This window comes from Streptomyces sp. NPDC053474, from assembly GCF_044544845.1.
In the GTDB taxonomy this organism is placed as follows: domain Bacteria; phylum Actinomycetota; class Actinomycetes; order Streptomycetales; family Streptomycetaceae; genus Streptomyces.
The window spans coordinates 285,280-397,919 of the sequence record NZ_JBITXV010000001.1; the positions used below are offsets into that span (position 1 = coordinate 285,280).

Genomic DNA, 112,640 nt, shown 5'->3' on the forward strand with positions numbered 1-112,640 from the left:
CCGAGCCACTCCTGCTTGACGCCGAGGATCTCGCGGGCCTCGTCCATCTCCTTCTTGCGGACCTCGTGGATGTGCTCCTGGATGTAGGTGTCACCCTGGAGCTTGGGGTTGAGGATGTCGCCGCGCTCCCCGCCCGTGCAGGTCACGACGAGCACGTCCACCCCTTCGGACACGTACTTCGCCATCGTGGCCGCGCCTTTGCTCGACTCGTCGTCGGGGTGGGCGTGAACGGCCATCAGTCGCAGCTGCTCAGTCAAGACTCGATCCTCGATGAATTGGGCGCCCTCGGTCATCCACTGCAATGGGCGGCTTCTATAGTGACGGAATCGGGGGGTGGAAAATTCCGGCACCCCTGTCCAGTGTCCAGTGGAGGACGAGCATGACCGCGGTCAGCGGCCGTGACACGAGCGGCCCCGCCGCCAGGCCCCCGGAGGGCCGCTACGGCGCCTCCCTCACCGCCGACCAGCGCGCCGACCGCAAGCTGAAGGTCGTGGGCGCGGTCCTCGGCGTCCTGCTGCTCGGTGTCGTCGGCTGGTTCGGCTACGACTCCCTCGCGGGCTCGAAGATCAACGCCGAGATCATCAAGTGGGACGCCGTCTCGGACAAGGCCGTCGAAATCCACCTGGAAGTGCGCAAGGACGCGGACGCCAAGGGCTACTGCACCCTGCGCGCCCAGGCCGAGAACGGGGCCGAGGTGGGCCGCGGGGACTTCCGCTTCGACCAGAACAGCGGACGCATCGACAAGACGGTCACCCTCCGCACCACGGAGCGCGCCACGAGCCCCTCCCTGGTCTCCTGCCACACGGACTGACCCGGCAAGCGGGCCGCCAGGCCCGGGGCACGCGCGGGAAACAGGGCGGTGACCAGCGCTAACGCGTCTCTGATGACATATGTCCTCCCCCTCGGGCACCGAAATTGTTAGGCTCGTGGTTTCGCCCACCCATAGGGGAACATCCTTCTGGGTAGGGCGATGCTTTGTATTCAAGGACCTACGAGGAGCACCTGTGACCCAGACCAGCGACAACGTCACCTGGCTGACCCAGGAGGCGTACGACAAGCTCAAGGAAGAGCTTGAGTACCTGTCTGGTCCCGCGCGCACCGAGATCGCAGCCAAGATCGCGGCGGCACGCGAGGAGGGCGACCTGCGCGAGAACGGCGGGTACCACGCGGCCAAGGAGGAGCAGGGCAAGCAGGAGCTCCGCGTCCGCCAGCTGACGCAGCTCCTGGAGCACGCCAAGGTCGGCGAGGCGCCCGCCGCGACCGGCGTCGTCGCCCCCGGCATGGTCGTCACGATCGCCTTCGACGGCGACGAGGACGACACCGTGACCTTCCTCCTCGCCTCGCGGGAGTACGCGAGCGACGACATCGAGACGTACTCGCCGCAGTCCCCGCTCGGCTCCGGTGTGAACGGCAAGCGGGTCGGCGAGGACGCCCAGTACGAGCTGCCGAACGGCAAGCTCGCCTCGGTCAAGATCCTGGAGGCCAAGCCCTACCAGGGCTGAGCACGCCCCGATCCGCCCGGAGCCCCCGGCACGCACCCCGCGTGCCGGGGGCTTCGCCGTGCGTCAGGACGTCGCCGTGCGGTACTTGCGGACCGCGAGCGTGCGGAATATCAGGATGATCAGGATCGAGTAGAGCACCGAGGCCCAGACGGGGTGCTGCATGGGCCAGGCGTCGGACTGGGACACTCCGGGGTTGCCGAAGAGCTGGCGGCAGGCCTGGACGGTGGCGCTGAAGGGATTCCACTCGGCGAGGTGCCGCAGGAAGGTGGGCATGTTGCCGGAGTCCACGAACGCGTTCGAGATGAACGTGACCGGGAAGAGCCAGATCAGGCCGCCGGACGTGGCCGCCTCCGGGGTGCGCACCGACAGGCCGATCAGGGCGCCGATCCAGGTGAACGCGTACCCGGACAGGAGCAGCAGGCCGAAGGCGGCGAGCGCCTTGGGGAAGCCCTCGTGGATCCGCCAGCCGACGAGGACCGCGACCACGGCGAGGACGAGCAGCGTCAGGGCGGTCTGCACCAGGTCGGCGATGGTGCGGCCGGTGAGGACGGCGCCGCGCGCCATGGGCAGCGAGCGGAACCGGTCGATCAGGCCCTTGTGCATGTCCTCTGCGATGCCCGCGCCCGCTCCCGCGGTGGCGAAGGTGACGGTCTGGGCGAAGATGCCCGCCATCAGGAAGTTGCGGTACTCCTCGGCGCTGGTGCTGGAGCCGATCTTCATGGATCCGCCGAAGACGTAGCTGAACAGGACGACGAACATCACCGGCTGGATCAGGCCGAACAGGATGATCTCGGGGATCCGGCTCATGCGGATCAGATTCCGCTTGGCGACGACGAGGGAGTCGCGGACGGACGAGCTCATGCCGCCCGCGGGCCTCGCGGCGGGTGCGGTGTCGCTGAGGGCGCTCACTTGTCGGCCTCCTTCGTGCGCTTGTCCTTGGCGGCCGCCCGGGGCTTCCCGGGGGCGGCGTCCGTGCCGTTCCCCTCCTCGGCCTCGGCGATGTGGCCGGTGAGGGAGATGAAGACGTCGTCGAGGGTGGGGCGGCGCAGACCGATGTCGTCGATCTCGATGCCGCGGGCGTCGAGGTCGCGGATGACCTCGGCGAGCAGCTTGGCGCCGCCGGTGACGGGCACGGTCAGCTTGCGCGTGTGCTGGTCGACGGTGGTCTCGCCCTTGCCGAAGCCGGTGAGGATGTCGCGGGCGACGGCGATGTGGTCGCGCTCGTGCACCACGACCTCGACGCGCTCGCCGCCGGTCCTGGCCTTGAGCTGGTCGGAGGTGCCGCGGGCGATGACGCGGCCGTGGTCGATGACGCAGATGTCGTGCGCCAGATGGTCGGCCTCCTCCAGATACTGCGTGGTCAGGAGCAGGGTCGTGCCGCCCGCGACGAGCTCCTGGATGACCTCCCACAGGGCCTGGCGGTTGCGCGGGTCCAGGCCGGTCGTCGGCTCGTCCATGAACATCACCGGTGGCGAGACGACGAGCGCCGCGGCGAGGTCGAGGCGGCGCCGCATGCCGCCCGAATACGTCTTGGAGGGGCGGTCGGCGGCGTCGCTGAGATTGAAGCGCTCCAGGAGCTCGCCCGCCCGGGCCTTGGCCTGCTTGGTCGGCATCTGATAGAGCTGGCCGACCATCTGGAGATTCTCGCGGCCGGTCAAGTACTCGTCCACGGCGGCGAATTGACCGGAGAGTCCGATCGAACGCCGCACCTCGTTCGGATGTTTCAGTACGTCGATTCCGGCGACGACCGCCTTGCCGCTGTCGGGGGTCAGCAGGGTGGTCAGACAGCGGACCGCGGTGGTCTTCCCCGCGCCGTTCGGCCCGAGGAGGCCGAGGACGGTGCCTTCCGGGACATCCAGATCGACGCCGTCCAGAGCCCTTACGTCGCCGAAGGTCTTCACCAGACCTTCGGCATAGATGGCGCCTGGCATAGAGGTCTCCCATAGTTTGGGTCGGTACCTGGCGAAAAGCCTAGATTCGCCGGACCTCGCTCGCCCGGCGGCCAGTGGAGTGAGTCACACAGTAACGCGATACATCGCGTCTCCTCAACTGGTTCTGCCAAGCCTGTGGAAAACTCTGACGCCGCTCGCGCCGGGGGCGGCCCACCCCTGTCTGAAGCCCGGCCGGGCGCGGGCGCGGCCGGTCAGTCCAGGACCGTGTAGCCCGCCTCCCGCAGCGCGGCGCCCACCTCGGCGCAGTGCTCCGGCCCCTTCGTCTCCAGGTGCAGCTCCACCTCGACCTCGGTGAGCCCGAGCCGCGGGTCGGTGCGGACGTGGCTCACGTCGAGCACGTTGGCGTCCGCCACGGACAGCGCGCCGAGCAGCGAGGCCAGGGCCCCGGGGCGGTCGGGCAGGCGCAGCCGCAGCGACAGGTAGCGGCCCGCGGCCGCCATGCCGTGGCGCAGGATGCGCTGCATCAGGAGCGGGTCCACGTTGCCGCCGGACAGCAGGGCGACGACGGGCCCCTCGAAGGCCCGCGGCGCGCTCAGGAGGGCCGCGACCGGGCTGGCGCCCGCGGGCTCGACGACCATCTTGGCCCGCTCCAGACACAGCAGCAGGGCGCTGGAGAGGGCGTCCTCGGAGACGGTGACGATGTCGTCGACGAGCTCCTCGACGAGCTGGAAGGGCACGTCGCCCGGGCGGCCCACCTTGATGCCGTCCGCCATGGTCACCGGGTTGTCGATCGACACCGGCCGACCCGCGGCCAGCGAGGGCGGGTACGCGGCGGCCCCCGCCGCCTGCACGCCCACCAGCCGTACGTCGGGGCGCAGCGCCTTGACGGCCACGGCGATGCCCGCGGCGAGCCCGCCGCCGCCCACGCCGATCAGCAGCGTGCGCAGCTCGGGGCACTGCTCCAGGACCTCCAGGCCCACGGTGCCCTGCCCGGCGACGATGTCCGGGTGGTCGAAGGGGTGGATGAAGACGGCGCCGGTGGTACGCGCGTACTCCTGCGCCGCGGCCAGCGTCTCGTCGACGACCTGGCCCTCCAGGCGCACCTCCGCGCCGTAGTCCCGGGTCGCCGCGACCTTGGGCAGCGGGGCGCCGACCGGCATGAACACCGTCGAGCGCACCCCGAGCAGCGCGGAGGCCAGCGCCACGCCCTGGGCGTGGTTGCCCGCGCTGGCCGCGACGACGCCCGCCGCGCGCTCCTCCGGCAGCAGCCCCGCGATGCGCACGTAGGCGCCGCGCAGCTTGAAGGAGCCGGTCCGCTGGAGGTTCTCGCACTTCAGGTGGACGGGGGCGCCGACGAGCCCGGAGAGGTATCTGCTGCCCTCCATGGGCGTGACCCGGGCGACGCCGCCCAGCATCTTCTGCGCGCCGCGCACGTCGTCCAGGGTGACGGCCGGCAAGGAGCGTGTCGTGCGGTAGCTCATGACGGCAGTCTCGCAGTTCACGCCAGTCTCCTCCTCGTCCGACCAAGCGGCGAGACGGGTTTGCGCAGCGCCGGTACGGGTAGCGCCCGGACCCCGTACCCTGTCCCCCAACCCACCACCCTTCCCATGAAGTGAGCCCACGGCCATGCCCACAACTCCGGACATGACGACCGCCAGCGATCCCGGCCTCCTCGACACGCTCCAGCACCAGGTAGCGGTGTTCGCGCGGCGCGCCGAGCAGACCCGTCTTGGCGGCGTCGGACAGGTCCGCAACTCCATGGACCGAGCCGCGTATCTCCTGCTCAACCGTCTCGACAAGGAAGGCCCGATGGGCGTCAAGGCGCTCGCGGCGAGCATGGGCATCGACTCCTCGACGGTGACCCGCCAGGTCGCGCCGCTCGTCGACACCGGCCTGGTCAAGCGCACCTCGCACCCCGAGGACGGGCGTGCGGTGGTGCTCCAGCTCTCCCCGCGCGGCCAGTCGCGCCTGGACGACGTGCGGTCCTCGCGCCGTGAGCTCATGGCCGAGCTCACGCAGGACTGGACGCCCGAGGAGCGCTCGGGCTTCACCGCGCTGCTCACCCGCTTCAACACCGCGCTCTCCGCGCGGCAGAACGCCCACGCGGTGCCCGACCCTGCGGCGCAGGCCGACTCCTGAGCCCGGGGCCGCGGTTCGCCGACTGCCGCGGCCCCGGCCCTCGTACGGGAGGGCGCTGACGAGCGCCGACCGCGCGGAGTCCGCTCCGCACGGCCCGTACGGGGGCGTGGCTCACGACGACCTGCTCCACCCCCAGGTGCCCGAGCGCGCGGTTCCGCTCGCGCCGGGCTCTTGACCTGGGCGCCGTGCCTGGCCTCAGATGAAACCGAGTCCCCCTACGCCGGACGGCGGGAGGCACGGTGCGAGAGCGGCAGGCCGCCCAACAGGCCCGCCGCGCCCGGGAGTTCCAGGCGTTCGTCGCGGGCGCGGCAGGGCGTCTCCTGCATGCCGCCACGCTGCTCACCGCTGAGCCGCCGGACGCCAACCCCCGCGCGCGGGCGCTGCTGACCCGCGCGCTCGCCGCGACGTACGCCTCCTGGGACCGCATGCGCGGCGAGGACCCCTACGACCGCACCCGTACGCACGTGGCCGTGCACTACGCGCGCGGTGCCTGGTGGCGCTACCGCGGCCACGGAGGGCTGCTCGCCCGGCTGTCCCCCCTGGAGCGGCTCGTCCTCGTCCTGCGTCTCTACGAAGGCGTCGCCGAGGAGCAGACCGCGGCGCTGCTCGGGCTGCCGCCGGAGCGCGTACGCGCCGTGAGCGCCCGCGCCGTGGCCACCGTCCTGCACCCGCCCCGGGGGCCCGCCCCCGCGGTACCGGCCCTGGGGGAGGCGACCTCGTCATGAGTCAGCAGGAGCGCGGCGAGGCGGCCGTGCGCCAGCTCCTGGACGCGGGGGCGCCCGCGTCCGTGCCGCCCGACCTGCACGCGGACGCGGTCCGGCGCGGCACGCGCTCCCTGCGGCGCCGCACGGCCGTGCGGCGCCTGCTGTGGGTGCTGCTGCTCGCGGCCGCGGTGGCCTTCGCCGTGTGGGCCTCGACGGCGCAGCCGTGGGTGGAGCCGCCGTCGCGGACGACGCCGCCGCTCACGCGCTGGTAGCCCGCGAGCGGCGGCCCGGGGTCCGGGCGACCGGACTAGCCCAGAGCCTGCTTGAGGTCCGCGAGGAGGTCGTCGACCGCCTCGATGCCGACCGACAGGCGCACCAGGTCGGCCGGGACCTCCAGGGCCGAGCCCGCCACGGAGGCGTGCGTCATGCGGCCGGGGTGCTCGATGAGGGACTCCACGCCGCCGAGGGACTCGCCCAGCGTGAACAGGCGGGCCCGGTTGCAGACCTCCACGGCCGCCTCCTCGCCGCCCTCGACCTGGAACGACACCATGCCGCCGAAGGCCTTCATCTGCTTGGCGGCGATCTCGTGGCCGGGGTGCGAGTCGAGGCCCGGGTAGAAGACGTTGGTCACGCGCGCGTGGCTGGTCAGCATCTCGGCGACGCGGGTCGCGTTCTCGCTGTGCCGGTCCATGCGGACGGCGAGCGTCTTGACGCCGCGCAGCACCAGCCAGGAGTCGAAGGGCCCGGCGACCGCGCCCATCGCGTTCTGGTGGTACGCGAGCTCCTCGCCCAGGGCGTCGTCGTTGACGATCAGGGCGCCGCCCACGACGTCCGAGTGGCCGCCCATGTACTTCGTCATCGAGTGCACGACGACGTCGGCGCCGAGGGCGAGCGGCTGCTGGAGGTAGGGGCTGGCGAAGGTGTTGTCGACGACCAGGCGGGCGCCCGCCTCGTGGGCGATCCGCGCGACCGCGGCGATGTCCGTGATGCCGAGCAGCGGGTTGGACGGCGTCTCGACCCAGACGGCCTTCGTCTTGGGGGTGAGGGCCGCTCGTACGGACGCCGGGTCCGAGGTGTCCGCGACGGACCACTCCACGCCCCACCGCGCGACGACCTTCGCGAAGAGGCGGAACGTACCGCCGTACGCGTCGTTGGGGATGACCACGTGGTCACCGGGGGCGAGCAGCGTACGCAGCAGGCAGTCCTCGGCGGCGAGGCCGGAGGCGAAGGCGAGGCCGCGGCGGCCGCCCTCCAGGGCGGCGAGGTTCTCCTCGAGCGCCGTGCGGGTCGGGTTGGCGCTGCGGCTGTACTCGTAGCCGCCGCGCAGGCCGCCGACTCCGTCCTGCTTGTACGTGGACACCTGGTAGATGGGCGGGACGACGGCGCCCGTGAGCGGGTCGGCGGTGTTGCCCGCGTGGATGGCTACGGTCTCGAAGCTCTGGCTGCTGTGCGAGTCACTCATGCGGCCTGAGCGTAGTGCGAGGCGGCGCCGCGGGCCGGGCGGGGCGGCCGCCACGAGCCGTTTGGCCTGCGCGGACGGTCAGGTTGGCCAATTGTCACAGGCGTCTGGTTCGCTTGGAGGCATGGAGATTCTCTGGGTCCTGATGGCAGTGGTCATGATCGGGGCGGTCCTCGGGCCGGTCCTGCTGCGCAGGCGCGCCGGAATCCGCCAGGTGCACCCGGGCGCCCCGGACGCCGCGGACCCGGCGAACTACGGCTTCGCGCGCCAGGAGGACCTGGACATCCGCATGCCGGGCCCGGACGCGGACCTGGTCGAGGTGCTCGACCTGGTGCAGCGCACCCAGGACTGGCGCGGCGCCTCCCAGCTCCTCGCCGGGACGGAGGTGCACGGCGAGCAGCGCTGGCAGCGCGTGCAGGCCTTCGCGGGCGCCGCGTCCCTGGAGCTGCAGCGGCGGCCCGGCGGGGTCAGCGACACCCCGGGCGGCCAGTGGCTGCGGGTGTGGCGCGCGGAGGCCGAGAAGGACGCGGGCGGCGCGGCCGTGCACGCGGAGTTCCTGGTGCAGCAGGCCTGGCGCACGTCGACACCCGGGACGGACGAGTTCCGCATCATCCTGGAGGAGGCCAAGGCGGCCTGCGGCCAGGCGGCGCTGCTCTCCCCCGGCGACCCGATCCCGTACATCATCGAGCTGTCCATCGCCCGCGGACTCGCCTATCCGCGCGCGGAGTTCGAGCAGCTGTGGCTGAAGATCCTGGACCGCGCGCCGGCGCACATGGGCGCGCACCTGGCGGCGCTGCACTACTGGTGCGAGAAGTGGCACGGCTCCCGTGCGGAGGCCTTCTCCTTCGCCGAGGCGGCCGCCGCCCGCGCGCCCCGCGGCTCGCTGCTCTCCGCGCTCCCCCTCTTCGCGGTGTACGAGCACCTGCCCGAGGTCAACATGGTGCGGGGTTTCTACCAGAGCGAGGTCGTGACCAAGGCCGTCGAGGGCGCCCAGTTCGCGGTGCACTCGGCCCGGCCCGACGACCCGATGCTGGCCCACGTCCGGCACCTCCTGGTCTTCTTCCTGGTCCGCGGCGAGCGCTGGGGCGAGGCGATGCACCAGCTGGTGCTCGTCGACGGCCATGTGGGGGCGCTGCCCTGGACGCTGTCCGGGGATCCTGCGGCGGACTACGCGGTGTACCGCGCCCTCGCGGTCGCGGGCTATGAGGCGAATGGGGGGAGTCCTGCGACGCTGCGGCACTAGCGCTTCGCTGGGGTTCCCCGCTAGGCCGTCGGTCGTCCGCTGGTCCGTCGTAGCTGGTCGCGCCCGCGCGGCGGAGCCGCAGATGAGCACAGCCCCGCGCCCCTTCGGGGCGCTCTCCGTGCCGCGGCGGCATGTGGTCCGGCCCAGGAATTCTCGGCCGCCCCCAGGCGTTGAGCATCATGCCGACACCTGCTCCAGGAGGAACCGATGATCTTCGGCCGCACCCCCGTGCTCCCGACTCCCGAGGAGGCCCTGAAGGGCCGCGAGACCCCCGAGTTCGAGGTCCCCTCCCGGCACACCGTCCTCGGCACCGCCCTCCAGGGTCCCTATCCCGACGGCCTGGAGGTGGCGGACTTCGCGCTCGGCTGCTTCTGGGGCGCGGAGCGCAAGTTCTGGCAGACCCCCGGCGTGTGGACGACCCTGGTCGGCTACCAGGGCGGATACACGAAGAACCCGTCCTACGACGAGGTCTGCTCCGGCCTGACCGGCCACGCCGAAGTGGTCCGCGTCGTCTTCGACCCCGCCAAGGTCACCTACGCCGAGCTCCTGAAGGTCTTCTGGGAGTCGCACAACCCGACGCAGGGCTTCCGCCAGGGCAATGACGTGGGCACGCAGTACCGCTCGGCGGTCTACACCCACTCCCCCGTCCAGGAGGAGACGGCCGCCGCGTCCCGCGAGGCCTATCAGCAGGTCCTCACGGCCGCGGGCCTCGGTGAGATCACCACGACGGTGCTGCCCGCCGAAGACCGCCCCTTCTGGCCCGCCGAGCCCTACCACCAGCAGTACCTGGACAAGAACCCCGACGGGTACTGCGGCATCGGCGGCACCGGCGTCGAGCTGGCCAGCCCCTCCGAGACGAACTGGGGCCGGGCCTGCCCCACGGGCATCGCCCCCGCGCCGGAAGCCGCGCGGTAGGTCATGCCCTTCGCCCACGCCGCCGACGGCACCGCGCTCGCGTACGAGGTACGGGGCTCCGGTGAGCCGCTGGTCCTGCTGAGCGGCCAGTCCAACAACCGGCACTGGTGGGACCCGGTCGTGGCGGACTTCGCCGCCGCGTTCACCGTCGTCACGCCGGACTGGCGCGGGACCGGCGAGAGCGACCGGCCGGACACGGACTCGTACAGCACGCGCGGGTTCGCCGACGACGTCGTGGCCGTCCTCGATGACGCCGGGATCGAGCGGGCCCACGTGTACGGCACGTCGATGGGCGGGCGGGTCGCGCAGTGGCTCGCCGCCGACTGGCCGGACCGCGTGGACCGGCTCGTCCTGGGGTGCACCTCACCGGGGGCGCCGCACGGCGTGGAGCGCGGGCCCGAGGTCCGGCGCGCGCTCACGCAGCCGGACCAGGAGGCGGCGGCGCGCGCCCTGCGGGAGCTGATGTACACGCCCGCGTGGCTGGCCGCGCAGGAGGCGGCGGGGCGCACGGAGTTCCCCACGCTCGGGGATCCGTCGATGCCCGCGCACGCCCGGCGGCGTCATCTGCGGGCCAGCGCCCGCCACGACGCGTGGGACGCGCTGCTCCGGATCAAGGCGCCGACGCTCGTGGTGCACGGCGCCGACGACGCCTTCAACCCGGCGGCCAACGCCCCGCTGCTCGCGGAGCGGATCGCGGACGCCCGGACGCGGCTCGTCCCGGGCGCCCGGCACGCCTACTTCGAGGAGCTCGCGGACGTGGCGACGCCCCTGGTCCTCGCGTTCCTGCGCGGGGAGTGACGCGCGCTGTGCCTCGGGGCTCCCCTCACGCGTCCCCGGATCCGTACGGCCTGGTGATGATCTCCAGCTTGTGGCCGTTGGGGTCGTCCCAGTAGAGCCCGCGGCCGCCGTCGTTCGTGTTGATCGCGTTCTCCCGCGTGTGGTGCGGGTCCGCCCAGTAGGTGAGGCCCCGCTCCTTGATGCGGCCGAAGATCTCGTCGAACTCCGTCTCCGAGACCATGAACGCGTAGTGCTGCGGCACGAACGGTTCGCCGTCGCCCTCGTAGTAGTCGAGCGTGACGCCGTTGGGGATCTCCACGGGGATGAACGGGCCGTACTGGGGGCCGACTTGGAGACCCAGGATGTCGGCGAGGAACTGGGCGGATGCCTTGGTGTCCTCGGCGTGGACGATGGTGTGGTTCAGCGCGATGCTCATCGTGCGGACCTCCTCCGGAGCCCGGCCGGGCCGCCCCGGTCCCGGCTCTCTCTCGTCTGTCGTGCTGACACCTGGAACGCTACGGCTGGGCTGCCCGCCGGGGCATCCGTCACCGGCCCGGCCGTCGCTGCGCCATGCGTCCTAGTCCCCCGGGACCAGAGGGCCCTCGCGGGGCGCCCCGCTGCGTCCATTAGCGCGCTCCGCGCGCGGGCGCCCCTTCCCGAACTGGGGGCTCCGCCCCCAGACCCCCGCTCCTCAAACGCCGGAGGGGCTGGATTTCCAGCCCGTCCGGCATCAGATCGTCGCGGCGTCGATGACGAAGCGGTAGCGGACGTCGCTCCCGAGGATCCGCTCGTAGGCCTCGTTGATCTGGTCGGCGGTGATCAGCTCGATCTCCGCGCCCAGGCCGTGTGCGGCGCAGAAGTCCAGCATCTCCTGGGTCTCGGCGATGCCGCCGATGGCGGAGCCCGCGAGGGTCTTGCGCTGGAGCATCAGCGAGAAGACGTTGAGGGACACGGGCTCCTCGGGGGCGCCCACGTTCACCAGGGCGCCGTCGGTCTTCAGCAGGCCCAGGTACTTGTCGAAGGGCAGCGGCGCCGACACCGTGGAGACGATCAGGTCGAAGGAGCCCGCGAGCTGCTCGAACGTGGCGTCGTCGCTGGTGGCGTAGTAGTGGGCGGCACCCAGGCGCAGCCCGTCGTCCTTCTTGCGCAGGGTCTGCGAGAGGACGGTCACCTCCGCGCCCATCGCGTGCGCGATCTTCACGGCCATGTGGCCGAGGCCGCCGAGCCCGACGACCGCGACCTTCTTGCCGGGGCCCGCGTTCCAGTGCGCGAGCGGGGAGTACGTGGTGATGCCCGCGCACAGCAGCGGCGCGGCCACGTCCAGGGACAGGCCGTCGGGGATGCGCAGCGTGAAGGCCTCGTCGACGACGATCTGCCGGGAGTAGCCGCCGTAGGTGGGCTCGCCGTTCTTGTCGAGCGCGTTGTACGTCTGGATGTTGCCCTTGGCGCAGTACTGCTCCAGGCCCGCCCGGCAGGCGTCGCACGCGCGGCAGGAGTCGACCATGCAGCCGACGCCGACGCGGTCGCCCACCGCGAACTTGGTGACGCCGGGGCCGACCTCGGCGACGATGCCCGCGATCTCGTGGCCCGGCACCATCGGGAAGATGCCCTCGCCCCAGCCGTCACGGGCCTGGTGGATGTCGGAGTGACAGATTCCGGCGTACTTGATGTCGATCAGCACGTCGTGCTCGCCGACGGGGCGGCGCGGCACGGTGGTGCGCTCCAGGGGCGCGGAGGCCGCGGGGGCGGCGTAGGCCGGGACCTGGTGGGCACCGGTGGTGGGGGTGGTGGTCTGCGGAACTGTCTGTGCGGTCATGCCACTGAGCCTGGCAGCGGCGCTGCCGGTCACCCAGACCTCCGCTGTGCCTACGCACGGTGTGCGTACCACTGCTGGTATCAGGCTCAGGAGCGTACGCACAGCCGGGCGCCGGAATACTGGTAGGCATGGACGTGAACGCCGCCCCCGAGGGCCTGGACCGCCGGGCCGAGCTGAGCGAGTTCCTGCGCACCCGCAGGGCGCGCCTGCGGCCCCAGGACGTCGGCCTGCCCAGCTACGGCAGGCACCGGCGGGTCCCGGGCCTGCGCCGCGAGGAGCTGGCGCAGCTCGCGGGCGTCTCGGTGGCGTACTACACGCGCCTGGAGCAGGGCAACGGCCGCAATGTGTCGGCCGAGGTCCTCGACTCCATCGCCCGCGCCCTGCGGCTCAGCAGCGCGGAGCACGCGCACCTCACGCACCTCGCGAAGCCCACGGCGCACAAGAAGAAGCGCGTCGCGCGGACGCAGGCGCTGCGGCCCGCGGTGCAGCAGCTGCTCGACGCGATGGACACCGTCCCGGCGTACGTGGGCGGGCGCCGCTCCGACATCCTCGGCTGGAACCGCATGGCCGTCGCCGTGTTCGGCGACTGGGGCGCGCTGCCGCGCGAGCAGCGGAACTGGGCCCGGCTCGTCTTCCTCGACCCGGGCATGCGCGAGCTGTTCGCGGACACGTGGGACCAGAAGGCGTCCGACATGGTCAGCTTCCTGCGGATGGACGCGGGCTGCTATCCGAACGACCCGCAGCTGTCGGCGCTCGTCGGGGAGCTCTCCGTGAAGAGCGATACGTTCCGGCGGCTGTGGGCGGCGCACGACGTGCGGGAGAAGGGGCACGGGGTCAAGCAGCTGCGGCATCCGCTGGTCGGCGGGCTGACGCTGTCGTACGAGACGATGCGGCTCGCCGACGACACGGAGCAGTCCCTGATCACCTACCACGCCGAGCCCGGCTCCCCCTCCGCCGAGGCCCTCCGCCTCCTGGCCAGCTGGAACGCGGAGTCCCCGGCGGGGGTTCGCTGACGGTGTTCCCGGCGCCGCGCGCCTCGTCCTCAAACGCCGGACCGGCTTGATTCACCGCGTTCCGGTACGTCAAGGGCGGCCGCGCCCCAGTCCCAGAGGGCCTGGAGCACCGGACCCAGCTCCCTGCCGTGCGGGGTGAGCCGATAGGTGACGGTGGGCGGCCAGCCGGGCGTCCGCGTGCGCCGGACCACACCGGCGGCGGTGAGCTGCGCCAGCCGCTCCGCAAGCACCTTGTCGGACAACTCCGGTAGCGCGGCGGCCAGTTCGCTATACGCGTACACGTCAACCGCGAGCAGCTCCCGCACCACGAGCGTGGTCCAGCGGCCCCGCAGCGCCGCGAGCGTGACCTCCACGGGGCAGTCGGGGCTCGGCGCCACCACCCGGGCGCGCGGGTCGTCGGGGAGCCCGGGCCGCCCCTCGCGCACGCCCTGACCTGCCTGACTTACCGTTCGGTGAGCCACGAGGGCGCCTCCTACCGTGCTGTGCATGACCGAACCGAGCACCCCCATCCTGCCTCCGACGCCCCTGCCGACGCGGGCCGAGGACGTCCCCGCCGCGTTCGCCGCGCGGTTCAACAGCGGTGATCCGGAAGCGGTCCGCGCGCTGTACGAGCCGCGTGCCGCGTTCGTACCGGAGTCCGGCGTACCGGTGCACGGGGACGCCGCGATCGCCGCGCAGAACGCCCCGTTCCTGGCCCTCGGCCTGCCCATCTCCGTGCGCACCCGGCAGGTGCACATCGCTGGTGACGGCGACATCGCACTGCTCGTCGTGGACTGGGAGATCGGCGGCGAGGTGCGCGCGACGGCCACGGACGTGGCACGACGCGGCGCCGACGGATACTGGCGATATGTGATCGACAGTCCGTTCGGCGCCGCGCCCCGAAGCGACTAACTCACGTGCCTCACGTACTCAGGCGACCGACTCACTTGCCGTAGTACGCGTTGTAGATCGACAGCGTCGACTTGTTGCCCTTCTTGTCGCTGATCTTGGCGTGGAAGGAGATGCCCTTGCCCGCGGCCGGGTTCTTCACCGAGATCTTGCCGTGCTTGACCTCGACGGGCTTCCAGTTGCGGCCGTAGTCGTAACTGACCCAGACGGTCAGGGACTTGAGGTTCGCCCCGGCGGCCGCGCCCTGCACGGTCACCGGCACGGACTGCCTCTTGTCCGCGGGCACCCGGCTGTCGAGCCCGACGGCCGCGTTGAAGCGCACGCCGGAGACGGGCAGCTTGGTGACGGCCGTGGTCTTCTTCGAGCGGAACGAGTAGCTCGCGTCGATCCGCGTGGAGGCCGCGGCCACGGCCACGCTGCGCTTGACCGAGGTCGACAGCTGGTACTGCGCGTCGCCCGCGGGCACCTTGAAGGCCTCGCCGGTCAGCGGGTCGGTGTTCTCACCGAGCTGCGTGCCGTTGTGCTTCAGGGTGGTCTTCACGGACGTGTACCGGGAGCTGCCCGCGTGCGTCTGGCCGTCGGCGAACAGCGGCAGGAAGCCGGAGATCTCGTTGCCCTTGCGGAAGACGCCGAAGTCGCCGCCGATCCGCGGCCCGAAGACGGCCGTGTTGAACTTCTTCTCGTACGTCTTGCCCGCCGTGAAGGTCTGCGGGGCGCCGAGCGAGTACGAGGCGTCGGAGACCGGGGCGCCGTCGTCGCCCGGGGCCCCCAGCTGCTCGAACTCCAGGGTCCACTTGACCTTGTCGATCGCGGAGACGTACAGGGTGCGCGTGCCCGGGGCCTTCTGCGGCACGCCGAGCGCGACGCTCAGATCGCTGCCCGGCAGATAGCCGAAGGCGGCGACCGTGGCCTTCTTCCCGCTGGACGCGGCGCCGAGGCCGACCTTCACCGTGGCGAGGTCGGACTCCTTGTAGTGCTTGGTGTAGCCGGTGGCGAACTGCTTGACCTTGCCGCCCGACACGACGTCGTACTCGGTCTTCTCGCCCTTGGTCCAGCGCGCGTCCCAGCTCTGCCGCAGCGAGCCGTCGGTGACGGCCGGGCCGAGGTGCGCGGTGCGGAAGCCCGCGTAGGAGTCGAGGAACCAGCCCGAGGCGAAGTCGGCGGCGTCGGTCGTGATGCCGTAGAGCGGCAGCGCCAGCTCGGGCTTGGCGTCGGCGGCGGGCACCGTCACGTCGACGGGCTTCGCCGTGCGCGCGTCCACGGTCACCGTGGTGTCCTTGGTGACGTTCAGCTTCGGCTGGACGACCCAGTCGATGCCCTTGGTGGCGTCCTGCGGGTCGACGAAGACGCTGGCGTCCAGGGCGTAACCGCCCTTGGGCACGCGGACCTTGGCCGTGCCGGACGGGTCGTAGACCTCGAAGTCCTGCTGGGCGGCGAGCCCGGAGAGGCCGAAGAGGGACGAGCCGTAGGCCGTGGCGGCCCCGCCGTCGCGGCCGATGTGCTTCACCGTCACGTCGTACGACTCGACCTCGCGGTTCACCGCGGCGGCCGTGCGCACGGACTGGCCGCCGCCGCTCGCGGTCACGTACGCGGAGTACGCGCCATCGAGGGTGCCGCCCAGCTTGGTGTCGCTGGTCAGGTCGACCGAGGCGGTGCCGCCCGCGGGGACGGTGACCTTCTTGGCGCCGAGCTTGTAGAAGCCGGAGGGCGCCGGGTTGCCCTTGGGGTCGGCCGTGGTGAGGGCCAGGTCGAGGGTGACCGCTGCGCTGCCGAGGTTGCGGTACGTGACCTTCTTGGTGACCGGCTTGTCGTCGGTGTGCGGCCACGCCTGGGTGCCGAAGCTCACCGACACCGGGTCGGCGATCACGGACTGCTTGATGGCGTTGTCGACGGCGATCCGGCCTGAACCCTGCTGGAACGGCGTGTACTTGCCGGGCTTGGTGGACGCGGTGAGCGCGCCCTTCAGCTCGGCGTACTTCCAGTTCGGGTGCTGCTGCTTGAGCAGCGCGGCGGCGCCCGCGGCGTGCGGCGTCGCCATCGAGGTGCCGGAGATCGTCAGATAGCCCTCCGGCTTCTGCCCGACCTCCTTCTCGATCTCGCTGCCCGGGGCCGCGGCGGCGGTGATGTCCACGCCCGGCGCCGTCACGTCGGGCTTGATCGCGCCGTCGCCGACGCGCGGGCCCTGGCTGGAGAACTCCGCCAGCTTGTCCTTGTCGTCGACCGCGCCGACCGTCAGGGCCGCGTCCGCGCTGCCCGGCGAGCCGACCGAGGCGGGCGCCCCGTCGTTGCCCGCGGCGATCGCGAAGAGGATGCCCTTGTCCTCGGAGACCTTGTTGACGGCGGCCTCCAGCGGGTCCACGCCGGGCGTGTCGCCGCCGCCGAGGCTCAGGTTCACCACGTCGGCGCCCTCGGCGGCCGCCCACTCGATGCCCGCGATGATCCCGGAGTCGTCGCCGGAGCCCTCGTCGCCGAGGACCTTGCCGTTCAGGACCTTCGCGCCCGGGGCGACGCCCTTGTAGGCGCTGTTCTTCGTGCCGGTGCCCGCGGCGATGGAGGCGACATGCGTGCCGTGGCCGACGCGGTCCTTGGCGTCGGGCGACGGGGTGAAGTTCTTCGCCCCGACGACCTGTTCCTTGAGGTCGGGGTGGGTGGCGTCGACACCAGTGTCCAGGACGGCGATCTTCACGCCCTTGCCGTCGTACCCGGCCTGCCAGGCCTTGGGGGCGCCGATCTGCTTGACGCTCTTGTCGAGGCTCGCCCTGCGGGTGCCGTCGAGCCAGACGCGGCTGATGCCGGACGCGGTGGTGCGGGCCGCGCCGCGCTCCGCGGTGAGCGCGTCCCAGAGCTTCGCGGCGTCGCGCTTCGGGGTCTGCACGGCGTCGGCGTTGAGCGTCTTCAGGGAGCGGCGGAGCTTGGTGCCGCCCGCGTCCCGGACCTCGGCCTTGGCCGCGGCGGCCGCGCCCTTGTAGGCGACGATGACCTTCAGGCCCTGCTTCTGGGACGCGCGGCTGCTCTTCTTGCTCAGCTCGGTGATGTCGAAGAGCCGCTGGTCGAGCTTGCCGTCGGCTATCAGGCGCTGGGCGTCGGCCGGTACGACGAGGGTGTGGCCGTCCGCGCGGGTGGTCCGCACGGGTATGTGCGCCCGCCCCTTCCCGGGGGCGAACCCGGTGACGCGCCCCTTGGTGTCCACCGTCACGCGGTCCCCCGTGAGGAGCGTGACGTGGTGTTTCACCGGTGTCTTGACGCGATCGTGCTCAGGTGCGGCGGAGCCGGAGCCCGCCTGGGCCGGGCTGGTCATGCCCGCGGCCAGCGCTACGGCCGCCGCGGCCGCGATGGTGGCCGCGCCCGCGCGACGCGCGGTGACCGGTCGTCTCGCTTTCTTCACTTGTCTGAGCAAGTTTCCCCCTCAAAGGTGAAAGCTCTGAGTCACGCAGTATGTCGAGGAGGACGATATCCGTTCAACTATGAGACAGAAGTGAATAGTTGAGCTTGTTGGCCGGTTCAACATGGTGCCGCAACGCCACGGACACGGAGCGCGGGCCCCGGCGCCGCCGCCACGACCCGCCGCCGCACGCGCGACGGGCCCGTCCCCAGACGCGCGACGGGCCCGCACCCCGGGCGGGGTGCGGGCCCGTGCGGACGGCCCGGAGGCGGTGGGTCAGAGGGCGGAGCCCGCCTTCCACTGCGCCCAGCTCATGTTCCAGCCGTTCAGGCCGTTGTCCGGGGCGATCGTCTTGTCGCCGGTGTTGCGGACGTCGACGACGTCACCGGTGATCGTGTTCTCGAAGAACCAGGAGCCCGGGGTCGACTTGTCGCCCGCGCCCTTCGCGTCCTGCAGGCCGATGCAGCCGTGGCTGGTGTTCACATTGCCGAAGATCGACCGCGAGCCCCAGTAGTTGCCGTGGATGAAGGTGCCGGAGCTGGACAGGCGCATGGCGTGCGGCACGTCCTTGATGTCGTACTCGCCCTTGCCGTCGCTGTCCGTGAAGCCCACGGTCGCGCCGTTCATCCGGGTCTCCTTGAACTTCTCGGAGACCACCATCTTGCCGTTGTACGTCTTGTTGTCGGGCGACCCGGCGGAGATCGGGATGGTCTTGACGACCTTCCCGTCGCGCGTGATCTTCATCTGCTTGGTCTTGACGTCCACGACGGAGACCTGATTGCGCCCGATCTTGAACTGGACCGTCTTCTGCTGGACGCCGAACACCCCGTCGGCGCCCTCGACGCCGTCCAGGGCCAGCTTCAGCGTGACGGTGGTGTGGGCCTTCCAGTAGTCCTGGGGGCGGAAGTCCAGGCGCTGGTTGCCGAACCAGTGGCCGACGATCTCCTGGCCGGAGGTCGAGGTCACCTTGACCCCGCTCTGCACGGCCTTCCTGTTGGTGATCGGCTTGTCGAAGTTGATCGACACCGGCATGCCCACGCCGACCGTGGAGCCGTCCTCGGGGGTGAAGCTGCCGATGAAGCTGTTGGCCTTCGACACGGTCGTGAAGGACGAGTTCTCGTGCGCCTTGCGGCCCTCGGAGTCCGCGGCGGTCGCGGTGATCTTGTACGTCGTGGCCCGCTCCAGCTGGGTGCTGGGCTTCCAGGTCTTCTTGTCCGCGGATATCCGCCCGGCGACCGCGGCGCCGCCCTCGGCCTTCATCACGACGTTCGTGAGCGTGCCCTCGCTCACGGTGACCTTGGCGTCCTTGTTGATGCTCGCGTTGTCGGAGCCGTTCTTCGGCGCGATCGCGATCTTGGCCGCCGAGGTCTTCTCCGCCGCCGCCTCGTCGACCTGGCTCTGCGACTCCTTGCCGCCGGAGCCCTTCTTGTCGCCGTCGTCACCGCTACAGGCGGAGAGCACGAGCACCCCGCCGACCAGGGCGGACACGGCCACCAGACCTCTGCGCCGCTTACTGTCCGTCATTACACGCATCTCCATCGTTGCCGAATCCACACAAGACCCAGGGGGTCCCGTAATCCCGCTTCACGCCTAACGCAGTTCCCGGTGCTCCGCGTTCCATTTCCACCCTAGATGTGGGGAACGCCACGCCGGGCGGGACGGCCGGGACCGCCGTGCGCTCAGGAGACGACGGAGCCCCGGGCGGCGGTCGCCGTCCGGGGCTCCGTCCCGCTTTCCGGTACTGACCGGTGCGCGGTGCCGCGGGTGAGCCCTAGGGCTCCTCGCCGTCCTCGGCGTCATCATGCTCGTCCGGGTCCCAGTCCGGCGAATCGGGGTCGTAGTCGATCACTTCGCTGCTCCAGGACGCCTGGGTCAGCTCGATGCCGGGCAGCTCCTTGACCAGGTCGAAGGGGTCCACGAGATAGGCGAGCGCCTCGGCGTCGTCCTCCTTGACGGTGGACTCGGCGTGCGTGCGCTCGTCGTCGGGCAGGTGGGGGTCGTCCACGACGCGCTTCAGGGCGGCGGCGGTCAGGTCGCCGGACCCGTCCACCTCGACGATCAATTCGGCACGCAGCCGTACAAAGCGTGATGTTTCGTTCACGTTCATGGGAGGGAGGGTACGGCCCGTGCCCGGCTCGGCTTCCGCACGACCCGCGCCTTTCATTAGCATCGCCCCAGACGGCCAATTCGCCAGCTCCACAAGGGGGATCCGCTTCCCGTGACCGCACTTCGCCCGCTGCTGACCGCGGCCGCCGCCGCGGCCCTGCTCAGCGCCCTGTGCTTCGTCCCCTCCGCGAAGGCGGCCCCGGCGCCCGACGCGCGCCACCACACCTCCGCCGCGGCCCGGGCGACCGCCACCGAGGCCCGGCTCGCGGACACGGGCGGTGCCGACACGAGTGGCGCCGACACCACCCCGTACGTGGTGGGCGGCACGGCGTTCCTGGGGCTCGGGGCGGGTTTCGTGGCGTATTCGGTACGCCGGTCATGATGACGTCCGCTGCTGTACGGGAGCGCCCCGAAGGGGCGCGGGGAACTGCGCGACCAGCCACGATGAGGCCGCAGACACCCGACGGCCCGTCGGCGTGCTGCCCCTCCCCTCCGCCGGTCGGCCCCTGCGGACCAGGGGCCCCTCAGGCATGGAGCAGAGCCGACAGCTGAAGCCCCAACCCCCGCTTTCGTCCTACCTCTTGGGCCCGGCAGCGATCGATCGTACCGTTGTCGATCGGCCGTGCCGACCGTCGCGCCCAGGAGGCTCCCATGCCGGAGAAGGGCTTCGTACGCCGCGTAGGCCCCTTCCAGGCCACCGCCATCAACATGAGCCAGATGTGCGGCATCGGACCTTTCGTGACGATCCCGCTGATGGTCGCGGCGTTCGGCGGGCCGCAGGCGGTCACCGGGTTCGTCGCGGGCGCGCTGCTCGCGCTCGCGGACGGCCTGGTCTGGGCCGAGCTGAGCGCCGCCATGCCGGGCTCGGGCGGCAGCTACGTCTATCTGCGCCAGGCCTTCCAGTACCGCACCGGGCGGCTGATGCCGTTCCTGTTCGTGTGGACGGCGATGCTGTTCATCCCGGTGGGCATGTCCACGGGCATCGTGGGGTTCGTGCAGTACCTGGGCTACCTCGCGCCCGGCATGGGGCGGACGACGGGCGATCTGATCGGGCTCGGGGTGATCGCGCTCGTCATCGCGCTGCTGTGGCGCGGCATCGAGCACATCGCGCGGATCACGGCGGTGATGTGGGTCGTGATGGTCGCGTCGGTGGGCTGCGTGATCGTCGCCTCGCTCACGCACTTCGACGCCGACCTGGCGTTCACCTACCCGTCCGGCGCCTTCGAGCTGACCAGCGACCACTTCTGGATCGGCTTCGCGGGCGGCCTGACGATCGGCATCTACGACTACCTCGGCTACAACACGGCCGCCTACCTGGGCGCCGAGATCAAGGACCCGGGGCGCACCCTGCCCCGCGCGATCGTCTTCTCGATCCTCGGCATCATGACGATCTACCTGCTGCTCCAGATCGGCACGCTCGGCGTCATCGACTGGCACCGCATGACGGACCCCGACGACGTGGCCTCGACGTCCGTCGCGTCAGCCGTACTGGAGGAGACCTGGGGCAAGGGCGCGGCGGACGCGGTGACCGTGCTCATCCTGATCACCGCGTTCGCGTCCGTCTTCGCGGGGCTGCTCGGCGGCTCCCGGGTGCCCTACGACGCGGCCCGCGACCGCGTGTTCTTCCGGCCGTACGCGAAGCTGCACGCCCGGCACCGCTTCCCGGTGCTCGGCCTCGCGACGATGGGCGTGGTGACGTCCGGGGGCTTCCTGCTCGGCCGCCACACCGACCTCGCGACCCTGATCCAGCTCCTGACGGCCGTGATGGTCCTGGTGCAGGCGCTTGCCCAGATCCTCGCCCTGAGCGTGCTGCGCCGCCGCCAGCCGACGCTGCGCCGCCCCTACCGCATGTGGCTGTACCCGCTGCCGAGCCTCGTGGCGCTCGCGGGCTGGCTGGTCATCTACGGGTACGCCGACAAGAACGCGCCGGGCCGCCGCCCCATCGAGTGGTCGCTCGCCTGGGTCGCGCTCGGCTGCGTGGCGTTCGTGGTGTGGGCGCGCCGGGAGAAGGTGTGGCCGTACGGGCCGAAGGAGATCAGCGAGGACTTCCTGACGGCGAGCACGGCGGACACCACGGGCCCGGCGGACACGACAGGCCCGGTGGGCACCACGGGCCCCGCGGACACCACAGGCCCCGCTGACGACGACCCGGCTCCGGGCGAACCGGAGCCGGTGCCGAAGCCGTGATCAGGCCAGCGGACCCGTGACCTGCTCCGCGGCGGTGACGAGCTCGCCGCCGCGGACGAACTTCTCCGCCGCCGCCAGGTCCGGCGCGAGGAAGCGGTCCGGGCCCGGGCCCTCGACGCCCGCCTTGCGGACGGCCTCGATGACGGCGCGGCTCGCGGGGGCGGGGGTGAGGCCCTTGCGCAGCTCGACGGCGCGCGTGGCGGCGTACAGCTCGACGGCGAGGATCCGGGCGAGGTTGTCGACGGCCGTACGCAGCTTGCGCGCGGCCGACCAGCCCATGGAGACGTGGTCCTCCTGCATGGCGGAGGACGGGATCGAGTCGGCGGAGGCCGGGACGGCGAGCCGCTTCATCTCGCTGACCAGGGCGGCCTGCGTGTACTGGGCGATCATCAGGCCGGAGTCGACACCGGCGTCGTCGGCGAGGAACGGCGGCAGGCCGTGCGAACGGTTCTTGTCGAGGAGCCGGTCGGTGCGCCGCTCGGCGATGGAGCCGAGGTCGGCGGCGGCGACGGCGAGGAAGTCCAGGACGTACGCGACGGGCGCGCCGTGGAAGTTGCCGTTGGACTCCACGCGTCCGTCCGGCAGGACGACCGGGTTGTCGACGGCGGCGGCCAGCTCGCGCTCGGCCACGGTGCGGGCGTGCGCGAGGGTGTCCCGGCCCGCGCCCGCGACCTGCGGGGCGCACCGCACCGAGTACGCGTCCTGGACGCGCGGCGCGTCGTCCTGGTGGTGCCCGGTCAGGCCCGAACCGGCGAGGACGGCCAGCATGTTGGCCGCCGCGGCCGCCTGCCCCGGGTGCGGGCGGATGGCGTGCAGCTCGGGCGCGAGGACCTTCTCCGTGCCGAGCAGGGCCTCCAGGGAGAGCGCGGCGGTGATGTCGGCGGACTTGTACAGGACGTCCAGGTCGGCGAGGGCCATCACCAGCATGCCGAGCATGCCGTCGGTGCCGTTGAGCAGCGCGAGGCCCTCCTTCTCGCGCAGCTCGACCGGGGCGATGCCGTGCTCGGCGAGCAGCTCGGCGGCGGGCCGCACCGTCCCGTCCGGGCCCTCGGCGTCGCCCTCGCCCATCAGGGTCAGGGCGCAGTGGCTGAGCGGGGCGAGGTCGCCGGAGCAGCCCAGGGAGCCGTACTCGTGGACGACCGGGGTGATGCCCGCGTTCAGGACGTCGGCCATGGTCTGCGCGACCTGCGGGCGCACCCCGGTGTGGCCGGAGCAGACCGTCTTCAGGCGCAGGAACATCAGCGCCCGCACGACCTCGCGCTCCACGCGCGGGCCCATGCCCGCCGCGTGCGAGCGGACGATGTTCCGCTGGAGCTGGGCGCGCAGGTCGTGGTCGATGTGCCGACTGGCGAGGGCGCCGAAGCCGGTGGAGACGCCGTAGACCGGCTCCGGTTTGGCGGCGAGGGCGTCGACGATCTCCCGGGCCGCGGTGAGGGCGACGACGGCGTCGTCGCCGAGCTCGATGCGGGCGTTTCGGCGGGCGACGGCCACGACGTCCGCGGCGGTGGTGCCGGACGTCCCTACGACGACAGTCTGCATATCCATATTCAGGAGCGTACGCATTGAAACTCCCCGTGTCACTGGGGAACTCCGCACGGTTCCCTGCGGACGACCGCAGGGTTCCCCGGGGGAACACCGCAGGACAGGGGGAACACCACAGGAGGGGTGCGCCCCGGCCCCGCGCGGGTCAGCGGCCGCGGAAGCGGCGTCGCTCGCCGTGCGCGGGGGTCGCCGCCTCGTCCGCGAGGCGCACCACGGGGTCGTCCGCGCCCTCGCGGCCCGCGACCACCGGCTTCAGCGCCCGCGCGCCCTTGGCCCGGTACTGCGCCGCGTCCGCGAGCCGGAACAGGCGCCGGGCCGACCGCACCGGACCGATCGGGTCCCCCGTCGACGCGACCCCGCAGGCGACCCCCTCGCCCAGCTCCAACTCGTACGCCCGCAGGCACAGTTCGTCGGCGACCCGCACCACCTCGTCCGAGGAGGGGCCGACCGACAGGAGGCAGAACTCGTCGCCGCCGAGCCGGGCCGCGAGGGCCCCCGGCAACATCGCCCCGCACAGCGAGAGCAGCGAGCCGAAGCGCTCCAGGAGCCGGTCGCCGACCGCGTGCCCGAGCTGGTCGTTGACCTGCTTGAGCCCGTTCACGTCGCAGACGACGAGGCTGACGACGACACCCTCGACCCGGTGCCGCGCCACGGCCTCGTCGAGCCGTACGTCGACCGCGCGCCGGTTGGCGAGGCCGGTGAGGGAGTCCGTGAAGGCGAGGCGCCGGGCCTCCTCCAGGCGCTCGGTCTGGGCGATCCCGGCGGCGACCACGGCCGCGAGGACGGTGGCGAAGTCCGCGTCGGTCCGGTCGAAGACCGGCGCGCCCACCGGCCGCGCCACGTACAGCTCGCCCCAGGCGCGCCCGCGCAGGACGATCGGGGCCACCACGCAGCAGCCGCGCCCGCGCCTGCGCAGCGCGGCGACCCGCTGGTGGCAGTAGCCCGCGCGCTCGCCGCCCTCGGGCCCCTGCGCGGTCTCCACCCAGGCGTGCGGCTCGCCACCGCCCGCCCAGCGCTCGTGCAGGAACTCGGTGATCTCCGGGAACTGGTGGACGGGGTAGGCCTCGCCCTCGGGGAACTCCTCCTCCCCCGCGGCCAGCTCCCCGACGTTGGCGAGGACGCGCAGGCGCCCGCGCTCGCGCTCCCACACGGACAGCGCGGCGAAGCTCCCGTCCAGGGCCCGCCGGGCGCCCTGGGCGGCCGCGCGCCAGGACCCGCGCGGGGTGTGCGCGGCGGCCATGCCCTGCGCGAGCGCCACGACGGCGCGCAACCGAGCGTTGCTTCCCATCACTCCAGGTTACGGACAATCTGGGCAAAGGGAGACACGGGGGCCGGGCCCCGGGGCCCCTCTACGCTTCGCCGGATTGCCTCGATGGGCTGTCGGGCGGCTGCGGCGTCATCGTGGCTGGTCGCGCAGTTCCCCGCGCCCCTTCGGGGCACGAGCCCCCGGGGCGCTAGCCCCCGGACGGTCCTACTCCCCGGGCCACTCCGGCTTCCGCTTCTCGTTGAACGCTGCCACGCCCTCCGCCCGGTCCCCGGAGAACGCCACCGATCGCCAGGCCGCGTCCTCCACCTCCAGGCCCGCGCGCAGGTCGAGCCCGTGGCCGAGGCGCAGCGCGCGCTTGGCGGCGCGCAGCCCGACGGGCGAGTTCGCGGCGATGCGGGCGGCGAGCGCCAGGGCCTCGTCGCGGTCCTCGCCCTCGCCCGCCACCAGGTCGACGAGCCCGAGCTCCTTGGCCTCCGCCGCCTCGACGCGGCGCGCCGAGAAGATCAGCTCGGCGGCCCGCGCGGCGCCCACGCGCCGGGGCAGCAGCTGGGTGCCGCCACCGCCGGGCAGCACGCCCACGGACACCTCGGGCAGGCCGACGACGGCCGTCGGGTCCGCGACGATGACGTCGCAGGACAGCGCGAGCTCGAAGCCGCCGCCGAGGGCGTAGCCGTGCACGGCGGCGACGGTGGGCATCGGCAGGTCGAGCACCCCGGTGTACGCGGCCCGGCTGACGGGCCGCTGGCGCACCAGCTCCGCGTCGGTGAGGGAGTTGCGCTCCTTGAGGTCGGCGCCCACGCAGAACGCGCGCTCGTGCGTGGAGGTCAGCACCACCACGCGCACGTCCCGGTCCGCGCCGAGCGCGTCGCAGGCCTCGCTGATGGAGCGGGCCATGGCGCTGGACACGGCGTTCATGGCCTTGGGCCGGTCAAGCGCGAGTTCCGCCACGTGCCCGTGTCGGCGTACCCCCACGAACTCCCCGAACCGCAGCTCACCCATGACCCCTCCAACTCCCGGTTAACGGCCGTTACCCCGCGATCATGTCAGCAGGACCGCGCCTTGGGTACCCGTCCCCGGGCGGGCGTCAGCCCCTGCGGGTGAGCAGCCAGGGCTCGACGATGCCGAGGCCGCGGACCGGCCGCTGCCACATCGGCTGGAGCGCGAAGCGGTACCCGGGCGGCTCCTCGCCGTCCTCCTCGGCGCGCTCGGCGAGCGCCGCGGCCTCCGTCTCGGACGCGGGGGCCTCCCCGGTGCGGGTCAGCTCCTCGGCGAGGGCCCCGTCGACGAGCACGGCGTCCCGGGGCGCTATCGAGGTGAGGCGGCTCGCGAGGTTCACGGTGGTGCCGAACACGTCGCCCATGCGGGTCGTCACCGTGCCGAAGGCGATGCCGACGCGCAGCTCGGGCATGGTCTCGTCGTTCGCCATGGTCTCGATGAGCCGCAGCGCGATCTCGGCCGCGATCCCGGCGTCGTCGGCGGCGAAGAGGACCTCGTCGCCGAGGGTCTTGATGAGCCGTCCGCCGTGCGCGGCGACCAGGTCGGCGGCCGTCGTCTCGAACGCCTCGACCAGCTCGCCGAGTTCCTCCTCCTCCATGCGCCGCGTCAGGCGCGTGAAGCCGACGAGGTCGGCGAAGCCGACGGCGAGCCGCCGGTCGACCATCTCCTCGTCGTCGGCCGCCTGGACGACCCGGCCCGTGGCCGCGGCGAGCTGCCGCCGCCACACATAGATGAGGAACTCCTCCAGCTCGGGCAGCAGCAGTTCGACGAGCGGATACGTGACTTCCGTACGGGTCATGCCCGGCTCGGGCGGCTCGGTGAGGCCCTCCAGGAACGAGTCGATCTGCCACTCCGCGAGCCGGGCGGTGGTCTGCCCGGTGGACCGCGCCACCTGCACCGCCATCGCCTCGCTCAGCAGGCCCGCCTCGACGAGGCCCGCGAGGCGGCGCAGCGCCAGCACGTCGGCCTCGGTGAGGGCCTTGGCCTGGCCGATGTCGGGGAAGCCCATGGCCCGCCAGAAGCGGGACGCCAGCTCCATGGAGACGCCCGCGCTGCGGGCCGCCTGGAAGGGGGTGTAGCGCCGGTCGGCCCCGAGGATCAGCTGCTCCAGGCGCAGCGCCAGGGGGTCCTTGTCGTCGTCCGGGTCATCCGGCTTGCCTGGGTTCGCCGTGCGGTCGAGGGCCGCCGCCAGGTCCGGCTCCGCCGGGCGGTAGGAGTCGTCCGGCTTGTCGTCCTGGGCGCCCGCCGCGCGGGGCTCACCGTCGGGGGCTGGGTGTGCGCCCTGGCCGGAGCCGGTGTCGTCGACGGTCACGCCTGCTGCCCTTCCGATCTGCCACGGTCAGATATCGACCGGCGCCAACTTTACGGCAGGTGTGCCCCAGCTCACTCCCGACTCGGCTCCCTGGGGGCTCGGCCCCCCTGGGGGCCGAGCCGGAGATCTTTCAGCCCGTCCGGCGTTTGAGGACGAGGCGCGGAGCGCCGATACGGGGGTCCAAGGGGCGGAGCCCCCGGTCAGCCGGTGCCCCGCACGTGGACCACGTCCCCCGCCGCGATGGGCTGCCGCACCCCGGCCCCCGTAGCCAGGACCAGCCGCCCGTCCCCATCCACCGCCACGGCCTCGCCAGAGACCGCGCGCCCGCCGGGCAGCTCCGCCCGCACCGCGCGCCCGAGCGTCGCGCAGCCCGCCGCGTAGGCCTCCTGGAGCCCGCAGGCCGCCGGGTCGCCCCCGGCCCCGCGCCAGTCCCCGTACCAGCGCTCCAAGCTGCGCAGGACGGCCCGCAGGAGGGGGTCGCGGTCGGTGCTCACGGCGCCCGCGAGGGCGAGGGAGCCCGCGTGCGGCACGGGGAGCTCGGCCGCGCGCAGGGTGACGTTGACGCCGATGCCGACGACGACCCCGGTGGCGCCCGCGCGTTCGGCGAGGATGCCACCGGCCTTGCGCTCGTCCCCGTCGACGGTCACGAGCAGGTCGTTGGGCCACTTCAGCGCGGTGTCGACCCCGGCGGAGCGGGCCAGGCCGGTGGCGACGGCGACGCCGGTGAGCAGCGGCAGCCAGCCCCACCGCTCGACGGGCACCTCGTCCGGCTTGAGCAGGACGGAGAAGAACAGGCCCGAGCGCGCGGGCGCGGTCCAGCGCCGGTCCAGGCGGCCGCGCGCCGCGCTCTGCGCCTCGGCGACGAGCACGGCGCCCTCGGGCAGCTCGTCGGCGCGGGCGGCCAGGTCGCTGTTGGTGGAGCCGGTGGACGCCACCACGTCCAGGGAGCGGTAGAGCCCGCCGTCGCGGACGAGCGCGCGGCGCAGCGCGGCCCCGTTGAGGGGCGGGCGGTCCAGGTCGCTCCAGCGGTTCCCGGTGTTCTCTGGGTCATTCGACGGCGTCATGCAAGCCACCCTAGGTGTGGTAAACGCCGCACTGCACAGGCGTATCCGCGCCGATACGCTACGAGTCAGTAGCCAGCGCCGTAAGCCCCTCACCGTCCCCTTTGAGCAGGCAGGGAGCCGCGTCCCGATGTCCGAGCCGCACGAGCCCAAGCAGCCCTCCGCGCAGCCCCAGGAGCCTCAGGAGTCCCCGGAGCCCCCCAAGGGCGATCCCGGCGCCGACATCCACACGACCGCCGGGAAGCTGGCCGACCTGCGGCGCCGCATCGACGAGGCGAAGCACGCCGGTTCGGCGCGCGCGGTCGAGAAGCAGCACGCCAAGGGGAAGTTGACGGCGCGCGAGCGGATCGAGCTGCTGCTCGACGAGGGCTCGTTCGTGGAGCTGGACGAGTTCGCCCGGCACCGCTCCACCGACTTCGGCATGGAGCACAACCGCCCGTACGGGGACGGCGTGGTGACCGGCTACGGCACGGTCGACGGCCGCCCGGTCGCCGTCTTCTCGCAGGACTTCACGGTCCTCGGCGGCTCGCTCGGCGAGGTCTTCGGCCAGAAGATCATGAAGGTGATGGACTTCGCCCTGAAGACGGGCTGTCCGGTCGTCGGGATCAACGACTCGGGCGGCGCCCGCATCCAGGAGGGCGTGATGGCCCTCGGGATGTACGGCGAGATCTTCCGCCGCAACACGCACGCGTCCGGGGTGATCCCGCAGATCAGCCTCGTCGTCGGGCCGTGCGCGGGCGGCGCCGTGTACTCCCCGGCGATCACCGACTTCACGGTGATGGTCGACCAGACCTCGCACATGTTCATCACGGGCCCGGACGTCATCAAGACGGTCACCGGCGAGGACGTCGGCTTCGAGGAGCTGGGCGGCGCCCGCACGCACAACGCGACCTCCGGCGTGGCGCACCACATGGCGGGCGACGAGAAGGACGCGATCGAGTACGTCAAGTCGCTGCTCTCGTACCTGCCGTCGAACAACCTCAGCGAGCCCCCGGCCTTCCCCGAGGAGGCGGACCTGGAGGCGACCGACGAGGACCGCGAGCTCGACGTGCTCGTGCCCGACAGCGCCAACCAGCCGTACGACATGCACACGGTCATCGAGCACGTCCTGGACGACGGGGACTTCTTCGAGACGCAGCCGCTGTTCGCGCCGAACATCCTCACCGGCTTCGGGCGCGTCGAGGGCCACCCGGTGGGCATCGTCGCCAACCAGCCGATGCAGTTCGCGGGCTGCCTCGACATCGACGCGAGCGAGAAGGCCGCGCGCTTCGTGCGCACCTGCGACGCGTTCAACGTGCCCGTCCTGACCTTCGTGGACGTGCCGGGCTTCCTGCCCGGCGTCGGCCAGGAGCACGAGGGCATCATCCGCCGCGGCGCCAAGCTGATCTACGCGTACGCGGAGGCGACGGTCCCGCTGATCACCGTGATCACGCGCAAGGCCTTCGGCGGCGCGTACGACGTGATGGGCTCCAAGCACCTGGGCGCGGACCTGAACCTGGCCTGGCCGACCGCGCAGATCGCCGTGATGGGCGCGCAGGGCGCGGTGAACATCCTGCACCGCCGCACCATCGCCGCGGCCGGGGACGAGGCCGCCCAGGAGGAGACCCGGGCGCGGCTCATCCAGGAGTACGAGGACACGCTCCTGAACCCGTACACGGCCGCCGAGCGCGGCTATGTGGACGCGGTGATCATGCCCTCCGAGACCCGCTCGCACCTCGTGCGCGGCCTGCGCCAGCTGCGCACCAAGCGGGAGTCCCTGCCCCCGAAGAAGCACGGCAACATCCCGCTGTAGCCGAGCCGCACACGTCCGTGACCCGTCCCCCGAGGAGTCCCTTCGTGATCAAGGTCGTACGGGGCAACCCGACCCCCGAGGAGCTGGCCGCCGCCCTGGCGGTGGTCCAGGCGCGCGCCGCGGCGGCCGCGCAGGTGCCGTCCGGCGCGCCCCGCACCCCGGACGCCTGGGCGGACCCGGCCCGCGTGGCCCGGGAGCGCCTTCCGCAGCCGGGCCCCGCGTCCTGGGGCCGCACGTACTGGCCCGTGTGACGGGCCCGGTGGGGGGCGCGGCCCGCACCCCCCACCACGGCGGTTCAGCGCCCGAGCACGGACCCGAACCGCTTGTTCTGGTACGTCAGGCCGAACGCCCTCTCGCTGAGCGCGTACGCCCCCGCGGTGCCGATGCCGCCCTTCGTGCCGCGCAGCACCCAGGCGGAGCCGTCGTTCCACCGCGCGCCGGGGAACACGTCCTCGCCGGACGCGGCGACGACCACCTCGGCCCTGCCGTCGCCGCTGGTGTCCCGCACCTGGACCGCGGAGCCGAAGCGGTCGTCGTCCTCGGCCACGCCCGGCACGCCCGGCGTGTCCTGGCCGAGGCTCTGTGCGCCGGTGCCGGTGAGGCCGGTGGCCGAGCCCTTGAGCACGTACACGGCGCCGGTGGCGTTCCTGCCGTCCGCGCCCTCGCCCGGGGTGCCGACCGCCACGTCGGCGTAGCCGTCGCCGTCGACGTCGCCGACTGAGGCGCTCGCGCCGAACGCGTCGCCCTCCTCGCCCTCGTCCGGCACGCCGGGGCTGTTCTGGTCCAGGACCGTCGCGCCGCCGCTGCCGGGGCCTCGCCCGCCGCCGTAGTAGACGCCGACCGCACCGCCGTCGGCGGCGGCCTTGTCGGTGATCACTACGTCGTCGTAGCCGTCCTTGTTCACGTCGCCGGAGCCTTCGAGGCCGGTGCGGGTCGCGGGCAGCGCGGCGGGCGGGCGCGTGAACGTGACGCCGGTGCGGCCGCCCTTCCAGTAGCCGACCCAGCCGTCGAGGACGTCGCCCTCCGCGTTCGCGATGCCGGAGGCGAGCAGGTCGTCGTCGCCGTCGCCGTCGTAGTCCCCGGCCTCCAGGCGCTCCACGAGGCGGAAGGCGTCGTCGCCGTGGAGGTGCAGGCGCTGCTGCTTCGGGGCCCGGGTCCGGGTGAAGCCGTCGCCGGAGAGGCTGACCGCGCCCCAGTAGGAGTGCGTGGCCACGTGCTGCTTGCCGTCGCCGTCGAAGTCGCCGACGACCACGGACCCGCCGTAGTGCACGTCGAGGCCCGCGCGCGGCGAGGTCATGCTCAGACCGCCGTGGACGAGCCCGCCGCGGCCGCCCCACAGCACGGTGATGAGGCCGCGCTGGTCGTTCTCGCCCGGCACCCCGACGACCAGGTCCGCGTACCCGTCGCCGTCCAGGTCCCCGGTGTCGTACGCGGCGCCGAAGCCATCGCGCTCCTCCGGCGCCCCCGGCACCTTCGCCGACGCCTGGCTGATCAGCTGCCTGCGCCCGCCCGCGACGCCGTCGGCGGAGCCGTACAGGACGGCGACGTGCCCGGCCTTCTTGACGCCGTTCACGGTCGCGTCGGGGGTGGCGAGGACCACGTCGCCGTAGCCGTCGCCGTTGAAGTCGGCGGCGCCCTTCGCGGCGGGCGTGGCCGCGGCCGGGCCCGCGAGCGGGACGACGAGGCCCCCGGTGGCCACGGCCGCCGTCGCCACCGCCATCACGACCTTGGTGCGCAGTGCGCGCATATCAGAACGCTCCCCTCCCAGACGACCAACGCGTAGTTGACACCGGACACCGGCGCGGGGTTGTACGGGTGAACGAACGATCTGCGGAACTTAGGTACGCGTACTCAGGCGCGCACCCGCCCCGGCGCGCACCATCGGAGCCATGCTGTGGTCCGACCCGGAGAACGACCCCCCCAAGGACATGCGGGACATGCAGGCGAAGATGCGCCGCGCGGGCGTGCTCCTGGCGGTGGCCATGCTCCTCGCGATGCTGATCCTGGGGATCGTCTGAGCGAGCGGGCCCCCGCGTCGACCCACCGGACAGGCCCTAGGCTGACCGCATGAGTGATCAGCCCACCCGCCGTCTCGTCCTCGCCTCCCAGTCCCCCGCCCGCCTCGGCCTGCTGCGCCAGGCAGGGCTCGCCCCCGAGGTGGTCGTCAGCGGGGTCGACGAGGACGCGGTCACCGCCCCCACCCCGGCCGAGCTCGCCAAGGCCCTGGCCGGGGCGAAGGCGTCGGTGGTCGCCGCGCGGCCGGACGTCAAGGGCGCCCTGGTCATCGGCTGCGACTCGGTCCTCGAGCTGGACGGCCAGGCCCTCGGCAAGCCCGCCGACGCCGAGGAGGCCACCGCCCGCTGGAAGGCGATGCGCGGCCGCGCGGGCGTCCTGCAGACCGGGCACTGCGTGTACGACACGGCCTCGGGCCGACACGTCGCCGCCACCGCCTCGACGGTGGTCCGCTTCGGCGAGCCCTCGGACGAGGAGATCGCGGCGTACGTGGCGAGCGGCGAACCGCTGTACGTGGCGGGCGCGTTCACCCTCGACGGCCGCTCGGCCCCGTTCATCGACGGCATCGACGGCGACCACGGCAACGTGATCGGCCTCTCCCTGCCGCTCCTTCGCCGCCTCCTGGCCGAACTGGGCGTGGGCATCACCCAGTTGTGGGCCGACTAAGCGGTCTTGTGGAAGTGTGGTGCGGTTCGGCAGCGCCCCGAAGGGGCGCGGGGCTGTGCTGATATGCGGCTCCGCCGCGAAGGGGGTCCCCCCTGTTCGAGCGAAGCCGAGAACTTGGGGGAGCGACCAGCCACGACGGACCCGCAGGCGATCGACGGCCCATCGCGGCAATTCCAGCGAAGCGCTTAGCGCGCGGCCGCCAGGGCCCGGCCCTCGTGGCGGTCGTAGGCCATCAGCGTCAGCACGACGAGGCCAAGGACCAGCATCGTGAACGCGAACGCGAGCCAGCCCACCAGGCCCACCGCGAACGCGCCGAGCAGCGCGTGCACCACGGCCGCGCTGATCAGCACGGCGTGCCCGAACCCGCCCGGCGCGCGGTCGAGCACGGCGGTGCGCGCCAGCAGGAAGCCGCACAGCGCGAGATAGAGCCCGAGGACGGCGCCCGCGAGCCACGTCGCCACGGTCATGGCGTGCGGGTCGAGCCCGGCGAGGGACATCTTCTGCTTGTCGACGACCAGGCCGAGGAACCAGTTGAGGAACGCGATCCCGGCCGCCTCCGCCCACAGCACGACCGCGCCCGCCCACGCCACTGGTCTGCGCGCCACGGCACTCCACCCACCTTCCACCGACCGCTGTTACCGCAAGTACGTACGAGCCATCGGGCACGCTACTAACGGGTAAACCCGGGGACAAGAGCCGTGCCGGAGGCAAAGATTCATTGGGCCATTCGTAGGGACTCCACAAAGAAAGCTCCGATGCCGCAGCGCGCCCTCACAGAGACCTTGAGCACACCGGAGGGCTACGCTGCCGGGAAGGGACCCTGCGTACCACGGTGCGACAAGGGATTTCGGGGGTCTGGCGCGCCTCGGATCACGCTCCGTGTGGGCAAGCTCACCAATGGGGACGGGTCGAAAGGGCGTGTCGGCAGTCCCTAAACTCGGCTTGTTTCAAGGAGGGAGCCATCGTGCGCAAGGTGCTCATCGCCAACCGTGGCGAAATCGCTGTCCGGGTCGCCCGGGCGTGCCGGGATGCGGGGATCGCGAGCGTCGCCGTCTACGCGGACCCCGACCGGGACGCGCTGCATGTGCGGGCCGCAGACGAGGCGTTCGCCCTCGGCGGTGACACCCCGGCGACCAGTTATCTGGACATGGCGAAGGTGCTCGCCGCCGCCAAGGACTCCGGGGCGGACGCCGTCCACCCCGGCTACGGCTTCCTCTCCGAGAACGCCGAGTTCGCGCAGGCCGTCCTGGACGCGGGCCTCACCTGGATCGGCCCGCCGCCGCAGGCGATCCGGGACCTGGGGGACAAGGTCGCCGCCCGGCACATCGCGCAGCGCGCGGGCGCCCCGCTGGTCGCGGGCACCCCGGACCCGGTCTCGGGCGCCGACGAGGTCGTCGCGTTCGCCGAGGAGCACGGCCTGCCCATCGCCATCAAGGCGGCGTTCGGCGGCGGCGGCCGCGGCCTGAAGGTCGCCCGCACCCTCGAAGAGGTGCCGGAGCTGTACGACTCCGCGGTGCGCGAGGCGGTCGCCGCCTTCGGCCGCGGCGAGTGCTTCGTGGAGCGCTACCTGGACAAGCCGCGCCACGTCGAGACCCAGTGCCTCGCCGACCAGCACGGCAACGTGGTCGTGGTCTCCACCCGTGACTGCTCGCTCCAGCGCCGCCACCAGAAGCTGGTGGAGGAGGCCCCGGCGCCGTTCCTCTCCGACGCCCAGGTCGAGGAGCTGTACAGCGCGTCGAAGGCCATCCTCAAGGAGGCCGGGTACGTGGGCGCGGGTACCGTCGAGTTCCTCGTCGGCGCCGACGGCACGATCTCCTTCCTGGAGGTCAACACCCGCCTCCAGGTGGAGCACCCGGTCACCGAGGAGGTCGCCGGGATCGACCTGGTCCGCGAGATGTTCCGCATCGCCGACGGCGAGGAGCTCGGCTACGGCGACCCCGAACTGCGCGGCCATTCCTTCGAGTTCCGCATCAACGGCGAGGACCCGGGCCGGGGCTTCCTGCCCGCCCCCGGCACCGTCACCAAGTTCGCGGCCCCCTCGGGCCCCGGCGTCCGCCTGGACGCGGGCGTCGAGTCCGGCTCGGTCATCGGCCCGGCCTGGGACTCGCTGCTCGCCAAGCTGATCGTCACCGGGCGCACCCGCAAGGAGGCCCTGGAGCGGGCCGCCCGCGCGCTGGCCGAGTTCGAGGTCGAGGGCATGGCCACCGCCATCCCGTTCCACCGCAAGGTGGTCGCCGACCCGGCGTTCGCGCCCGAACTGACCGGCTCCGACGAGCCGTTCACGGTCTTCACCCGGTGGATCGAGACCGAGTTCGTCAACGACATCCCGCCGTTCGCCCCCGTGGGCGGCGACGCCGAGGAGGAGGACGGCGACCGCGAGACGATCGTCGTCGAGGTCGGCGGCAAGCGCCTGGAGGTCTCCCTGCCCGCGGGCATGGGCATGTCCCTCGCGCGGACGGGCCTTTCGGCGGGCGCCAAGCCGAAGCGCCGCGCGGCCAAGAAGTCGGGCCCGGCGGCGTCCGGCGACACCCTGGCCTCGCCGATGCAGGGCACGATCGTCAAGGTCGCGGTCGAGGAGGGCCAAGAGGTCAAGGAGGGCGACCTCATCGTGGTCCTGGAGGCCATGAAGATGGAGCAGCCCCTCAACGCCCACCGCTCCGGCACCGTCAAGGGCCTCCAGGCCGAGGTGGGCGCGAGCCTCACCTCGGGCGCGGCCATCTGCGAGATCAAGGACTGACCTTCCCGGCGCGGGCCCCCGGGCCCGCGCCACCGCCTGGCGCCCACCCGCCCCTTCTGGGGCCGGTGGGCGTTAGGCTTTCCGCCCGTCCGGCGACCGAGGAGGCCGTATGCGCGCCGATGCCCAGCGCAACCACCAGCGCCTCCTGAAGGAGGCCCGCTCCGCCTTCGCGGAGCACGGGACGGACACCTCCCTCGAAGACGTCGCCCGCCGCGCGGGCGTGGGCATCGGCACCCTGTACCGGCACTTCCCCAACCGGCACGCCCTGATGAGCGCCGTGTTCGAGGAGGCGGTCAGCGACCTGCTGAGCCGCTCGCGGGAGCTGCTCGGCGCCCCGCAGCCCTGTGCGGCCCTCGTGGCGTGGCTGCGCGCCCTGGTCGCGCACGCGAGCGAGTACCGGGGGCTCGCGCGGGCCCTGATGTCGGTGTCGCGGGACGACAGCACCCCGCTGGGGCGGTGCAGCCGCCCCATGCGGGAGGCGGGCGCGGCCCTCCTCGCCCGCGCCCAGGCGGCGGGCGCGGTGCGCGACGGCGTGTCCATCGAGGACCTGCTCCAGCTGACGAACGCGATCGCCCTGGCCGCCGAGGAGTCCCCCGACGACCCGGAGCTCGCCGACCGTCTGCTCACCCTGACCCTGCGCGGCCTCAAGGCCCACCCCGCGGGCTGATCCGGCGCCTGGGGGCGGGGCGCGGAGCGCGCCCCGCCCCCAGGCCTACCGCCGCCGGAGGTCGGCCACCCGCGCCGCCCGCTCCCCGGGCTGCTGGTCGCCCAGGACCGCCGCACTGCGCAGCTGCGGCCCCTGGCCCCCGTGCCCCCGCCGCTGACCGGGCAGCGGCACGTCCCTGCGGGGCTGGCGGCCCGTGGGCACGGAGTCGACCCCCGGACCCTGACCGGGGCCCGCCGCCCCACCGGCCACGGCGATCTGCACGCCCTGGTCCGCCAGGGCCTGCAACTCGGTGGCCGCGCGGTCGTCGTGGGCGGGCGGTTCGTCGGTGACGAGTCGGGTGATGACGTCCGTCGGCACGGTCTGGAACATCGTGTCCGTGCCGAGTTTGGTGTGGTCGGCGAGGACGACGACCTCGGCCGCCGCCTGGACGAGCGCGCGGTCCACGCTCGCGGACAGCATGTTCGACGTGGACAGGCCGCGCTCGGCGGTCAGGCCACTGCCGGACAGGAAGGCGCGCGAGACCCTGAGCCCCTGGAGGGACTGCTCGGCACCACTGCCCACCAGGGCGTAGTTGGTGCCGCGCAGGGTGCCGCCGGTCATGACGACTTCCACTCTGTTGGCGTGGGCCAGGGCCTGGGCCACGAGCAGGGAGTTGGTGACCACGGTCAGGCCGGGTACCCGCGCGAGCCGGCGGGCCAGCTCCTGCGTGGTCGTACCCGCCCCGACGACGATGGCCTCGCCCTCTTCGACGAGACCCGCCGCGAGATCGGCGATGGCCGTCTTCTCGGCGGACGCGAGATGCGATTTCTGCGGAAAGCCGGACTCCCGCGTGAATCCGCCCGGCAATACCGCACCGCCATGCCGGCGGTCGAGGAGTCCTTCTGCCTCCAGCGCGCGCACGTCCCGCCGTACGGTCACTTCGGAGGTCTGGACGACGCGGGCGAGCTCACGGAGCGACACAGCCCCGTTGGCCCGCACCATTTCGAGGATCAATTGGCGACGTTCTGCAGCGAACACGAAACTGACAGTAACCCCAACGACCGTCTGCTTTCAGCAGTTTGCGCCGAATTACAGAAGTTGTACGCACGACAGGGGTGGGAGTGGTATAGGGGTACTCTGCGCGCCTATGCCGGACGCATGGACGGCAACAGGCTGTGACCTGCGGAGAGTTGATTCCGGCCGCCGGAGGGATCACTTCCGGCGGCCGCGCGCGGCACCCGGGGACGCCGGAATCAGGCCTCGCCGCTCGTCTTCCGCGTGTGCAGCTGCCGGGCCACCTCGGCGATCGACCCCGAAAGCGAGGGGTACACGGTGAAGGCGTTAGCGATCTGCTCCACCGTCAGATTGTTGTCGACCGCGATCGAGATGGGGTGGATCAGTTCCGAAGCGCGCGGCGCGACGATCACACCGCCGACCACGATCCCCGTGCCGGGGCGGCAGAAGATCTTGACGAAGCCGTCCCGGATGCCCTGCATCTTCGCGCGCGGGTTGCGCAGCAGGGGCAGCTTGACCACCCGGGCGTCGATCTTGCCCGCGTCGACGTCGGCCTGGGTGTAGCCGACGGTGGCGATCTCCGGGTCGGTGAAGACGTTCGACGAGACGGTCTTCAGGTTCAGCGGGGTCACCGCGTCGCCCAGGAAGTGGTACATCGCGATGCGGCCCTGCATGGCGGCCACGGAGGCGAGGGCGAAGATGCCGGTGACGTCACCGGCCGCGTACACACCGGGGGCGGAGGTCCTGGACACCCGGTCGGTCCAGATGTGCCCGGAGTCCTTCAGCTTGACCCCGGCCTCCTCCAGGCCCATGCCGCTGCTGTTGGGGATGGCGCCGACGGCCATCAGGCAGTGCGTGCCGGAGATGACGCGCCCGTCGGCGAGGGTGACCTCCACGCGGTCGCCCACGCGCTTGGCGGAGGCGGCGCGGGTACGCCCCATCACGTTCATCCCGCGGCGGCGGAAGACGTCCTCCAGGACGGCGGCGGCGTCCGGGTCCTCGCCCGGCAGCACGCGGTCGCGCGACGACACGAGGGTCACCTTGGACCCGAGCGCCTGGTAGGCACCGGCGAACTCGGCACCGGTGACGCCGGAGCCGACCACGATGAGCTCCTCGGGCAGCTCGTCGAGGTCGTACACCTGCGTCCAGTTCAGGATGCGCTCGCCGTCCGGCTGCGCGTCCGGCAGCTCGCGCGGGTGGCCTCCGGTGGCGATGAGCACGGCGTCGGCGGTGAGCCGCTCCTCGGACCCGTCGGCGGCGCGCACGACGACGGTCCGCGACCCGTCCATGGCCTGCTGGCCCTCCAGGCGCCCGCGGCCGCGCAGCACGCGCGCGCCCGCCCGCGTCACGGAGGCGGTGATGTCGTGCGACTGCGCGAGCGCGAGCCGCTTCACCCGCCGGTTGACCTTGCCGAGGTCCACGCCCACGACACGCGCGGCCTGGTCGATGTGCGGGGTGTCGTCCTCGACGATGATCCCGAGCTCTTCATACGACGAGTCGAAGGTGGTCATCACCTCGGCCGTGGCGATCAGGGTCTTCGACGGCACGCAGTCGGTGAGCACCGACGCCCCGCCCAGACCGTCGCAGTCGACGACGGTCACCTCCGCGCCGAGCTGGGCCGCGACCAGCGCCGCCTCGTATCCGCCGGGTCCGCCACCAATGATCACGATCCGAGTCACGTACTCCATTCTCCCGCACCCACCCCCACCCCGTTGACCCGGGGCCGATTCCCCCACGAGACGCCCACCGATCAGCCGCACCCAACCAAGCCCGTCCGGCGCTTGAGGACAAGCGCGCAGCGCGACAATCAAGCCCGTCCAGCGGACGAGCACGCAGCGCAACCATCAAGCCCGTCCGGCGCTTGAGGACAAGCGCGCAGCGCGACAATCAAGCCCGTCCGGCGCTTGAGGACGAGCGCGCAGCGCGAACACCCCCGCACCCAAGAACACCCCCGAACCCCCAGGAATGCCGGGAATGGGGGCGCAGCCCCCAGAACGGCAACCGCGTAGGGCGCCCCCGCCAGAAACCCGTACTCTCGACGACATGTCGCTCTACGCCGCGTACGCCGGCAATCTCGACGCGCGGCTCATGACGCGCCGCGCCCCGCACTCGCCGCTGCGCGCGACCGGCTGGCTGAACGGCTGGCGGCTGACGTTCGGGGGCGAGCACATGGGCTGGGAGGGCGCACTGGCCACGATCGTGGAGGCCCCGCGCTCCCAGGTCTTCGTCGCCCTGTACGACGTGGCGCCGATGGACGAGGACTCCATGGACCGCTGGGAGGGCGTCGGCCTCGACATCTACCGGCGCATGCGGGTGCGGATCCACACCCTGGAGGGCGAGGAGCCCGCGTGGGTCTACGTCCTGAACGGCTACGAGGGCGGCCTGCCGTCGGCGCGCTACCTCGGCGAGCTGGCCGACGCCGCCGAGTCCGCGGGCGCCCCCCACGACTACGTGATGGAACTGCGCAAACGCCCCTGCTGACCCGCTCCGACACAAGCCGGGCGATCAGCTTGTCGGAAACGACAAAGCAACGATCCCATTCCCGTGAGCCTCGTCATCTACGCGCGTAGGGCGTAAGCGGCTACCCTCGTCGGCGTGAACGCTTCAGTTATTCCGGACGACATCCAGGGCGACCCGTACGCCGCCGCCGACGCCGCCGCCACGCGCCTGCGTGAGCTGACGGGCGCCGAGACCCACGACGTCGCCCTCGTGATGGGCTCCGGCTGGGCCCCGGCCGTCGACGCGCTCGGCGCCCCCGAGGCCGAGTTCCCGGTCACCGAGCTGCCCGGCTTCCCGCCGCCCGCCGTCGCGGGCCACGGCGGCAAGATCCGCTCCTTCAAGGTCGGCGACAAGCGCGTCCTGGTCTTCCTGGGCCGCACGCACTACTACGAGGGCCGGGGCGTCGCCGCGGTCGCGCACGGCGTGCGCACCGCCGTCGCCGCGGGCTGCAAGACCATCGTGCTGACCAACGGCTGCGGCGGTCTGCGCGAGGGCATGCGCCCGGGCCAGCCGGTCCTGATCAGCGATCACCTGAACCTCACGGCGACGTCCCCGATCGTCGGCGCGAACTTCGTGGACCTCACGGACCTGTACTCGCCGCGCCTGCGCGCGCTGTGCAAGGAGGTCGACCCGACCCTCGAAGAGGGCGTGTACGCGCAGTTCCCCGGCCCGCACTACGAGACGCCCGCCGAGATCCGCATGGCCCGCACCATCGGGGCGGACCTCGTCGGCATGTCCACCGTCCTCGAGGCCATCGCGGCGCGCGAGGCCGGGGCCGAGGTGCTCGGCATCTCCCTGGTCACCAACCTCGCCGCGGGCATGACGGGCGAGCCCCTCAACCACGAGGAGGTCCTCCAGGCGGGCCGCGACTCGGCGACCCGCATGGGCGAGCTGCTCGGCAAGGTCCTCGACCGCCTCTGACCGCGCCGCCCCCAGGTGTACGACCCCCCTCACGGAGAGGCTGACCACACGTGCAGGACCACCAGGAGCACGACGTACTCATCGCCCGGGCCCGGACGTGGCTCGACGAGGACCCGGACGCGGACACCCGCGAGGAGCTGACGAAGCTCATCGCGGGGGCTGCGGACGGCGCGGACGTCCTGGCCGACCTCGCGGCCCGCTTCGCCGGCACGCTCCAGTTCGGCACGGCCGGGCTGCGCGGCGAGCTGGGCGCGGGCCCGATGCGGATGAACCGCTCCGTGGTGATCCGCGCCGCCGCGGGTCTGGCCGCGTACCTGAAGGGCAAGGGCCACGCCGGCGGCCTGGTCGTCATCGGCTACGACGCCCGCCACAAGTCGGCGGACTTCGCGCGGGACACGGCGGCCGTGATGACCGGGGCGGGGCTGCGCGCCGCCGTCCTGCCCCGGCCGCTGCCGACGCCGGTCCTCGCCTTCGCCATACGGCACCTGGGCGCCGTCGCGGGCGTGGAGGTCACGGCCAGTCACAACCCGCCGCGCGACAACGGCTACAAGGTCTACCTGGGCGACGGCTCGCAGATCGTGCCGCCCGCCGACGGGGAGATCGCGGCGGAGATCGACGCGGTGGCGAGCCTGCACGACGTGGCGCGCCCGGAGTCCGGCTGGGAGGTCCTCGGCGAGGAGGTCCTCCAGGCGTATCTGGCGCGTACGGACGCGGTCCTGTCCCCAGGCTCGGCCCGGACCGCCCGGACCGTCTACACGGCCATGCACGGCGTCGGCAAGGACACGCTCCTCGCCGCCTTCGCGCGGGCAGGCTTCCCCGAGCCGGTGCTCGTGGCCGCGCAGGCCGAGGCCGACCCGGACTTCCCGACGGTGGCGTTCCCGAACCCGGAGGAGCCGGGCGCGATGGACCTGGCGTTCGCCGCGGCCCGCGAGGCACGGCCCGACCTGGTGATCGCCAACGACCCGGACGCGGACCGCTGCGCGGTGGCCGTGCCCACCGACGCCGAGCGCACCGCCTGGCGCATGCTGCGCGGCGACGAGGTGGGCGCGCTGCTCGCGGCGCATCTGGTGCGGCGCGGCGCCGAGGGCGTCTTCGCCGAGTCGATCGTGTCGTCGTCGCTGCTCGGCCGGATCGCGGAGAAGGCGGGCCTCGGCTACGAGGAGACCCTCACGGGCTTCAAGTGGATCGCCCGCGTCGAGGGCCTGCGGTACGGCTACGAGGAGGCGCTCGGCTACTGCGTCGACCCCGAGGGCGTCCGCGACAAGGACGGCATCACGGCGGCGCTCCTGATCACCGAGCTGGCCTCGGAGCTGAAGGAGGAGGGCCGCACGCTGCTCGACCTCCTCGACGACCTGGCGCTCGCCCACGGGCTGCACGCCACCGACCAGCTGTCGGTGCGCGTGGAGGACCTGTCGCTGATCGCGGCCGCGATGCGGCGCCTGCGCGAGCACCCGCCGGTGCGCCTCGCCGGGCTCGCGGTGACGCGCGCGGAGGACCTGACCGAGGGCTCCGCGCAGCTGCCGCCCACGGACGGGCTGCGCTACACCCTCGACGGGGCGCGCGTGATCGTGCGCCCGAGCGGCACCGAGCCGAAGCTGAAGTGCTATCTGGAGGTCGTGGTGCCGGTCGCGGACCGCCCCGGCCTGCCCGCGGCCCACGCGCGGGCCGCGGAGCTCCTGGCCGCCCTGAAGCGGGACTTCGCGGAGGCGGCCGGAATCTGAGCCCCGGGGCTCCACCCGTACGGGTGGTTCCGCGCGGCAACTGACGCAGCGTGCAGGTGCGCCGCCGGTCAACCCAGGAAGGGTCCGACCGGTAGCGCACCTTCTCGTTTGTCACGCTCCGGGAGCCCGAGTGCCGTACGGACCCCACGCCCCCCTGCCCGGCCGCACCGCCGACGCGCCGTCCCGTGTGCCCGCCTCGCGCCGCTCCCGCACCACCGTGCGGCTGCCGCCCGGCCCGCGCGCCCGGGCGGCCGCCGCGCTGCGGCACGCGGCTCCGGCGCTCCTGGGGTACGCGGCGGTGCGGGTCTGCGGTCTGCTGGTGTTCGCCCTCTGGGCGCGCCGCGAGCACCGCGGCGTCTGGCACCTGCTCGCCGAGTCCTGGGACTGCGACTGGTACTTGAAGATCGCCGAGCACGGCTACGCGGACACGCTCGGCCATACCTTCGACGCGAACAACCTGGCGTTCTTCCCGCTGTACCCGCTGCTGATCCGGGCGGGCGAGCACCTGGTGCCCGCGCCGCGCGGCGCGGTGGGCCTGGCGATCGCGTGCGCGGCCTCGTTCCTCGCGGCCTGGGGGATCTTCAAGGTCGGCGACCGGCTGCACGGGCGGCGGACCGGGGTGCTGCTCGTGCTGCTGTGGGCGTGCCTGCCGGTGGCCCTCGTGCAGTGGATGGGCTACACGGAATCCCTGTTCACGGCGTTCGTGGCGTGGTGCCTGTACGCGGTCCTCACCGGGCGCTGGGTGGCGGCGGGAGCCCTTGCCGCGCTCGCGGGCCTGACCCGGCCGACGGGGATCGCGCTCGCCGCCGCGGTGACCGTGACGGCCCTGCTCGCGCTGCGCCGCCGCTTCTCCGCGGCCGCGCTCGCGGGCGCCGTCCTCGCGCCCCTCGGCTGGCTCGCGTACGTCGGCTGGGTGGGGGTCAGGCTCGGCCGCTGGGACGGCTACTTCGCGGTGCAGAAGTGGTGGCACAACGAGTGGGACGGCGGCGTCGGCACGCTGCGCTGGGTGAAGAGCCTGTTCGTCGTGGAGCGGCCGCAGCTGTTCCTGGTGATGGTGACGCTGGTGCTGTGCGGCGCGCTGGTGCTGTTCGCGATGTCGGTGGCGGGGCGCGAACAGCCGCTGCCGCTGCTGGTGTTCACGGGCCTGCTGCTCGCGATCGTGCTCGGTTCCCGCGGGGTGTACTTCCCCCGGGCACGGTTCCTGATGCCGGGCTTTCCGCTGCTGCTCCCGGTGGCGCTGGCGCTCGCCCGGGCCCGGGCGCGGGTGGTGGTGCCGGTGCTCACCGGCGCGGCCCTGACGTCGGCGGCCTTCGGCGGGCACATGCTCCTGGTGTGGCTGGGCCCGCCGTGAGGCGCGCGGCAGGGCTTGGGGCCTGAGGGGGCGCGCGACCGGGCCCGGGGCCTGAAGGGGGCGCGCGGCCCGGCCCGGGGGCGCACCCGGGCGCATGGGTGCCCACTGCATCCCGGCCTCGGCCGTGCTGAATCCGGTCCGGTTCCCCGGGAGTCGGCGCCCGTCCGGCCCCTCGGCGGCCGCGGGCGGACGACGATGCCGCACTATGGAAGCGCTGTCCGGCGGCTCCCCGGCCCCCCAGCGGGAGCCGACGGATCAGGCGCTCCGCTCACCCCCCTTGCGGAGCGCCGCCCGGCCGGACACGGCAGCGGCCGTGTCCGGCTCCCCCACGGCCCCGGGGGCTCAGCCGGTCGCGAGCAGGACGGCCAGGACGACCGCTCCCGCGAGGCTCGGGGCGAGGATCTCGTACGCCCAGCGCACCAGCGGCTCGCCCTGCGCGGTCTCGGCGCCCTCGCGGCGCTCGGCGATCTCGCGCAGGTCGTCCATGGCCTGGTCGCCAGGGGTGCGCGTGCTCTCGTGCCCGGTGCCGGGGCGCGCCAGGCTCGCGGACGGGTCGTCCGACGCGACCTGCCGCGCATGCCGCTGCGCGGCCCTCTTGCGGCCGCGCAGGGAGACCGGGATGGCCCAGAGCTGGTACTTGGTGCCGTCCTGCGTGAAGACCTCGTTGGAGTACCCGGAGCGGAGCCCGGAGACCGCGCCCCACGGCAGGACGATGGTGCGGAAGGGGTTGCGGACGCGCAGCCGGTCCTCGCTCGCGTACACGGCGGGCCGCACGGTGAAGGCGACGACGAGCGGCACCGCGAGGAGCAGCCCGGCGAGGGCCACCCAGGGGGTGCGCCCCTCGCCCCGGATCAGCGCGTCGATGCCCAGCCAGGCGCCGATGGCGAGCAGCATGACGCCTCCGGCGATGGCCGCGTGGGACCGGTAGACGCGGTCCTTGTACGCGGGGGTGGGCTCCGCCGGGGTGGGCTGCGGGTCGCTCGTCATGGGGCTGATTCTGCCTGACGCGTTCCCGGCCGCCGCGCGCGGCGGGGGTATGGCGATTGGTCCAGACCTAGTACCGTCGAGGGTTGTCATGTACGCCTAACCATCGCCCGGCGACGCGGCGGCCCGGCCCCGCACGGCACCTCCCACACGAACCCCCCGTACGCACCCCGAGGAGTCACCCGCAACGACCCACCCCCGAGGAGAGCCATGACCCCCACCGGAAGAGGAACCAGAAGCACGCCCGGACTCTTACGCAGAGCGGCCGCGGCCCTGCGCGGCAGGACCGCCGTGCTGCTCGCCGCCCTGCTGCTCCCCGCCGCCCTGCTCACCGCCCTCTCCGCGGCCCCCGCCATCGCCGCGGGCGGCCTCACCGCGGCCTTCAGCACCGAGGGCAGCGGCGCGTCCTGGCAGGGCAAGTACGTCGTCCGCAACAGCGGCTCCACCGCGGCCACGAGCTGGACCCTGGAGTTCGACCTACCGCCGGGCGTCACCGTCAGCGGCCACACCCACGGCGAGGCGACCGTCTCGGGCAGCCACGTCACCGTGAAGAACGCGTACTACAACGGCCGCGTCCCGGCGGGCGGCTCCACCGAGCCGTACAGCTACCAGTTCACCGCGCGCGGACCGATCGGCACGCCCACGGGCTGCACGGTCAACGGCGACAAGTGCGACGGCACGCCGGACAAGCCCCCGACCGCGCCCGGCACCCCGACCGTCACCACCACCACCTCGCGCACCATCTCCCTGACCTGGCCCCCGGCCGGTGCGGGCGACTACCCGGTGACGACGTACGAGGTGCTCAGCGGCACCAGCGTGGTCGCGAGCTCGGCGACGAACAGCGCCACCGTCACCGATCTGACCCCCGCCACCCGCTACTCCTTCACCGTCCGCGCCAAGGACCGGCGCGGCAACACCAGCCCGGAGAGCCCGCCGGTCAGCGCGACCACCGTCGACCCGTCGACCGACCCGACCCCGCCGACCGCGCCCGGCAACCTGCGCACCACCGGCAAGACCCAGGTCTCGGCGTCCCTCGCCTGGGAGAAGTCCACGGACAACGTGGCCGTGGCCGCGTACGACGTCTACCGCGGCAAGGAGCTCGCGAAGACCGTCCCCGCCTCGGCGACCACCGCGACCGTCGAGGGCCTGACCCCCGCCACCGCCTACAGCTTCACCGTCAAGGCGCGTGACACCGCCGACAACGAGTCGGCCGCCTCGAACGCCGTGAACGTCACGACGGACGACGCGGCGGGCCCCGGCAACCACCTCACGGTCGGCTACTACGCCCAGTGGGGCATCTACGGCCGCCAGCACTTCGTGAAGAACCTGGACACCTCCGGCCAGGCGGCCAAGCTCGACGTCATCAACTACGCCTTCGAGAACGTCGACCCGGTCAACCACACCTGCCTGGCCGGCGTGGTCAAGGGCGTCTCCGGCAAGCCGCAGGACCCGGACGAGGGCACCGGCGCGGGCGACGCCGAGGCCGACTACGGCCGCGCCTTCTCCGCCGCGCAGTCGGTGGACGGGGTCGCGGACGACGGCTGGGGCAAGCTGCGCGGCAACTTCAACCAACTGAAGAAGCTCAAGGCCAAGTACCCGCACCTGAAGGTCGTCGTCTCGCTCGGCGGCTGGACGTTCTCGAAGTTCTTCTCGGACGCGGCGGCCACCCCCGCCTCGCGCGAGAAGTTCGTGAAGTCCTGCGTGGACGTGTGGATCAAGGGCAACCTGCCGGTCTACAACGGCGCGGGCGGCCCCGGCACCGGCGCGGGCATCTTCGACGGCATCGACATCGACTGGGAGTGGCCGGGCTCCGAGGGCCACCCCGGCAACCACTACGGCCCGGCGGACAAGGCCAACCTGACGGCGCTGCTCGCCGAGTTCCGCAAGCAGCTGGACGCCACCGGCGGCAGCCACAAGCTCCTGACCGCGTTCACCCCGGCCGACCCGGCGAAGATCGAGGCGGGCTGGGACATCAAGAAGATCTTCGAGTACCTGGACTTCGCCAACGTCCAGGGCTACGACTTCCACGGCTCGGGCAGCGACGACTCCTGGGAGCCCAAGCGCACCGGCCACCAGGCCAATCTGTACCGCGACGCCCAGGACCCCTACTCCTTCGACTTCAGCATGGAGAGGGCGATCAAGACCTATCTGGACGCCGGGGTGAACCCGCGCAAGCTCACCATCGGCTTCCCGTTCTACGGCCGCGGCTGGAAGGAGGTCGCCGACGGCGGCGTCAAGGGCGAGTGGCAGTCGGCCAACGGCGCGGCCCCCGGCCAGTTCCCGGAGGAGGCGGGCACCAGGGGCTACCAGAACCTGATCACCAGCGTCCCGAACATGACCGTGTACCACGACGAACAGTCCGTCTCCACCTACGGCTACACCGGCAACAACGGCCAGTGGTGGAGCTTCGACGACACCTGGTCGATCGGCAAGAAGACCGCCTGGGTCAAGTCGAAGGGCCTGCTCGGCGGCATGGTCTGGGAGATGTCGGGCGACACCCCGAACGGCACGCTCATGACGGCGCTGGACAACGGCCTGAAGTGAGCCGTCGGCACCACCTGATCCGACCCACACCCGATGAGTGATTGTAGTTCGTGCCGCGAACTAATATAGTTCGCGGCACGAACTACGAACACGCACTCAGGGTGGGGAAATGAACGAGAAGCACACGACCGTCGCGGTCATCGGCGGGGGATACGGCGGCGCCGCGGTGGCCAAGGCGCTCGACGAGCACCTGGACGTCGTCCTGATCGAGCCGAAGGACGCCTTCGTGCACGCGGCCGGATCGCTGCGCGCACTGGTCCGCCCGGAGTGGGCGGAGCACATCTTCTTCCCGTACGACGGCCTCCTCCGCCGCGGCCGGATCGTGCGGGAGTACGCCGCGTCGGTCGACCCGTCCGGCGTCACCCTGGCCTCCGGCGCCCGGGTCGAGGCCGACCACATCGTCCTCGCGTCCGGCTCGGGCTACCCGTACCCGGCCAAGACCGACACCGACGTCACCGCCGAGGCCCTGGACCGCCTGCGCGCCACGCACGACGAGCTCGCGGGCGCCGAGCGGGTGCTGCTCGTGGGCGCGGGGCCCGTGGGCCTCGAACTGTCCGGCGAGATCAAAGCGGTCTGGCCCGACAAGCAGGTGACGCTGGTCGACCCGGCCGACACCCTCCTGCCCGGCTTCGACCCGGCCCTGCGCGCGGACCTGCACCGCCAGCTGGAGGAACTGAAGGTCGAGGTGCGCCTGTCGACGAGGCTGACGCGGGAGCCGCCGACGGCCCCGGGCCGGGCCAGGGCCTTCACCGTCACGACGACCGACGGCGAGGACCTCACCGCCGACCTCTGGTTCCGCTGCTACGGAGTGCGGACCAACGGCGACTACCTGAGCGACGGCAGGCTCACCACCCGCACCCCGGAGGGCCGCGTCCGCGTCACCGAGCGGCTCACCGTCGCGGGCCACGACCACGTGTACGCGCTCGGCGACATCACGGACCTCGCCGAGGCCAAGATGGCCGGATACGCGATGCAGCACGCGGAGGTAGTGACCCAGAACATCCTCGCGCGGGCCCGCGGCGAGGAGCCCACCGCCACCTACCGCCCCTCCCCCGTCCCCGCCGTCCTGCTCCCGCTGGGCCCGACGGGCGGCGTCGGCCAGTTCCCGTCGGAGGACGGCCCCCAGGTGCTGACCCCGCAGGCAGTGGCCGAGTACAAGGGCGCGACCCTGTTCACGGAGCGCTTCGCGGAACTCTTCGGCACGGACCGCTAGTCCGCGAAGACCACCGGCACCTCGTTGTCGAGCACGAGCCGCCCGAGGAGCTGAACGAGCTGCTGCCGCTCGGCCTCGCTGAAGCCGAGCGGCAGCTCGTCCATGCGCCTGCACGTGGCCGCGTAGAACTCCTCCACCAGCGCGCCGCCCTCGTCGGTGAGCGCGACCCGAATGGCCCGGCCGTCCATCGGATCCGGCTCCCGGCGCACGAGCCCGCGCCGCGCCGTGCGGTCGACGAGCCCCGTCAGACTCGACTTGGCGAGCCCGAGCGCCGCCCCCAGCTCACTCATCCCGTACGGCTGCGCCATCAGCACGCACAGCAGCTGCCCCTGCTGAGCGGTGAGCCCGTACTCCCGACTGCACTCGGCGTACACGGCGTTCACCAGAAACGCGGACCGCACCAGAGCGGTAGCGACCCCCATGGGCCCATCAGCTTTCCCCATAGACCTCAGCGTACGATTCTCGGCCCCCGTCCAGCGCTGACGGGCGATGCGCGCAGAGCCGATGCCGATAGGCCCGGGGTCCCAGGGGCGGCAGCCCCTGGTTTCGGGAAGGGGCGGGCCTGGGGCGCCCCGCGAGGGCCCACCCCCACCGCACTCGCCCCCTGTACAGGCCGCTACGCGCGTAGATATGCTCCCCTCGTGACTATGCCGACGACGACATCACCCCCAGGGGCAGCCGGGGCGGCCGCGCCCACCGGCACCCCCTTCGCCGACGTCACGACGTCGGCCGCCACGCTGCACCGCTTCCTGCACGGCCTGCCCGGCGTGGACGCGGTCGGCCTCGAAGCCCGCGCCGCCGCCCTCGGGACGCGGTCGATCAAGACGACGGCCAAGGCGCACGCCATCGACCTGGCCATCTCCATGATCGACCTGACGACCCTGGAGGGCGCCGACACCGTCGGCAAGGTCCGCGCGCTCGGCGCCAAGGCCGTCCACCCGGACCCGACGGACCGCTCAACCCCGCGCACCGCCGCCGTCTGCGTCTACCCGGACATGGTGGCCACCGCGAAGGAGGCCGTCGCGGGCTCGGACGTGAAGGTCGCCTCGGTCGCGACCGCGTTCCCCGCGGGCCGCGCCGCCCTCGCGGTGAAGCTCGCGGACGTCCGCGACGCCGTCGCCGCGGGCGCCGACGAGATCGACATGGTCATCGACCGCGGCGCGTTCCTGTCCGGCGACTACCTGAAGGTGTACGAGGAGATCGTCGCCGTCAAGGAGGCCTGCGAGCACGCCCGCCTCAAGGTCATCTTCGAGACCGGCGAGCTGTCGACGTACGACAACATCCGCCGCGCGAGCTGGCTCGGCATGATCGCGGGCGCGGACTTCATCAAGACGTCGACCGGCAAGGTCGGGGTCAACGCGACGCCCGCGAACACCCTGCTGATGCTTCAGGCGGTCCGCGACTTCCGCGCGCAGACCGGCGTCCAGGTCGGCGTGAAGCCCGCGGGCGGCATCCGCACGACGAAGGACGCCCTCAAGTTCCTGGTCCTGGTGAACGAGACCGTCGGCGCGGACTGGCTGGACAACCACTGGTTCCGCTTCGGCGCCTCCAGCCTGCTCAACGACCTGCTGATGCAGCGCCAGAAGCTGGCCACCGGCCGCTACTCCGGCCCTGACTACGTGACGGTGGACTGATCGCCATGGCATCGATTTTCGAGTACGCACCGGCTCCCGAGTCCCGCTCGGTCGTCGACATCGCCCCCTCCTACGGCCTGTTCATCGACGGCGAGTTCACCGAGGCGGCCGACGGCAAGGTCTTCAAGACCCTCTCGCCGTCCTCCGAAGAGGTCCTGTCCGAGGTCGCGCGGGCGAGCACGGAGGACGTCGACCGCGCGGTCAGGGCCGCCCGCAAGGCGTTCGAGAAGTGGTCCGCGCTGCCCGGCGCCGAGCGCGCGAAGTACCTCTTCCGCATCGCCCGCATCATCCAGGAGCGCAGCCGCGAGCTCGCCGTCCTGGAGACCCTCGACAACGGCAAGCCGATCAAGGAGACCCGCGACGCGGACCTCCCGCTGGTCGCCGCGCACTTCTTCTACTACGCGGGCTGGGCCGACAAGCTCGACCACGCTGGCTACGGCGCCAGCCCCCGGCCGCTCGGCGTCGCGGGCCAGGTCATCCCCTGGAACTTCCCGCTCCTGATGCTGGCCTGGAAGATCGCCCCGGCGCTCGCGACCGGCAACACGGTGGTCCTCAAGCCCGCCGAGACGACCCCCCTGTCCGCCCTGTTCTTCGCGGACATCTGCCGCCAGGCGGGCCTGCCCAAGGGCGTCGTCAACATCCTTCCCGGGTACGGCGACGCGGGCGCGGCCCTCGTCGCGCACCCCGACGTGAACAAGGTCGCCTTCACCGGCTCCACGGCCGTCGGCAAGGAGATCGCCCGCACGGTCGCGGGCACGGACAAGAAGCTCACCCTCGAACTGGGCGGCAAGGGCGCGAACATCGTCTTCGACGACGCGCCCCTCGACCAGGCCGTCGAGGGCATCGTCACGGGCATCTTCTTCAACCAGGGCCAGGTCTGCTGCGCGGGCTCGCGCCTCCTGGTCCAGGAGTCGATCCAGGAGGAGCTCCTGGACGCCCTCAAGCGCAGGCTCTCGACGCTGCGCCTGGGCGACCCGCTCGACAAGAACACCGACATCGGCGCGATCAACTCCGCCGAGCAGCTGGCCCGCATCAGCGCGCTCGCCGACCAGGGCGAGGCGGAGGGCGCCGAGCGCTGGTCCCCGGCCTGCGAACTCCCCTCCTCGGGCTACTGGTTCGCCCCGACGCTGTTCACCGGCGTCACCCAGGCGCACACCATCGCCCGCGACGAGATCTTCGGCCCGGTCCTCTCGGTCCTCACCTTCCGCACCCCGGACGAGGCCGTCGCCAAGGCGAACAACACGCAGTACGGCCTGTCCGCGGGCATCTGGACGGAGAAGGGCTCGCGCATCCTCGCGGTCGCGAACAAGCTCCGCGCCGGGGTCGTCTGGGCCAACACGTTCAACAAGTTCGACCCGACCTCGCCCTTCGGCGGCTACAAGGAGTCGGGCTTCGGCCGCGAGGGCGGCCGCCACGGCCTGGAGGCTTACCTCGATGTCTGACGCGCGTCTCAGTGTCTTCAAGACCTACAAGCTGTACGTGGGCGGCAAGTTCCCGCGTTCCGAGAGCGGCCGGGTGTACGAGGTGACCGACGCAAAGGGCAAGTGGCTGGCCAACGCCCCGCAGTCCTCCCGCAAGGACGCGCGGGACGCCGTGGTGGCGGCCCGCAAGGCGTTCGGCGGCTGGTCGAACGCGACGGCGTATCTGCGCGGTCAGATCCTCTACCGCGTGGCCGAGATGCTGGAGGGCCGCCGCGAGCAGTTCGTGCGCGAGGTCGCCGACGCCGAGGGCCTGTCGAAGTCCAAGGCCGCCGCGGTGGTCGACGCGGCGATCGACCGCTGGGTCTGGTACGCGGGCTGGACCGACAAGATCGCCCAGCTCGCGGGCGGGGCGAACCCGGTCGCGGGCCCGTTCTTCAACCTCTCGACGCCCGAGCCGACGGGTGTCGTCGCGGTGGTCGCGCCCCAGGAGTCGTCCTTCCTGGGCCTGGTGTCCGTGCTCGCCCCGGTGATCGCCACGGGCAACACGGCGGTCGTCATCGCCTCCGAGAAGGCCCCGCTGCCCGCCCTGTCCCTGGGTGAGGTGCTCGCCACGTCCGACGTCCCCGGCGGTGTGGTCAACATCCTCTCCGGCCGGACGGCGGAGCTCGCGGCCCCGCTGGCCGCCCACCAGGACGTGAACGCCATCGACCTGACGGGCACCGCCGCGGACCTCGCGAAGGACCTGGAGGTCGCGGCGGCGGACAATCTGAAGCGCGTGCTGCGTCCACAGGCTGTGGACACGGACTTCACCGCGTCCCCGGGCACGGAGCGCCTCACCGCGTTCCTGGAGACGAAGACGGTCTGGCACCCCACGGGCTCGCTGGGCGCGTCCGGCTCCTCGTACTGACGCCCCCGCACCCCGCGAGCGCCGGACGGCCTGCCCCCGGGCCGTCCGGCGCTCGCCGTTGAGCGGGGGCCGTCACCCGGGCAGCAGCCCCGCCACCGTCCCCGTCACGGGCAGGTCGCCGAGCGCCCCGCCCTGCGTCAGCGGCCCCGTCGCCATCGCCGTGCTCACCGGCTGGAAGTCGGCGACCTGCGTACCCACCCCGTTGTCCAGCGGATCCACGCCCGTCCCGGCCAGCGGGTCGAGCTTCAGCCGCTTCGCGGGCCCGAGCGCGGGCCCCAGGGCCGCGGCGGCCGCCTGCACGTCCAGGTTCCCCAGGCCACCGGCCTGCGAGGTGACGGGCGGCGGCGCGTGCTCCGCGGCGCTCGCACCGGCCGCGCCGACACCGAGGGCGGCCCCCGCCGCGGACACGGTGAGACCCGCCCGCAGCAGCGCCCGCGCGGGAGCGGAGGACGACCTCGACGCGGCGCCCCGCGCCGCGGACCGAGCTGGGTTTCGCGCCATCTGGACCATGTGGACCACCTAACGAGCTCTCCGTGCGTAACCGTGCGCGCACACAGAGTAGTCACGCGAGCGCATTCCCACCAAAGCCCGCCCCGCCGGGGCGCCGCCAGGACGGGATGCCGCACACTGTTCTCTCGTGAGTTCCCATCCTCCGATACCCACGCGCGTCGTCCTGCTCACCGGGCCTTCAGGTTCCGGCAAGTCGTCGTTCGCCACCCGCAGCGGGCTGCCCGTGCTGTGCCTCGACGACTTCTACAAGGAGGGCACCGACCCTTCGCTGCCGCTGGTCGAGGGCAGCTCGGACATCGACTGGGACTCGCCCCGGTCCTGGGACGCGGACGTCGCGGTCGCCGCGATCGAGGAGCTGTGCCGCACGGGCCGCACCCGCGTACCGGTGTACGACATCGCGACGAGCGCGCGCGTTGGCGAGGAGGCGCTCGACATCGAGCGCACGCCCCTGTTCATCGCCGAGGGCATCTTCGCCGCGGACATCGTGGACCGCTGCCGGGAGCTCGGCGTCCTCGCGGACGCGATCTGTCTGCGCGGGCGGCCTTCGACGACGTTCCGGCGCCGGCTCCTGCGCGATCTGCGCGAGGGCCGCAAGTCCGTGCCGTTCCTGCTGCGCCGCGGCTGGCGCCTGATGCGCGCCGAACGCGCCATCGTGGCCCGCCAGACCGCCCTCGGCGCGCACGCGTGCGGCAAGGAGGAGGCCCTGGGCCGCGTCGCCGCCGCCGCGGCGGGGCGCTGCGTGAAGGCACGCGCGGGCGCCGCGTAACCCCGTCCACCGGCGCAAAAAGCGGGACCGGAAAGACCCCCCGGCCTTCCGGTCCCGCAGTGTTGCCCCCGGAGATCCCCCGATCCCCGTGGCCCCCGTGGTTCCCCTCCCTTTCCGCCGCTTCCCCCCTAGGAGCGACGGCCCCCGTGCTTTCCCCCGTGTTCCCCCCTCATCCTCAGGCGACCAACTCGCCGAAGGACTCCTCCTGGTCACGGCCGAAGCTGAGGACCTCGTCCTCGCGCATGCGGCGCAGGGAGCGCCAGATGCTGGACTTCACCGTGCCGACGCTGATGTCGAGGATGTCCGCGATCTCCGGGTCCGTACGGCCCTCGTAGTAGCGCAGGACCAGCATGGTGCGCTGGAGCTCGGGCAGCCGGGCGAGCGCCTGCCACAGGACGGCGCGCAGCTCGGTGCCGCGCATCGCGTCCGTGTCACCGACGGTCTCGGGCAGTTCCTCGGTCGGGTACTCGTTGAGCTTGCGGCGGCGCCAGGCGCTGATGTGCAGGTTCGTCATGGTGCGCCGCAGATAGCCGCCGACGGCGGCCTTGTCGCTGATCCTGTCCCAGGCGCGGTACGTCGAGAAGAGGGCGCTCTGCAGCAGGTCCTCGGCCTCGAAGCGGTCGCCGGTCAGGTGGTAGGCGGTGGCGTACAGGGAGGCGCGGCGCTCCTGGACGTAAGCGGTGAACTCCGCTTCCGAGCGGGACGCCTGCTCCCCCGATGCCTCCCTGTACGCGGCTCCCCCGTGAGCTCCCCCGTCACCGCCGCCCTTGAGCGCGTCAACCACCGTCATATAGGCCTGGCGGCCCTGCTTCGCAGCCGCGGTGTGCTGACGCCCGGTGCCGCGAGCGCACCCCCGCCCGCTCACGGCACCGGACTTCTCGTGCTTCTCAGAACTCCGCCCCAGGTCGTGCAGACGCGTGACAACTGCGCTCGAGCTGGTGCTGTGCAGCGTGTTCATCTCGCGCCCCCCGTCGTGGAGTCTGGGATTTCCGTGTGCCCAAAACTCTGCACGAGCGACTTCATGGCGGTGTCCGCCGACTGTCACAGGCCTGTCACAGGGGTCCACCGGCCCCTGTTCAAGATCAGCGGCGGCGTTCGCTCGTGTGGGTGCGGTGTGAGACGCCCGCCAACAGTCGAACTGCGCCCGCGCCATGGGACAGAATGACGTTCGTGCCTTCCCTGTTGCTGATCGAGGACGACGACGCCATCCGGACGGCCCTGGAGCTCTCACTGACGCGCCAGGGCCACCGGGTGGCCACTGCTGCCACCGGCGAGGACGGCCTGAAGCTCCTGAGCGAGCAGCGGCCGGACCTGATCGTGCTGGACGTGATGCTGCCCGGCATCGACGGATTCGAGGTGTGCCGCCGCATCCGGCGCACCGACCAGTTGCCGATCATCCTGCTGACCGCGCGCAGCGACGACATCGACGTGGTCGTGGGCCTCGAGTCGGGCGCCGACGACTACGTGGTCAAGCCCGTGCAGGGGCGCGTGCTCGACGCCCGGATCCGGGCGGTGCTCCGCCGCGGCGAGCGCGAGGCGAACGACGCGGCGACCTTCGGCTCCCTCGTGATCGACCGCGCGGCGATGACGGTGACGAAGAACGGCGAGGACCTGCAGCTCACGCCGACCGAGCTGCGCCTGCTCCTGGAGCTGAGCCGCCGCCCCGGCCAGGCCCTGTCCCGCCAGCAGCTCCTGCGCCTGGTGTGGGAGCACGACTACCTGGGCGACTCGCGGCTCGTGGACGCGTGTGTGCAGCGGCTGCGCGCCAAGGTCGAGGACGTGCCGTCCTCGCCGACGCTGATCCGTACGGTGCGTGGTGTGGGTTACCGGCTGGACACGCCTCAGTGACCCCACCGCACGACAAGCTCCGCGGGCTGCCCGCGGCCCGCAAGGCGATCTGGTCCGGTCTGCGCTTCACGAGTCTGCGCCTGCGGCTCGTCGTGGTCTTCGCCCTGGTGGCGCTCACGGCGGCGGTGTCCGCGTCCGGCATCGCGTACTGGCTGAACCGCGAGGCCGTCCTGACGCGGGCGCAGGACGCCGCGCTGAAGGACTTCCGGCAGCAGATGCAGACCCGCGCGGGCGCGCTGCCGCCGAACCCGACGCAGGACGCGTTGCAGGCCGCCGCCGGGCAGATGGCCAAGAGCAGCCAGCGCTACAGCGTGCTCCTGGTCGGCAAGAACGCGCGGGGCGAGATGGTCTACGGCTACTCCGACCTGGACGCGTTCACGCTCGCCAAGGTGCCGAAGGCGCTGCGTGACGCCGTCAAGAAGCAGCAGCTCGGCGACGGCGACAAGAGCCCGTACCACCTGTACTGGCAGCGCACCGTCGAGCACGGCACTCCGTACCTCGTCGGCGGCACGAAGATCGTCGGCGGCGGGCCGACGGGCTACATGCTCAAGTCGCTCGAACCGGAGGCCAAGGACCTCAGCTCGCTCGGCTGGTCCCTGGCGATCGCCACGGCGCTCGCGCTCGTCGGCTCCGCGCTGCTCGCGCAGGCGGCCGCGACGACCGTCCTGAAGCCGGTGCACCGCCTCGGCGTCGCCGCGCGCCGCCTCGGCGAGGGCAAGCTGGACACCCGCCTCAGGGTCTCGGGCACGGACGAACTCGCGGATCTGTCGCGTACGTTCAACCGGACGGCCGAGAACCTGGAGAAGAAGGTCGCGGACATGAGCGCCCGCGACGAGGCGAGCAGGCGCTTCGTGGCGGACATGTCGCACGAGCTGCGCACCCCGCTGACCGCGATCACGGCGGTGACGGAGGTCCTGGAGGAGGAGCTGGACGCCGAGACGGGCAGCGTCGATCCGATGATCGAGCCCGCGGTCCGGCTGGTGGTCAGCGAGACCCGGCGGCTGAACGACCTGGTGGAGAACCTGATGGAGGTGACCCGCTTCGACGCGGGCACCGCCCGTCTCGTCCTCGACGACGTCGACATCGCCGACCAGATCACGGCCTGCATCGACGCCCGCGCCTGGCTGGACGCCGTCGACCTGGACGCCGAGCGCGGCATCATGGCCCGCCTCGACCCGCGCCGCCTGGACGTGATCCTCGCGAACCTCATCGGCAACGCGCTCAAGCACGGCGGGTCCCCGGTGAAGGTGTCGGTGCGCCTGGACGGCGAGAGCCTGGTCATCTCCGTGAAGGACGGCGGCCCGGGCATCCCCGAGGACGTCCTGCCGCACGTGTTCGATCGCTTCTACAAGGCCAGCGCGTCCCGGCCGCGCTCGGAGGGCAGCGGCCTCGGCCTGTCCATCGCCCTGGAGAACGCGCACATCCACGGGGGCGAGATCACGGCCGCGAACGCGCCCGCCGGGGGTGCCGTGTTCACGCTGCGGCTGCCCCGCGACGCCTCGCCGCTGACGGCGGAGCCGGAGCCGGAGCGGGCGGCGCGCGAGGGGGCCGGGCAGGCCCCGGACCGTTCCGAGGAAGACGAGGAAGAGACATGACCAGGCGACGGCTGCGCGCCGCGCTCGCCACCGCCGCGCTCGCCACCGTGCTCTCCGGCTGCGGCATCCGCTCCACCGAGGTGCCCACCGACTTCGGCGCCGCGCCCTCGCGGGTGCCGTGCGGAGCGGCGGCCTCCGGCATCTCGGCGCGTGACCAGGCGACCGGCGTGCCCGTGCAGATCTTCCTGCTGTGCGCGGGCCGTCTCGTCGCCGTCGACCGTACGGTGCGCATCCCCACGGACCGGACGGGCACGGACCGCGCGCGCATCGCGCAGGCCCTCCTGAACGAGCTGTCCACGCCGCCGTCGGAGGACGAGCGGCAGGCCGGGTACGCGACGGAGCTGCGCCGCGGCATCACGGTCGCCGGACCGCGCCCCGCCGACCCGAACGAGGCCCTGCGGCTCAGCAGGCAGCCCCAGGAACTGCCGACGGCCGCGCTCGCGCAGCTGGTGTGCACCTACGTGGACAGTGCCGCCTCCGACGGCGGCTCGGTCATCCTGGGCGGCCCGGCGGGCACCCGGCTGCGGCGCTACGAATGCACGCCGGAGTCCCGGGACCGGCCCGGCACGGTGCCGCCGCCGTCGCGGCCCCTGGAGTCCTGAGGGGCCGGGCCGCGGCGGCCCGACGTCCCGTTCGCCCGGCCTTTATTACTCGCGCGGAACCGATCCCGCCGCCCGGCGCGTCTTGGGGAGCGTGCGTCAAGGCTCGGGCGGGCGCGGTGCCGCCATTCGCTTGCGCGCGGCGGGAGGGGTCCTCCTCGTCGCGCACCTCCTGGTCGTCGCGTGGATCACGCTGCGGCCGCTGGACGTGCCCTGGGTGAGCGCGGCGAACCTGGAGCCGCTGGCCGGCATCAAGGCGGACCTGGAGCGCGGCCCCGAGCAGGCGATCCGGCAGATCGGCGGCGCGCTGCTGCTGCTCGCCCCGCTGGGGGTGCTGCTGCCGCTGGTGGGCGGCCGCCTGGACGTGTCGCCGCTGGCCTCCCTCGCCCGGACGGTCGCGGCGGGCGCGCTGCTCTCCCTCGGCATCGAACTGCTCCAGACCGGGGTGCCGGGGCAGGTCGTGGACGTGGACTCGCTCCTTCTGAACACCGTGGGCGTGGCGCTCGCCCATCTCGCCGTGGTGCCCGCGGCCCGGGCCCGGCTGCGCCGCCGCGGCGCACGCCCCCGGGCGCGCCGGGCGCGGGAGGAGGCCCCTCAGGGGGCGACCCCGAAGATTCCCAGGGTCGGGATCGCTCCGTAGCCCGATGCCTCCTCCCCCGGGTGCTCCTACCGTGGAGTCATCGGGGCCTCGCAGAGCCGGGGCCCGACCGACGACCCGACCACGGTCCTTGAAGGAGCCACCATGACCGCCCTTGTCCGCCCTTCCGAAGGCCGCATGATCGGCGGAGTGTGCGCTGCCCTCGCCCGCCGCTTCGGCACCTCGGCGACCACGATGCGTGTGATCTTCGTGCTGTCCTGTCTGCTGCCCGGCCCCCAGTTCCTGCTCTACATCGCGCTGTGGATCCTCCTGCCGAAGGAGGGCGGCAAGCCCAAGACCGCCTGGTGATCCCCGTGGGCGTACGACGACGGGGCGCACCCCGAGGGTGCGCCCCGTCAGTCGTGTACGGCGGCCGTCAGAGCGGCAGGCCCAGGCCCTGCGTCGGCAGCCCCTGGGTCTTCATCTCGCCGGTGGGCAGCCCGCCGAGGAGCTGGCCCACGGGGTCGCCGGGCTTCGGCGCGGCGGCCCGGCCGCCGTCCTCGCCCTGGTCGTCGGCCGACTCGGTGGCGGCGCTCGCGGCGCTCTCCAGGGTCTGCGTGGACAGGGCGGGGAGGAAGTGCTCGACGGCGGGCTCGGTGGCGGCGAGGCCGCTCGCGAGAGCGCTCTGCCCGGCGGCGAGGGACTCGGGCGCACCGGCGGGCAGGGTGCTCGCGGCCTGGTCGAGCGGCAGCGTCGAGGTGACGGTCTCCAGGGCGGTGGAGGGGTCGGGGACGGTGGCCGGGGCCGCGTTCGCGGCGCCCGCGCCGACGGCGGCGAAGGCGGCACCGAGCGCGGCGACACCGAGGGTCTTGACGGCAGACTGCTTCATCGTGAATGCGTCCTTGCTACGGGGGCGTTGAGCGGTGCCCGACGTTAAACACCCTCAAGCTGGGGCCGCAAACAGCCGAAAGCGGCCGGGAGTGGGTACTCCCGGCCGCTTCCTTGACGTACAAAATCCGCTTAGCTGTCGACGGATCCGCTGGTGGAGACGGTCTGGCGGAACAGCCATTCGGACTTGAGCTCGGCATAGCCGGGCTTGATGACGTCATTGATCATCGCGAGGCGTTCATCGAAAGGAATGAACGCCGACTTCATGGCATTGACGGTGAACCACTGCATGTCGTCGAGCGTGTAGCCGAAGGTGCCGACCAGGTGCTCGAACTCGCGGCTCATGCTGGTGCCGGACATCAGGCGGTTGTCGGTGTTGACGGTCGCCCGGAAGTGCAGGCGGCGCAGCAGGCCGATCGGGTGCTCGGCGTACGAACTGGCGGCGCCGGTCTGGAGGTTGGAGCTCGGGCACAGCTCCAGCGGGATGCGCTTGTCACGCACGTAGGAGGCGAGGCGGCCGAGCTGGACGGTGCCGTCGTCGGCGACCTTGATGTCGTCGATGATGCGCACGCCGTGGCCGAGGCGGTCGGCGCCGCACCACTGGAGGGCCTGCCAGATGGAGGGCAGGCCGAAGGCCTCGCCCGCGTGGATGGTGAAGTGGTTGTTCTCGCGCTTGAGGTACTCGAAGGCGTCGAGGTGGCGGGTGGGAGGGAAGCCAGCCTCCGCGCCCGCGATGTCGAAGCCGACGACGCCCGAGTCGCGGTAGCGGTTGGCGAGCTCGGCGATCTCCAGGGCGCGGGCGGCGTGCCGCATCGCGGTGAGCAGGGCGCCCACCCGGATGCGGTGGCCGTTGGCCTTGGCGCGGCGCTCGCCCTCGCGGAAGCCCTCGTTGACGGCCTCGACGACCTCTTCGAGGGTGAGACCGGCCTCCAGGTGCTGCTCGGGGGCGTAGCGGATCTCGGCGTAGACGACGCCGTCCTCGGCGAGGTCCTCGGCGCACTCGGCGGCGACGCGCTTCAGGGCGGCCTTGGTCTGCATCACGGCGCAGGTGTGCGCGAACGTCTCCAGGTACCGCTCCAGGGAGCCGGAGTCGGCGGCCTCGCGGAACCAGACGCCGAGCTTGTCGGGGTCGGTCTCGGGGAGGCCCTCGTAGCCGCAGTCGCGGGCGAGGTCGACGATGGTGCCGGGGCGCAGACCGCCGTCGAGGTGGTCGTGGAGCAGGACCTTGGGCGCGCGGCGGATCTGCTCGGAGCCCGGGACTCCCGGGGCGGTGCCACGGCCCGTGTGACCGCTTCCTTCAGTGATCTTCCTGATCTGGCTCGTCATTTCCGCACTCTAACTCCTACGCGCGTAGAACTCACTGGTCGATACGTAACAGTGACCAGGCGGACGGGTGGCATCCACACGGACTTCTGACACTGTTCTGGCATGGCTCAGCAAGCGACATCGCGACCGGCGCGTACGGCCAGGCTCGGGCGGGTGATCGCCGCGCGGCCCTCGACGGTGAGCGCGGTGGTGCTGCTCCTGCCGGGCGGCCACGCGACGTCGGCCCGCAAGCCGTCGTTCCTCGCCGCGTCGGCGGTGCGGTCCCTCGGGCGTCGGCTCGCCCGCGCCGGGCGCGCCGACGGGCTCGCGGCCCACGTCGTGCACTACCGCGCGAGCGGCTGGAACGGCGCGGAGGCGCAGCTCGCCCGGGACGCCGAGTGGGCGGCCGACGAGGTGGTGCGCCGCTACGGCGACGTGCCGGTGTGCCTCGCCGGGGTGGACATGGGCGGCCGTGCGGCGCTGCACGCGGCCGGGCACAGCGCCGTGCAGTCGGTGCTCGCGCTCGCTCCGTGGCTGCCCGAGGACGACGTGGCCGCGCCGCCCGAACCGGTGAAGCAGCTGGCGGGGCGGCAGGTGCTCATCGTGCACGGCACGAACGACGAGCGGACGGATCCGGAGCTGTCGTTCCGGCTCGCGGAGCGGGCGAAGAAGGCGAACCGGAGTGTCTGCCGGTTCGAGGTCCACTCCGACGGCCACCGGCTGAGCCAGCACCGGGGTGAGGTGCTGGCGCTGGCCTCCAATTTCGTGCAGGGGTCGTTGTACGGGTACCCGTACGCCCGGCCTCTGGAGGACGCGCTCGCGGCTCCGCCGCCCATCGGGTTACGGATGCCGCTTGCCTCCGGCTTCGGTGGGAGGTCGCGGGGCTGAGCTGTTCGCTGTCGGCCGCGGGTGCGTCGTGGCTGGGCGCGCAGTTCCCCGCGCCCCTTTCAGGGCACTGAGGCGCGGGGAACTGCGGGCTTACGGCAGGCGGATCGACTGGGCGTGGCGGAAGATGTCCTTCGGGTCCCAGGCGGCCTTCGCCTTCTGCAGGCGGGCGTAGTTGTCCTTGTAGTACAGGCTGTTCCACGCGGTCGACGAGGTGTTCCAGGCGGCGTCGCCGAGGTCCTTGTCGGGGTAGTTGACGTAGCAGCCGTCGTTGATGTCGCCGGGCACCGGGACGCCGCCGGTCTCGGCGTACACGTCCTTGTAGAACTCGCGGATCCAGGCCACGTGCTTGGCCTCGTCGGCCGGGTTCGTCCAGTAGGTCTGGTACTGGAGCTTGAGCACCGAGTCGCGCTGCGGCACGGCGGTGTCGCCGGGCTTGACGCTGTTGATGCGGCCGCCGTACGAGTCGATCTGGACCAGCGCGTCACCGTTGCTGTAGTCGGTGCGCGTCAGGTGCTTGTACATCGCCTTGATCTGGGTGGTGGAGAAGCCCTTGCGGGCGTACGCCGACTTGTACTTGCCGTACAGCGTGGGGTTGCCGCCGCTGAGGTAGTCGGTCGCGATGTACCAGGGCAGCGTGCGCGGCTTGGCGAACTGCGGCATGGCCGCGTGCTCGCCCGCCCGCTGGGTCATGGCCCGCAGGGTGGCGCCCACCCCGGCGAAGACCGCGTTCAGGTAGTCGTCAAGGAGGGCCTGGGCGTCGGGGACCGTGGCGTCCATCTGCGTGAGCAGGGCGATCTCGGAGTTGGCCCCGGCCTTCTGGTTCAGCTTCAGGAGGCCGAACAGCGAGTTGTACTTGGAGTCCGGCGCGCTGTTCTGCTCGTGCCAGGTGCCCCAGTTCTGCAGGAGGCGGGTGAAGGACGCCTCGGTCAGGTCCGCCCACTTGACGGCCGTGGCGTGCACGAAGACCTCGGACGGGGGCTTCGGCAGGAGCTTGGTCGGGTCGGTGCCGGTGGCGCCGGGCGAGCGCAGCCAGTAGCGGGTGATCAGGCCGAAGTTGCCGCCGCCACCGCCGGTGTGGGCCCACCAGAGGTCCTTGAGGCTGGCGTCGGTGGAGTCGCGGGTCGCGACGACGGCCTTGGCGGTGCCGTTCTTGTCCACCGTGACGACCTCGACGCCGTAGAGGTGGTCGACGGTCAGGCCGTGCAGCCGGGAGAGCAGGCCGTAGCCGCCGCCCGATATGTGGCCGCCCGCGCCGACGGAGGCGCAGGATCCGGCCGGGAGCGTGACGCCGTACAGCTTGTAGAGCGTCTCGTAGATCTGGAGGTTGGAGGCACCGCCCTCGACGGCGAAGGCGTTCTTGGCGCTGTCGTAGTAGACCTGGGTCATCCCCGACATGTCGATGACGACCTGGACGTCCTTGTTGAAGACGAAGTCCTCGTAGCAGTGGCCGCCGCTGCGGACGGTGAGGCGCTTGCCCGCGGACACCGCGTCCTGGACGGCACGGACGGCCTGGGCGGTGGTGGTGACCAGGCGGACGTAGTCGGGCTTGGCGACCCAGCGCTGGTTGGTTCCGCGCACTAGGTCGGGGAAGCGCGGGTCGCTGGGGCTGACGGTGATGTAGTCGGACGTCGCGGTGGCGTCGGCGGCCGCGGTGGCCGCGGCGGCGCGCGGGGCCGCCTGGGCGGTCGCGGGCAGGGCCGAGCTGACGGCTGCTCCACCGGCGACGGCGGCGGCACCGGTCAGGAGGGATCTACGACCCAGGGATCTGTCGTTCTTTGCCATGTATGCCTCACTTGTCTCGCACCAGGCCACACTCCCCCAACGGGCATGGCCACACAGGAAGTTGAAGACCCATCGAACGATGATCGATCAAAGCCTAGACCAGTGTTACTGGTGTGACGCAACACCTCGATCGATAAAACTGTCCGAACTGCCAGTGAAAACGTATTTGGTTGCAGCATGTGCAACTCGTCCTACTGACAAGTCCTGTCGATAATCGGGCGATTGGGGAATTCCGGTCCCCTCGTGGCCGTCCGCAGCCGTGCGCGGCCGTGTCAGCGGGGCAGCAACTGGCCCCGCCTGCTGAGCAGGAACCGCTTGAACGCCGCCACCGGCGCGGTGTCCGGATGCCCGTCCAGCCACGCCACGCCGACCTCGCGGACCGCCCGCTGCCCGGTGACGGTCAGCTCCACCACCCCCGGCCGGGCCACGGCGGGCGGCGGGAGCAGCGCCACGCCGAGCCCGGCGGCCACCAGGCCGCGCAGGGTCTCGGCCTCCTCCCCCTCGAAGGCGATCCGGGGCCTGAACCCGGCCTCGGCGCAGAGCGCGTCGGTGATCCGCCTGAGGCCGTACCCCGGCTCCAGGGTCACGAAGGCCTCGTCGGCGGCCTCCGCGAGACGCACCCGCTTGCGCCCGGCGAGCCGGTGGTCGTCCGGCACGACGAGCCGCAGGCGCTGCTCGTCCAGGCGGCGGGCCACCAGGTCGGGCGCGTCGGGCACCGGCGAGGTCAGACACAGGTCGAGCTCCCCGGCGCGCAGCCGCTCCAGCATGGCCTCGCCGTAGTTCTGCACGAGGCTGAACCGCACGCGCGGGTGGTCGGCCCTGAAGGCCCGGATGAGTCCGGGCACCGTCTCGGAGCCCATCGTGTGCAGAAAGCCGAAGGCGACCTTGCCCGAGGCCGGGTCCGCGTCGGCCCGCACGGACTCGGCGGCCCGGCCGACCTCGGCGAGCGCGCGCTCGACCGAGCCGAGGAAGGTGCGGCCCGCGGGGGTCAGCGACACCGTGCGGCCGTGCCGCGCGAACAGGTCGACGCCCAGGTCCCGTTCGAGCCTAACGAGCACGCGCGACAGGGTGGACTGCGGCACCTGGAGCTCCTGGGCGGCGCGCGTGACGTGCTCGGTGCGGGCGACCCCGGCGAAGTACGCCAGGCGCGGGGCGAGCAGCCGCACGATGTGATCCGTGTCCTGTGTGTCACTGTTCTGCGACAGCCGCGCCTGTGACCTGTGCTGATGCTGCATGGGATGGATTATGGCCGGTCCATGCATTGGACGCATGAGGCGACGCGTCCTACGTTCGTGACATGCCTCCTGCCAGTAGCGGGGCGTCCGCCACCCACGCGGTCGCCCTTCCCCCGTCGTCCCCCGCTCCCGAACCCACCCCCGCGCGCGACTCCCGCATGGCACCCGGAGGCCCCGGCTACCGCCGCATGAGCTTCGCGCTCTTCCTCGCGGGCGTCGCCACCTTCGCCCTGCTGTACTCCACGCAGGCGCTGCTCCCCCTGATCTCCGCCGACCTGGGCGTGAGCGCGTCCACCGCGAGCTGGACGGTGTCCGCCGCGACCGGCGCGCTCGCCCTGTTCGTCCTGCCGCTGAGCGCCCTGTCGGAGCGGTACGGCCGCCGCACCCTGATGACGGCGTCGCTCGCCGTCGCCGTCGTGGTCGGCCTGCTCGTGCCGCTCGCCCCCTCGGTGGGCGCGCTGATCGCGCTGCGCGCGGTGCAGGGCGCGGCCCTCGCCGGCCTGCCCGCCTCCGCGATGGCCTACCTCGCCGAGGAGGTGCGGCCCAAGGCCCTGGTCGCCGCGATCGGCATGTTCGTGGCGGGCAACTCCATCGGCGGCATGAGCGGCCGCATCGTCACCGGCTGGGTCGCGCAGGCCTGGGGCTGGCGCTGGGCCCTCGCCGTGGTCGGCGCCGTCGCGGTCCTGTGCGCGCTCGCCTTCCGCGCGCTGTTGCCCGCGCCGCGCCACTTCACGCCGGGCACGCTCAGCCCGAAGTCCCTGGGCCGCACGGTGCGTTCGCATCTGTCGAACCCGCTGCTGCGCCGTCTGTACGCGATCGGCGCGCTGTTCATGACGGTGTTCGGCGCGGTCTACACGGTGATCGGCTACCGCCTCACCGAGGCTCCGTTCTCGCTGCCGCAGGGCGCCATCGGCTCGATCTTCCTCGTCTACCTGGTCGGTACGGTCTCCTCGGCCGCGGCCGGGAAGCTGGTGATGCGGCTCGGGCGGCGCGGCGCGCTGTACCTGGCCGCGAGCACCACGGCCGCGGGCCTGCTGCTCTCCCTCGCCTCCGACCTCCTCCTCGTCCTGCTCGGCCTCGTCCTGATCACGGCGGGCTTCTTCGCGGGCCACGCCGTGGCGTCCTCGTCGGTGAGCCACACGGCCACGCGGGGCCGCGCGCAGGCCTCCGCGCTCTACCAGTCCGCGTACTACGTCGGCAGCAGCGCGGGCGGCACGCTCGGCGCGGTCGCCTTCCACTCCGGCGGCTGGGGCGGGACCGTGGCGCTCGGCGTGCTCGCGGTGGTGGGGGTCGTGGGGATCACGCTCTTCGGTACGCGGGCGGCACGGCGTGTGACGCCGGTGGCGCGCGCCTGCTGACGGGGCCCTGGGGGCCCGGGGGGCCGCGCGGGGAGCCCGGGGTGGGTGCGCGGGCGCGCGCCCATAGCGCAAACAACCCCCGTGAACTGCCGTTTCCGTCGCTCCGGAGGCCGTTGTCAGTGGGCTGCGGTAGCTTCCGGGGTGCTGGGGCGTCCGCGTCGGCGAGGCAGAGGTACAGGGGTGGGTTGGGATGAGCCGGACCGTTGGAGCGACCACCGAGCTGGACGCGAGCCTGGAGAAGCACCGCGTCGAGCTCACGGGGTACTGCTACCGCATGCTGGGCTCGGCCTTCGAGGCCGAGGACGCCGTGCAGGACACGATGGTCCGCGCCTGGCGCAGCTATGAGAAGTTCGAGGGCCGCTCCAGCCTCCGCTCCTGGCTGTACCGCATCGCGACGAACGTCTGCCTGGACATGCTGAACGCGGGCAACCGCCGCGCCCGCCCCATGGACCTGACCGCCGCCACGCCCCTGGCCCAGGCGGCCCTCAACCCCCGCGCGGACAACGTCTGGCTGGAGCCGATACCGGACGCGCGCGTGCTGCCCGCCGTCAGCGGCCCCGAGGAGGCGGCCGTCGCCAAGGAGTCCGTGCGGCTCGCCTTCGTCGCCGCGCTCCAGCAACTGCCCGCCAAGCAGCGGGCGGTGCTCATCCTGCGCGAGGTCCTCGCCTGGAAGGCCAGCGAGGTCGCCGAGCTGCTCGGCACGACGGTCGCCTCCGTGAACAGCGCGCTGCAGCGGGCCCGCGCGACCCTCGCCGAGCGCCCCGCCGACGACACCGCGACCTCCGACCCGCTGGACGACGAGCAGCGCAAGCTCCTCGACCGCTATGTGAAGGCCTTCGAGGGGTATGACATGGCGGCGCTCACCGCCCTGCTCCACGAGGACGCCGTCATGACGATGCCGCCGTTCGACCTGTGGCTGCGCGGGCCGCGGGACATCACCGGCTTCATGTCGACGATGGGCGCGGCGTGCGCGGGCTCCCGGCTGCTCCCGGTGGAGGCGAACGGCACGCCCGCGTTCGCGCAGTACAAGCCCGACCCGGACAACGGCGGGTTCATGCCCTGGGCGATCCAGGTCATCGAGCTCTCAGCGGGCCGGGTCGCCGGATTCCACTGCTTCCTCGACACCGAGCGGTGGTTCCCGCTGTTCGGGGTGCCCCTCCACCTCGACGCATAGCTCCGCGAGGCCGACGAGGCGCAGCAGGGCCCACAGGGCCGGGGTGGGGCCGCGCAGGCGCAGCCCCACGCCCGCCCTGCGGGCGGCGAGCCGCAGCCTGGCCACGGCCTCGACGGTGGCCAGGTCCGCAGTGGTGACGCCGCGCAGGTCGCACACCACCGGGCCCTGGCCGGGCCCGGCCCGCCGGTCGAACTCAGCGCACAGCGCCGGGATGTCGTCCTTGCGGACGGGGCCGGTGATCACCATCTGGTTCGCGGGGGTCTCGTCGGAAGCTGCCACGTAGGAGGGACCGGCGGGGTCGGGCGAACTCATCGGTGCGTACTCCTCCCCCCACCCCGCCCCTTCCCGAAACCAAGGGGCTCCGCCCCCTGGACCCCCGCCAATCGGCCTTCGGCCTCGTCCTCAAACGCCGGACGGGCTGAAAGATCTCCGGCTCGGGCCGTGGGTATTCAGCCCGTCCGGCGTTTGAGGACGAGCGCGCCAGCGCGATAGGCGTCAGCCCACCCGCTCCAGGACAATCGGCTTCGCCGAGAACGCCGTGCCCTCGGGGGTGATGTCGTACGCGCCCTCCAGGGATTCGAGCGCGTAGGCGAAGCGCTCGGGGGTGTCCGTGTGGAGGGTGAGGAGGGGCTGGCCCGCGGTGACCGTGGTGCCCGGCTTGGCGTGGAGTTCGACGCCCGCCCCGGCCTGCACCGGGTCCTCCTTGCGGGCCCGGCCCGCGCCGAGGCGCCAGGCCGCGACGCCCACGTCGTACGCGTCGAGGCGGGTGAGCACGCCGGAGGACGGCGCGGTCACGACGTGGGTCTCGCGCGCCACCGGCAGCGGCGCGTCGGGGTCGCCGCCCTGCGCGGCGATCATGCGGCGCCAGACGTCCATCGCGGAGCCGTCGGCGAGGGCCTTCGCCGGGTCGGCGTCCGGCAGGCCCGCCGCGTCGAGCATCTCGCGGGCGAGTGCGAGGGTCAGCTCCACCACGTCGGCCGGGCCGCCGCCCGCGAGGACCTCGACGGACTCGCGGACTTCGAGCGCGTTGCCCGCCGTGAGGCCGAGCGGCGTGGACATGTCCGTGAGCAGGGCCACCGTGCGGACGCCGTGGTCCGTGCCGAGGCCGACCATCGTGGCGGCCAGCTCCCGGGCGTCCTCGATGGTCTTCATGAACGCGCCGGTGCCGACCTTCACGTCCAGGACGAGCGAGCCCGTGCCCTCCGCGATCTTCTTGGACATGATGGAGGAGGCGATCAGCGGGATCGCCTCGACCGTGCCCGTCACGTCGCGGAGCGCGTACAGCTTCTTGTCGGCGGGGGCCAGGCCGTCGCCCGCCGCGCAGATCACCGAGCCGACGCCGTCGAGGACGTTCAGCATCTCCTCGTTGGAGAGCAGGGCGCGCCAGCCGGGGATCGCCTCCAGCTTGTCCAGGGTGCCGCCGGTGTGGCCGAGGCCGCGCCCGGACAGCTGCGGCACGGCCGCGCCGCACGCGGCGACCAGCGGGGCGAGCGGCAGCGTGATCTTGTCGCCGACGCCGCCGGTGGAGTGCTTGTCGGCGGTGGGGCGTGACAGCGAGGAGAAGTCCATGCGCTCGCCGGAGGCGATCATCGCCGCCGTCCAGCGGGCGATCTCGGCGCGGTTCATGCCGTTGAGCAGGATGGCCATGGCCAGGGCCGACATCTGCTCGTCGGCGACGGCACCGCGCGTGTACGCGTCGATGACCCAGTCGATCTGCTCGTCGCTCAGCTCGCCCCGGTCCCGCTTCGTACGGATGACGGAGATGACGTCCATGGCATTCCTTCCGGCAGTGACAGTCGTGCGTAGACGGGACTCTACGCGCATAGAGAAGGGGTGTTGAAGAAGGCCCCCGCCGACGGCGGGGGCCTTGCTCAGTCGAGGTTCTCGGGGCCGAACGCGTCCGGCAGCAGCTCGGCGAGGCTGCGGACGCCCGAGGCCGTCTCGATCAGCAGCCCGGGCCCGCCGAACTCGTACAGGAGCTGGCGGCAGCGGCCGCAGGGCATGAGGATGTCGCCCTTGCCGTCCACGCAGGTGAAGTGGGTGAGGCGGCCGCCGCCGGTGAGCTGGAGCTGGGAGATCAGGCCGCACTCGGCGCACAGGCCGAGCCCGTAACTGGCGTTCTCCACGTTGCAGCCGGTGACCGTGCGGCCGTCGTCGGCCAGGGCCGCCGCGCCGACGGGGAAGCCCGAGTAGGGCGCGTACGCGCGGGACATGGCCTCGCGCGCGGCGTCCCGCAGGGCCTCCCAGTCGACAGCGGTGGTCACTTCCCTTGTCCCTTCCGGTACGGCAGGCCGTTCGCCTTCGGCATCCGCAGGCGTTGGGCCGACAGCGACAGGACCAGCAGCGTCACGACGTACGGCGTGGCCGTCACGACCTGGTTCGGCACCTCGTCGGTGAGGCCGTACCAGGCGAACATCAGCGCCGAGATCGCCGCGGTGATCGCCGCGGGGACGTAGCGCTTGCGCCACACCAGGTAGAGCGCACCGATGACCAGAAGGATGGCGATCAGGAGCAGCAGGGCGTGGACATTCGTGCCGCCGCCCCGCAGCTTCAGGCTGTCGGTGTAACCGAACAGGCCCGCGCCGATGGCGAGTCCGCCCGGCATCCAGTTGCCGAAGATCATCGCGGCGAGGCCGATGTAGCCGCGGCCGCCGGTCTGGCCCTCCAGGTAGATGTTCGAGGCCACCAGGGACAGGAAGGCGCCGCCGAGCCCGGCGAGGCCGCCGGAGATCACGACCGCCAGGTACTTGTACTTGTAGACGTTGACGCCGAGGGACTCCGCGGCGACCGGGTTCTCACCGCAGGAGCGCAGGCGCAGGCCGAAGGCCGTGCGCCACAGGACGAACCAGCTCAGCGGCACCATCGCGATGGCGATGAGCGTCAGCGGCGAGACGTCGGTGAGCAGCCCGCCGAGCAGGCCCGCGAGGTCGGAGACCAGGAACCAGTGCTTCTGGTTGAGGTCCACCAGCCAGTCCGAGAGGCCCGGCACGGAGAACTTGCCGAGCGAGTCCACGCCCGGCGACTGCTTGGACGTGCCGCCGTCCGTGCCCTCGAAGGCGTACGTCGACAGGTAGCGGGTGGTGCCGAGGGCGAGGATGTTGATCGCCACGCCGGACACGATGTGGTTGACGTTGAACGTGACCGTGACGATCGCGTGCAGCACGCCGCCGATCGCCCCGCCGAGGATGCCGAAGACGATGCCGACCCACGGGCCCCACTGGTAGCCCGCCCAGGCGCCGAACCAGGTGCCGAGGATCAGCATGCCCTCGAGGCCGATGTTGACCACGCCCGCGCGCTCGGCCCACAGGCCGCCGAGCCCCGCCAGTCCGATCGGCACGGCCAGGCGCAGGGCGCCGGACATCTGCCCGGTGGAGGTGATGCCGTGGGCGTCCGTGATCAGCCGCACGACCGAGGTCAGGACGAGTACGCCCGCGATGATCAGGAGCAGGACGGGGAGCGAGATCCGGCGGCGGCCCGGCGCGGTCTTCGCGGGCGCGGCCTTGGTGACGGTGGCGGTGCTCATCGCGCGGCCACCTCCTTCACGGAGTCGTTGGTGCTTGCCGCGGACGCGGCCGCGGCGAGTTCCTCACCGACGCGCTGCTGCTGGCGGCGCAGCCCCCAGCGGCGCACGGCCTCGTACGAGACCACGACGGCGATCACGATCAGGCCCTGCATGATGACCGCGATCTCCTTGTCGTACCCCTTGTAGTCAAGCGCCGGGGACGCCTTGTCGAGGAACGAGATGAGCAGCGCGGCGAAGGCGATGCCGACCGGGTTGTTGCGGCCGAGCAGCGCGATGGTGATGCCGGTGAAGCCGAGACCGGTGGGGAAGCTCAGGCTGTAGGTGTGCACGTCGCCGAGGAGGATCGGCATGCCCGCGAGGCCCGCGACCGCGCCGGAGATCAGCATGGCGGTGAGCACCATGCGCTTGGCGTTGACGCCGGACGCGGCGGCGGCCGACTCGGAGGCGCCGGTGGCGCGCAGATCGAAGCCGAAGCGGGTGCGGTTGAGGACGAGCCAGTACAGGACGCCCGCGAGCACGGCGACGACCACGAAGCCGTAGATCTCGCCGGAGGAGCCCATGTCGATGCCGGGGAACCAGCCGGAGGAGTGCATGACGCCGGTGGTCTGGTTGTTGCCGACCGGGACGCCGAAGTTCTCGTCCAGGGTGAGATAGCCGATGACGCTCGTCGCGATCGCGTTGAGCATGATCGTCGCGACGACCTCGCTGACGCCCCGGGTGGTCTTGAGGACGCCCGCGATGCCCGCCCAGAAGGCGCCGGTGAGCATCGCCACCAGGATCAGGAGCGGGATCTGCAGCCCGGAGGGCAGCGAGACGTGCACGCCGACGACCGCGGTGACCATCGCGGCGAGGCGGTACTGGCCGTCCACGCCGATGTTGAACAGGTTCATGCGGAAGCCGACGGCCACCGCGAGCGCGGCCAGGTAGTACATCCCGGCCTGGTTGACGATCAGGACCTGGATGTCCGAGTAGGTCGCCTGCTCGAACATCAGGCTGTACGGCTCGATCGGGCTCTTGCCCGAGGCGACCAGGACGACCGAGGTCAGCACCATGGCCGCGACGAGCGCGATGACCGGCCCCGCGAGGGCGAGGAGCACGCGCTCCTTGTCGAACTTCTTCATCGGGCCTCGTCCTCCGGACCGGCGTCTTCCGTGACGTCCTCCGCTGCCGCGGCGGACGTGGTGTTCTCGGGCTCCTCCACGTGCTCCAGGTGACCGGAGGCCGCGCCCGTCATGGCCGAACCCAGCTCCTCCGGAGTGACCGTGGCCGGGTCGGCGTCCGCGACGAGCCGGCCGCGGTAGATCACCCGCAGCGTGTCGGACAGGCCGATCAGCTCGTCCAGGTCGGCGGAGATGAGCAGCACGGCGAGGCCCTCGCGGCGGGCCTCGCGGATCTGGTCCCAGATCTGCGCCTGCGCGCCGACGTCCACGCCGCGGGTGGGGTGCGCGGCGATGAGGAAGCGCGGCTTGTGGCTCATCTCGCGGCCGACGATCAGCTTCTGCTGGTTGCCGCCGGACAGCGAGGCCGCGGTCACGTCGATGCCGGGCGTACGGACGTCGTACTCCTCGACGATGCGACGGGTGTCGGCCTGGGCGCCCTTGGGGTCGAGCCAGAAGCCCTTCGCGTTGGGCTTCTCGGTCACGTGGCCGAGGATGCGGTTCTCCCACAGCGGGGACTCCAGGAGGAGCCCGTGGCGGTGGCGGTCCTCGGGGATGTAGCCGACGCCCTCCTCGCGGCGCTTGCGCGTCGCCCAGGCGGTGATGTCCTCACCGGCGAGCCGGACGGCCCCGGAGTCGGCGTGCTTGAGGCCGATGAGGGCGTCGATCAGCTCGGTCTGGCCGTTGCCCTCGACACCGGCGATGCCGAGGACCTCGCCCTCGTGGATGGTGAAGGAGATGTCGTCGAGGAGCGCTCGGTCCGAGTCGGCCGCGAGCAGCTTGAGCCGGTCGACCTCCAGCATCGGCCGGTCGGTGACCGTCGACTCGGCGGTCTCCGGCGTCGGCAGCTCGCTGCCCACCATCAGCTCGGCGAGCTGGCGCGGGGTGGTCTTCGACGGCACGGCCGTGCCCACGGTCGTGCCGCGCCGGATGACGGTGATGTCGTCCGCCACGGAGAGCACCTCGCCCAGCTTGTGCGAGATGAAGATGACGGACAGGCCCTCGGACTTGAGTTCGCGCAGGTTGTCGAAGAGCGCGTCGACCTCCTGCGGCACGAGCACGGCGGTCGGCTCGTCGAGGATGAGCGTGGTGGCGCCCCGGTACAGGACCTTGAGGATCTCCACGCGCTGCCGGTCGGCGACGCCGAGGTCCTCGACGTGGGCGTCCGGGCGCACCCCGAGGCCGTAGCGCTCGGATATCTCCAGGACCTTGCGGCGGGCCCCGGCACCGATGCCGTACAGCTTCTCGCTGCCGAGGACGATGTTCTCCAGGACGGTGAGCTGGTCGGCGAGCATGAAGTGCTGGTGCACCATGCCGATGCCGCGCGCGATGGCGTCGGCCGGGCTGGCGAAGGCGACCTGCTCGCCGTCGACGGCGATGGTGCCCTCGTCCGGCTTCTGCATGCCGTAGAGGATCTTCATCAGGGTCGACTTGCCGGCGCCGTTCTCGCCGACGAGGGCGTGGACGGTGCCCTTGCGGACGCTCAGACGGATGTCGTGGTTGGCCACGACACCGGGGAACCGCTTGGTGATGCCGGTGAGTTCCACCGCGCACGTGGTGGCGGTGGACGGAGGGGTGGTGGACGCGTCGATGGCGCACTCTCCTCGGGGACTTAAAGGAAAGGGGCCTGCGCCGCGCACGCGGTGTGCCCCCGCTTCACGCCTCAGACGCCACCACGCCCCGCCAACTGCGGTGCGCTGTACGGTGGTTGAGGCTGGCCGCGCGAACGGGGCGCGAGCGGACCGTTCGGTCCCTGGTGCCCACACCCCGTTCCGCGGCCGTGACGCCGCTCGTTACAGCTTCGTCTTGACCTTGATCTTGCCGCTGCCGATGCCCTGCTCGGCCTTCTTCAGGGCGGCCTGCAGGTCCTTCATCTTCATGAACTCCGGGTTGGAGTCGGCGAGGCCGACGCCGCCGGACTTGAGGTCGGCGCGCACGACGCCGCCCTCGGCCTTGCCATCCTGAACCGACTTCACCAGGTTGTACACCGCGCCGGCGACGTCCTTGGTGGCCGACGTCAGGATGTACTTCTTGTACTTGTCGAGGGCCTTCTGCTGGTACTGGTCGGAGTCGACGCCGATCGCCCAGACCTTCTTGGCGGCGGCGGCCTCGATCACGCCCTGGCCGGAGAGACCGGCGGCGTGGTAGACCACGTCGGCGCCGCCCTCGATCTGGCCGCTGGCCGCCTCCTTGCCCTTGTCCGGGCTGGAGAAGCCGCCGTCCTCGGCCTTGTCCGTGAGGAACTGGCGCTTGATCTTGACCGACTTGTCGGTGGCCTGGACGCCCTGGACGAAGCCCGCCTCGAACTTGCGGATCAGCGGGTTGTCCACGCCGCCGACGAAGCCGACGGTCTTGGACTTGGTGGCCTTGGCGGCGGCGACACCGGCCAGGTAGGAGGACTGCTCCTCGGTGAAGACCAGGTCCGCGACGTTCTTGGCGTTGATGGTGGCGTCGTCGACGATGCCGAAGGTGACGTCCGGGTTCTTGGCCGCGACCTCCTTGATGGCGGGCGCGTACGCGTAGCCGACGCCGATGACGGGGTTGTAGCCCTGCTTGGCCAGCTCGGTGAGGCGCTGGATCTTGTCGGCGTCGGACTCGCCGTCGTTGGGCTCGACGGCCTTCTTGCCGATCTTGAAGTCCGTGGCGGCCTTGTCCATGCCCGCCGTGGCGGCGTCGTTGAAGGACTGGTCGCCCGCGCCGCCGACGTCGTAGGCGAGCGCGACGCCCTTCTTCTTGCCGCCGTCCTCGTTCTTGGCGGCGTCGCTGGAAGTGCCGCCACAGGCGGAGACGGTGACGGCGAAGGCGGCGGTCGCGGCGGACGCGAGCGCGAGTCGGGACACCCGGCGCATAGGGACGAACTCCTTTTGACAACGACCTGACGAGTACGCGGGTACGGCCGCCACGCGTGCGGGGGTGCGCTGCTGCGCGTGCACACGCTGCGGATACGTACGGAGGCGTACGCGAGGACGTACGTGAGGCGCGCCTCACCCGGCGCGATTTCGCCGCAGCGTAACGCGCGTAGACCTGACATAAGAACCCTTCTGTCCGGTCCGTTATCGAGCTGTGGCCGCCGGGCGTCGGCCAGGTGACACCTGGCCGACGCGGCGGATGCACTGGGGCGCAATGGGTTATACGTACGACGTGCCTGCGGGGGGCACCAGGGGTTATACGTACGACGTGAACCTGCCCACGGAGGCTGGCCGCTGGCCCCGAACCGGCTGCGGCGCGGGCCCTCCGCCTCGGGGCGATCGGCCTTCGGCCTCGTCCTCAAACGCCGGACGGGCTGGATGTCCTCGGCGCTCGCCCTCCATGGGCCTATGGCTTGATCTTGACCATGACCTTGCCGGTGGTGATGTCCTTCTTCGCCCGCTCGACCGCGGCCACGACGTCCGTCATCCGCCGGTACTCGGGGTTGGAGTCGGAGAAGCCCACGCGCCCCGACTTCAGGTCGTACCGCTGCGTGCCGGTCATCGGCTTGCCGCGGACGACCGACTTCGTCAGGTCGTACACCGCCCCGCCGACGTCCTTGAAGGCCGAACCGAGGATGTACTTCTTGTACTTGGCGAGGGCCTTCTGCCGGTACTGGTCGGAGTCGACGCCGATCGCCCACTTCTTCTGCGACCCGGCCTCCTGGATCACGCCCTGCCCGGAGAGCCCGGCCGCGTGGTAGAGCACGTCCGCGCCCGCTTCGAGCTGGCCGCTCGCGGCGTCCTGGCCCTTGTCGGGGCTGGCGAACCCGCCCTCCTCCGGTTTCTCGGTCAGATAGCGCCGCTCGATTTTGATCTTCGGATCGACCGACTTCACGCCCTGGACGAACCCGGCTTCGAATTTGTGAATGATCGGAATGTCGACGCCGCCGATGAATCCGACGTGTTTGGCCTTGGTCGTCTTCGCGGCGGCGACTCCCGCGAGATAGGAGCCCTGTTCCTCGTGGAAGACGAGATCGGCGACGTTGTCGGCCTCCACGGTGTTGTCGTCGATGATCCCGAAAGTGGTGTCCGGGTACTTCTTCGCGACGTCCTGGATGGCGGGCGCGTAGATGAAGCCGACGCCGACCACCGGGTCGTACCCCTGGCGGGCGAGCTGTTCGATGCGCTGGGTCTTGTCGGCGCTGGACTCGCCGTCGCCGGGCTCCATGTCGACGCCGCCGATCTTGAAGTCCTTGCGGGCCCGCGCGTAGCCGCTGTGGGCCGCGTCGTTGAAGGACTGGTCGCCCTGCCCGCCGATGTCGTACGCGAGTCCGATGCCCTTGCCCTGGTACGCGCCGCTCTTCTTGCCGCCGCCGTCGTCGTCCTTGGCCGCGTCGCTGCTGGTCTCCCCGCAGGCGGTGGCCACGAGGGCGAGGGCGGCGACCGCCACGGCCGTGCGGGAAATGCTTCGTTGACGGGTGGTGCGAATCTGACGACGTCGACGCATAGGACGTACCCCTTACGTTCCGAACGTTCCCCGACGCACCTGGAACGGCGCGGATTCCGGCGCACACTAACGCGCGTAGAAAGGGAGGGAAACGGTTTCGGCGGGGGCCGTTATCGATTCGTGGCGGGATGGCCGCGGGGTTCGTTGCGGGAGGGCCGCGGACTTCGTGGCCGGATGGCCGCGGGGTTCGTTGCGGGAGGGCCGCGGACTTCGTGGCCGGATGGCCGCGGGGTTCGTGGCGGGATGGCCGCGGAGTGGATCCCGGGGGGCGGGCCGCGGCGCCTTGTGGGTGCCGACGGCGACGCTTCACGGGATCCCGGCCGGGTGGCTTCTGGCAGTGCGGCCGTGGGGCGTACGGGCCGTGCGAGGGCGGGGCCCTCAGGGTTCCTCGGGGGTCCTCAGGCGGTGCGGTCGACCGCGTCGAGGAGCGCGGCCGCGGTGAAGAGCTCCACGCCCACGGTGATGGCGTGCTCGTCGGCGTCGAAGTCGCCCTGGTGCAGGTCGCGTACGCCGCGCTCGCCGGGCGTACGGACGCCGAGTCGCGCCATGGCGCCCGGGACGTGCTCCAGGTACCAGGAGAAGTCCTCGCCGCCGAGGCTCTGCTCGGTGTCCTCGACCGCGTCGGCGCCGCGCCGCGCGGCCATCGCGTCCCTCAACAGGTCCGTGACGACGGGGTCGTTGACGACGGGCGGCACCCCGCGCACGTAGTTGATCGCGGACTTGGCGCGGTGCAGGTCGGCGATCTCCTGGACGGCGGCGTGCACGATGTCGGGGGCCTGCCGCCACGCGTTCAGATCGAGGCAGCGGATGGTCCCCGACAGTTCGGCGTGCTGCGGGATCACGTTGCACGCGTGGCCCGCGTCGATGCGGCCCCAGGTCACGGAGACGCCCGAGCGGGCGTCCATGCGGCGGCCGACCAGGGCCGGGACCTCGCTGACGACCTTCGCGGCGGCGGTGACCAGGTCGGTCGTCAGATGCGGCCGGGCGGTGTGCCCGCCGGGCCCGTCCAGGGCGACCTCGATGCGGTCGCAGGCGGAGGTGATCGGACCGTGGCGCAGGCCGATGCGGCCCGCGTCGACGCGGGGGTCGCAGTGCACGGCGATGATGCGGCCGACCCCGTCGAGCGCGCCACAGGCGACGGCGTCCGTGGCGCCGCCGGGGAGCACCTCCTCGGCGGGCTGGAAGACCAGCCGCACCGGGTGCGGCAGGCGGCCCTCGCGGGCCAGCTCGGCGAGGACGAGCCCGGCGCCGAGCACGACGGTCGTGTGGACGTCGTGGCCGCAGGCGTGGGCGCGGTCCGGGACGGTGGAGCGGTACGTGGCGCTGGTCTTGGTGTCCGGAATGGGCAGGGCGTCGATGTCCGCACGCAGCGCGAGCACGGGGCGTCCGGCGGTGTCCGGGGTGCCCCCGACGTCGCAGACGAGCCCGGTCCCGACCGGGAGCACGCGGGGCGTGAGCCCGGCTTTCTCCAGGCGCGTCTTGATCGCCGCGGTCGTGCGGAACTCCTGGTTTCCGAGCTCCGGATGCATGTGCAAGTCACGCCGGAAGGCGATGAGTTCGGCGCGCAGCCCTGCTGGCAGCGCGCCGGGCAGATTTCCGGGCGGCGCGGATTCGGCTCCTTCGGGCGCGTCCGTGGACGCGCGGGACATCAATTGGTTCACCCTGTGAAGGGTAAGGCGCTGCACCCGTCAACTAAGCCTCGATCAACAAAAGTTCAGCCAGATTGAGGTAAGTTCACTGGCCCACGAGCGCATGCGCGGCTGGTACGGAGGGTATGAAGGTAGGTTACGTTCCGCACACGCAGAGGGATCACCGCAGGTCAGAGGTCTCCACCTTTGGGGTGGGTCGTCATCCCTAGGTCGGATACTACGGACTTCACCGCGTTTGGGCGATCCTGCGATGCCGGGGTGGCGGTCGAACGTGCGGGCGGGATGGGGGCTTGTCCTGTGCCGGGACAGGCCTGACCGCCGCCTTGCAGTTTTCGAACGGATGTGCCCGTCCACTGCCGTCACGCCACGACCTCCAAGGCCAGCCCCGGGGCCACCACCTCGAACCAGAGCAGCTTGCCGCCCCGGCCGAACAAGTCGTCACCGAGCGGGAAGCCGCCCCACGCGTCGGCGCACAGCCGGACGAGATGCAGCCCACGGCCATGGTCTGCACCCGGTGGGGCGGGTCGGAGGGGCGGGCGGTGCGCGGGGGTCGCGTCGAACGGGGGCGGGATGCGCGGGTCGGTGTCCCACACGCCCACCCGGATCCCATGGCGCGGGCCGTCAAGACCGCGTACGCGGAGGGCGGCGGGCCCGGACGTGTGCCGGTAGGCATTGGTGACGAGCTCGGACGTCAACAGCTCGGCCGCGTCGAGGAGTTCGACGGGCCCGTGCGCGGCGAGGGCCGCGCGGAGGGTCATGCGGGCGACGCGGGGGGCTCTGGGGTCGTGCGGGAGATGGAGAACATATGACCAGGCTGGAGCGGGGGCTGTGGTGGGCATGGGTGGCTCCTGGGGCGGTGGAGGTCGGGCAACGGGCCGGTCGGGCCCAGCGACGGCATGCCGCGATTCGCTACGGTGCGTTGCGCTTCTGGCTTCTGGAGCGCGGCAGTTGAGGCCGAGCACGACAACCGTAGGCTGGCCGATGGCCTATATTCCATCGGAAGAGAGGAATAGGGCTCATCGTCACTCGTGTGAGTGACGGGGCCCTTCCCTGCGCACCCGAGAGGTGACGGATATGCCGCCTGGCAAGCAACCCACGCTGCGGCAGCGGCGGCTCGGCGCCGAGCTGCGCAAACTACGTGATCGCGCCGGACTGTCCACCAATCAGGCCGCGTCCCGACTCGGCGTCAACCAGTCCCGCGTCAGCAACATCGAGGCAGGCCGCTACGCCGTCGGACCTGACCGCGTACGCGCCATCGCCCGCAACTACGCCTGCGCCGACTACAGCCTCATCGAGGCTCTGGTCGGCATGACGGGCGGCCGGACGCGCGGGTGGTGGGAGGAGTACCGCGGTCTGCTACCACACGGCCTGCTGGACCTGGCCGAAGTCGAACATCACGCCGCCGCACTACGGGTGGCGCAAGCACTGCACATCCCCGGGCTGTTGCAGACCGCCCAGCATGCCCGCGCCCTCTTCGGCGACGCGGTCCCGCCCCTGCTACCGCATGAGATCGAACACCGGCAGTCGTTCCGGATCAAGCGACAAGCCGTTCTGTACGGCGATGCGCCACTCCGCTACACGGCTGTCATCCACGAGGCAGCTCTGCGCATGCAGGTCGGCGGTCCCACCGTGGCCGCCGAGCAGCTGGCCCACCTGGCCGAGATGAGCCAGCTCGACAACGTCACGGTGCTGGTGATTCCGTTCGGCCGAGGAGCCTTCCCCGGCTCAGGGCAAGGGCTCGACTACGCGAGCGGTCCCGTTGCGCAACTAGACACCGTCCAGATCGATACCGAACATGGGAGTGAATTCATCGACGCTGCCGCTCAGTTGGAGCGGTACAGAACAGTCCTGGACCGCCTGGAAGCGCTCGCGCTGTCCGCCGAGAAATCTCGCGCACTGATCCACCAAGCAGCAGCCCGAGCCTGAAGGAACCCCTTATCTCATGCTGAACTGGCAGAAGTCCTCCTACAGCTCAGAGGCATCGTCTTGCGTCTACGTGGCCGCCGGCCCCAACGGCACCGTCCTCCTCCGGGAAAGCGACGACCCCCAAACGATCCTCACCACCCACCCGGCCCCACTCGCCACCCTCATATCGGCCCTCAAGACCGGCACCGCACCCACCCGAGGGCGCACATCCCAGCCGTAGACCAGATTCAGTGCGCCGCCTTCGCTACCTTCGCCACCTGGGCCTTGACCAGCGCGCGGTCAGGCTTCGTGACCTTCCAGGGCGCCTCCAGGTCGGTGGCGTTGAAGGTGACGACGGTCGAGCCGCTGCGCACCACGGTGAAGAGGGCACCGGCGTCCTCCCCGTGCGCGCCACCCCACACCACGTACGAGACCGACTCGTCCCCTAGGCCCTCGGGGGACTGCTCCTGGACTTCGTCGTACGCGCCATTCCCGCCTTCAAAGCCGCTTCCGCACGTCGTCACCGCGGCCCGCAGTTTCGCCAACACCTTCTTGGCACCGGAAACGTCGTGCGCCGCGAGGCCCACAACGAGCTTCGTGCCCTTCGGCGCGTCGTACGTGGAGCCCTTCTCGACGACGGAAAGGGGATGGAACGCCTTGGGCTCGGGGCTGGACCCGTACGACAACATGTCGTCCAGCGGTCGGCACCGGGCCGGGTCGGCGATGGATCCGCCCTTCCCGTACGCCGCCGCCAGCGCGTTGTTCATCGGCCTGATCTTGCGCCCACCCACGTCCTCGGCGGCGAGCGCCATCTCCTTCAACGCCGCCCGACGGCCCCCACCCGCCTGCGCCCGCCCGTCCGCCCTCTCGGCCTTCACGCCCTGCGCAGCATCGCGGCTCTTCCCGTCCCCCGCCCGCTCCCCCTCCCCATCGGAGCCCGCGCCACAGGCGACCACGCCCAGAAGAACCGGCGCGACCACGGCACCCGCACACCACGAACGCCGCCTGCGAAAAATACGCATAAGACTCTTTCCATTCTGCAGATCATCAATGACTGGCAAACGTGAAAACATCCTGCTGACAAGGTCGCACCCCCCTGCACCCGGGCGTCGCGTTCTGGAATCGCGCTCCTCCCCGTGAGGTACCTCCGGTAGCGGACGGACATACTCGAAACCTGCCCATCCGGCCGCCGCACGGACGGTTGCGCTCGGATCTCGTACCCGGCACCCGCAGCCTGCTCCACAGGTCCGGCATCGGCGGTCGACAGCTTTTCCATCAGCTCACTGCGCACCTGCACCCAGGGCCGGTCGGCGGTAGCACGAAAGGCCTGCAACTGGATCGCCGTACGTCGTCCCGATACAACGGTGACCCCGATGACCTCCCTGCCCGTACCCGGCATCGGCTTGAGCACCACATCCGCACCGTCGGGAACAAGCAGGCCCCCAAGCCGACATACCCTTCGCCCGCCTGCTTCTCGGCCACGTCCCAGGGCCCCGACCCCTCACCACGCCTGCCCGAGCGGCTGACCACTCCCGTCTCCAGAACCTCTTGGTACGCGCTCATCGCACAGCCAAGGAACTCTTCCACCCGCCGCAGCCGTAGTCCGCTGACGTTGTCGTCAAGACCGCAAGAAGCCCCGCCGCGCCAGAATGAATCCGGCGGCGCTTCTTGCGGATCATATTAGTGATCCGGCTCTGGCAATTCGAGTCCGTCGCGGTGAGCCCTCGCAAGGGCACTCTCTTCGATGCCAATTTTCTCTTCACTGGAAAGTCGAAGGAGAGCGGTTCTCATAGATGTGTAATCAACGTGCGGCGGCACATCGATTGCCCACAGAGAGCCGGTTTTATCAATCTCCCAGGAACATTCAAAGGCGCGGAGCATGGCGTCGACTTCCTCCCCCACGCCGTCACCTTTAATGATGATGCGAACCGCTGAATGCCCAGACTCAGAAACGAACTCCTCGAACACGAGCTCCCTGCGCTCGTGATCAGCCCTGACCCTCACGATATCCCCGAAGGCAACACCCTTCACGTAGAAGGGAGTGTTCCGAACCTGAACTTCCATCTTCACGGAAGTCTTCCCGGTCCAGAGTCGCTCCGCAGACGCACGCGCCCAGTGGGCCGTCTCCTCAGGGAGGTCGAAGGCTACCTTGTACAGCCTCTCAGGCCTATCGTCCGACGCCGACTTCCCGACGCTAGTCATCGAGGAATTCTCTGAGCTCATCGTCCCAATCCTCCAGAGGCTTCGTGGATTTATCCCTGTTGCATCGACGGCAGGCCACAGCGCCATTATGGTCGCCGCCATGTCCACCCCTGGCCCTCGGCTCTATGTGGTCGATCTGGGCATCGTCGGGCCTCCCCTTGATGGCGTTCCCATTGGCATCTCGCGATGCGCGCCGTTCCACCGTCTGCCCACAGTAGTCACACTTGTATTCGCCGCCATTCTTCGCGGCGTTAGCGTCGTAGACCTTCTGCCTCTCAGCATCAGTGAAATCCAAACCAGCTCTGTTGCAGTTATGCACAAGAACCGGCGCAGCGGCCGCCAGCACATAGTACGTATGCAGATCCGCAACCGTAAGGTTGTGCACCGTCGCCGACCGGGTCCAGCGGGTGACCGCGGTGATCTGTACGTGCGTTCCCGCGCTCGTGCGGAGCCACTGGCCCGGGCGGAGGTCCGTCGCGTCGATCCACTCGCCGAGTTCCGGGACCCAGAAGGGGTGGCCGTCCGTGGCGGTGACGGAGGCGGTCCTGGGGCCCTTCTTGCCGTCCGTGTCGATCGTGATCTTGACGAGGCGCTTGGCGCCCTTGCCCTTGATCTCGGCGGTGACCGTCTCGACCTTCGTCTTGCCGGTCTTCGGGTCGGCGGCCAGGACCTTGTCGCCCACGTCGACGTCTCTGATGGCCTTCGTGCTGCCGTCGGCCATCAGGACTCTGGTCGTGGGTGTGAAGCTGTTCCCGGTCGCGCAGCTCGACTTGGCGGCCGCGGCCTCCAGTTTGTCGGCCCGCTTGTCGAGGGTGCGCCATTTGCCGACGCTGTCCTTGAGCTGGCTGAGCAGGCCCCAGATCCGTTTGCCGAGGGCGACTCCCTTGCGCCAGTTCAGCACGTACTTCTTGGCCAACTGGCCGACCTTGGCGCCGATCGCGCTCGTGACGACGTTGAGGATCGTCGCCCCGCAGGAGCCGAGGCTCCCGGTGCTGAAGCAGTCGAGCGCGTCCGTGATGCCGAGCTCGTCCTGGATGATCTTGCCGAGTTCCTTGGCGGCCAGGACGGCGCGGCTCTGCTGGATGTCGGCCCGGGTGCGGGCGACGATGGCCTTCCGCTGCGCCGGGGTCTTGTCGAGCTGGTAGTACCGGTAATAGGTCTTGGTGGGCTTGACCTCCCAGCCGCCGTTGTCCTTCAACCGGCATGTGACGCCCATGTAGATGCAGTCGTCGGGCCTCTCGCCGGTCGGGTCGGACAGCGTCACCGGGCTGTTGTTGGCGTACGCGTAGCCGTTGATCTGCTGCGGATCGGTGAAGTCGATCAGCGGGTCGGCCGAGACGAAGCGGCCGTTCTCCGGCTCGTACTCCCGTGCGCCGATGTGCGTCAAGCCCGTGGTCGCGTCGACCGACTTGCCGAGGAAGCCCTTGTCGTCGACCCACGGCTCGACCGTGCCGGTGTCCCGCGCGTTGCCGAAGGGGTCCATGCGGCGCCGCGTGACCTCGCCCGACGCCGCGTCGACGGCTGCCAGCGAAGTCCCGTGGTGGTCGCCCGCCAGGAACCGCACGCCCTTCGTCGTGCGCATCGCCACGGTCCGGCCGCCGAAGCCGTAGTAGCGGGTCGCCTGCACCGCCCGCGTGGCGGTGTTCAGGCTGAGCTCCATGCCCGGCAGGTACAGCGTCTGCTCACCGGGTTCCTTGCGCAGCAGCCGGTTGCCGGAAGCGTCGTACGAGAAGGCCGTGGCCTCCGTGTCCGGCTTCGCCGACTTGGTCAGCCTGCCTTCGGCGTTCCAGGTCAGGTCCTGCGTCGTGCCGTTCAGCACGCGCTGGCGGGTGTTGCCCGCCGCGTCGTAGGCGAAGGTGTCCTGCGCCTTGACCGCGGGACCGCTGCTGCTGGCCGGGGTGTCCTTCACGACCTTGGTGAGGGTGTGCGGGCCGCCGTTGCCGTCCGCGTCCTTGCCGTAGCTGTACGTCCGTGTGACGTCCGGCTTGCCGCTCACGCCGTGCAGGACCTGCTTGCTGCGGTTGCCCGAGGCGTCGTAGTCGAAGTCCTGCCAGTAGGCTCCCGGGCCGCCGAGCGTCGTGGGGCTCGGGTCGCTCGCGCACGCCTTGTCCTGCTTGCCGGTGCCCGCCGCGCCGTCGGAGGAGTTGGACGTCGCCCAGGCGGCCTTCAGGCGCCGCTGCCAGTCGTAGCGGAAGCACTGGACGTCCGCCTGGCCGCCCTGGGGGGTGTCGGCGATCGAGGTGACGTTGCCGGAGGCGTCGTAGGTGTAGTCGGCGTCGTAGGTCACCGCGTCGACACCCGAGACGTCCACGCTGGAGTTCTTCAGGCGGTCGGTGCCGCGCTCGTACTCGTAGGTCAGCCAGGTCTTCTTGCCGTCCGAGCCGCCGACCGTGCCCAGTTCCAGCTGCTGGAGCTGGGAGGTCGGGGCGTACGACGCCTGTCCGACGTACGCTCCCTGACGCTTGCCGTCCAGGGTGGACAGGAGCTGCGTCGGACGCTGCAGCGCGTCGTACGTATAGGTGAGCGTCTCGGAGCCGAGGCCGCCCGCGGCCGGGATGCTCTGCGACTGGACGGTGCCGTCCGGGTTGTACTGGGTGCCGAACTCGTAGGTGCCCGCGAGCTCGGAAGCCGTGTCACCACCCAGCGCCACCTTGGTCAGCGTCGGCTGGTACAGCTCGTCCAGCTGGACGTTGAGCGTCGAGGTCTGGACCTTGCCGTTCTCGTACTTGTACGTGCCGTACGTCTGGCCCTTGGCGACGTGGTCGTAGGTCGTCGCGGTCAGCTGGGTGCCCTTGTCCGGCTCGCCCTCCCACGTCGACGTGGGGCGGCCCAGCTCGTCGTACTTGGTGGACGTCGACTTGCCGCGCATGTCCGTGGTGGAGACCAGGCGGTCCAGGGCGTCGTAGGTGTACGTCGACTTGCCCGTGTCCGGGTCGGTGGCCGACGTCTTGCGGCCGCGCTGGTCGTATCCGTACGACCAGGTGTTGCCCGCCGGGTCCTCGACGGACTTGAGCTGTCCGGCCGGTGTGTACGTGTACGACGTGGCCTCGTAGTCCTCCGACGTGCCCGTCGGGGAGGGCTTGTCGCCCTTGTAGCGGCGGATCTCGGTCGTCCTGCCGCGGCCGTCCGTGAGCGTGGTCGTGGGTGCCGTGCCGGGCGGGGGGTCGACGTGCACGCGGTCGCCGTCGTAGGCGTACGTCGTGCGCCACTTCTCCTCTTCGGCGACCTTGAAGATCTCGGCCTTCTTGCGGCCCGCCCCGTCGTACCGCGTGATGGTCTGGCCGTCCACCTCCCCGACGGGCTTGAAGACCGTGGCGGCGGGGGCACCGGCGGCGTAGTAGTCCGCGGCCGTCTCGACGACGTTGCCGAGGCCGTCGCGGTGCGTGTCGGCGACGATCCTGCCGCCGTTCGGCCCCTCGGACTGCTGCTGGCGGGGCCGCAGCAAGCCGTCGTAGATCGTGTACTCGGTGCCGTAGGACGTGCCGTTGTTCTCGATCCGCTCCGTCTTGACCGCTGTCGACGCGGTCTTGCGGATCAGATAGGTGTACTTGATGGACGGAGTGAAGTCCTTGGCCCGGGACCGGTCGGGCAGCCAGACCGAAGTGAGGCGGCCCAGGGCGTCGTAGCCGAGGTCGCTGCGCTTGCCGTTCATGTCGACCTGCGCGGCCGGGACGCCCCACGAGCGCACGTACTCCGTGGAGACCTCCCAGCCCAGCGGGTTCGTCTCCGTCTGCTTGGTCGTCAGACCGTCGGTCTCCGTGTACGCGAACTTCGTCTCGATGCCCTTGGCGTCCTTGACCTTCAGCGGGCGTCCGAACTTGTCGAAGTCGGCAGTCGTGGCCTCGGACACCGTCTGGTAGGTGGGCGTGGTGCCGTCGTGCTTGGAAAGGCGCTGCACCTTCGTGGCATCGCCCTTGGTCGGGGCCTCGCCCAGGCCCTTGCCGTCGTAGAAGGTGAGCTCGTCGGAGATGACCTGGGTCTTGCGGTCCGGCTTGGCGTCACAGGTGACGGCGACCTTCTCGGCACGGGAGACCAGGTCGTAGATGTTCTTGGCCTTGTTGTCCGCGTACTCGGTGCGGGCGCACAGGTTGTCGCCGCTGTCGCCGATCTTCCCGAAGTCGTCGGTCTCGACCGCGCGGCCGGTGGCAGCGTCGTAGCGGGTGGTGGCGGCCACCTCCTGCCACTTGCCGCCCGGCAGCGCGGTGTACGTCCGCGTGGTCTGCGGGCGTACGTAGTAGGCCTTGCGGGTGCCCCAGTCCTTCACCCGGGTCGCGGTGGCCCGGGTCCACGTCGTGCTGATGCTCTTCGAGACGATCTTGTCGGCCGCGTAGCCGCCGTCGTAGGTGATCGTCTCCAGTTCCTGGCCGGAGAGTTCCTCGTCGTCGGCGTGCTTGGTGCCGGTCGAGTCCGTGACCTCCCCGCCGAGGCCCCGCAGGAAGACGTGCTCGGTGCGCTGATCGGCGGAGCTGACGGTGCCGTCGGACTTGGTCACCCGGACCGTGCCGTAGCCGCGCCAGTCGCTGTGCGTGCGGTACTCGCTCTTGGTGATGCCGTCGGCCCGGGCCTTCTTCCAGCCCGCGTCGCCCTGGTAGTCGTATTCACTGACGTTGTCGGGCGTGTCCGCCGTCATGTCGTCCTCGACGACACGGGCGACGAGGTACTTGTGGAACCAGTCGGTGATCGGGTCCTCCGCGCCCGGCGGATTCCACTTCACCGGATAGCACGCCTTCTTGGGGCTGTCCGCGTCGGGCAGGGACGCCGCCTTGCACTCAGCCTCGCGGTAGAGGATGTCCAGCCGACCGCCGGAGCCGTTGTCGACCCCCGCGATGCGGAAGCGGTTCATCGCCTGGATGTGGTCGCCCGGCTTGTCGACGCGGTTGGGCAGCTGCTGACCGAGGAGTTCGACGGCCGGTGTGTCGGCCGTCCCGGAGCCCGCGTGCCCGGTCTGCTTGATGGTGTTGAGCCACAGCGACTTCGAACTGTCGCCGTTGTCGGTGAAGAGGTGGCCGAGGCTCCACGAGTCGACGTCGGCGTAGCCGTCGCCGTAGCGGATCTGCGTCGTGACCTTGCTGAGCTTCTTGCGGGTCCAGAACGTCGGGCTGTTCTGCCCCTTGCACTTGGTGTCGGCCTTGCAGTTGAGGTCCCAGGGCACGTCCGGCCAGCGGCCCGCCGTCGCGTCCGTGAGGTCGCCGGGCTGACAGTCGGCCGCAGCGGCCAGACAGCGCTCGTCGGTGTCGAACACCATGCGGGCGGCGGCCGGTGTGCTGTAGACCTTGCCGTCGCGCTGGCCGTAGTCGATGCGCTTGAGGTACCCCCCGCGCGTGTACGACTTGCCGTTCTCGTCGGTCTTCAGGCCCTGCGTGTAGTAGTTGGTCTCCTTGCCGTAGAAGTACGACATGGCGTTGTCGTGCGGGTCGACGACGTAGTCGAGGTTCCACCGCCAGGCCTGCTTGCAGTGGGCGTTGGCGAGGGTCGCGTCGTAGCAGGGCTCGCCCGAGTCGTCGCCGTAGACGGGAACCGTCCAGGTGGAGCCGGTCTGCTCCTTGCCCGAGGTGTAGCCGGGCAGGTTGTCCAGGCCGAAGTAGTACTGGGTGCCGTCGGTCGTGGTGACGCGCCAGTGCTCGCCGTTGTCGTCGCCGTTGCTGGCTCCGGTCAGCTTCTCGACCTTGCTGTTGTCGTCACCGCTGACCCGCCACTCGCCGGTGTCGTCGTCCTTGATCAGCTCGCCGGAACTGCCCCCGGCCAGCTGAATGGTGGCGTTGTCGTACGCCCAGCACTGGTCGCCGTTGGTCTTGGCCTGGCCGTCGTCGGCGCACGGCTTGTACCGCCGCTCGATGAAGCCGGGCTCGTAGCCGAAGCCCTGCCCGATCCAGGAGCCCTGGTTGTTGGTGGCGGCCGTCTGACCGTCGACCGACTGGGAGTTGTAGCCGAGCGCGACGGACGGCACGAGCCCGCCCGGCGCCGGGGGCGTGCGCAGCGGGTACGTCCAGTTGAACGCGCCGGAGGAGTTGGAGACGCTCCACTCGGCGGACGGCGCGAGCGGGGTGGCGCCGAAGCTGCCCTGGTCGCCCGAGGCCCCGGCGGTCGCCGCGAGGACGGTGGGGGCGGACCGGGCTCCCCGCGCCGCGACGGGGACGTCCGCGCTCAGGGTCCTGGCGGCGGTGTCGTTGGCCGTGGGCAGCTCGCGCGGGGCGGCGCAGCCGCGCTTCTGCGGTGTGGTCAGGGCACACTGCGGCAGCTGCACCAGGCGAAGGCGGGAACCGTATCCGGCGCCGTAGGCCTCGGCGAACCCCGAGTAGTCGAGGGTGACGCGGACGGCACCGGGGCCGTCGGTCCGGCCCGCCCGCCCTGCCTTGCCCGCGTCGGCGACGGTGAGCAGGACGCCGTCGATGCCCGCGGCCTTCGTCTTCTCCCGGCCGACCACGTCGACCTTGACGGTGTCCGGCGTCTCCGGTCTGGATCTCCCGCGCTTCTTGGGCGGGCCGATCTCCAGCGGCAGGCCCTCCGCCTTGGCCGCACGGCTCGCGGAGCCCAGCGACACCGCGTCGCTGCCGGGCTTCGGCCAGTCCACCGCGGCCGCCCGGTCCACCCGGGCCCGCTCGGCCGGGTTGGCTCTGGGCCGCTCGCCCTTGAGGTCCTTGCCGGGCACCGGCTTGCCCAGGTCCTGGACTTCGGGCCGGGTCCGGCCCTTGTCGTCGGCCGCCGCGTCCGGGGCGTACTGCGGAAGCAGCCCCACGGCCAGTGAGACGCCGAGCGCGAGGACGATCTGGCGGCGTGCGCCGCGGCGCGCGGACCAGGAGGGCAGGCGGAACCATTTGGACGTAGACATGACATATCTCCGGGAAGTGTGGGAAGCGGGCTGTGCCCGCGGGGCGGCCTGCCGGGCGGGACGGCCGTGGAGCCGTCCCGCCCGCGTGCCCTCGCCTACGTCACCGTTCCGTCCAGGTTCACACCGGACTCGAGCCTCGCCACCGTGGCGACCAGCGGCTCGTCGAAGGCCCCTTCGAAGAGCCGCACTTCGTCGATCGCGCCGGAGAAGTACGCGGAGCCCGACGTCAGCCCCGAGCGGCCCACCTGCACACCGGTCTTGGCGAAGTCCCAGTCGTTGGGCCACTTCACGACCTGGTCCGTCCACTGGCCGTTCACATACAGCCGGACCTCTTCGAAGAGGGCGTTGTAGGACAGGGCCAGATGGTCGCCGTCACCCGAGGTGCTGGGCTGGACCCCCTTGGCGATCGCCTCCTGCGCGGGCGCGTCCGGTGCGTCCTTCTCGGTCAGCCGCAGCTGCCAGCGGCCGGACTCCTTGTCGAACCGGACCGTGGCCGCCGAGCCCTCGGTCCCCGGCAGCGCGAACACCGTCTGGCTCGCCGTGGCGTCGGGCGAGCTGAGCCTGGCCCGGGCCGTGACCGTGAAGCTGGCCTTGGACTTGAGCAGTCCGGCCGGGCGGCTCGCGTAGCCGTCCTTGCCGTTCAGGGCCAGGTGGCCGTCGCCCCACACGGGCTGCTCGGCGGGCTTGCAGTTCGGGTCGAGCTCGTCGCAGGAGTCGTCCGGCTGGTAGAGGGAGGCCCCACCGCGCATCGTCAGCCCCTTGCCGCCCGAACGGTCCGGCACCACGCCCCCGTCAGCCTCGTCCATGTCCCAGTAGGCGAGCTGCAGGGGCGGAATCCCGCCCAGGCTCCGGGTCTCGCCCACGGCGAGGACGCGGTCGAAGACCTGTACGTCCGCCACCGTCCCCTTGAGGTGCGCGGTGTACCCGTCGGGCTCCAGCGCGCGTCCGATCTGGAGCGAGCCGGTGGCGTTCCAGGTGGTCGGGCGCTCCTGGACATCGCCCTGCACCAGCGTGCCGTTGACGTACATGCGCATGGTGCCGTCCGAGCCGGACTTGACCTCGTCCTTGTCGTAGACGCCCACGAGGTGGGTCCACTCACCGGGTACCGGCCTCGGGCCCTGGACCTCCCACGAGGTGACCGACCCGATCTCGCTGTCGGGAGCACGGAAGGCCCACCGCCGGGAGGTGGCGTCGTACCCGAGCGAGAAGCCGGACTGGGCGGAGCCGTCCTGGCTGATGACCGTCATCGAGGTCTTCGGCAGTTCGGGCAGCTGCACCCAGCCCGCGACGGAGAAGGTCTTGTCCGTGTCGACGACGTGCTGACCGGCGTTGAGGTAGGCGCCGCTGGAGCCGTCCAGGGTCGCCGCCGTGCGCACCGAGCCGTGCGGCCCCTTCCTGCCGAAGGTGACGCCGGAGCCTGCCGTGGCCGCCGCGGTGTTGTCGTTCCCCGCGGCCTGTGTGGACCCGACGGGGTCCGCGAGGGCCCAGGAGGCCTTGGCCGAGCGCCCCTTGGCGACCCGGAAGCGGTAGGACCTGGTGATCTCCCTGCTGTTGCCCGCCCGGTCCACGGCCTCGACGTACAGCGTCGTCGGAGCCTCCCGCTGGGGCATCCAGCGCAGCGTGACCGGTCGGCCCGGCGCGCTGGGGGTGACGGTCTTCTCCGCCTCACCCGTGAACTGGTAGCGGTACTTGACCGCGTCCGTGCCCTCGGAGTGCAGCTCGAAGGTGCCGTAGTCGCCCACGCCCGCATGCCACTTGCCGTCGTCCGGGAACCTCTCCGACTTCACCTCGGGCGCGTCGGGCGCGGTCTCGTCGAGAATGAACTCGCACCGGGTGCCGGATCCCTCGTGGCTCCAGGGCCCCCAGGACTCGTCCGAGCCGCCGATGTCGTCACCACCACGCACCCACCAGCCGATCACGGTGTTCTGCGGCACCGAGAACTCCCCCGTGCCGTCACCGGTGATGTCCTTGCCGACCGTGTAGGTGAACTCAGCGAAGCCGCTGTCGCGGCCACGTCCGTTGCCCGACTGCTCGTAGTGGGTCGTGACGACGCGTTTCTGCTCCTTGCCGTTCTTGTCCGTCCAGAAGATCTCGAACTGGGCCCTCAGCCGCTCCGTGTTCCCCTGCGCGTCACCGTGGTCCGGGTCCCACACGATCGCCGACAGTGTCGGCGCCTTCTTCGTGTAGTGCTTGGTGGCCTCCCCGTAGGTGCAGCGGCCACCGGGGTTCATGGACAGCTCGTCCATCTTCGGCTGGTAGGGCGCCCTGTTGTACGTCACTTCGAGTGCGGCGTTGTTGCAGAACCGCTTCCATGACGCGTAGGAGTCCTCGCTGGCGGCCTGGAGCCCGAACGTGGTGGTGTCCCAGCCGCTGGACGCCGCCTTCTGCACGGTGCCCTTGACGTTGAAGCGCACGTTCTGGTTGGTGGCCGAGCAGGAGCCGGTCGGGTTCGTCGGCGACTCCGAGGTGATGTGGTCCTTGCTGGACGGCCTGTTGGACCAGTTCGTACGGGAGTTGATCGCGCTGCCGCCGGAGCTGTTCACCCGGTGCAGCTGCACCGAGCGCGCCTCGCTGTTGTACGTGTGCACCAGGGTGATCGCGAACTCGGCCTTGAGGATCTTCTTGTCCTCGAAGCTTCCGGTCGGCAGGGCGTAGTACTGGCGCTGCACGTCGTCGTTACCGGTGCAGCGCACGGAGTAGTTCGCCGGGCAGCGGCCGACGCCCTTGCCGGACTCGACGCCGTCGTCGGAGTTGGGGAACTTCCAGCCCTCCAGGCCCGGCTTCGCGGACGACACCCAGGTCCAGCCCGTGCGGCCCTTCGTCCTCGCGACCGGGTCGATGATCACCGGATAGCGCGTGTTCGCCCCCCTGAGCAGGTCCAGGTCCGGCTTGAGGACCATGGCGTGCTCGCGCAGGCCGAGCTCGACGTCCGCGACCCGGGCGCCGTCGCCCGGCGTGACCTGCGGCACGGTGGCGGCACGCTTGCGCGGGCCCGCGGTCCGGCCTTCGCCGCGCGAGTCCCACATCACCGGCTGCGCGGCTTCGAAGACCGTGCCCCCGGTCTGCTCGTCCTTCACCACGAGCCCGCCCTCGGCGTCCTTGCGGACGTCCAGGCCCTCGGCGTCGATGGGCAGCTCGACGGAGGCCAGCTCGGGATCGGCCGCCGCCGCGGCGGACTTGACGACCAGCATGTGCGCGAAGCCCTCGGGCTCCGCACGCACGACCAGGTCGACGTCCGGCAGCACCGAGCGGTACGTGGCCGTGGGGCCCTCGACCTCCGGGGCGGGCAGCTTGCCCGGCCAGGAGAGGGAGAGCTTCCTGCCGTCCCGCGCCATCGTGGCGAACGGGCCGTCCCCACCACCCGAGATGGTCACGGCGGTGGGGGTGGCCCTGGGCGCGAGCGCACCGCCGGGCCGCCGGACCAGGGTCGTGTCGATGTCGGTCCACTCGCCGTCCTTGCGCGTGCGGACCGGCTCCACGAACTCCTTGGCGGTGAAGGTGCCGTCCGGGTTCGCGAACGTCTGGCTGCGTTCGGTGCGCCTGCTGAGGACCTCGACGCGCTTCCCGGCCTCGTCCGCGCGCCGGGCGGCCGCGTTGTCCGTGAGCTCCGTACGCGGTGCCGCGGTCGGGGACGCCGACGGCCGTTCGGACGGTGCCGCGGTCGCCGTCGGCAAGCCGGTGATTCCGGCGGCCAGTACGGAAGTGATCACTCCGGCCACGGCGACCGCTCTTCGCGCCCGCCCCCCTGCCCTGCTCTTCACGGTTCCCCCTGCGTCGAAAGCGCTTGCGTCGTGGGCCGGAGGCGGCGCGAACTCCCTCGGGGCTCGCGCGGCCGGGCGCCGCCTACCGGATGTCCGAGCCGAACGCCTTGCCTTCGTCCGGGATGCCGCTCGCCCCCGGCTTCACCGTGCGCACCGACCCCGCGCCCCCGTCGATGTGCTTCCAGGACGTCGCGTACACCAGGCCCTTCCGGTCGCCCGGCGTCTTGCTGTACGGCACTCCCACGTACAGGTCCCTGTACGTGCCCCACAGGCCGAGCCCCGTGAAGTCGCGTGCCTCGGCGGTGCCCGGCAGGCCGTGGCCCCGCGTGAGGACCTTGCCTCCCGCCGTGGGCGGACCGAGGGGCGACAGGACGTGCACGGCGCCCGCGTTCTCCGCGGACCCCACCTCTTGGTTCGGGACGCTGACGGCGAGCTTGATCGTCTCCGCCGTGGCGGTCGCGCCCGGGTCCGTGTTGGCCAGGGCGACCCGCTGGCCGAAGAAGTCCGCCGCCGCGGGGCGCTCGTCGCCTCCGGAGGCCAGTCGGTCGACGAAGTCGACTTCGGTGACGGCCCCGGACGGCTTGACGCGGATGACGGTGACGGCGCCCGCGTCAGCGACCGTGCCCACGTTCTCGTTGGGCGCGCCGACGGCCAGGAGCGCGTCCGTCTCGGAGTCCGCCCCCGACGGCCGGTAGGGGATCATGGACAGCGCGGTGCCGAAGCGGTCGTCCTTGGCGGCCGCGCCCGTCACCAGGGCCGGATGGTTCTCGTCCACCCCGTCGAGGGAAGTCGGCCGCCCGTCCTCGATGGTGTGGTTGAACAGCGTCACCGCCCCGGCGAACGACTCGTCGCCGATCGCCTCGCCGGGCGCGCCCGCGGCGATGAAGCGGCTCGTGGCCGCGAGCGTCTGGCCGAACCGGTCGTTGGCCTCCGCCACCCCGGGCACATCGGGATCGTCCTGGTTGACCGTGGTCTTGGTGGCGCCCTGGACGTAGTGGATGCATCCGGCGTCGGAGATCTGGCCGATGGCTTCGCCCGGTACGCCGATGGCGAGGTACGGCTTGCCACCCGCCTTGGTGCCCGCCGCGAGCGCGTAGCCGAAGAGGTCCCCGGCCTCGGTCGCGGTGTCTCCGTCAAGTCCCGCCTGTGTGTAGCTCTGGACCCTTGAGCCCTCGCCGATGCCGGAGGGCCGTCCGTGGATGACGTACACGGCACCGGCGTCCGCTTGGGCCCCGTCGGCGGTCTTGACGTCCTCGTAGGGAGCGCCGACCACCAAGTCGTCGCACCCGTCCTTGTCGGCGTCGTACACCGCGAGCGACGCGCCGAACTTGTCGCCCGTCTCCGGGTCCGCCGTCATCCCGCTCAGCTTCTGGGAGATCTCGGAGACCCCCTTGTCGCCTCCGAGGACGACGCGGACGAGCCCCGCTCCGGCCTTCCCCGCCACCGTGGCCTCGGGGTCGGCGACCGCCATGTCGCGGATGCCGTCGCCGTTGAAGTCCGACCCCGCCCCCTCGGTGCACGTGGCGGCGGCAGCGGGCGACGCTCCCACGGAGAGCGATGTCGTGGCCGCCGCCACGAGAGCCGCTGCCACTCCCCACCCGGTCACCCGCACGCCTCGGCGCGCGCCTCGACTCAACTCCACAACCCCACCCCAGAGTTACAGACAACGGTCACAGAATGTTCACAGGTGAGGGAGTAAATGCTCGGCGCACCCAAGAGGTCAATGTGACTCAGGACACATGACCTCGCGTGTCGCTGTGCATCTGTGACTGACCGTGTCCGTGCGTGGCGAGTCCCAGCCAACCGCATCGACCCCCGTGAAACCTGCCCACGAGGCGCCTTGTCGGGCGGACGCGCCACCGGACTTGCTACGGATTTCCATAAGCAAGCGCCATGGAGGTTCGCCGTCCGGTCGGCCCGAGGGACATTAATCGGCCACTCCGGCGTGGAGGGGAGGCATCCGTATCACCGAGCGCAGCCAGAAGTTTTTGCCAAGCGCCCCGGGACCCACACCCACCCCACTCCCCGGCCGGTTTGGGACACAACGGTTGTGTAGGGACAAACGCAGTGACCGGACGGGGAGCGGGGGCGGGGCGGGGGCCGCGTTCGCGTCTGGGGACGGAGGCGCGGTGCTCTTTCATGGTGCGTCAGGGTGATCAACGGGCTGTCAACAGGTGTTGAACAGGGGCGGGCTCCGCCCGGGGCGGGGCCCTGGCGGAGCCCGGCGGATCCCTGGCGGGTCAGGCCGGGGCCGGGGTCTGGCGGGTGGGCTGGGTGGGGAGGGCCGGAGCCGGGTCGGGGTGCTGGAGGGCGGCCAGGCGGTGGACGTCGCGCGCGGTGCCCGTGACGCCGGAGAGGAAGCCCTGGGCCCGGGGGGACGCCTTGTCGGTCAGCCACGCGGGGTCGATGTCCATGACCGCGACCTTGACCTCCGTACCCGCCAGGGCGAGGGGAAGGGTGTGGACGACCGTGGAGGGGAAGCTGAGGATGGTGCGGCCGATGGGGCCCCGGCGGGCGATGAGTTCCAGCGGGAGGTCGGGGCGGATCACCTGGAGGCCCGTCTCCACGGCCAGGCGGTGCAGCTTCTCGGCGCTCTCGCGGCGGTGCGCGAAGTAGCGGGCCGCCCCGTGCGTACGGGCGAGGGCGCCCACCGCCTCCAGATAGCGGTCGAGGTCCACCACGCCGGTCTCCACCAGGGACGTGCCGACCAGGTCCGCGCCCTTGGTGATGCGCGGCGGGCCGAAGCGGGCCCGCGTCCACGCGAAGGAGTTCACCGTGACGTGGACGCCCTCGGGCGCCGCGTCGATGGGCATGGAGGAGAAGACCTCCACGCGGCGGCGGCCCTTGGGGTGCGGCGTGAGGCGGCGGCGGGCCGAGGAGGAGACGGGCAGGAAGACCATGTCCCTGGGGCCCGGCCTGCCGCCCCTGCGGTGCCAGCGCACCAGGCGTTCGCCGTTGGCCAGCTGGGAGATGAACTCCATGGTGGCCGTGCCGTCGTCCACCACGACGAGGTCCCGCGCCCGGGTGATGGTGAGCAGGAGCTGTACGTAGCGCGAGAAGGGGTCGCCGATCACTATCCGGGCGGCCCTGCGCAGCGGGCCCGCGAGACCGCCGATCGTGTGGAACGGCGCGGTCGTGCCGCCGCGCGCCTCCTCCCAGCGCACCGTGTGCCCCTCCGCGCGGGCCAGCTCGGCCATGCGGCGCAGCTGGCCCCGGGTCATGGGGTCGGTGGGGGCGAGCACCACGAGGGTCAGATCACCTGGACCGGACTCGGGGTCGGCCGCCGTGGGCAGCGCGGCCTCGGCTTCAGCCGCCGTGGATGCCGAGGCCCCGGCGTCGGCCGCCGTGGACAGCGCGCGCTCGGCGTCAGCCGCCATGGATGCCGAGGACTCGGCGCCGCTCGCCGTGGAGAGTGCAGCCCCGGCCTCGGCTGTCGCGGACGACTCAGACTCGGCCTCGGCCGCCATGAACGGCACGGATCCGGCGCCCGTCGCTGGGGATGGCGCCCGCTCGGCATCAGCCCCCGCGGACGGCCCGGACCCGGCACCGGCCGCCGTAGACAGCGCGGCCCCCGCCTCCGCCGTCGTGGGCGGCGCCGCCGAGTGCGCCCACTCCAGCACGTTCAGCAGCTGCACCGGCGACTCCACGAACGCCAGCGTGCCGTGCGGTGTCCTCGCGGCGCGCCGTGCGCTCCGTGCTGACATGGGTCGGTCCTCCCGTACGGGATGGGGCGGGTCGGTCCGGGCCCCGGCCCTCCCGTGCGGGAGGGCCGGTGGGGGTCGTGCACAGGCCACCCGGGAACGCGTGGCGCGGGAGCGGCGCCGGTGCGCTCCCGGGGGCGCCGGGGGCCGACGGGCGGGGCGCGCCCGTCCGTCGGCGTGCGGCGGTCGGGCCTCAGACCGCCACGGGCTCGCGGTCCGCGGCCTCGGCGACGACGCCCGCCACGCGGCGGAGCTTCTTCATCGGGCCGAGCTCGGACTCGTAGACCTTCTTAACGCCGTCACCGAGGGACGCCTCGATGGTGCGGATGTCGCGGACGAGGCGCGTGAGGCCCTGCGGCTCCACGGACGCGGCCTGGTCGGAGCCCCACATGGCGCGGTCGAGGGTGATGTGGCGCTCGACGAAGGTGGCGCCGAGGGCCACGGCGGCGAGGGTCGTCTGGAGGCCCGTCTCGTGGCCGGAGTAGCCGATCGGGACGTTCGGGTACTCGGCCTGGAGCGTGTTGATCACGCGCAGGTTGAGCTCCTCGGCCTTCGCCGGGTACGTCGACGTGGCGTGGCAGAGCAGGATGTTGTCGGAGCCGAGGACCTCGACCGCGTGGCGGATCTGCTTCGGCGTCGACATGCCGGTCGAGAGGATGATCGTGCGGCCCGTGGCGCGCAGGGCGCGGAGCAGCTCGTCGTCCGTCAGGGAGGCGGAGGCGACCTTGTGCGCGGGAACGTCGAACTTCTCCAGGAAGGCGACGGCCTCGGTGTCCCACGGCGACGCGAACCAGTCGATGCCGCGCTTGGCGCAGTGCTCGGTGATGGCCTGGTACTCGGACTCGCCGAACTCCACGCGGTGGCGGTAGTCGATGTACGTCATCCGGCCCCAGGGGGTGTCGCGCTCGATGTCCCACTGGTCGCGCGGCGTGCAGATCTCCGGCGTGCGCTTCTGGAACTTCACCGCGTCGCAGCCCGCGTCGGCGGCCACGTCGATGAGCGCGAGGGCGTTCTCCAGGTCGCCGTTGTGGTTGATGCCGATCTCACCGGTGATGTAGACGGGGTGACCGGGGCCCGCGGTCTTCGAACCGAGGGTGCGCAGGCGGTTGGCGGAGGCCGTAGTGCTCATGGCAGGAACTTTCCTTAACTGTTGAGGGAGGGGCCGAGGATCCAGGCGGCGATCTCTCGGATCGCGCCGTCACCGCCGGGGACGGAGGTGACCGCGCGTGCGGCGCCGCGTACGACGTCGTGGGCGCTCGCGACCGCCACGGGCCAGCCGACGAGGCCGAAGCACGGGAGGTCATTGACGTCGTTACCGACGTAGAGCACGCGCTCGGGAGCGATGCCCTGCTCCTCGCACCACTGCTTCAGTGCGAGGTCTTTGCGGTCGATGCCGTGCAGCACGGGGAGCTTCAGCTTCCGTGCGCGCGCGGCGACGACCGGGTTCTGTTCCGTGGACAGGATCAGCATCTTCAGGCCGGACCCGCGCAGGGCCGCGATGCCGAGGCCGTCACCGCGGTGCACAGTGACGAACTCCCGTCCGTCGGAATCGATCAGCACCCGGTCGTCCGTCTGGGTGCCGTCGAAGTCGAGTACGACCGCGTCGATGTCGTCGCGGGTCGGAAGGGCCGCCTCGTCGCCCGAGCGCACCGCGTCGAAGAGCGGGGCGAGGGCGCGGGCGCGGGCCAGGTCGTGCGGGTCGTCGATCTCCAGGACGCGCGCGGGGTCGGTCCGCACCAGTTCGGTGTGGCCGAAGAAGCGGTGCTTGTGCGCGCGGAAGCCGGTCGCGTCCATGCCGTAGGCGGCGCCGGTCTCCAGGAGGTCCTGGGGGCGGTCCTGGCGGCGGGGGCGGAAGGACTTGTCGTGGTTGACGCCGTAGCCGCCGGAGGTGACGGTGTCGGTGACGACCTTGGTCGAGCCGCCCTCCTCGGTGGTGCGCTCGCTCTCGATGGCGGGCGGCTCGTCGCCCGCGTCGCGCCAGACGAAGCCGTGGAAGGGCGCCACGGTGTGGGCCGTGTCGGCGCCGCCCTCGACGATCGCCTCGACGATGCCGTCGACGTCCTCGCGGGTGATGAAGGGGCTGGTGCACTGCACGAGCAGGACCACGTCCACCGGTACGCCGTGCAGCGCCTCGTGCGCGTCCATGGCGTGCAGGACGGCGGCCTCGCTGGTCGCGGTGTCGCCCGCGATGGCGGCCGGGCGCAGGACCACCTCGGCGCCCGCCGCGCGCGCGGTCTCGGCGATCACCGTGTCGTCGGTGGACACGACGACGTGGGTGACCAGGCGGGACGCCGTGCACGCGCGGACCGCGCGGGCCACCAGCGGTACGCCGCCGACCGGTGCGAGGTTCTTCGCCGGGACCCCCTTGGAGCCGCCCCGCGCGGGGATGACGGCGAGGACGCGGCGTGCCGCCGCCCCCTGTGGGTGGGCCTTGGACATGGAGGCTCCTTCAGTGGTGCCAGGTGCGTCAGGGATGCCTGGTGGGGGGTTCTGGCCTTGCTGCGGGATCACGGCCCGGCGCTCCGGGCGCGGCCCGGTCACAGCTCGCCCATCCGCCGGATCACCGGCGCGACGCGCTGCACTCCGTGCCGGTAGGCGCCGCGCGCCGCGCTGCGGACGGCCTGCCGTACGGGGCCCGGCTCGCGGTCGGCCGTGGGGGCGCCGGGCAGCGGCGCGCCGTCGGGGCCGAGGTGGTGGCGGGCGAGGATGCCGGGCAGATAGCCGGGGGCCGTGACCTGGGTGTAGTACGGCTCAAGGGGCGGCAGGCCGCTCTCGGCCGCGCGGCCGACGAGCTCCGCGACCCGCTTGCGGGCCTCGTCGAAGGCCGTGTCGTACGTGCCGTCGGCGGCGACGCCTTGGCGCGCGACCCAGGCCGGGTCGGGCTCGGGGACGTGGCCGGTGTCGAGCTGGTCCCAGGAGGCGAGGCAGCCCGAGCCGATGAAGTGGTGGTTGCCGTGCGCCTCGCGGATGCCGAAGTCGGTGAGAACGGCCGTCGGGACGCGCCGGTGCAGGGCTTCGAGCGCGGCCGTGGAGCTGACCGTGACGAGCAGGTCGGTGCGGTCGAGTACCTCGCCCATGTGCCCGTAGACGAGGCGGAAGTTGGGCGGCGCGTCCATGCCCCTGACGAGCTTCTGGTACGGCAGTTCCTCGATGTGCGTGGTGTGCTCGCCGGGCTTGCTGCGCAGCTTGAGCAGGACCTCGCGCTCGGGGTGCAGCCGCGCGTGCCGGACGAGGCGGTCGAGCAGGTACGTGCGCTCGGCGCGCTTCTCGGGGACGGAGGGCTGGGCGGCGAAGACGACCGTGTAGGGGTCGCGGGGCGCGTAGGGCTCGCCGCCGAGGAAGGGCAGGGCGGCCTCCGTGACGCTGTCGGCGTCGGCGCCCACGCCCTCGTACACCGCGCGGAAACGCTCCGCGTCCTGGCGGGAGTTGGCGAGGACGACGTCCGCGCCGTGGCGGAGCAGCAGGCCGTCGGCGAGCTTCTCGTAGACGACGCCGACGTAGCCGGTGACGACGACGGGCCGCCGCCGGGTGCCCGCCCAGTCGCGGGCGAGGCCGTGAAGGACGGCCTGGACGCCGCCGCCGACCAGGGCGAGCACGAGGACGTCGTACTCCGCGGCCCGGCCCCGCATCGCGCTCAGGAACTCGATCGCGGTGACCTCGCGCAGGCTGTCCGCCCGCACGCCGACCTCTTCGAGCTGGCGGGGCGTCGGGGTGGCCCGGCCGCGCAGCAGGTATCCATCGAGGTGCACGTCCTGGGGGGCGGCCTGGGCGCCGGTGGATCCGACGAGGCGCCGCGCGGTGAGCGCGCCCCACTTCCACCGGGTGTCGGAGTCCGCGAGCACGGCGACCCGCGTCGTCTTGTTGCTTACTGGCACAGCGAAGACGCTAGGAAGGCATTCCGATTGGCGGCCCAACTCAGGTGCAACAAACGGTTAACAGCGTGCCGACGAATGGCGAAGCAGCATGGCAAAGGTGTGACGGGAAGCCCGGTTAACCATTCCGCCACGCTTCGTTCACCTGACATCCCACCGCGGGTCAAGACGAATGCCGGGCCGACACCTAACGTCTCGCACGTGGTTAAGCTCTCCGTCATCGTGCCGTTCTACAACGTGCAGCAATACGCGCCCGACACCTTGAAGTCTTTGCGTGCGAACGCGCGTGACGACTTCGAATTCATTCTCGTCGACGACTGCTCGACGGATGAGACGCCGGACATCCTGGAGCGGGCCGCGCGCGAGCTCCCCGGTGCCGTGCACCTCAGACACGAGCAGAACGGGGGCCTGGCCACCGCCCGCAACACGGGTCTGGACGCGGCCCGCGGCGAGTACCTCACGTTCCTCGACGGCGACGACTGGCTCGCGCCCGGGTACTTCGGGCAACTGGTCGCCTCCATCGAGGAGTTGGGGTGCGACTTCGTCCGCACCGACCATGTGCAGTGCACGGCGCGCGCCCGCAGCGTGCACCGCGTCCCGTACGGCAGGCGCGGGGTGGTGATGAGCCCGCGCGACGTCATACTGCCCGCGGACCGCTCCACGTCCGTGGACTACGCGTTCGCCTGGGCGGGCGTCTACCACCGCCGCCTCCTGGACCGGGGGCTGCTGCACTTCACCCACGGTCTGCGCACCGCGGAGGACCGGCCGTGGATCTGGCGGCTGCACCGCGAGGCGGAAACGTTCGCGGCGGTCAGCCTCTTGGGGGTCTTTTACCGGCGCGGCGTTTCCTCGTCGCTCACGCAGATCGGCGATGTGCGCCAGCTCGATTTCATCAAGGCCTTCGACCAGGTGGTGCGGGAGACGGCCGAGGACCGCGACGCGGACAAGTTGCTCCCGAAGGCCGTCCGTACATATTGCGCGATCATCTCCCATCACTTGGGATCAATCGAAAGGTTCGAGCCGGCGGTGGCGCGAAAGCTGAAGACGCTGAGCGCGGCCGCGCTCAAGCGGATGCCGCAGGGCGTCCTCGACGAGGCGCTCGACTCCATGGACCTCCAGCGGGCCACCCGCCTGCGCCGCCTCCGCCGCCGTCCGGTCGGCGCCGGGGAGGTGGCCGCGTGAGCGCCGCCGGACTGCCGGGCGCCGGGGCCGATGTGCGCGATCCGCACACCGCCGCCATGGTCGCCGCGACGCCCGACCACCGCCGGGGCACCACGCAGATCTTCCTGGCGTCCACGCTGTACGGCATCGCCACGCTGGCCGCCGCCCTGGACACCGACCGCTTCGGCCCGGCCGACCGGCGCGTCCTGCTGATCGCCAACAACGCGGCGACGCCCGAGACCACGCCGTCCGTCGCCACGATGCCCGGCTTCGAGAAGCTGCGGACCCGCTTCGACGACGTGGTGTCCTGGAACGAGACCATCTCCCCGTTCCACCCGGGCGGTTGGTCCCCGCGCGGCGACGACCTGCCGCTGTGGGAGCGGTACGTGCGCCTGGCCTGGGGCCTCGGCGACGACCGGGTCGAGCTGGCCGTCGAGTCGATCCAGGTCAACCCGGCGCTCGCGGTCGCGCGCATCTTCGAGGGCGCGCCGGTCGACGTCTACGCCGACGGCCTGATGAGCTACGGCCCGACCCGCAGCAAGCTCGACCCGCTGGTCGGCACCCGGGTGCGGCGGCTGCTCCACCTCGACCTGGTGCCGGGCCTGAAGCCCCTGCTGCTCACGGAGTTCGGCGTGGAGCAGGAGGTCGTCCCGACCGAGACCTTCGTGAAGGTCCTCGCCGAGCTCGCCGACGACGAGTCCCACACGGGCGCCATCGACGCGCTCCCCCAGATCAGCGAACCGGCGCTGCTGCTCGGCCAGTACCTGTCCGCGCTCGGCATCCTCACCGCGGAGGAAGAGGAGGAGCTGCACGGCGCCATGCTGCGCGGCGCCGCCGAACTCGGCCACACCCGCGTGGTGTTCAAGCCCCACCCGACGGCTCCGGCGCGCTGGTCGCGGCAGCTGGAGAAGGAGGCCGAGCGGATCGGCGTCGAGCTGACGGTCCTGGACACGCCGGTGCTCGCGGAGGTCCTCTACCAGCGGATGCGGCCCGCGCTCGTCGTCGGCTGCTTCTCGACGGCGCTGCTCACCGCGTCCGCGTTCTACGACCTGCCCGTCGCCCGCGTCGGTACGGAGCTGCTCCTGGAGCGCCTGAAGCCGTACGAGAACAGCAACCGCGTCCCGGTCACCCTCGTCGACGCCCTGCTGCCGGACCTGGCCGACCGGGACGCCGTCGCCCACCAGGACGCGCGCCCCGACCTGCGCGCGCTGACCGGTCTGGTGCGCGCGGTGGGCTTCGCCATGCAGCCCAAGATCTACCCGGGCCTGCGGCCTGCCGCCGAGGCGTATCTGGCGGCGCACCTGAGCGACCGCACCTGGCGGTACTTCAAGAAGCGCCGCCTTACTGCGCTTGCGCTGCCCGGGGGGATTCCGGTGCAGCTGGCGTTCATTCCTCGCAACGCGGCCGTACGGAAGGTTGCGCGGCGGGCGCGGTCCCTGAAGCGGGCTGCCCTGGGCTGAGCCCAGGGCTGGTCCCGGGCTGGCCCCGGGTGCCCCGGGCGGGCCCCGGCCGGGTGTGCCGGGTGCGGGGCGCGTGCCCCGCACCCCCCGTTCCCCCTCCCCCGTTCCCCCTCCCGCCGTTTCCGCTCGCGTTCCCGCATCGCGCTAGCGCGCTCGTCCTCAATCGCCGGACGGGCTTGATGGGGCGCCGCGCAGAGTTGCTCCGATTCCCGTCACCACTGCCGCGAGGCCCGTCTCGAAGCCGTTCTCGTAGCCGCGGAACATCTCCTCGCCCGCGGCCACGGCCAGGGGGTAGTCCTTCAGGCGCTCGGCGCGGGCGGTGAGGTCGAGGCCGTCCGGGGCCGTGGCCTGCTCCTCGATGACGTAGCCGATCGTGTAGCTGTACGCGGTCAGCCAGGCGCGGGCCGCGGCAGCCGGAGTGAAGCCCGCGCGGGTCAGGCGGTGCAGCTGGGCCTCCATCGGCGCGGCGTACGAGATGTCGGTGAAGTGCGTGCCGCTGTAGACCTTCGCGCCGTCGCGGTAGCGCAGCAGGTGGCGGCGCAGCGCGCGCATGGCCCCGGTGAGGGCGGCGCCCCAGTCCCCGTCGGCCGGGTCGGGACCGTCCGCCAGGTCCGCCGCCATGCGGCGCAGCATCTCCGTCGCCATCTCGTCGAGCAGGGCCTGCTTGTCCTTGAAGTGCCAGTACAGGGCGGGGGCCTTGACGTCGAGGCGCTGGGCGATCGCGCGCAGGGTCAGCCCGTCGAGGCCGGTCTCGTTCAGCAGGTCGAGGGCGACGCGCGCCACGCGGGCGCGGTCCAGTCGTGTCGTAGCCACCTTGACAATTTAACACCGTTAAGCGCATGCTCCGGGCATGGCACTTAACATCGTTAAGGAAACGGACGTCCTCATCGTGGGCGCGGGCCCCACCGGCCTCGCCCTGGCCGTGGACCTGGCCCGGCGCGGCGTGCCCGCGCTCGTCGTCGACCGCGCCCCGGGGCTGTTCCCCGGCTCGCGCGGCAAGGGGCTCCAGCCGCGCACCCTTGAGGTCCTCGACGACCTCGGCGTGATCGGCGCCGTCCTGGAGGCGGGCGGCCCGGCCCCGGTGGGCATGCGGTGGGACGGGGGCAGGCGGCAGGGCGAGTACCGCATGTTCGACGAGCCGAGGGCCACGGAGGCCGCGCCCTACGGCGGACCGTGGCTGCTGCCGCAGTGGCGCACGCAGGAGATCCTCTACGCGCGCCTGACCGAGCTCGGCGGCGCGGTGGCCTTCGGCACGGAGGTGACCGGGCTCGACCAGGACGCGGCCGGGGTCACCGCGTGCCTCGCGGACGGCTCCGCGGTCCGGGCCGCCTACGCCGTCGCGGCCGACGGGGGCCGCTCCGCGGTGCGCCACGCGCTGGGCATCGGCATGACGGGCGAGACCGTCGACCCCAAGCCGATCCTCGTCGCCGACGTCCGCGTCCGCGAGGCCGCGCTCGACCGCGACAACTGGCACGTCTTCCCGCCGTCGCCCGGCACGGGCTTCACCGCGCTCTGCCCGCTGCCGGGCACGCCCGACTTCCAGCTCACCGCCCAGTTCGCCGAGGGCGGGGCGCCCGACACCTCGCCCGAGGGCGTGCGCGAGGCCGTGGCCGCGCGCACGCACCTGGCGGCCGAGGACGTCACCGAGGTGCGCTGGGCCTCCGACTTCCGGCCGCGCGCGGCGCTCGCGGACCGCTTCCGGGCGGGCCGGGTGTTCCTGGCGGGCGACGCGGCCCACGTGCACTCGCCCGCGGGCGGCCAGGGCCTCAACACGAGCGTGCAGGACGCCTACAACCTGGGCTGGAAGCTCGGACTCGTCCTGCGGCACGGGGCCCCGGACGCGCTGCTCGACACGTACGAACAGGAGCGGCTGCCCACCGCCGCGCGGATGCTGGACCTGTCCACCCGCATCCACCGCGGCCAGGCCCGCAGGGGCGCGGCCACGCGCCAGCTCGGCCTGGAGTACCGGGACTCGCCCCTGTCCCTGGCCACCCGGACCCCGCTGCCGGACGGCGGCCTCCGCGCGGGCGACCGGGCCCCGGACGGCCGCCTCGGCACGGGACGCGTCTTCGACGCCTTCCGCGGCCCGCACTTCACCCTCCTCGCGGTGGGCGCGGAGGCCGAACCCCCGTCCGTCAACGGTGACTTGGTGCGCACCCACCGAACGGAATCCCTGGACGGCTACGGCGCGGGCCTCTTCCTCGTCCGCCCGGACGGCTACGTGGCCTGGGCGGGCCGCGGTGGAAAGGATCTCCAGAGCCAGTTGACCTCAAGCAAACTTGAGGTCCTAGTTTCTTGGTCATGACGAACGACACGAACGCCACGAAGCCCGCATTCACCCCCTCGCACAGCGACGCCGAGCTGGTCAACCAGCCCATCGGCTACTGGAGTTCCGCCGCTGGCCAGGCCGTCGTGCACCACATCCGCACGATGCTCGCCGAGGAGGGCCTCACCCAGCCGCAGTGGTGGGTCCTCAACCAGGTCCCGGTGGACGGCCCCCGCGACCGCGCGGAGATCGTCGGGGTCCTGCGCGGCTACCTGGAGTTCGGCGAGGGCGGCATCGAGCACAACATCGACGCCCTGCTCCGCCGGAAGCTGCTCACCGAGGAGACCGAGGGCGGGGCGCGCAGACTGGCCCGCACGCAGGCCGGTCACGAGCTCCAGCAGCGGGTCGCCGCGCGCCAGTCGGAGACCCGGCAGCAGATCCACGAGGGCATCGACGACGCCGAGTACGTACGGGCGCTCAAGGTCCTGCAGCGGATGATCCACAACGTCAACGGCTCGGCCTGGCACCACTGAGCCCCAACAGGCCCTCGTCGAGGCGTGGTTCACAATCCTTAGCGGGTGGGAAACACTGCGGAGGGTTGGCCATCGCAGTGACACGAGGTGACGTGGGGGATCCATGAGCAGGGTCGCGAAAGCCAGGGGCCGCGCGGCGGCGGGTGCCGTCGTCGCACTGACCCTGGCCTGCGGATGCACGGCGCAGGCCGTCGGCACGGCGGGGCGGGACGGCGGGGGCGACGCCAAGGCCGCGCCACCGAAGCGCACGGCTCCCCGCGCCCCCGACCCCACCCCCACGCGCTCCCCCACGCCGAAGATCAAGTCCCCCGTCTCGCGGGCCGAGCTGCCCCCGTCCAAGCTGCCGAAGCCGACGCCGCCGCCGTCGTGGACCCCGCCCCCGCCCCCGCCGAAGACGACGCCGCCGCCCCCGCCGGGCCCGGTGATCATGGCCCAGGGCAAGCGGGGCGAGCGGGTGCGCGAGCTCCAGGCCCGGCTGCGGCAGCTCAGCTGGTTCCACCAGTACCCGACGGGTCTGTACGGTCCGGCGACGGCCGCCGCGGTCAAGGGCTTCCAGAGCAAGCGGGGCCTCGCCCCGACCGGCGCGACGGACACCCGCACCTGGGCGCGGCTCCTGCGCATGACGGACGAGCCGACGCGCTACGCCCTGTACCCGGACGGCGGCATGCCGCCCGCGAAGCCCGACCGGCGCTGTCTGACCGGCCGCGTGCTGTGCATCAGCAAGGGGAGCCGCACGCTGACGTGGATGGTCGACGGCAAGGCCCTGTCGACGATGGACGTCCGCTTCGGCTCGGAGTACACCCCGACGCGCGAGGGCGTCTTCACGGTCTTCTGGAAGTCCCGCCACCACGTCTCGACCCTGTACGACACGCCGATGCCGTACGCCATGTTCTTCAGCGGCGGCCAGGCCGTGCACTACTCGTCCGACTTCGCGGCGCGCGGGTACGCCGGGGCGTCGCACGGCTGCGTGAACGTCCGCGACGAGGGGCGGATCGCCGACCTCTTCAAGAAGGTCCGGGACGGGGACCGGGTGGTCATCTACCGGTAGCCGGTGGCCGGTGGTCCGGCCGATGGGGCGAGTGAGGGCGCGGGCGGAATCGGGGGAACGAATTCCGCCCGCGCCAATGGCACGGAGCCGTAGGTACGGGGGGAACCCCGGCTCGTGCGCGGGCCGATGACCAGTCGGCTCACTCTGTACTGCGCCGGGGGGCCGGAAAGTGTCACAGGGGCCGGGTGCGGCTTGCGTCACACCGTGGCGGTGGGCCCGGCCGACGTCATCGGCGCTCCGCGCCTCGTCCTCAAACGCCGGACGGGCTGGAAGTCTCCGGCGCGCACCGTGGGTATCCAGCCCGTCGAGGGGGTACCCCCTGCTCCTTAAGGGCTTGGGGGAGTTTGAGGACGAGCGCGCCAGCGCGACAAAGGGCGCGGGCGGGTTCGGGGGACGCCGCGTCAGCGGGGGGGGCGGCGTCAGAAGACCGGGGCCGCCGTGTACGACGGGACGGGCCGGGGACGGTGCGGCAGGGTGACGGGCGGAACCTGGCTGCCGCCCCCGGGGCGGCCCCCGTGGTGGCCTCCGCCGGGCAGATGCCCACCACCGTGGTCGTCGTCCTCGTCGTCCCCGTCATTGCCGTGCCCGTTGCCGCCACCGTTCCCGCGGCCGGGCTTGTCGTCGTCCTGGTCCCGGTCCTTGTCCTTGCCCTTGCCCTTGCCGTCCAGGACCCGCTCACAGAACGCGCGCACGCGCTCCGCGCCACGGGCGGCCTCCTCTAGGCGGCGGCGCTTGTCGGTGGCGAGGCCGCCGCTGCGGTAGTCCCGGCAGGCGGAGACCACGTGCTTGTACCACTTGCGGTCGTTGCGCTTGCCGTCCTCGCCCGGGTCGACGGCGTCCGTGCCGGGCGAGCCCGTGGCGCCCCGGTCGCGGCCGTCGTCCGGGGCGGCGGAGCGCTCGGGCCCCGCCGACGTCGCCGAGGGGTCCGGCTCGGCGGACGTGTCGTCGCCGAGGGGGGAGTCCTCCTCGTCGGGCAGCTCGTCGGGCGGCGCGGCGGCGTCCGTCGAGGGGCTGCGCAGCGGCCGGTCGGGCGTCTGCACCGGGGACGCGCTGGTGGCGGGCGCCCGGTCGGCCCGGTGGAACGGGGAGGGGATCACACCGGTGCCCGCCGCGACCGCGACCCCACCGGCCATGCAGGCCGCGAGCGCCGCCGCGACGCCGAGCCGCAGGGGGCGCCCCCAGCGCACGGGCCGGGGCACGGCGGCGGAGCCGCCGATCCGCACGGGTGCGTCGACCGGGTCGGGGGCGCCGCCGGGCACACCGCCCGAGGCCGCGCCCGCGCCCGTACCGACCGCACCAGCGGCCCCGGTGGCCCCAGCGGCCCCTGCCGCGCCGGACGCGAACGTCTGCCCGCTCCGCGCCGCCCGGAAGGCGGCCAACGCGCCGCACTCACCGGGGAGTTCGCCGTCCTCACCGGTCTTCGCGGGCTTGCCCGCGGACAGCGCGGCGAGGGCCTGGGCGAGCCGCTCGGCCCGTTCGCGGTCGTGATCGCCGATGCCGTCGAGCCGCTCGCCGCGCAGCAAACGCTCCGCCGCGACACGGTCCAGCCACTTGTCCTGCTCGTCGGCCATCACATGTCCTTCTGCGTCCGCGTACGCGAATGCGTCACACAGGGGGACGGGGGCACCGCGCGTCCGTGCGGGTCCGGCTGCGGGGGTACGGCGCCGAGCCCGCGCGCCCGCGCGGCGTCGTCGGCGCCCATCAGTTCGGCGAGCCGCTTGAGCCCGCGGTGGGCCGCGGTACGCACCGCTCCGGGGCGTTTGCCGAGCGTCTCGGCCGCGCTCTTCGCGTCCAGGCCGACGACGACCCGGAGCACGACGGCCTCCGCCTGGTCCTGCGGGAGCTGGGCTATCAGCGCGAGCGCCGCGTCGGTGCCGAGCGACTCCATGGCCTCGCCCGCGGTGTCCGCGTCGGCGGGCTTTCCGGTCAGCTCGGTCTCGTCGCCGCCGATCGCGGGGCGGCGCCCGCGCATGCGGATGTGGTCCAGGGCGCGGTTGCGGGCGATGCGCGCCGCCCAGCCGCGGAACCGGTCCGCGTCGCCGCTGAACCGGTCGAGGTCACGGGCGATCTGCAGCCACGCCTCGGACGCCACGTCCTCGGCGTCGAGATCACCGACGAGCGTCCGTACGTAGCCGAGCAGCCGCGGGTGCACGGCGCGGTACACCGTCCGGAACGCGGTCTCGTCCCCGGCCTGCGCCGCGAGCACGGCGGCGGTCAGCTCGGCGTCGTCCTCCCCCTGCACTGCGGGCCCCTCTGCGCCTGGCCAGGCGCGGCTCTCACGGGTCTCATGGCGCGCCGTCCGCCGCTCGCGGTCCGCCCGGAAGCGGCCCACGGTGATGGGTCGCGACACGGCGCGAAACTGCACGCTACGGCGTGAAAGCCGTGCACGTCCATGTTTGTACAACCCGCAACTAGCGGGTGACTCCGTGAGGTGTGACAGAAAACGCACCCCCGACGCAGTAGGGAGTACGGACCGCCACGCGGTTCGTGCCGTGTGACGGCCGGGGCCTCTCCTGTGGGGGGTGGCGGCCCCGGCCGTTCCCACGTGTTCTCCGGGGCGGTGGGTCAGACCTGGAAGAGGCCGGTGCCGTTGCCGAAGCCCTGGAGTTCGCTGGCGTCGATCGTTTGGGCGGCGGGTGGGGCCTTCGCCTCGACCGGCTTGTCGTAGTCGGAGATCCGCATGGTCATGCGGTCGCCGCCGGTCTCCTCCAGCTCCATCGCGACCAGGTACGGCTTGCCCCGCGCCGCGACGTAGACGGTGGTGTCCGTGCCGTCCTGCCGCTCCACGAGGGGTATGACCCGGCGGCCGTAGCGCCACGTCGCGTCCTGGGCGCGGATGGTGGTGGTGCCGCCCACGCCGTCGAGGTGGCCGAGCACCTCGTCCAGGTCGCACTGCGCCGACGGCATCACGCGTCGGCCCGAACTCCCGTCGCCCGTGGGGAACTTCACGTACTTCCCGCGCAGCAGCCCGATGCGCCGCTCCATCTGCGCGGCGACCGCGGGGCCGCGCTGCCGGGCCAGCGAGCCGAGGGCGTCGAGCGAGGAGTCCTGGAAGCGCACATACGTCGTGCGCCCCTCGATCATGATCAGGTCGCCGCGCATGATGCCCTCCTCGACCGTGCCGGTGCAGTTGCTCTCCCGGTCGACGTGCAGCGTCACCTCCTGGCGCCGCGCGGTGCCTGCCGCCACGGACCCCTTGGTCTGGGCGACGTTGATCCGCATCGAGTGCGTCGCCTTCATCAGCTCCAGGGCCCGCAGGGTGAGCTGCTGGCCGCGCGCCTCGTCGCGGGGCAGTTCCTTCTCGAACGTGCCGCCGCTCAGGCGCACCGGCTCCCGCTCGCCGCCGCAGGCCGTCGTCGCCGACGCGAGCGAACCGGCCACGAGCGCGAGGGCCGCCGCCCGCGTCCACCGGCGGCGCGCGCCGCCCCGAGTACCGTGCCGCGCCCTGAGCCCCACAGTTCCCACCGTCTCCGCCCCGCTCTGCCCGCGCGCCCACGTGTCCGCGTGTCCGTCGGCCTTCTCATACGTTTCTCATGAACCCTGCGCACAGGAGCGCTCGGATGTCACACCACAGGCGTGCGGGATACATCACGCGCCGTTTCCCGCCACCCCGTACAACCCTCCGCCCCGCCCATAAGTCTTACGAACTCGTTGATTCAGCGGGAGTTCGCTACACGAGCTCAGGAGTTCTCAAGGGGTGGGGTACGTGACCCTCAAGCACAAGGCCTGGCTCGCCGTGGGCAGCGTCGTCCTCGGCGGCGCCGCCGTCAGCGGCACGGGAGCGGTGGCGCACGCGGCCACCGGCGCCGCGACCGGCACCGCGACTGCGGCCGACGCCGCGGACCTGGTGGCGGGCATGCCCCGGGCGGGCGGTTCCACGGGCGCCCTGACCGTCCTGCCGGGCGCCGCCGACGGCCCCGACGCCACCGCGCGCAAGAACCTCACGCAGTCGAGCCCCGGCGTCCCCGGCCTGGACGAGCCGGGCGACGAGTGGGCCGCCGCCACCGCCCGGGGCGATCTGAACGGCGACGGCCACCCGGACCTCGTCATCGGCGCGCCCGGCGAGGACGACACCGCGGGCCACAAGGACCGGGGCGCGGTCACCATGCTGTACGGCCCGGACTACGCCTCGGGCACGGACATGCAGCTGTCGGAGGACTTCGCGTACGGCGGCGCGCGCTTCGGCTCGGCCGTGGCCGTCGGCGACTTCAACAAGGACGGCAGGGCGGACGTGTTCGCCGCGGCCACCGGGACGGGCGGCAGCTGGGCCGCGCGGTTCTCGGCGGACCAGGAGGCGGCGGGCACGATCACCTCCGCCGAGCAGGCGATCTCCTTCCCCGCCGCCGCGTCCGGCGACTTCAACCACGACGGGTACGCGGACGTGGCCCTCTCCTACCGGGACCCGGCGGGCCGGGCCAAGGCCGTCTGGTTCCGGGGCACCCGCTCGGGCCTCAGCCGGGTCGGCACGATCGCCACCCCCGGCGGCCGCTCGGTCGCGGCGGCCGACGTGAACGGCGACGGCTACGACGACCTGGTCATCGGCCAGCCGTACACCGCCGAGTCGGACGCGCACGCGGGCGGCCAGGTCACGGTCGTCAACGGCGGCTCCGGCGGCCTCACGAGCACGGGCGCGCGGACCGTCCACCAGGCCACGGCCGGGGTGCCCGGCGCGGCCGAGGCGGGCGACGCGATGGGCTGGTCGGTCGCGGCGGCCGACGTGGACGGCGACGGCTGCGCGGACGTGCTCACCGGCGCCCCGGGCGAGGACATCACGCGCGCGGGCAAGGCCCGTACGGACGCGGGCACGTCCCTGCTGCTCAAGGGCTCGCGCTCGGGCCTGACCGGTGCGGGGGCGCTGGCTGTCAGCCAGGACGAACCGGATGTCCCCGGTGTCACGGAGAGCGGCGACCGGCTTGGCTCCTCGGTCTCGCTCGGCGACTTCGACGGCAACGGCCACCCTGACCTCGCGGTCGGGGCCGAGGGGGAGGACAAGGGCGACGGGACGGTGCTTCAGCTCGACACCGGGGCCGATGGCACTGTCGTGCGGACGAGCGGGGTCTACTACGCGCGGGCCCAGGTCGGGACTCCTGCGGGGGCGCACCTTGGGCAGGTGCTCGCGCCGTAGTCATCCGCGCCGTGACCCGTCTGCGGGTGCGTCGTGGCTGCTCGCGCAGTTCCCCGCGCCCCTTGAGGGGCGCTTCCCTAAGGGGTGCTCCTCGCGCGGCGGGATACCGCTGCTCGCAGCACCCGGCGGCCCTCCGTCGACACGTCGAGCACCTGGCGCAGGCCGCCGCCGGGGGCGCTCCCGGCGAGGAGTTCCAGGACGCGTATCTGGCGGCGCAGCTCGGCGGCGACCAGCGGGGCCACGCGCCGCCGGGGGCCCTCGTCGGTGGTGTCGAGCAGGCGGTGGACCTGGAGCGCGGCGGCGGAGCAGCCGTCGGCCCAGGTCCGCAGCGCGCCCGCGGTGCGCCGCGCGGGCACGGCGGCGAGCATGCGCCGGGCGAGGGCCGCCGCCTCACCGCCCCCCGGACACGCGGGCCCGGCCCCGCCCTCCCCCGCCGCCAGCGCCCGCCGCGCCCCGGCGAGCGCCCCGTCCCACGCCGTGCCGTGCGCGAGGTTCGCCCACAGCGGTCGCAGGACCTGTTCGTCGACGCCGTCGCCGAACAGCGGCACGCACCGGTCGAGGCAGGCGAGCCCGCTCGCGGCGAGAGCTGTCTCATCGGCCTGGGCGATCAGTTCCACCAAGCTCGCACGTGACTCTTCTGGCTTCACATGCCCTTACAGCGTCCGACGGCCCGTTTCCGTCACTGCGGCCGAAAAGCGCTGGTGGGCCGGGGCTACTGCGGCAGCACCCCGAGCCGGTCGAGGAACCGGAAGAACAACTGCTCCGCGGACGGCTCGGCATCGGCGCGCAGCACGTCGAGCAGCGCCGCGGAGCGCGCGGTGCGGTCCGCCTCGGCGGCCCAAGCGACGGCGCGCTCGGCGGCGTCGCGCGGCTCCAGGAAGTAGTCCTCGACCGTCAGGTCGCTCGCGGCCAGGTACCCGGCCATCGCGTCCCGCGCCAGGCACGTCGTCCACACGCCGCTCTCCGGCGCGGCCGCCTCGACGACCACGCAGTCGCTGTCCATCACATAGCCGAAGAGGGCGGGCGCGCCGGTCTCCGCGGCGAGCGCGTTCATGCTCCCGACGTCCCTGGCCTCCTCGGTGGCCTTGCTCGGGCACTCCCACACCTGCCAGCCGTCGGGCCGCCGCTCCAGGAGTTCGAGCTCGTCCCGCGCCCCCGCGAGCGCCGCGCACTCCCCCAGTGGACGCGCGCTCCTCCCCACGACGTAATAGCCCCAGTAACCCATCCCCGCCCCCGTCGTACT

Annotated in this window: 97 protein-coding genes and 1 pseudogene (1 of these 98 running past the window's edge); 44 read left to right on the forward strand and 54 right to left on the reverse strand. The window is 72.1% G+C overall.

Annotation, left to right across the window (positions count from 1 at the left end; translation table 11 throughout):
- A protein-coding gene (gene mca, locus ACIG3E_RS01235) for a mycothiol conjugate amidase Mca (RefSeq protein WP_399609768.1) crosses the window boundary here: on the reverse strand, positions 1–257 show its 5' end (the start). Its footprint begins 625 nt before the window's first position; the window shows 257 of its 882 coding nt (coding positions 1–257); it begins with the start codon at positions 255–257; its stop codon lies off the left edge, out of view.
- Positions 258–379: 122 nt separating this feature from the next.
- On the opposite strand from mca, the gene ACIG3E_RS01240 reads away from it, so the two are divergent.
- Both ACIG3E_RS01240 and greA read left to right on the forward strand, forming a co-directional pair.
- Positions 380–811, forward strand: a complete 432-nt coding sequence (locus ACIG3E_RS01240) for a DUF4307 domain-containing protein (protein ID WP_399609770.1) — start codon at positions 380–382, stop codon at positions 809–811.
- 193 nt (positions 812–1,004) lie between these two features.
- Positions 1,005–1,502: a transcription elongation factor GreA gene (gene greA, locus ACIG3E_RS01245; protein ID WP_366793058.1), complete on the forward strand. Its 498-nt coding sequence runs from the start codon at positions 1,005–1,007 to the stop codon at positions 1,500–1,502.
- Between the two features lie 63 nt (positions 1,503–1,565).
- On the opposite strand, the gene ACIG3E_RS01250 is transcribed toward greA, so the two are convergent.
- The 3 genes from ACIG3E_RS01250 to ilvA form a co-directional block, all read right to left on the reverse strand.
- Positions 1,566–2,363: an ABC transporter permease gene (locus tag ACIG3E_RS01250; protein ID WP_399610730.1), complete on the reverse strand. Its 798-nt coding sequence runs from the start codon at positions 2,361–2,363 to the stop codon at positions 1,566–1,568.
- A 44-nt stretch (positions 2,364–2,407) separates the two neighbouring features.
- Positions 2,408–3,433 carry an ATP-binding cassette domain-containing protein gene (locus tag ACIG3E_RS01255; RefSeq protein WP_399609773.1) on the reverse strand — a complete coding sequence of 342 codons (1,026 nt, stop codon included), beginning with the start codon at positions 3,431–3,433 and terminating at the stop codon, positions 2,408–2,410.
- A 212-nt stretch (positions 3,434–3,645) separates the two neighbouring features.
- Positions 3,646–4,875, reverse strand: coding sequence for a threonine ammonia-lyase (ilvA, locus tag ACIG3E_RS01260; RefSeq protein ID WP_399610733.1), 1,230 nt, complete (start codon positions 4,873–4,875; stop codon positions 3,646–3,648).
- A gap of 145 nt (positions 4,876–5,020) precedes the next feature.
- Between ilvA and ACIG3E_RS01265 the strand changes: the two genes are divergently transcribed.
- From ACIG3E_RS01265 to ACIG3E_RS01275, 3 genes are all read left to right on the forward strand, one after another.
- Positions 5,021–5,533, forward strand: coding sequence for a MarR family winged helix-turn-helix transcriptional regulator (locus ACIG3E_RS01265; RefSeq protein ID WP_399609775.1), 513 nt, complete (start codon positions 5,021–5,023; stop codon positions 5,531–5,533).
- Between the two features lie 239 nt (positions 5,534–5,772).
- A complete protein-coding gene (locus ACIG3E_RS01270) occupies positions 5,773–6,258 on the forward strand; it encodes a sigma factor-like helix-turn-helix DNA-binding protein (protein WP_399609777.1) in 486 nt (161 codons plus the stop codon).
- Positions 6,255–6,509: a hypothetical protein gene (locus tag ACIG3E_RS01275; protein ID WP_399609779.1), complete on the forward strand. Its 255-nt coding sequence runs from the start codon at positions 6,255–6,257 to the stop codon at positions 6,507–6,509. Before ACIG3E_RS01270 ends, ACIG3E_RS01275 begins: the two co-directional genes overlap by 4 nt.
- A 35-nt stretch (positions 6,510–6,544) precedes the next feature.
- On the opposite strand, the gene ACIG3E_RS01280 is transcribed toward ACIG3E_RS01275, so the two are convergent.
- Entirely contained in the window at positions 6,545–7,699 is a 1,155-nt protein-coding gene (locus ACIG3E_RS01280; RefSeq protein WP_399609781.1) for a cystathionine gamma-synthase, read from the reverse strand.
- 121 nt (positions 7,700–7,820) lie between these two features.
- On the opposite strand from ACIG3E_RS01280, the gene ACIG3E_RS01285 reads away from it, so the two are divergent.
- The 3 genes from ACIG3E_RS01285 (at position 7,821) to ACIG3E_RS01295 (ending at position 10,652) form a co-directional block, all read left to right on the forward strand.
- The gene (locus ACIG3E_RS01285) at positions 7,821–8,939 is read left to right on the forward strand and encodes a hypothetical protein (RefSeq protein WP_399609783.1); all 1,119 of its coding nucleotides are present in this window, start codon (positions 7,821–7,823) and stop codon (positions 8,937–8,939) included.
- A gap of 207 nt (positions 8,940–9,146) precedes the next feature.
- Positions 9,147–9,854 carry a peptide-methionine (S)-S-oxide reductase MsrA gene (msrA, locus tag ACIG3E_RS01290; RefSeq protein ID WP_399609785.1) on the forward strand — a complete coding sequence of 236 codons (708 nt, stop codon included), beginning with the start codon at positions 9,147–9,149 and terminating at the stop codon, positions 9,852–9,854.
- 3 nt (positions 9,855–9,857) lie between these two features.
- The gene (locus ACIG3E_RS01295) at positions 9,858–10,652 is read left to right on the forward strand and encodes an alpha/beta fold hydrolase (protein WP_399609787.1); all 795 of its coding nucleotides are present in this window, start codon (positions 9,858–9,860) and stop codon (positions 10,650–10,652) included.
- 25 nt (positions 10,653–10,677) lie between these two features.
- Here ACIG3E_RS01295 and ACIG3E_RS01300 read toward each other — a convergent pair whose 3' ends face one another.
- Positions 10,678–11,067: a VOC family protein gene (locus ACIG3E_RS01300; protein ID WP_399609789.1), complete on the reverse strand. Its 390-nt coding sequence runs from the start codon at positions 11,065–11,067 to the stop codon at positions 10,678–10,680.
- Positions 11,068–11,361: 294 nt separating this feature from the next.
- Complete coding sequence (locus ACIG3E_RS01305) at positions 11,362–12,447, reverse strand: NAD(P)-dependent alcohol dehydrogenase (protein WP_399609791.1); 1,086 nt, start codon at positions 12,445–12,447, stop codon at positions 11,362–11,364.
- Positions 12,448–12,575: 128 nt separating this feature from the next.
- On the opposite strand from ACIG3E_RS01305, the gene ACIG3E_RS01310 reads away from it, so the two are divergent.
- Complete coding sequence (locus tag ACIG3E_RS01310; protein ID WP_399609793.1) at positions 12,576–13,460, forward strand: helix-turn-helix domain-containing protein; 885 nt, start codon at positions 12,576–12,578, stop codon at positions 13,458–13,460.
- Between the two features lie 29 nt (positions 13,461–13,489).
- Here ACIG3E_RS01310 and ACIG3E_RS01315 read toward each other — a convergent pair whose 3' ends face one another.
- On the reverse strand, positions 13,490–13,921 hold the full coding sequence (locus tag ACIG3E_RS01315; protein ID WP_399609795.1) for a winged helix-turn-helix transcriptional regulator: 432 nt from the start codon (positions 13,919–13,921) through the stop codon (positions 13,490–13,492).
- A gap of 25 nt (positions 13,922–13,946) precedes the next feature.
- On the opposite strand from ACIG3E_RS01315, the gene ACIG3E_RS01320 reads away from it, so the two are divergent.
- Positions 13,947–14,351, forward strand: coding sequence for a YybH family protein (locus ACIG3E_RS01320; RefSeq protein ID WP_399609797.1), 405 nt, complete (start codon positions 13,947–13,949; stop codon positions 14,349–14,351).
- Between the two features lie 31 nt (positions 14,352–14,382).
- Here the strand turns inward: ACIG3E_RS01320 and ACIG3E_RS01325 are convergent, their stop codons facing one another.
- From ACIG3E_RS01325 to ACIG3E_RS01335, 3 genes are all read right to left on the reverse strand, one after another.
- Positions 14,383–17,733, reverse strand: a complete 3,351-nt coding sequence (locus tag ACIG3E_RS01325) for a S8 family peptidase (RefSeq protein ID WP_399609799.1) — start codon at positions 17,731–17,733, stop codon at positions 14,383–14,385.
- Positions 17,734–18,006: 273 nt separating this feature from the next.
- Positions 18,007–19,254: an Ig-like domain-containing protein gene (locus tag ACIG3E_RS01330; RefSeq protein ID WP_399609801.1), complete on the reverse strand. Its 1,248-nt coding sequence runs from the start codon at positions 19,252–19,254 to the stop codon at positions 18,007–18,009.
- Between the two features lie 247 nt (positions 19,255–19,501).
- A complete protein-coding gene (locus tag ACIG3E_RS01335; RefSeq protein ID WP_399609803.1) occupies positions 19,502–19,837 on the reverse strand; it encodes a hypothetical protein in 336 nt (111 codons plus the stop codon).
- A 111-nt stretch (positions 19,838–19,948) separates the two neighbouring features.
- Between ACIG3E_RS01335 and ACIG3E_RS01340 the strand changes: the two genes are divergently transcribed.
- Positions 19,949–20,218, forward strand: coding sequence for a hypothetical protein (locus ACIG3E_RS01340; RefSeq protein WP_399609805.1), 270 nt, complete (start codon positions 19,949–19,951; stop codon positions 20,216–20,218).
- Between the two features lie 269 nt (positions 20,219–20,487).
- Complete coding sequence (locus ACIG3E_RS01345) at positions 20,488–22,023, forward strand: APC family permease (protein WP_399609807.1); 1,536 nt, start codon at positions 20,488–20,490, stop codon at positions 22,021–22,023.
- Here ACIG3E_RS01345 and hutH read toward each other — a convergent pair whose 3' ends face one another.
- From hutH to ACIG3E_RS01370, 5 genes are all read right to left on the reverse strand, one after another.
- The gene (gene hutH, locus ACIG3E_RS01350; protein WP_399610735.1) at positions 22,024–23,562 is read right to left on the reverse strand and encodes a histidine ammonia-lyase; all 1,539 of its coding nucleotides are present in this window, start codon (positions 23,560–23,562) and stop codon (positions 22,024–22,026) included. It abuts the gene before it with no gap.
- A gap of 148 nt (positions 23,563–23,710) precedes the next feature.
- Positions 23,711–24,853, reverse strand: coding sequence for a diguanylate cyclase domain-containing protein (locus ACIG3E_RS01355; RefSeq protein ID WP_399609809.1), 1,143 nt, complete (start codon positions 24,851–24,853; stop codon positions 23,711–23,713).
- Between the two features lie 183 nt (positions 24,854–25,036).
- A complete protein-coding gene (locus tag ACIG3E_RS01360; RefSeq protein WP_399609811.1) occupies positions 25,037–25,831 on the reverse strand; it encodes an enoyl-CoA hydratase/isomerase family protein in 795 nt (264 codons plus the stop codon).
- Positions 25,832–25,916: 85 nt separating this feature from the next.
- Entirely contained in the window at positions 25,917–27,140 is a 1,224-nt protein-coding gene (locus ACIG3E_RS01365) for an adenylate/guanylate cyclase domain-containing protein (RefSeq protein WP_399609813.1), read from the reverse strand.
- Between the two features lie 200 nt (positions 27,141–27,340).
- Positions 27,341–28,204 (reverse strand): biotin--[acetyl-CoA-carboxylase] ligase, encoded by an 864-nt coding sequence (locus ACIG3E_RS01370; RefSeq protein ID WP_399609815.1) that lies wholly within the window; start codon positions 28,202–28,204, stop codon positions 27,341–27,343.
- A gap of 127 nt (positions 28,205–28,331) precedes the next feature.
- Here ACIG3E_RS01370 and ACIG3E_RS01375 point away from each other — a divergent pair, with 127 nt between their 5' ends.
- Positions 28,332–29,993, forward strand: coding sequence for an acyl-CoA carboxylase subunit beta (locus tag ACIG3E_RS01375; RefSeq protein WP_399609817.1), 1,662 nt, complete (start codon positions 28,332–28,334; stop codon positions 29,991–29,993).
- Between the two features lie 44 nt (positions 29,994–30,037).
- Positions 30,038–30,244 carry an acyl-CoA carboxylase epsilon subunit gene (locus tag ACIG3E_RS01380; protein WP_399609819.1) on the forward strand — a complete coding sequence of 69 codons (207 nt, stop codon included), beginning with the start codon at positions 30,038–30,040 and terminating at the stop codon, positions 30,242–30,244.
- A gap of 44 nt (positions 30,245–30,288) precedes the next feature.
- Here the strand turns inward: ACIG3E_RS01380 and ACIG3E_RS01385 are convergent, their stop codons facing one another.
- Positions 30,289–31,740, reverse strand: coding sequence for an FG-GAP repeat protein (locus tag ACIG3E_RS01385; RefSeq protein ID WP_399609821.1), 1,452 nt, complete (start codon positions 31,738–31,740; stop codon positions 30,289–30,291).
- Between the two features lie 142 nt (positions 31,741–31,882).
- Here ACIG3E_RS01385 and mmpB point away from each other — a divergent pair, with 142 nt between their 5' ends.
- Together mmpB and ACIG3E_RS01395 are read left to right on the forward strand one after the other, a co-directional pair.
- Entirely contained in the window at positions 31,883–32,011 is a 129-nt protein-coding gene (mmpB, locus tag ACIG3E_RS01390; RefSeq protein WP_399609823.1) for a morphogenic membrane protein MmpB, read from the forward strand.
- A gap of 49 nt (positions 32,012–32,060) precedes the next feature.
- Positions 32,061–32,672, forward strand: a complete 612-nt coding sequence (locus ACIG3E_RS01395; RefSeq protein ID WP_399609825.1) for a nucleoside triphosphate pyrophosphatase — start codon at positions 32,061–32,063, stop codon at positions 32,670–32,672.
- 185 nt (positions 32,673–32,857) lie between these two features.
- Here the strand turns inward: ACIG3E_RS01395 and ACIG3E_RS01400 are convergent, their stop codons facing one another.
- On the reverse strand, positions 32,858–33,277 hold the full coding sequence (locus ACIG3E_RS01400) for a hypothetical protein (RefSeq protein WP_399609827.1): 420 nt from the start codon (positions 33,275–33,277) through the stop codon (positions 32,858–32,860).
- Between the two features lie 359 nt (positions 33,278–33,636).
- On the opposite strand from ACIG3E_RS01400, the gene ACIG3E_RS01405 reads away from it, so the two are divergent.
- Both ACIG3E_RS01405 and ACIG3E_RS01410 read left to right on the forward strand, forming a co-directional pair.
- Positions 33,637–35,409 carry an acetyl/propionyl/methylcrotonyl-CoA carboxylase subunit alpha gene (locus ACIG3E_RS01405; RefSeq protein ID WP_399609829.1) on the forward strand — a complete coding sequence of 591 codons (1,773 nt, stop codon included), beginning with the start codon at positions 33,637–33,639 and terminating at the stop codon, positions 35,407–35,409.
- A gap of 109 nt (positions 35,410–35,518) precedes the next feature.
- On the forward strand, positions 35,519–36,076 hold the full coding sequence (locus ACIG3E_RS01410; RefSeq protein ID WP_399609831.1) for a TetR/AcrR family transcriptional regulator: 558 nt from the start codon (positions 35,519–35,521) through the stop codon (positions 36,074–36,076).
- Between the two features lie 45 nt (positions 36,077–36,121).
- Here the strand turns inward: ACIG3E_RS01410 and ACIG3E_RS01415 are convergent, their stop codons facing one another.
- Positions 36,122–37,057 carry a DeoR/GlpR family DNA-binding transcription regulator gene (locus ACIG3E_RS01415; protein WP_399610737.1) on the reverse strand — a complete coding sequence of 312 codons (936 nt, stop codon included), beginning with the start codon at positions 37,055–37,057 and terminating at the stop codon, positions 36,122–36,124.
- A gap of 251 nt (positions 37,058–37,308) precedes the next feature.
- The gene (locus tag ACIG3E_RS01420; RefSeq protein WP_172383421.1) at positions 37,309–38,757 is read right to left on the reverse strand and encodes an NAD(P)H-quinone dehydrogenase; all 1,449 of its coding nucleotides are present in this window, start codon (positions 38,755–38,757) and stop codon (positions 37,309–37,311) included.
- A gap of 355 nt (positions 38,758–39,112) precedes the next feature.
- On the opposite strand from ACIG3E_RS01420, the gene ACIG3E_RS01425 reads away from it, so the two are divergent.
- The 4 genes from ACIG3E_RS01425 to ACIG3E_RS01440 all read left to right on the forward strand — a co-directional run bounded on the left by ACIG3E_RS01425 (position 39,113) and on the right by ACIG3E_RS01440 (position 43,561).
- Complete coding sequence (locus tag ACIG3E_RS01425; RefSeq protein WP_138961494.1) at positions 39,113–39,550, forward strand: gamma-glutamylcyclotransferase; 438 nt, start codon at positions 39,113–39,115, stop codon at positions 39,548–39,550.
- 114 nt (positions 39,551–39,664) lie between these two features.
- Positions 39,665–40,489 carry a purine-nucleoside phosphorylase gene (locus tag ACIG3E_RS01430; RefSeq protein WP_138961493.1) on the forward strand — a complete coding sequence of 275 codons (825 nt, stop codon included), beginning with the start codon at positions 39,665–39,667 and terminating at the stop codon, positions 40,487–40,489.
- A 50-nt stretch (positions 40,490–40,539) separates the two neighbouring features.
- On the forward strand, positions 40,540–42,210 hold the full coding sequence (locus ACIG3E_RS01435) for a phospho-sugar mutase (protein ID WP_399609835.1): 1,671 nt from the start codon (positions 40,540–40,542) through the stop codon (positions 42,208–42,210).
- 130 nt (positions 42,211–42,340) lie between these two features.
- The gene (locus ACIG3E_RS01440) at positions 42,341–43,561 is read left to right on the forward strand and encodes a glycosyltransferase family 39 protein (protein ID WP_399609837.1); all 1,221 of its coding nucleotides are present in this window, start codon (positions 42,341–42,343) and stop codon (positions 43,559–43,561) included.
- Between the two features lie 342 nt (positions 43,562–43,903).
- Here ACIG3E_RS01440 and ACIG3E_RS01445 read toward each other — a convergent pair whose 3' ends face one another.
- Positions 43,904–44,548, reverse strand: coding sequence for a PH domain-containing protein (locus tag ACIG3E_RS01445; protein WP_399609839.1), 645 nt, complete (start codon positions 44,546–44,548; stop codon positions 43,904–43,906).
- A 207-nt stretch (positions 44,549–44,755) separates the two neighbouring features.
- Here ACIG3E_RS01445 and ACIG3E_RS01450 point away from each other — a divergent pair, with 207 nt between their 5' ends.
- Positions 44,756–47,089, forward strand: a complete 2,334-nt coding sequence (locus ACIG3E_RS01450) for a glycosyl hydrolase family 18 protein (protein ID WP_399609841.1) — start codon at positions 44,756–44,758, stop codon at positions 47,087–47,089.
- Between the two features lie 109 nt (positions 47,090–47,198).
- The gene (locus ACIG3E_RS01455) at positions 47,199–48,302 is read left to right on the forward strand and encodes an NAD(P)/FAD-dependent oxidoreductase (protein WP_399609843.1); all 1,104 of its coding nucleotides are present in this window, start codon (positions 47,199–47,201) and stop codon (positions 48,300–48,302) included.
- On the opposite strand, the gene ACIG3E_RS01460 is transcribed toward ACIG3E_RS01455, so the two are convergent.
- Entirely contained in the window at positions 48,299–48,745 is a 447-nt protein-coding gene (locus ACIG3E_RS01460) for a MarR family winged helix-turn-helix transcriptional regulator (protein ID WP_399609845.1), read from the reverse strand. The genes ACIG3E_RS01455 and ACIG3E_RS01460 overlap by 4 nt on opposite strands.
- A gap of 198 nt (positions 48,746–48,943) precedes the next feature.
- Here ACIG3E_RS01460 and deoC point away from each other — a divergent pair, with 198 nt between their 5' ends.
- Genes deoC through ACIG3E_RS01475 form a run of 3 tightly spaced genes read left to right on the forward strand, consistent with a single transcriptional unit; the run spans position 48,944 to position 52,264 of the window.
- Positions 48,944–49,936 (forward strand): deoxyribose-phosphate aldolase, encoded by a 993-nt coding sequence (gene deoC, locus ACIG3E_RS01465; protein WP_399609847.1) that lies wholly within the window; start codon positions 48,944–48,946, stop codon positions 49,934–49,936.
- A 5-nt stretch (positions 49,937–49,941) separates the two neighbouring features.
- A complete protein-coding gene (locus ACIG3E_RS01470; protein ID WP_399609849.1) occupies positions 49,942–51,378 on the forward strand; it encodes an aldehyde dehydrogenase family protein in 1,437 nt (478 codons plus the stop codon).
- On the forward strand, positions 51,371–52,264 hold the full coding sequence (locus ACIG3E_RS01475; RefSeq protein WP_399609851.1) for an aldehyde dehydrogenase family protein: 894 nt from the start codon (positions 51,371–51,373) through the stop codon (positions 52,262–52,264). The genes ACIG3E_RS01470 and ACIG3E_RS01475 overlap by 8 nt, the downstream gene beginning before the upstream one ends.
- Positions 52,265–52,336: 72 nt before the next feature.
- Here the strand turns inward: ACIG3E_RS01475 and ACIG3E_RS01480 are convergent, their stop codons facing one another.
- Positions 52,337–52,765: a hypothetical protein gene (locus tag ACIG3E_RS01480; RefSeq protein ID WP_399609853.1), complete on the reverse strand. Its 429-nt coding sequence runs from the start codon at positions 52,763–52,765 to the stop codon at positions 52,337–52,339.
- A 136-nt stretch (positions 52,766–52,901) separates the two neighbouring features.
- On the opposite strand from ACIG3E_RS01480, the gene ACIG3E_RS01485 reads away from it, so the two are divergent.
- On the forward strand, positions 52,902–53,540 hold the full coding sequence (locus ACIG3E_RS01485; protein WP_399609855.1) for a uridine kinase: 639 nt from the start codon (positions 52,902–52,904) through the stop codon (positions 53,538–53,540).
- Between the two features lie 175 nt (positions 53,541–53,715).
- On the opposite strand, the gene ACIG3E_RS01490 is transcribed toward ACIG3E_RS01485, so the two are convergent.
- On the reverse strand, positions 53,716–54,498 hold the full coding sequence (locus tag ACIG3E_RS01490; protein WP_138961483.1) for a SigE family RNA polymerase sigma factor: 783 nt from the start codon (positions 54,496–54,498) through the stop codon (positions 53,716–53,718).
- Between the two features lie 212 nt (positions 54,499–54,710).
- Between ACIG3E_RS01490 and afsQ1 the strand changes: the two genes are divergently transcribed.
- From afsQ1 to ACIG3E_RS01515, 5 genes are all read left to right on the forward strand, one after another.
- On the forward strand, positions 54,711–55,388 hold the full coding sequence (gene afsQ1 / locus ACIG3E_RS01495) for a two-component system response regulator AfsQ1 (protein WP_030562528.1): 678 nt from the start codon (positions 54,711–54,713) through the stop codon (positions 55,386–55,388).
- A complete protein-coding gene (locus tag ACIG3E_RS01500) occupies positions 55,385–56,983 on the forward strand; it encodes an ATP-binding protein (RefSeq protein ID WP_399609858.1) in 1,599 nt (532 codons plus the stop codon). Before afsQ1 ends, ACIG3E_RS01500 begins: the two co-directional genes overlap by 4 nt.
- On the forward strand, positions 56,980–57,585 hold the full coding sequence (locus tag ACIG3E_RS01505; RefSeq protein WP_399609860.1) for a hypothetical protein: 606 nt from the start codon (positions 56,980–56,982) through the stop codon (positions 57,583–57,585). The genes ACIG3E_RS01500 and ACIG3E_RS01505 overlap by 4 nt, the downstream gene beginning before the upstream one ends.
- Before the next feature lie 130 nt (positions 57,586–57,715).
- Positions 57,716–58,222: a VanZ family protein gene (locus ACIG3E_RS01510; protein WP_399609862.1), complete on the forward strand. Its 507-nt coding sequence runs from the start codon at positions 57,716–57,718 to the stop codon at positions 58,220–58,222.
- A gap of 102 nt (positions 58,223–58,324) precedes the next feature.
- A complete protein-coding gene (locus ACIG3E_RS01515; protein WP_399609864.1) occupies positions 58,325–58,528 on the forward strand; it encodes a PspC domain-containing protein in 204 nt (67 codons plus the stop codon).
- Between the two features lie 67 nt (positions 58,529–58,595).
- On the opposite strand, the gene ACIG3E_RS01520 is transcribed toward ACIG3E_RS01515, so the two are convergent.
- Together ACIG3E_RS01520 and ACIG3E_RS01525 are read right to left on the reverse strand one after the other, a co-directional pair.
- The gene (locus ACIG3E_RS01520) at positions 58,596–59,048 is read right to left on the reverse strand and encodes an ATP-binding protein (protein WP_399609866.1); all 453 of its coding nucleotides are present in this window, start codon (positions 59,046–59,048) and stop codon (positions 58,596–58,598) included.
- Positions 59,049–59,179: 131 nt separating this feature from the next.
- The gene (locus ACIG3E_RS01525; RefSeq protein ID WP_399609868.1) at positions 59,180–60,373 is read right to left on the reverse strand and encodes an adenosine deaminase; all 1,194 of its coding nucleotides are present in this window, start codon (positions 60,371–60,373) and stop codon (positions 59,180–59,182) included.
- Positions 60,374–60,475: 102 nt separating this feature from the next.
- On the opposite strand from ACIG3E_RS01525, the gene ACIG3E_RS01530 reads away from it, so the two are divergent.
- Entirely contained in the window at positions 60,476–61,240 is a 765-nt protein-coding gene (locus ACIG3E_RS01530) for an alpha/beta hydrolase (RefSeq protein WP_399609870.1), read from the forward strand.
- Positions 61,241–61,330: 90 nt separating this feature from the next.
- Here the strand turns inward: ACIG3E_RS01530 and ACIG3E_RS01535 are convergent, their stop codons facing one another.
- Both ACIG3E_RS01535 and ACIG3E_RS01540 read right to left on the reverse strand, forming a co-directional pair.
- Positions 61,331–63,022 (reverse strand): FAD-binding oxidoreductase, encoded by a 1,692-nt coding sequence (locus tag ACIG3E_RS01535; RefSeq protein ID WP_399609872.1) that lies wholly within the window; start codon positions 63,020–63,022, stop codon positions 61,331–61,333.
- A 272-nt stretch (positions 63,023–63,294) separates the two neighbouring features.
- A complete protein-coding gene (locus ACIG3E_RS01540; protein ID WP_399609874.1) occupies positions 63,295–64,257 on the reverse strand; it encodes a LysR substrate-binding domain-containing protein in 963 nt (320 codons plus the stop codon).
- Positions 64,258–64,319: 62 nt separating this feature from the next.
- On the opposite strand from ACIG3E_RS01540, the gene ACIG3E_RS01545 reads away from it, so the two are divergent.
- Positions 64,320–65,615 carry an MFS transporter gene (locus ACIG3E_RS01545; RefSeq protein WP_399609876.1) on the forward strand — a complete coding sequence of 432 codons (1,296 nt, stop codon included), beginning with the start codon at positions 64,320–64,322 and terminating at the stop codon, positions 65,613–65,615.
- A 190-nt stretch (positions 65,616–65,805) separates the two neighbouring features.
- Positions 65,806–66,789, forward strand: a complete 984-nt coding sequence (locus ACIG3E_RS01550) for a sigma-70 family RNA polymerase sigma factor (RefSeq protein ID WP_399609878.1) — start codon at positions 65,806–65,808, stop codon at positions 66,787–66,789.
- On the opposite strand, the gene ACIG3E_RS01555 is transcribed toward ACIG3E_RS01550, so the two are convergent.
- The 10 genes from ACIG3E_RS01555 to ACIG3E_RS01600 form a co-directional block, all read right to left on the reverse strand.
- Positions 66,700–67,101 (reverse strand): STAS domain-containing protein, encoded by a 402-nt coding sequence (locus ACIG3E_RS01555; RefSeq protein ID WP_399609880.1) that lies wholly within the window; start codon positions 67,099–67,101, stop codon positions 66,700–66,702. The two genes, ACIG3E_RS01550 and ACIG3E_RS01555, sit on opposite strands and share 90 nt — an antisense overlap.
- A gap of 183 nt (positions 67,102–67,284) precedes the next feature.
- On the reverse strand, positions 67,285–68,562 hold the full coding sequence (locus ACIG3E_RS01560; protein WP_399609882.1) for a thymidine phosphorylase: 1,278 nt from the start codon (positions 68,560–68,562) through the stop codon (positions 67,285–67,287).
- A 98-nt stretch (positions 68,563–68,660) separates the two neighbouring features.
- On the reverse strand, positions 68,661–69,053 hold the full coding sequence (locus ACIG3E_RS01565; protein WP_399609884.1) for a cytidine deaminase: 393 nt from the start codon (positions 69,051–69,053) through the stop codon (positions 68,661–68,663).
- Positions 69,050–70,312 (reverse strand): ABC transporter permease, encoded by a 1,263-nt coding sequence (locus tag ACIG3E_RS01570; RefSeq protein WP_399609886.1) that lies wholly within the window; start codon positions 70,310–70,312, stop codon positions 69,050–69,052. The genes ACIG3E_RS01565 and ACIG3E_RS01570 overlap by 4 nt, the downstream gene beginning before the upstream one ends.
- On the reverse strand, positions 70,309–71,433 hold the full coding sequence (locus ACIG3E_RS01575) for an ABC transporter permease (RefSeq protein ID WP_399609888.1): 1,125 nt from the start codon (positions 71,431–71,433) through the stop codon (positions 70,309–70,311). The genes ACIG3E_RS01570 and ACIG3E_RS01575 overlap by 4 nt, the downstream gene beginning before the upstream one ends.
- On the reverse strand, positions 71,430–73,061 hold the full coding sequence (locus ACIG3E_RS01580) for an ABC transporter ATP-binding protein (RefSeq protein ID WP_399610739.1): 1,632 nt from the start codon (positions 73,059–73,061) through the stop codon (positions 71,430–71,432). Before ACIG3E_RS01580 ends, ACIG3E_RS01575 begins: the two co-directional genes overlap by 4 nt.
- A 201-nt stretch (positions 73,062–73,262) precedes the next feature.
- Positions 73,263–74,318, reverse strand: a complete 1,056-nt coding sequence (locus tag ACIG3E_RS01585) for a BMP family protein (protein ID WP_399609890.1) — start codon at positions 74,316–74,318, stop codon at positions 73,263–73,265.
- Positions 74,319–74,784: 466 nt separating this feature from the next.
- Positions 74,785–75,885 carry a BMP family protein gene (locus ACIG3E_RS01590; RefSeq protein ID WP_399609892.1) on the reverse strand — a complete coding sequence of 367 codons (1,101 nt, stop codon included), beginning with the start codon at positions 75,883–75,885 and terminating at the stop codon, positions 74,785–74,787.
- Between the two features lie 398 nt (positions 75,886–76,283).
- Positions 76,284–77,534, reverse strand: coding sequence for an amidohydrolase (locus ACIG3E_RS01595; RefSeq protein WP_399610741.1), 1,251 nt, complete (start codon positions 77,532–77,534; stop codon positions 76,284–76,286).
- A 359-nt stretch (positions 77,535–77,893) separates the two neighbouring features.
- Positions 77,894–78,373 (reverse strand): ATP-binding protein, encoded by a 480-nt coding sequence (locus tag ACIG3E_RS01600; RefSeq protein ID WP_399609893.1) that lies wholly within the window; start codon positions 78,371–78,373, stop codon positions 77,894–77,896.
- A 235-nt stretch (positions 78,374–78,608) separates the two neighbouring features.
- On the opposite strand from ACIG3E_RS01600, the gene ACIG3E_RS01605 reads away from it, so the two are divergent.
- Both ACIG3E_RS01605 and ACIG3E_RS01610 read left to right on the forward strand, forming a co-directional pair.
- Complete coding sequence (locus tag ACIG3E_RS01605; protein ID WP_399609895.1) at positions 78,609–79,460, forward strand: helix-turn-helix domain-containing protein; 852 nt, start codon at positions 78,609–78,611, stop codon at positions 79,458–79,460.
- A gap of 16 nt (positions 79,461–79,476) precedes the next feature.
- Positions 79,477–79,680, forward strand: a complete 204-nt coding sequence (locus ACIG3E_RS01610; protein ID WP_399609897.1) for a DUF397 domain-containing protein — start codon at positions 79,477–79,479, stop codon at positions 79,678–79,680.
- A gap of 7 nt (positions 79,681–79,687) precedes the next feature.
- Here ACIG3E_RS01610 and ACIG3E_RS01615 read toward each other — a convergent pair whose 3' ends face one another.
- From ACIG3E_RS01615 to ACIG3E_RS01660, 10 genes and pseudogenes are all read right to left on the reverse strand, one after another.
- The gene (locus ACIG3E_RS01615; protein ID WP_399609899.1) at positions 79,688–80,500 is read right to left on the reverse strand and encodes a hypothetical protein; all 813 of its coding nucleotides are present in this window, start codon (positions 80,498–80,500) and stop codon (positions 79,688–79,690) included.
- Positions 80,501–80,604: 104 nt separating this feature from the next.
- A pseudogene (locus ACIG3E_RS01620) lies at positions 80,605–80,928 on the reverse strand (DUF3710 domain-containing protein); the annotation flags it as partial.
- A gap of 191 nt (positions 80,929–81,119) precedes the next feature.
- Entirely contained in the window at positions 81,120–81,641 is a 522-nt protein-coding gene (locus tag ACIG3E_RS01625; protein ID WP_399609901.1) for a DUF4265 domain-containing protein, read from the reverse strand.
- Positions 81,634–88,470 carry a polymorphic toxin-type HINT domain-containing protein gene (locus ACIG3E_RS01630; protein WP_399609903.1) on the reverse strand — a complete coding sequence of 2,279 codons (6,837 nt, stop codon included), beginning with the start codon at positions 88,468–88,470 and terminating at the stop codon, positions 81,634–81,636. The genes ACIG3E_RS01625 and ACIG3E_RS01630 overlap by 8 nt, the downstream gene beginning before the upstream one ends.
- 95 nt (positions 88,471–88,565) lie before the next feature.
- Positions 88,566–92,189 (reverse strand): LamG-like jellyroll fold domain-containing protein, encoded by a 3,624-nt coding sequence (locus ACIG3E_RS01635; protein WP_399609905.1) that lies wholly within the window; start codon positions 92,187–92,189, stop codon positions 88,566–88,568.
- A gap of 124 nt (positions 92,190–92,313) precedes the next feature.
- A complete protein-coding gene (locus ACIG3E_RS01640; protein WP_399609907.1) occupies positions 92,314–93,780 on the reverse strand; it encodes an FG-GAP repeat protein in 1,467 nt (488 codons plus the stop codon).
- A gap of 691 nt (positions 93,781–94,471) precedes the next feature.
- Positions 94,472–95,698, reverse strand: coding sequence for a hypothetical protein (locus tag ACIG3E_RS01645; RefSeq protein ID WP_399610743.1), 1,227 nt, complete (start codon positions 95,696–95,698; stop codon positions 94,472–94,474).
- Positions 95,699–96,125: 427 nt separating this feature from the next.
- The gene (locus ACIG3E_RS01650) at positions 96,126–97,061 is read right to left on the reverse strand and encodes an N-acetylneuraminate synthase family protein (RefSeq protein ID WP_138961464.1); all 936 of its coding nucleotides are present in this window, start codon (positions 97,059–97,061) and stop codon (positions 96,126–96,128) included.
- 14 nt (positions 97,062–97,075) lie between these two features.
- Entirely contained in the window at positions 97,076–98,371 is a 1,296-nt protein-coding gene (locus ACIG3E_RS01655) for a cytidylyltransferase domain-containing protein (RefSeq protein WP_399609909.1), read from the reverse strand.
- Between the two features lie 98 nt (positions 98,372–98,469).
- A complete protein-coding gene (locus ACIG3E_RS01660; RefSeq protein ID WP_399609911.1) occupies positions 98,470–99,807 on the reverse strand; it encodes a DUF6716 putative glycosyltransferase in 1,338 nt (445 codons plus the stop codon).
- A gap of 198 nt (positions 99,808–100,005) precedes the next feature.
- Between ACIG3E_RS01660 and ACIG3E_RS01665 the strand changes: the two genes are divergently transcribed.
- Both ACIG3E_RS01665 and ACIG3E_RS01670 read left to right on the forward strand, forming a co-directional pair.
- Positions 100,006–100,986: a glycosyltransferase family 2 protein gene (locus ACIG3E_RS01665; protein ID WP_399609913.1), complete on the forward strand. Its 981-nt coding sequence runs from the start codon at positions 100,006–100,008 to the stop codon at positions 100,984–100,986.
- 56 nt (positions 100,987–101,042) lie between these two features.
- Positions 101,043–102,425: an alpha-2,8-polysialyltransferase family protein gene (locus ACIG3E_RS01670; RefSeq protein WP_399610745.1), complete on the forward strand. Its 1,383-nt coding sequence runs from the start codon at positions 101,043–101,045 to the stop codon at positions 102,423–102,425.
- A 159-nt stretch (positions 102,426–102,584) separates the two neighbouring features.
- On the opposite strand, the gene ACIG3E_RS01675 is transcribed toward ACIG3E_RS01670, so the two are convergent.
- Positions 102,585–103,247 (reverse strand): TetR/AcrR family transcriptional regulator C-terminal domain-containing protein, encoded by a 663-nt coding sequence (locus ACIG3E_RS01675; protein WP_399610748.1) that lies wholly within the window; start codon positions 103,245–103,247, stop codon positions 102,585–102,587.
- 28 nt (positions 103,248–103,275) lie between these two features.
- On the opposite strand from ACIG3E_RS01675, the gene ACIG3E_RS01680 reads away from it, so the two are divergent.
- From ACIG3E_RS01680 to ACIG3E_RS01690, 3 genes are all read left to right on the forward strand, one after another.
- A complete protein-coding gene (locus ACIG3E_RS01680; RefSeq protein ID WP_399609915.1) occupies positions 103,276–104,730 on the forward strand; it encodes an FAD-dependent monooxygenase in 1,455 nt (484 codons plus the stop codon).
- Positions 104,727–105,224 (forward strand): MarR family transcriptional regulator, encoded by a 498-nt coding sequence (locus ACIG3E_RS01685; RefSeq protein ID WP_399609917.1) that lies wholly within the window; start codon positions 104,727–104,729, stop codon positions 105,222–105,224. Before ACIG3E_RS01680 ends, ACIG3E_RS01685 begins: the two co-directional genes overlap by 4 nt.
- A gap of 103 nt (positions 105,225–105,327) precedes the next feature.
- A complete protein-coding gene (locus ACIG3E_RS01690; RefSeq protein ID WP_399609919.1) occupies positions 105,328–106,272 on the forward strand; it encodes a L,D-transpeptidase family protein in 945 nt (314 codons plus the stop codon).
- Positions 106,273–106,691: 419 nt separating this feature from the next.
- Here the strand turns inward: ACIG3E_RS01690 and ACIG3E_RS01695 are convergent, their stop codons facing one another.
- From ACIG3E_RS01695 to ACIG3E_RS01705, 3 genes are all read right to left on the reverse strand, one after another.
- The gene (locus ACIG3E_RS01695; protein WP_399609921.1) at positions 106,692–107,843 is read right to left on the reverse strand and encodes an extensin; all 1,152 of its coding nucleotides are present in this window, start codon (positions 107,841–107,843) and stop codon (positions 106,692–106,694) included.
- Complete coding sequence (locus ACIG3E_RS01700) at positions 107,843–108,514, reverse strand: RNA polymerase sigma factor (RefSeq protein ID WP_242729133.1); 672 nt, start codon at positions 108,512–108,514, stop codon at positions 107,843–107,845. The genes ACIG3E_RS01695 and ACIG3E_RS01700 overlap by 1 nt, the downstream gene beginning before the upstream one ends.
- Before the next feature lie 323 nt (positions 108,515–108,837).
- Positions 108,838–109,728, reverse strand: coding sequence for a hypothetical protein (locus ACIG3E_RS01705; protein WP_399609924.1), 891 nt, complete (start codon positions 109,726–109,728; stop codon positions 108,838–108,840).
- A gap of 250 nt (positions 109,729–109,978) precedes the next feature.
- On the opposite strand from ACIG3E_RS01705, the gene ACIG3E_RS01710 reads away from it, so the two are divergent.
- Positions 109,979–111,397 carry an FG-GAP and VCBS repeat-containing protein gene (locus ACIG3E_RS01710; protein ID WP_399609926.1) on the forward strand — a complete coding sequence of 473 codons (1,419 nt, stop codon included), beginning with the start codon at positions 109,979–109,981 and terminating at the stop codon, positions 111,395–111,397.
- Between the two features lie 77 nt (positions 111,398–111,474).
- Here ACIG3E_RS01710 and ACIG3E_RS01715 read toward each other — a convergent pair whose 3' ends face one another.
- Together ACIG3E_RS01715 and ACIG3E_RS01720 are read right to left on the reverse strand one after the other, a co-directional pair.
- Positions 111,475–112,017 carry a hypothetical protein gene (locus ACIG3E_RS01715; protein WP_399609927.1) on the reverse strand — a complete coding sequence of 181 codons (543 nt, stop codon included), beginning with the start codon at positions 112,015–112,017 and terminating at the stop codon, positions 111,475–111,477.
- Between the two features lie 92 nt (positions 112,018–112,109).
- The gene (locus ACIG3E_RS01720; protein WP_399609930.1) at positions 112,110–112,622 is read right to left on the reverse strand and encodes a hypothetical protein; all 513 of its coding nucleotides are present in this window, start codon (positions 112,620–112,622) and stop codon (positions 112,110–112,112) included.
- Positions 112,623–112,640 lie beyond the last annotated feature (18 nt).

What these genes read in the sequence shown, in the direction of transcription:
- ACIG3E_RS01240 (WP_399609770.1), top strand. Translation starts at nt 380, where the DNA reads ATGACCGCGGTCAGCGGCCGTGACACGAGCGGCCCCGCCGCCAGGCCC.
- ACIG3E_RS01415 (WP_399610737.1), bottom strand. Translation starts at nt 37,057, where the DNA reads ATGGTGCGGGCCAACGGGGCTGTGTCGCTCCGTGAGCTCGCCCGCGTC.
- ACIG3E_RS01570 (WP_399609886.1), bottom strand. Translation starts at nt 70,312, where the DNA reads ATGAGCACCGCCACCGTCACCAAGGCCGCGCCCGCGAAGACCGCGCCG.
- ACIG3E_RS01645 (WP_399610743.1), bottom strand. Translation starts at nt 95,698, where the DNA reads ATGGCGGCCGAGGCCGAGTCTGAGTCGTCCGCGACAGCCGAGGCCGGG.
- ACIG3E_RS01300 (WP_399609789.1), bottom strand. Translation starts at nt 11,067, where the DNA reads ATGAGCATCGCGCTGAACCACACCATCGTCCACGCCGAGGACACCAAG.
- ACIG3E_RS01460 (WP_399609845.1), bottom strand. Translation starts at nt 48,745, where the DNA reads ATGGGGAAAGCTGATGGGCCCATGGGGGTCGCTACCGCTCTGGTGCGG.
- ACIG3E_RS01685 (WP_399609917.1), top strand. Translation starts at nt 104,727, where the DNA reads ATGACGAACGACACGAACGCCACGAAGCCCGCATTCACCCCCTCGCAC.
- ACIG3E_RS01480 (WP_399609853.1), bottom strand. Translation starts at nt 52,765, where the DNA reads ATGGCGCGAAACCCAGCTCGGTCCGCGGCGCGGGGCGCCGCGTCGAGG.
- ACIG3E_RS01505 (WP_399609860.1), top strand. Translation starts at nt 56,980, where the DNA reads ATGACCAGGCGACGGCTGCGCGCCGCGCTCGCCACCGCCGCGCTCGCC.
- ACIG3E_RS01605 (WP_399609895.1), top strand. Translation starts at nt 78,609, where the DNA reads ATGCCGCCTGGCAAGCAACCCACGCTGCGGCAGCGGCGGCTCGGCGCC.
- ACIG3E_RS01355 (WP_399609809.1), bottom strand. Translation starts at nt 24,853, where the DNA reads ATGGGAAGCAACGCTCGGTTGCGCGCCGTCGTGGCGCTCGCGCAGGGC.
- ACIG3E_RS01310 (WP_399609793.1), top strand. Translation starts at nt 12,576, where the DNA reads ATGGACGTGAACGCCGCCCCCGAGGGCCTGGACCGCCGGGCCGAGCTG.
- ilvA (WP_399610733.1), bottom strand. Translation starts at nt 4,875, where the DNA reads ATGAGCTACCGCACGACACGCTCCTTGCCGGCCGTCACCCTGGACGAC.
- ACIG3E_RS01550 (WP_399609878.1), top strand. Translation starts at nt 65,806, where the DNA reads ATGAGCCGGACCGTTGGAGCGACCACCGAGCTGGACGCGAGCCTGGAG.
- ACIG3E_RS01455 (WP_399609843.1), top strand. Translation starts at nt 47,199, where the DNA reads ATGAACGAGAAGCACACGACCGTCGCGGTCATCGGCGGGGGATACGGC.
- hutH (WP_399610735.1), bottom strand. Translation starts at nt 23,562, where the DNA reads ATGCAGACTGTCGTCGTAGGGACGTCCGGCACCACCGCCGCGGACGTC.
- ACIG3E_RS01695 (WP_399609921.1), bottom strand. Translation starts at nt 107,843, where the DNA reads ATGGCCGACGAGCAGGACAAGTGGCTGGACCGTGTCGCGGCGGAGCGT.
- ACIG3E_RS01445 (WP_399609839.1), bottom strand. Translation starts at nt 44,548, where the DNA reads ATGACGAGCGACCCGCAGCCCACCCCGGCGGAGCCCACCCCCGCGTAC.
- ACIG3E_RS01470 (WP_399609849.1), top strand. Translation starts at nt 49,942, where the DNA reads ATGGCATCGATTTTCGAGTACGCACCGGCTCCCGAGTCCCGCTCGGTC.
- ACIG3E_RS01375 (WP_399609817.1), top strand. Translation starts at nt 28,332, where the DNA reads ATGTCCGAGCCGCACGAGCCCAAGCAGCCCTCCGCGCAGCCCCAGGAG.
- ACIG3E_RS01255 (WP_399609773.1), bottom strand. Translation starts at nt 3,433, where the DNA reads ATGCCAGGCGCCATCTATGCCGAAGGTCTGGTGAAGACCTTCGGCGAC.
- ACIG3E_RS01385 (WP_399609821.1), bottom strand. Translation starts at nt 31,740, where the DNA reads ATGCGCGCACTGCGCACCAAGGTCGTGATGGCGGTGGCGACGGCGGCC.
- ACIG3E_RS01520 (WP_399609866.1), bottom strand. Translation starts at nt 59,048, where the DNA reads ATGAAGCAGTCTGCCGTCAAGACCCTCGGTGTCGCCGCGCTCGGTGCC.
- ACIG3E_RS01680 (WP_399609915.1), top strand. Translation starts at nt 103,276, where the DNA reads ATGGCACTTAACATCGTTAAGGAAACGGACGTCCTCATCGTGGGCGCG.
- ACIG3E_RS01305 (WP_399609791.1), bottom strand. Translation starts at nt 12,447, where the DNA reads ATGACCGCACAGACAGTTCCGCAGACCACCACCCCCACCACCGGTGCC.
- ACIG3E_RS01720 (WP_399609930.1), bottom strand. Translation starts at nt 112,622, where the DNA reads ATGGGTTACTGGGGCTATTACGTCGTGGGGAGGAGCGCGCGTCCACTG.
- ACIG3E_RS01530 (WP_399609870.1), top strand. Translation starts at nt 60,476, where the DNA reads ATGGCTCAGCAAGCGACATCGCGACCGGCGCGTACGGCCAGGCTCGGG.
- ACIG3E_RS01490 (WP_138961483.1), bottom strand. Translation starts at nt 54,498, where the DNA reads ATGAACACGCTGCACAGCACCAGCTCGAGCGCAGTTGTCACGCGTCTG.
- mmpB (WP_399609823.1), top strand. Translation starts at nt 31,883, where the DNA reads ATGCTGTGGTCCGACCCGGAGAACGACCCCCCCAAGGACATGCGGGAC.
- ACIG3E_RS01650 (WP_138961464.1), bottom strand. Translation starts at nt 97,061, where the DNA reads ATGAGCACTACGGCCTCCGCCAACCGCCTGCGCACCCTCGGTTCGAAG.
- ACIG3E_RS01555 (WP_399609880.1), bottom strand. Translation starts at nt 67,101, where the DNA reads ATGAGTTCGCCCGACCCCGCCGGTCCCTCCTACGTGGCAGCTTCCGAC.
- ACIG3E_RS01595 (WP_399610741.1), bottom strand. Translation starts at nt 77,534, where the DNA reads ATGTCCCGCGCGTCCACGGACGCGCCCGAAGGAGCCGAATCCGCGCCG.
- ACIG3E_RS01655 (WP_399609909.1), bottom strand. Translation starts at nt 98,371, where the DNA reads ATGTCCAAGGCCCACCCACAGGGGGCGGCGGCACGCCGCGTCCTCGCC.
- ACIG3E_RS01600 (WP_399609893.1), bottom strand. Translation starts at nt 78,373, where the DNA reads ATGCCCACCACAGCCCCCGCTCCAGCCTGGTCATATGTTCTCCATCTC.
- ACIG3E_RS01395 (WP_399609825.1), top strand. Translation starts at nt 32,061, where the DNA reads ATGAGTGATCAGCCCACCCGCCGTCTCGTCCTCGCCTCCCAGTCCCCC.
- ACIG3E_RS01625 (WP_399609901.1), bottom strand. Translation starts at nt 81,641, where the DNA reads ATGACTAGCGTCGGGAAGTCGGCGTCGGACGATAGGCCTGAGAGGCTG.
- ACIG3E_RS01295 (WP_399609787.1), top strand. Translation starts at nt 9,858, where the DNA reads ATGCCCTTCGCCCACGCCGCCGACGGCACCGCGCTCGCGTACGAGGTA.
- msrA (WP_399609785.1), top strand. Translation starts at nt 9,147, where the DNA reads ATGATCTTCGGCCGCACCCCCGTGCTCCCGACTCCCGAGGAGGCCCTG.
- ACIG3E_RS01280 (WP_399609781.1), bottom strand. Translation starts at nt 7,699, where the DNA reads ATGAGTGACTCGCACAGCAGCCAGAGCTTCGAGACCGTAGCCATCCAC.
- ACIG3E_RS01690 (WP_399609919.1), top strand. Translation starts at nt 105,328, where the DNA reads ATGAGCAGGGTCGCGAAAGCCAGGGGCCGCGCGGCGGCGGGTGCCGTC.
- ACIG3E_RS01670 (WP_399610745.1), top strand. Translation starts at nt 101,043, where the DNA reads ATGGTCGCCGCGACGCCCGACCACCGCCGGGGCACCACGCAGATCTTC.
- ACIG3E_RS01515 (WP_399609864.1), top strand. Translation starts at nt 58,325, where the DNA reads ATGACCGCCCTTGTCCGCCCTTCCGAAGGCCGCATGATCGGCGGAGTG.
- ACIG3E_RS01250 (WP_399610730.1), bottom strand. Translation starts at nt 2,363, where the DNA reads ATGAGCTCGTCCGTCCGCGACTCCCTCGTCGTCGCCAAGCGGAATCTG.
- ACIG3E_RS01360 (WP_399609811.1), bottom strand. Translation starts at nt 25,831, where the DNA reads ATGGGTGAGCTGCGGTTCGGGGAGTTCGTGGGGGTACGCCGACACGGG.
- ACIG3E_RS01275 (WP_399609779.1), top strand. Translation starts at nt 6,255, where the DNA reads ATGAGTCAGCAGGAGCGCGGCGAGGCGGCCGTGCGCCAGCTCCTGGAC.
- ACIG3E_RS01545 (WP_399609876.1), top strand. Translation starts at nt 64,320, where the DNA reads ATGCCTCCTGCCAGTAGCGGGGCGTCCGCCACCCACGCGGTCGCCCTT.
- ACIG3E_RS01335 (WP_399609803.1), bottom strand. Translation starts at nt 19,837, where the DNA reads ATGAACGTGAACGAAACATCACGCTTTGTACGGCTGCGTGCCGAATTG.
- ACIG3E_RS01285 (WP_399609783.1), top strand. Translation starts at nt 7,821, where the DNA reads ATGGAGATTCTCTGGGTCCTGATGGCAGTGGTCATGATCGGGGCGGTC.
- ACIG3E_RS01345 (WP_399609807.1), top strand. Translation starts at nt 20,488, where the DNA reads ATGCCGGAGAAGGGCTTCGTACGCCGCGTAGGCCCCTTCCAGGCCACC.
- ACIG3E_RS01590 (WP_399609892.1), bottom strand. Translation starts at nt 75,885, where the DNA reads ATGCGTCGACGTCGTCAGATTCGCACCACCCGTCAACGAAGCATTTCC.
- ACIG3E_RS01330 (WP_399609801.1), bottom strand. Translation starts at nt 19,254, where the DNA reads ATGACGGACAGTAAGCGGCGCAGAGGTCTGGTGGCCGTGTCCGCCCTG.
- ACIG3E_RS01575 (WP_399609888.1), bottom strand. Translation starts at nt 71,433, where the DNA reads ATGAAGAAGTTCGACAAGGAGCGCGTGCTCCTCGCCCTCGCGGGGCCG.
- ACIG3E_RS01410 (WP_399609831.1), top strand. Translation starts at nt 35,519, where the DNA reads ATGCGCGCCGATGCCCAGCGCAACCACCAGCGCCTCCTGAAGGAGGCC.
- ACIG3E_RS01425 (WP_138961494.1), top strand. Translation starts at nt 39,113, where the DNA reads ATGTCGCTCTACGCCGCGTACGCCGGCAATCTCGACGCGCGGCTCATG.
- ACIG3E_RS01630 (WP_399609903.1), bottom strand. Translation starts at nt 88,470, where the DNA reads ATGTCTACGTCCAAATGGTTCCGCCTGCCCTCCTGGTCCGCGCGCCGC.
- ACIG3E_RS01610 (WP_399609897.1), top strand. Translation starts at nt 79,477, where the DNA reads ATGCTGAACTGGCAGAAGTCCTCCTACAGCTCAGAGGCATCGTCTTGC.
- ACIG3E_RS01540 (WP_399609874.1), bottom strand. Translation starts at nt 64,257, where the DNA reads ATGCAGCATCAGCACAGGTCACAGGCGCGGCTGTCGCAGAACAGTGAC.
- ACIG3E_RS01475 (WP_399609851.1), top strand. Translation starts at nt 51,371, where the DNA reads ATGTCTGACGCGCGTCTCAGTGTCTTCAAGACCTACAAGCTGTACGTG.
- ACIG3E_RS01320 (WP_399609797.1), top strand. Translation starts at nt 13,947, where the DNA reads ATGACCGAACCGAGCACCCCCATCCTGCCTCCGACGCCCCTGCCGACG.
- ACIG3E_RS01450 (WP_399609841.1), top strand. Translation starts at nt 44,756, where the DNA reads ATGACCCCCACCGGAAGAGGAACCAGAAGCACGCCCGGACTCTTACGC.
- ACIG3E_RS01525 (WP_399609868.1), bottom strand. Translation starts at nt 60,373, where the DNA reads ATGACGAGCCAGATCAGGAAGATCACTGAAGGAAGCGGTCACACGGGC.
- ACIG3E_RS01535 (WP_399609872.1), bottom strand. Translation starts at nt 63,022, where the DNA reads ATGGCAAAGAACGACAGATCCCTGGGTCGTAGATCCCTCCTGACCGGT.
- ACIG3E_RS01420 (WP_172383421.1), bottom strand. Translation starts at nt 38,757, where the DNA reads ATGGAGTACGTGACTCGGATCGTGATCATTGGTGGCGGACCCGGCGGA.
- ACIG3E_RS01370 (WP_399609815.1), bottom strand. Translation starts at nt 28,204, where the DNA reads ATGACGCCGTCGAATGACCCAGAGAACACCGGGAACCGCTGGAGCGAC.
- ACIG3E_RS01560 (WP_399609882.1), bottom strand. Translation starts at nt 68,562, where the DNA reads ATGGACGTCATCTCCGTCATCCGTACGAAGCGGGACCGGGGCGAGCTG.
- ACIG3E_RS01585 (WP_399609890.1), bottom strand. Translation starts at nt 74,318, where the DNA reads ATGCGCCGGGTGTCCCGACTCGCGCTCGCGTCCGCCGCGACCGCCGCC.
- ACIG3E_RS01265 (WP_399609775.1), top strand. Translation starts at nt 5,021, where the DNA reads ATGCCCACAACTCCGGACATGACGACCGCCAGCGATCCCGGCCTCCTC.